The 115343-nt window shown below is 53.6% G+C and carries 84 protein-coding genes (1 of these 84 only partly in view); 41 read left to right on the top strand and 43 right to left on the bottom strand.

From position 1 onward, the window contains the following. Nucleotides 1–32: 32 nt before the first annotated feature. Together PLIM_RS14340 and PLIM_RS24585 are read right to left on the bottom strand one after the other, a co-directional pair. On the bottom strand, nucleotides 33–992 hold the full coding sequence (locus PLIM_RS14340) for a DUF1559 domain-containing protein (RefSeq protein ID WP_013111043.1): 960 nt from the start codon (nucleotides 990–992) through the stop codon (nucleotides 33–35). 173 nt (nucleotides 993–1165) lie between these two features. Then, nucleotides 1166–1357: a hypothetical protein gene (locus tag PLIM_RS24585; RefSeq protein ID WP_041401820.1), complete on the bottom strand. Its 192-nt coding sequence runs from the start codon at nucleotides 1355–1357 to the stop codon at nucleotides 1166–1168. 136 nt (nucleotides 1358–1493) lie between these two features. Here PLIM_RS24585 and PLIM_RS14330 point away from each other — a divergent pair, with 136 nt between their 5' ends. Together PLIM_RS14330 and PLIM_RS14325 are read left to right on the top strand one after the other, a co-directional pair. Then, on the top strand, nucleotides 1494–2432 hold the full coding sequence (locus PLIM_RS14330; protein ID WP_013111042.1) for a DUF1559 domain-containing protein: 939 nt from the start codon (nucleotides 1494–1496) through the stop codon (nucleotides 2430–2432). A gap of 148 nt (nucleotides 2433–2580) precedes the next feature. Continuing rightward, on the top strand, nucleotides 2581–3006 hold the full coding sequence (locus tag PLIM_RS14325) for a hypothetical protein (RefSeq protein ID WP_041401815.1): 426 nt from the start codon (nucleotides 2581–2583) through the stop codon (nucleotides 3004–3006). Between the two features lie 68 nt (nucleotides 3007–3074). On the opposite strand, the gene PLIM_RS14320 is transcribed toward PLIM_RS14325, so the two are convergent. From PLIM_RS14320 to rlmN, 3 genes are all read right to left on the bottom strand, one after another. Then, entirely contained in the window at nucleotides 3075–3638 is a 564-nt protein-coding gene (locus tag PLIM_RS14320; protein WP_013111040.1) for a zeta toxin family protein, read from the bottom strand. After that, nucleotides 3635–4012 (bottom strand): TA system antitoxin ParD family protein, encoded by a 378-nt coding sequence (locus PLIM_RS24580; protein ID WP_013111039.1) that lies wholly within the window; start codon nucleotides 4010–4012, stop codon nucleotides 3635–3637. The genes PLIM_RS14320 and PLIM_RS24580 overlap by 4 nt, the downstream gene beginning before the upstream one ends. Nucleotides 4013–5347: 1335 nt before the next feature. After that, on the bottom strand, nucleotides 5348–6415 hold the full coding sequence (gene rlmN / locus PLIM_RS14310; RefSeq protein ID WP_052301590.1) for a 23S rRNA (adenine(2503)-C(2))-methyltransferase RlmN: 1068 nt from the start codon (nucleotides 6413–6415) through the stop codon (nucleotides 5348–5350). 406 nt (nucleotides 6416–6821) lie between these two features. On the opposite strand from rlmN, the gene PLIM_RS14305 reads away from it, so the two are divergent. From PLIM_RS14305 to PLIM_RS14295, 3 genes are all read left to right on the top strand, one after another. Further along, nucleotides 6822–11687: an outer membrane protein assembly factor BamB family protein gene (locus PLIM_RS14305; protein WP_196349455.1), complete on the top strand. Its 4866-nt coding sequence runs from the start codon at nucleotides 6822–6824 to the stop codon at nucleotides 11685–11687. A 260-nt stretch (nucleotides 11688–11947) separates the two neighbouring features. Then, a complete protein-coding gene (locus PLIM_RS14300) occupies nucleotides 11948–14302 on the top strand; it encodes a hypothetical protein (protein WP_148227124.1) in 2355 nt (784 codons plus the stop codon). Nucleotides 14303–14482: 180 nt separating this feature from the next. Continuing rightward, a complete protein-coding gene (locus tag PLIM_RS14295) occupies nucleotides 14483–14908 on the top strand; it encodes a hypothetical protein (protein ID WP_052301589.1) in 426 nt (141 codons plus the stop codon). Between the two features lie 226 nt (nucleotides 14909–15134). Here PLIM_RS14295 and PLIM_RS14290 read toward each other — a convergent pair whose 3' ends face one another. After that, the gene (locus tag PLIM_RS14290; RefSeq protein WP_013111033.1) at nucleotides 15135–15407 is read right to left on the bottom strand and encodes a hypothetical protein; all 273 of its coding nucleotides are present in this window, start codon (nucleotides 15405–15407) and stop codon (nucleotides 15135–15137) included. A gap of 293 nt (nucleotides 15408–15700) precedes the next feature. On the opposite strand from PLIM_RS14290, the gene PLIM_RS14280 reads away from it, so the two are divergent. Continuing rightward, on the top strand, nucleotides 15701–16165 hold the full coding sequence (locus PLIM_RS14280; RefSeq protein WP_013111031.1) for an RrF2 family transcriptional regulator: 465 nt from the start codon (nucleotides 15701–15703) through the stop codon (nucleotides 16163–16165). Between the two features lie 120 nt (nucleotides 16166–16285). Continuing rightward, nucleotides 16286–17224 (top strand): cysteine synthase A, encoded by a 939-nt coding sequence (cysK, locus tag PLIM_RS14275; RefSeq protein WP_013111030.1) that lies wholly within the window; start codon nucleotides 16286–16288, stop codon nucleotides 17222–17224. Between the two features lie 103 nt (nucleotides 17225–17327). Here the strand turns inward: cysK and PLIM_RS23010 are convergent, their stop codons facing one another. Then, nucleotides 17328–19325, bottom strand: coding sequence for a cyanophycinase (locus tag PLIM_RS23010; protein WP_196349454.1), 1998 nt, complete (start codon nucleotides 19323–19325; stop codon nucleotides 17328–17330). A gap of 489 nt (nucleotides 19326–19814) precedes the next feature. Between PLIM_RS23010 and PLIM_RS14255 the strand changes: the two genes are divergently transcribed. The 4 genes from PLIM_RS14255 (at nucleotide 19815) to PLIM_RS14240 (ending at nucleotide 25798) form a co-directional block, all read left to right on the top strand. Continuing rightward, nucleotides 19815–20870 carry an AAA family ATPase gene (locus PLIM_RS14255; RefSeq protein WP_013111028.1) on the top strand — a complete coding sequence of 352 codons (1056 nt, stop codon included), beginning with the start codon at nucleotides 19815–19817 and terminating at the stop codon, nucleotides 20868–20870. A gap of 290 nt (nucleotides 20871–21160) precedes the next feature. Continuing rightward, nucleotides 21161–22312 carry a cytochrome c gene (locus tag PLIM_RS14250; RefSeq protein WP_148227121.1) on the top strand — a complete coding sequence of 384 codons (1152 nt, stop codon included), beginning with the start codon at nucleotides 21161–21163 and terminating at the stop codon, nucleotides 22310–22312. Between the two features lie 104 nt (nucleotides 22313–22416). Beyond that, on the top strand, nucleotides 22417–23436 hold the full coding sequence (locus tag PLIM_RS14245) for a S1C family serine protease (RefSeq protein ID WP_052301692.1): 1020 nt from the start codon (nucleotides 22417–22419) through the stop codon (nucleotides 23434–23436). Between the two features lie 466 nt (nucleotides 23437–23902). Then, nucleotides 23903–25798: a hypothetical protein gene (locus PLIM_RS14240; RefSeq protein ID WP_013111025.1), complete on the top strand. Its 1896-nt coding sequence runs from the start codon at nucleotides 23903–23905 to the stop codon at nucleotides 25796–25798. Between the two features lie 273 nt (nucleotides 25799–26071). Here the strand turns inward: PLIM_RS14240 and PLIM_RS14235 are convergent, their stop codons facing one another. Together PLIM_RS14235 and ispE are read right to left on the bottom strand one after the other, a co-directional pair. After that, entirely contained in the window at nucleotides 26072–26662 is a 591-nt protein-coding gene (locus PLIM_RS14235; RefSeq protein ID WP_013111024.1) for a SpoVG family protein, read from the bottom strand. A gap of 296 nt (nucleotides 26663–26958) precedes the next feature. Then, nucleotides 26959–27885 (bottom strand): 4-(cytidine 5'-diphospho)-2-C-methyl-D-erythritol kinase, encoded by a 927-nt coding sequence (ispE, locus tag PLIM_RS14230; protein WP_013111023.1) that lies wholly within the window; start codon nucleotides 27883–27885, stop codon nucleotides 26959–26961. Nucleotides 27886–28400: 515 nt separating this feature from the next. Here ispE and argB point away from each other — a divergent pair. The 3 genes from argB (at nucleotide 28401) to argF (ending at nucleotide 32015) form a co-directional block, all read left to right on the top strand. Then, on the top strand, nucleotides 28401–29276 hold the full coding sequence (gene argB / locus PLIM_RS14225; protein ID WP_041403692.1) for an acetylglutamate kinase: 876 nt from the start codon (nucleotides 28401–28403) through the stop codon (nucleotides 29274–29276). A gap of 275 nt (nucleotides 29277–29551) precedes the next feature. Then, nucleotides 29552–30763, top strand: coding sequence for an aspartate aminotransferase family protein (locus PLIM_RS14220; protein ID WP_013111021.1), 1212 nt, complete (start codon nucleotides 29552–29554; stop codon nucleotides 30761–30763). A gap of 331 nt (nucleotides 30764–31094) precedes the next feature. Then, nucleotides 31095–32015, top strand: a complete 921-nt coding sequence (gene argF, locus PLIM_RS14215; RefSeq protein WP_013111020.1) for an ornithine carbamoyltransferase — start codon at nucleotides 31095–31097, stop codon at nucleotides 32013–32015. Between the two features lie 92 nt (nucleotides 32016–32107). Here the strand turns inward: argF and PLIM_RS14210 are convergent, their stop codons facing one another. Together PLIM_RS14210 and PLIM_RS14205 are read right to left on the bottom strand one after the other, a co-directional pair. Next, nucleotides 32108–34195: an ABC transporter ATP-binding protein gene (locus tag PLIM_RS14210; protein ID WP_013111019.1), complete on the bottom strand. Its 2088-nt coding sequence runs from the start codon at nucleotides 34193–34195 to the stop codon at nucleotides 32108–32110. 164 nt (nucleotides 34196–34359) lie between these two features. Next, nucleotides 34360–34836 (bottom strand): DUF721 domain-containing protein, encoded by a 477-nt coding sequence (locus PLIM_RS14205; protein ID WP_196349453.1) that lies wholly within the window; start codon nucleotides 34834–34836, stop codon nucleotides 34360–34362. Between PLIM_RS14205 and PLIM_RS14200 the strand changes: the two genes are divergently transcribed. The 4 genes from PLIM_RS14200 to PLIM_RS14185 all read left to right on the top strand — a co-directional run bounded on the left by PLIM_RS14200 (nucleotide 34837) and on the right by PLIM_RS14185 (nucleotide 41670). Then, nucleotides 34837–36030: an aminotransferase class I/II-fold pyridoxal phosphate-dependent enzyme gene (locus PLIM_RS14200; RefSeq protein WP_196349452.1), complete on the top strand. Its 1194-nt coding sequence runs from the start codon at nucleotides 34837–34839 to the stop codon at nucleotides 36028–36030. 299 nt (nucleotides 36031–36329) lie between these two features. Then, nucleotides 36330–39737: a response regulator gene (locus PLIM_RS23005; protein WP_013111016.1), complete on the top strand. Its 3408-nt coding sequence runs from the start codon at nucleotides 36330–36332 to the stop codon at nucleotides 39735–39737. 260 nt (nucleotides 39738–39997) lie between these two features. Continuing rightward, nucleotides 39998–40900, top strand: a complete 903-nt coding sequence (locus tag PLIM_RS14190) for an ATP-binding response regulator (RefSeq protein WP_013111015.1) — start codon at nucleotides 39998–40000, stop codon at nucleotides 40898–40900. A gap of 389 nt (nucleotides 40901–41289) precedes the next feature. Next, on the top strand, nucleotides 41290–41670 hold the full coding sequence (locus PLIM_RS14185; protein ID WP_013111014.1) for an STAS domain-containing protein: 381 nt from the start codon (nucleotides 41290–41292) through the stop codon (nucleotides 41668–41670). 546 nt (nucleotides 41671–42216) lie between these two features. Here the strand turns inward: PLIM_RS14185 and PLIM_RS14180 are convergent. Together PLIM_RS14180 and PLIM_RS14175 are read right to left on the bottom strand one after the other, a co-directional pair. Continuing rightward, nucleotides 42217–44274: a biotin/lipoyl-binding protein gene (locus PLIM_RS14180; protein WP_148227119.1), complete on the bottom strand. Its 2058-nt coding sequence runs from the start codon at nucleotides 44272–44274 to the stop codon at nucleotides 42217–42219. Nucleotides 44275–44595: 321 nt separating this feature from the next. Then, entirely contained in the window at nucleotides 44596–46311 is a 1716-nt protein-coding gene (locus PLIM_RS14175) for an NADPH-dependent assimilatory sulfite reductase hemoprotein subunit (protein ID WP_013111012.1), read from the bottom strand. A 535-nt stretch (nucleotides 46312–46846) separates the two neighbouring features. Between PLIM_RS14175 and PLIM_RS14170 the strand changes: the two genes are divergently transcribed. Further along, a complete protein-coding gene (locus tag PLIM_RS14170; protein ID WP_013111011.1) occupies nucleotides 46847–47524 on the top strand; it encodes a response regulator transcription factor in 678 nt (225 codons plus the stop codon). Then, on the top strand, nucleotides 47505–48929 hold the full coding sequence (locus tag PLIM_RS14165) for a sensor histidine kinase (protein ID WP_013111010.1): 1425 nt from the start codon (nucleotides 47505–47507) through the stop codon (nucleotides 48927–48929). Before PLIM_RS14170 ends, PLIM_RS14165 begins: the two co-directional genes overlap by 20 nt. A gap of 169 nt (nucleotides 48930–49098) precedes the next feature. On the opposite strand, the gene PLIM_RS14160 is transcribed toward PLIM_RS14165, so the two are convergent. The 6 genes from PLIM_RS14160 to PLIM_RS14135 form a co-directional block, all read right to left on the bottom strand. After that, nucleotides 49099–50136 carry a hypothetical protein gene (locus PLIM_RS14160; protein ID WP_013111009.1) on the bottom strand — a complete coding sequence of 346 codons (1038 nt, stop codon included), beginning with the start codon at nucleotides 50134–50136 and terminating at the stop codon, nucleotides 49099–49101. Nucleotides 50137–50349: 213 nt separating this feature from the next. Further along, complete coding sequence (locus PLIM_RS14155) at nucleotides 50350–51321, bottom strand: hypothetical protein (protein ID WP_013111008.1); 972 nt, start codon at nucleotides 51319–51321, stop codon at nucleotides 50350–50352. Between the two features lie 3 nt (nucleotides 51322–51324). Next, the gene (locus PLIM_RS14150) at nucleotides 51325–52878 is read right to left on the bottom strand and encodes a protein kinase domain-containing protein (protein WP_013111007.1); all 1554 of its coding nucleotides are present in this window, start codon (nucleotides 52876–52878) and stop codon (nucleotides 51325–51327) included. A gap of 174 nt (nucleotides 52879–53052) precedes the next feature. After that, nucleotides 53053–53337 carry a hypothetical protein gene (locus PLIM_RS14145; protein ID WP_013111006.1) on the bottom strand — a complete coding sequence of 95 codons (285 nt, stop codon included), beginning with the start codon at nucleotides 53335–53337 and terminating at the stop codon, nucleotides 53053–53055. A gap of 195 nt (nucleotides 53338–53532) precedes the next feature. Beyond that, nucleotides 53533–54069: a hypothetical protein gene (locus tag PLIM_RS14140; protein WP_013111005.1), complete on the bottom strand. Its 537-nt coding sequence runs from the start codon at nucleotides 54067–54069 to the stop codon at nucleotides 53533–53535. Between the two features lie 125 nt (nucleotides 54070–54194). Beyond that, nucleotides 54195–54641 (bottom strand): BON domain-containing protein, encoded by a 447-nt coding sequence (locus tag PLIM_RS14135; RefSeq protein WP_013111004.1) that lies wholly within the window; start codon nucleotides 54639–54641, stop codon nucleotides 54195–54197. A 796-nt stretch (nucleotides 54642–55437) separates the two neighbouring features. Between PLIM_RS14135 and PLIM_RS14125 the strand changes: the two genes are divergently transcribed. From PLIM_RS14125 to PLIM_RS23000, 3 genes are all read left to right on the top strand, one after another. After that, a complete protein-coding gene (locus tag PLIM_RS14125) occupies nucleotides 55438–57369 on the top strand; it encodes a hypothetical protein (RefSeq protein ID WP_013111002.1) in 1932 nt (643 codons plus the stop codon). 117 nt (nucleotides 57370–57486) lie between these two features. Continuing rightward, entirely contained in the window at nucleotides 57487–58818 is a 1332-nt protein-coding gene (hemL, locus tag PLIM_RS14120; protein ID WP_052301691.1) for a glutamate-1-semialdehyde 2,1-aminomutase, read from the top strand. Between the two features lie 201 nt (nucleotides 58819–59019). Continuing rightward, complete coding sequence (locus tag PLIM_RS23000; RefSeq protein WP_013111000.1) at nucleotides 59020–60471, top strand: DMP19 family protein; 1452 nt, start codon at nucleotides 59020–59022, stop codon at nucleotides 60469–60471. A 121-nt stretch (nucleotides 60472–60592) separates the two neighbouring features. Here the strand turns inward: PLIM_RS23000 and rph are convergent, their stop codons facing one another. From rph to PLIM_RS22995, 3 genes are all read right to left on the bottom strand, one after another. Further along, nucleotides 60593–61312, bottom strand: a complete 720-nt coding sequence (gene rph, locus PLIM_RS14110) for a ribonuclease PH (RefSeq protein WP_013110999.1) — start codon at nucleotides 61310–61312, stop codon at nucleotides 60593–60595. 78 nt (nucleotides 61313–61390) lie between these two features. Then, the gene (locus tag PLIM_RS14105) at nucleotides 61391–62557 is read right to left on the bottom strand and encodes a hypothetical protein (RefSeq protein ID WP_013110998.1); all 1167 of its coding nucleotides are present in this window, start codon (nucleotides 62555–62557) and stop codon (nucleotides 61391–61393) included. A 133-nt stretch (nucleotides 62558–62690) separates the two neighbouring features. Next, on the bottom strand, nucleotides 62691–63203 hold the full coding sequence (locus tag PLIM_RS22995) for a DUF1294 domain-containing protein (protein WP_196349451.1): 513 nt from the start codon (nucleotides 63201–63203) through the stop codon (nucleotides 62691–62693). A gap of 321 nt (nucleotides 63204–63524) precedes the next feature. On the opposite strand from PLIM_RS22995, the gene crtI reads away from it, so the two are divergent. The 5 genes from crtI to PLIM_RS14075 all read left to right on the top strand — a co-directional run bounded on the left by crtI (nucleotide 63525) and on the right by PLIM_RS14075 (nucleotide 70974). Beyond that, nucleotides 63525–65186 carry a phytoene desaturase family protein gene (crtI, locus tag PLIM_RS14095; protein WP_013110996.1) on the top strand — a complete coding sequence of 554 codons (1662 nt, stop codon included), beginning with the start codon at nucleotides 63525–63527 and terminating at the stop codon, nucleotides 65184–65186. A 53-nt stretch (nucleotides 65187–65239) separates the two neighbouring features. After that, on the top strand, nucleotides 65240–66655 hold the full coding sequence (locus PLIM_RS14090) for an aldehyde dehydrogenase family protein (protein ID WP_013110995.1): 1416 nt from the start codon (nucleotides 65240–65242) through the stop codon (nucleotides 66653–66655). Between the two features lie 170 nt (nucleotides 66656–66825). Further along, the gene (locus tag PLIM_RS14085; RefSeq protein ID WP_013110994.1) at nucleotides 66826–68382 is read left to right on the top strand and encodes a phytoene desaturase family protein; all 1557 of its coding nucleotides are present in this window, start codon (nucleotides 66826–66828) and stop codon (nucleotides 68380–68382) included. 80 nt (nucleotides 68383–68462) lie between these two features. After that, the gene (locus PLIM_RS14080) at nucleotides 68463–69248 is read left to right on the top strand and encodes a lysophospholipid acyltransferase family protein (RefSeq protein ID WP_013110993.1); all 786 of its coding nucleotides are present in this window, start codon (nucleotides 68463–68465) and stop codon (nucleotides 69246–69248) included. 325 nt (nucleotides 69249–69573) lie between these two features. Continuing rightward, nucleotides 69574–70974, top strand: coding sequence for a sulfatase family protein (locus PLIM_RS14075; protein WP_013110992.1), 1401 nt, complete (start codon nucleotides 69574–69576; stop codon nucleotides 70972–70974). A 103-nt stretch (nucleotides 70975–71077) separates the two neighbouring features. On the opposite strand, the gene PLIM_RS14070 is transcribed toward PLIM_RS14075, so the two are convergent. From PLIM_RS14070 to fmt, 8 genes are all read right to left on the bottom strand, one after another. Continuing rightward, a complete protein-coding gene (locus PLIM_RS14070) occupies nucleotides 71078–71971 on the bottom strand; it encodes a PLP-dependent cysteine synthase family protein (RefSeq protein ID WP_013110991.1) in 894 nt (297 codons plus the stop codon). 648 nt (nucleotides 71972–72619) lie between these two features. After that, a complete protein-coding gene (locus PLIM_RS14060) occupies nucleotides 72620–73753 on the bottom strand; it encodes a peptidylprolyl isomerase (RefSeq protein ID WP_013110989.1) in 1134 nt (377 codons plus the stop codon). Between the two features lie 218 nt (nucleotides 73754–73971). Continuing rightward, nucleotides 73972–77226, bottom strand: a complete 3255-nt coding sequence (locus PLIM_RS14055; protein WP_013110988.1) for a PVC-type heme-binding CxxCH protein — start codon at nucleotides 77224–77226, stop codon at nucleotides 73972–73974. Nucleotides 77227–77383: 157 nt separating this feature from the next. Further along, the gene (locus PLIM_RS14050; RefSeq protein ID WP_013110987.1) at nucleotides 77384–78976 is read right to left on the bottom strand and encodes a PQQ-binding-like beta-propeller repeat protein; all 1593 of its coding nucleotides are present in this window, start codon (nucleotides 78974–78976) and stop codon (nucleotides 77384–77386) included. Between the two features lie 175 nt (nucleotides 78977–79151). Then, nucleotides 79152–79508 (bottom strand): co-chaperone GroES, encoded by a 357-nt coding sequence (locus PLIM_RS14045; protein ID WP_013110986.1) that lies wholly within the window; start codon nucleotides 79506–79508, stop codon nucleotides 79152–79154. Between the two features lie 108 nt (nucleotides 79509–79616). Continuing rightward, nucleotides 79617–81539 (bottom strand): serine hydrolase, encoded by a 1923-nt coding sequence (locus tag PLIM_RS24575; protein ID WP_013110985.1) that lies wholly within the window; start codon nucleotides 81537–81539, stop codon nucleotides 79617–79619. A gap of 53 nt (nucleotides 81540–81592) precedes the next feature. Beyond that, the gene (locus tag PLIM_RS14035; protein ID WP_013110984.1) at nucleotides 81593–82543 is read right to left on the bottom strand and encodes a 6-phosphogluconolactonase; all 951 of its coding nucleotides are present in this window, start codon (nucleotides 82541–82543) and stop codon (nucleotides 81593–81595) included. Between the two features lie 109 nt (nucleotides 82544–82652). Next, a complete protein-coding gene (gene fmt / locus PLIM_RS14030; RefSeq protein WP_013110983.1) occupies nucleotides 82653–83657 on the bottom strand; it encodes a methionyl-tRNA formyltransferase in 1005 nt (334 codons plus the stop codon). A gap of 615 nt (nucleotides 83658–84272) precedes the next feature. On the opposite strand from fmt, the gene PLIM_RS14015 reads away from it, so the two are divergent. The 5 genes from PLIM_RS14015 to PLIM_RS13995 all read left to right on the top strand — a co-directional run bounded on the left by PLIM_RS14015 (nucleotide 84273) and on the right by PLIM_RS13995 (nucleotide 89629). Further along, nucleotides 84273–85532 (top strand): hypothetical protein, encoded by a 1260-nt coding sequence (locus PLIM_RS14015; RefSeq protein ID WP_013110981.1) that lies wholly within the window; start codon nucleotides 84273–84275, stop codon nucleotides 85530–85532. A 600-nt stretch (nucleotides 85533–86132) separates the two neighbouring features. Beyond that, complete coding sequence (gene tatA / locus PLIM_RS14010) at nucleotides 86133–86315, top strand: twin-arginine translocase TatA/TatE family subunit (RefSeq protein ID WP_013110979.1); 183 nt, start codon at nucleotides 86133–86135, stop codon at nucleotides 86313–86315. A 182-nt stretch (nucleotides 86316–86497) separates the two neighbouring features. After that, entirely contained in the window at nucleotides 86498–86770 is a 273-nt protein-coding gene (locus PLIM_RS14005) for a Sec-independent protein translocase subunit TatA/TatB (RefSeq protein WP_013110978.1), read from the top strand. An 87-nt stretch (nucleotides 86771–86857) separates the two neighbouring features. Further along, nucleotides 86858–87214 carry a preQ(1) synthase gene (queF, locus tag PLIM_RS14000; RefSeq protein ID WP_013110977.1) on the top strand — a complete coding sequence of 119 codons (357 nt, stop codon included), beginning with the start codon at nucleotides 86858–86860 and terminating at the stop codon, nucleotides 87212–87214. A gap of 510 nt (nucleotides 87215–87724) precedes the next feature. After that, nucleotides 87725–89629 carry a GYF domain-containing protein gene (locus PLIM_RS13995; protein WP_013110976.1) on the top strand — a complete coding sequence of 635 codons (1905 nt, stop codon included), beginning with the start codon at nucleotides 87725–87727 and terminating at the stop codon, nucleotides 89627–89629. 153 nt (nucleotides 89630–89782) lie between these two features. Here the strand turns inward: PLIM_RS13995 and PLIM_RS13990 are convergent, their stop codons facing one another. Both PLIM_RS13990 and PLIM_RS22990 read right to left on the bottom strand, forming a co-directional pair. Further along, nucleotides 89783–90523, bottom strand: a complete 741-nt coding sequence (locus PLIM_RS13990; protein WP_013110975.1) for an RluA family pseudouridine synthase — start codon at nucleotides 90521–90523, stop codon at nucleotides 89783–89785. 106 nt (nucleotides 90524–90629) lie between these two features. Continuing rightward, nucleotides 90630–91997: an SGNH/GDSL hydrolase family protein gene (locus PLIM_RS22990; RefSeq protein ID WP_013110974.1), complete on the bottom strand. Its 1368-nt coding sequence runs from the start codon at nucleotides 91995–91997 to the stop codon at nucleotides 90630–90632. A gap of 225 nt (nucleotides 91998–92222) precedes the next feature. Between PLIM_RS22990 and PLIM_RS13980 the strand changes: the two genes are divergently transcribed. Beyond that, nucleotides 92223–93389, top strand: a complete 1167-nt coding sequence (locus PLIM_RS13980) for a glycosyltransferase family protein (RefSeq protein WP_013110973.1) — start codon at nucleotides 92223–92225, stop codon at nucleotides 93387–93389. A gap of 22 nt (nucleotides 93390–93411) precedes the next feature. Here the strand turns inward: PLIM_RS13980 and PLIM_RS13975 are convergent, their stop codons facing one another. Further along, a complete protein-coding gene (locus tag PLIM_RS13975) occupies nucleotides 93412–94179 on the bottom strand; it encodes an SDR family NAD(P)-dependent oxidoreductase (RefSeq protein ID WP_013110972.1) in 768 nt (255 codons plus the stop codon). A gap of 278 nt (nucleotides 94180–94457) precedes the next feature. Between PLIM_RS13975 and PLIM_RS13970 the strand changes: the two genes are divergently transcribed. The 6 genes from PLIM_RS13970 to PLIM_RS13945 all read left to right on the top strand — a co-directional run bounded on the left by PLIM_RS13970 (nucleotide 94458) and on the right by PLIM_RS13945 (nucleotide 101317). Next, nucleotides 94458–95369 carry a bestrophin family protein gene (locus tag PLIM_RS13970; RefSeq protein ID WP_013110971.1) on the top strand — a complete coding sequence of 304 codons (912 nt, stop codon included), beginning with the start codon at nucleotides 94458–94460 and terminating at the stop codon, nucleotides 95367–95369. Between the two features lie 41 nt (nucleotides 95370–95410). Further along, nucleotides 95411–96304, top strand: coding sequence for a carbonic anhydrase (locus tag PLIM_RS22985; RefSeq protein ID WP_052301585.1), 894 nt, complete (start codon nucleotides 95411–95413; stop codon nucleotides 96302–96304). Between the two features lie 179 nt (nucleotides 96305–96483). Continuing rightward, nucleotides 96484–97662 (top strand): mandelate racemase/muconate lactonizing enzyme family protein, encoded by a 1179-nt coding sequence (locus tag PLIM_RS13960; RefSeq protein WP_013110969.1) that lies wholly within the window; start codon nucleotides 96484–96486, stop codon nucleotides 97660–97662. 129 nt (nucleotides 97663–97791) lie between these two features. Then, nucleotides 97792–98706, top strand: a complete 915-nt coding sequence (locus PLIM_RS13955) for a dihydrodipicolinate synthase family protein (RefSeq protein WP_013110968.1) — start codon at nucleotides 97792–97794, stop codon at nucleotides 98704–98706. A gap of 13 nt (nucleotides 98707–98719) precedes the next feature. Then, nucleotides 98720–99799: a proline racemase family protein gene (locus PLIM_RS13950; protein WP_013110967.1), complete on the top strand. Its 1080-nt coding sequence runs from the start codon at nucleotides 98720–98722 to the stop codon at nucleotides 99797–99799. A gap of 270 nt (nucleotides 99800–100069) precedes the next feature. After that, nucleotides 100070–101317 (top strand): NAD(P)/FAD-dependent oxidoreductase, encoded by a 1248-nt coding sequence (locus PLIM_RS13945; protein WP_013110966.1) that lies wholly within the window; start codon nucleotides 100070–100072, stop codon nucleotides 101315–101317. A 186-nt stretch (nucleotides 101318–101503) separates the two neighbouring features. Here PLIM_RS13945 and PLIM_RS13940 read toward each other — a convergent pair whose 3' ends face one another. The 9 genes from PLIM_RS13940 to PLIM_RS22975 form a co-directional block, all read right to left on the bottom strand. Beyond that, nucleotides 101504–103420 (bottom strand): flagellin, encoded by a 1917-nt coding sequence (locus tag PLIM_RS13940; RefSeq protein WP_013110965.1) that lies wholly within the window; start codon nucleotides 103418–103420, stop codon nucleotides 101504–101506. A gap of 192 nt (nucleotides 103421–103612) precedes the next feature. Continuing rightward, a complete protein-coding gene (flgK, locus tag PLIM_RS13935; RefSeq protein WP_013110963.1) occupies nucleotides 103613–105313 on the bottom strand; it encodes a flagellar hook-associated protein FlgK in 1701 nt (566 codons plus the stop codon). A 9-nt stretch (nucleotides 105314–105322) separates the two neighbouring features. Further along, on the bottom strand, nucleotides 105323–105814 hold the full coding sequence (locus PLIM_RS13930) for a hypothetical protein (protein WP_013110962.1): 492 nt from the start codon (nucleotides 105812–105814) through the stop codon (nucleotides 105323–105325). A 61-nt stretch (nucleotides 105815–105875) separates the two neighbouring features. Then, nucleotides 105876–106436 (bottom strand): rod-binding protein, encoded by a 561-nt coding sequence (locus PLIM_RS22980; RefSeq protein ID WP_013110961.1) that lies wholly within the window; start codon nucleotides 106434–106436, stop codon nucleotides 105876–105878. Nucleotides 106437–106483: 47 nt separating this feature from the next. After that, nucleotides 106484–107557, bottom strand: a complete 1074-nt coding sequence (locus tag PLIM_RS13920) for a flagellar basal body P-ring protein FlgI (RefSeq protein WP_013110960.1) — start codon at nucleotides 107555–107557, stop codon at nucleotides 106484–106486. Between the two features lie 167 nt (nucleotides 107558–107724). Continuing rightward, a complete protein-coding gene (locus tag PLIM_RS13915) occupies nucleotides 107725–108423 on the bottom strand; it encodes a flagellar basal body L-ring protein FlgH (RefSeq protein WP_013110959.1) in 699 nt (232 codons plus the stop codon). Next, entirely contained in the window at nucleotides 108420–109691 is a 1272-nt protein-coding gene (gene flgA / locus PLIM_RS13910) for a flagellar basal body P-ring formation chaperone FlgA (protein ID WP_013110958.1), read from the bottom strand. Before flgA ends, PLIM_RS13915 begins: the two co-directional genes overlap by 4 nt. A 108-nt stretch (nucleotides 109692–109799) precedes the next feature. Continuing rightward, complete coding sequence (gene flgG / locus PLIM_RS13905; protein WP_013110957.1) at nucleotides 109800–110600, bottom strand: flagellar basal-body rod protein FlgG; 801 nt, start codon at nucleotides 110598–110600, stop codon at nucleotides 109800–109802. Between the two features lie 82 nt (nucleotides 110601–110682). Then, entirely contained in the window at nucleotides 110683–111453 is a 771-nt protein-coding gene (locus PLIM_RS22975; protein WP_013110956.1) for a flagellar hook-basal body protein, read from the bottom strand. 349 nt (nucleotides 111454–111802) lie between these two features. Here PLIM_RS22975 and PLIM_RS13895 point away from each other — a divergent pair, with 349 nt between their 5' ends. Beyond that, nucleotides 111803–113707, top strand: a complete 1905-nt coding sequence (locus PLIM_RS13895) for a hypothetical protein (protein ID WP_148227115.1) — start codon at nucleotides 111803–111805, stop codon at nucleotides 113705–113707. A gap of 133 nt (nucleotides 113708–113840) precedes the next feature. On the opposite strand, the gene glgX is transcribed toward PLIM_RS13895, so the two are convergent. Then, a protein-coding gene (gene glgX / locus PLIM_RS13890; protein WP_013110954.1) for a glycogen debranching protein GlgX crosses the window boundary here: on the bottom strand, nucleotides 113841–115343 show its 3' portion. The gene runs 1035 nt beyond the window's last position; only the last 1503 of its 2538 coding nucleotides appear in the window; its start codon lies beyond the right edge, outside the window; it ends in the stop codon at nucleotides 113841–113843.

Genomic DNA, 115343 nt, shown 5'->3' with positions numbered 1-115343 from the left:
TCCGGTCGAGAATAGCCGAGGGTTGATGGCGACTAGAAGTCGCTGGTGGTTTCGCCACCGGCTCTTGAGCCGACAGCGCGCCAGACATTGGTGTCGATGTTCGAGGACACAAACTTGCCAGAACCATCTGCCATCAGTGCATGAACTCCGCCGGTATGCCGACTGCGGGCATAAATATATTGAGGATCGGTTGAACCTGTACAAGGAGCATAGGTGGGACTGGCTGGTAAACCCTGGCAGGTGCGCAGGAAGTCTGGATTTGTCGAATTGGGAGGCAACTCCGTCGTGAAGAATGAGCTCAGGTGGTCGGAGCGATAGTAGCGGCCGCGCCAATCGCGATTACCGGCTTGCTCGGGAACCAGATTGATCTCACTCACCATGACCGTATTCGATGTTCCATCAACAACCTGAGCCATGCGAATGCGCGAGCGATAGAAAAACATCCCACTGAGTGCCGTCGAATTGGCAGCGGTAATTTGCTCATTTCCGGAGCAGACCAAATAGTTTCCACAGAAGCCGTCATTATTATCGGGAGGATCAGCTCCTGGAGTGGCTTCCACGCCATGGACCGAAGTCTCCTTGGGTGAGTTAGGATCCGAAGGGCATGACAGGCCGGGGATGATGGTATTCATCAAGGCACTGGGCCAGTTGGCCGAATTCTTGGCGACCATCCACGGTGTGAGCTGGTTGTAAAGTGGCCCCTGATCCATGTACGGGAGAATCATGGGCATCCAGGACATGGCCCCCGGGCCGCCCGCTCCTGCCGTATTCAAACTTTGCGCCATACTCCCAAAAGGGAAGGTATTGTGGGTGTCGTGATAGTTGTGCATGGCGATCCCCAATTGCTTCAGATTATTCCGGCATTGGGTTCTGCGGGCTGCTTCCCGCGCCTGCTGCACCGCGGGGAGCAGCAGCGCAATGAGAATCGCAATGATGGCGATGACCACCAGCAATTCAATCAACGTAAAACCGGCCTGTTGCCTGGTTTTCATAAGAGGCCTTTCGTGGATTGATCAGAGAGGAACTGGAAGGGAATGGGTAGTGAACACCGCAGCAATGCTAAAGTGTCTCCAGACGCCGAAACATATCGGGGAAAATCAATACCAGAGAGTGATTCCACTCATATTTGCTTAAAAATGTCGTCAAATCAACACATAAAAATCATTTATTGTGATTTATTGTCTTTAAATTGAGATATTTTGCGCCTTGTCACAAAAGACTTTGCGAGAGAAATTACAGCTTGCAAAATCGTGCCATCGCCTGCATATTGATTTTTCAACATATCAACAGCATTTTGGCTGATCAGAAAAGCTGAATCATTTCCTAAGTCGTTGCCTTTCTGGCAGTTAGTGGACATTTCCCGAAAGAAACTGATCCATTGGGGTTTCCTTTCAATCCCATTCTGGCGGAATTTCTCCGTAACGGGTCTTGAGCAAATCACTTCATTTTTACACTTATCTTTCCCAAGTATGAGTCGATTTCAGGAGGGCTGTATGTCCCGCAAAATAATGTCGTCACCCCGTCGAGGGTTTACACTCATCGAATTGCTGGTCGTCATTGCCATCATTGCGATTCTCATCGCACTCCTGCTCCCTGCGGTGCAGCAGGCGCGGGAAGCGGCTCGTCGCACGCAATGCCGCAATACCCTCAAGCAGTGGGGATTGGCGATGCACAATTACCACGACACTTACACCCGGCTCCCCTTCGCAGCGACGAGCAATAAGCGGCACACGTGGGTCGTCAGCTTATGGCCTTATATTGATCAGGCACCGCTCTATGCACAGTACGATATGAGTCGTGGTTTTTTCGAATCACCGAATATCGTGCAAAGTAGTTTATCGGGTGTGTTGGCGAGAACGGTCCCGCTGTACTACTGCCCCAGTGATCCTGGAGCACAGCTTTTCCAGGGAGATACCTACTGGCGGACTCGTGGTAACTATGTCGTGAATTTTGGTAATTTTTCGATGCCCAATGGTAGCAATACCATTGCCGCAGGTAAGGCACCTTTTGGGTTTAATGGCGGGGCGGGGGCTCAAACGGAATCCCCACGCTCCAGCCGGATGAAAGATTTTGTGGATGGGACGTCATCGACGTTGCTCATGTCGGAAGTCTTGCGACCTATCAATGCCACCGATGCTGATCATCGAGGCGATTTCCATAATGATGATACAGGGGGGGCGTTCATGACGCGTTTAACTCCCAATAGCAGTGCATCTGATATCGTATTTTCTCCCTGGTGCGTGGATAATCCTGCGGCTCGGCTGCCCTGTACGACGGGGAATGTCAGCATGGGTTCCCGGAGCCGGCATACCGGAGGTGTCCATCAATTGCTGGCCGATGGCAGTGTGCGGTTCACCAGTGAGAATATCGATCTCAACCTGTATCGCGCCATGGGGACCATGGCTGGTGAAGACGTGGCCAATCTCGATTAATAGAAATTGCTAGATGGTCGGTTGGCATCGATGATTGGAATCGTTGGCCACGTCGTTTGAGTCGCCGATTTGAAAGTTGCCTGGCAGAATTCATATCGCAGCAATCTCCCGAAAGATGCGGAGCCGGTATTTGATGGTACTCAAGCGTATGTCTCGAATGTTCGGGCTGGCCAGCATGCTGGCGGCATTGTGTGCAGGCTGCAGTTCCTCCGATGCACCCCCCATGGCGACCGTGTCCGGCCAGGTAGCACTCAATGGTGTGCCTTTGGAAACCGGCTCGATTGTGTTCGCACCCATTGACGGGAAAGGCCCGGTGGCTGGCGGGAAAATCAAAGACGGGGCTTATTCATTCTCCAGTCCTTATGGTTCGAAGCGTGTGGAGATCAATGCTCCTCGCGTCATCGGCCAGAAGAAGTCGTACGATACGCCCGACAGCCCCGTGGTCGATGTGGTCGAAGAAGCCATCCCCGCGACCTACAATACAGCCACCACCATCACCGCCGAAGTCACCCAGGAAGGATCCCGCAAGTTCGACTTTGATGTCAAAGCGGCTCCTAAGCCGGTGAAGAAGTAGAGCCGGGCGAACGTAAGACGAGCCTGCGGTTGAAAAGCAGGTGGGGGCCTGCCGATGATTAAGCGGGGTTATGGATGTTTGGGCTTGTCGAGGACGCTTTGCCCGTGCTCGTAAAGCTCGGCCAACTGGTAGGGTCTGGCTAAGTCGTGGTTGTCGAAGATGATCACATGGGGCAGGCGAAGGATGGCACGTTCCAGGTTCGCCTGGGTTCGCTCGAAGCGGCTCCGCAGCTTGTCGTCGGGGATATCGTGTCCTCCTTGGCTAACACGCATGGCCACTCGCCGGATGGATTCCTCCGGGCTGCCGATTCGGATGAAGATCAAGACGACGGTGTAGCCGAGTTGCTGATAAGTGGCAAGCGTGTCAACTTTCTCTCCAACGGGATCCGAAAGCACAGTTTCAAAGACGAAACTTTCCCGCTGTAAAATCAGGGAGGTCCGGAGAGAGGACGCCAGGTTGGCAGCATCATAGGCCGCGAGATTCAATTGCTTTGCCAGCAAGTCGGCATTGACAAATCTCAGGCCAAAGTCCGCCAGGAAGCTGTCATAGAATGTCGATTTACCAGCACCGTTGGGGCCAGCCAAGGCGATGACAATCGGCCGCTGATCAAGGAAGTCGAAAGGCCAGTTCAATGGTCAGCCTTGATGGGTATGAACTCGCGGCCATCAAATTTTCCAACAATTCTGTTGCCGTCAGCAAGAACTTGCCGCAGAAGTTCGGGCGAATCTTTGACAGGTTCATAGTGGGGATAGGGCCGCTGGGCCAAAGTTTCGGAAACTCGCTGACGACCCAACGGAGAGCTGACCTCTGAAACGCGGTTGGAGAGCGTTTGTGCGACAGTTTCCGAGCGCCCTTGTGGTGCTCCATTTCCAGTGAGCCAGGGTTCAATCGATTTCCCTAGCTCTGCCCAGAACTCGATTTGTTCAGCAATACTTCGTTGTGAGCCCGGAGCGACAGCACGGGCATCGTCTACAAGTTCATCTGATAATGTCACTGGCTGGCCCATAATGATTCTCCTCCTATCAAGATAGCCCGTTGCATCCCTTAAGTCCAGATTTTCAGCCGATACCCCAGGGTTTCGCTGTTTTGCAATCAAACGGTCTTTTATGGTTGGGATCGGCGGGAATTTGGCTTTCGGGATTGAGGTTCTCAGAGAGGAGTTCGTTGCTGTTACAGCCCTACCGGAGACCTCCAGTGGCTTCACCACCCCGGTGGAAATCGGAACATCAACCGTCGCCACCCTGCGAACGTAAGAAGGTTGGCTTAAGGGTGAATGTGCAACTCCAGTGGATAAGGGAAAAATCGGCAGGCGGGAGCCTGCCATACTACGGAGTTATTTCACAATGGCTTGCATCTGCGGCACGGTAACAGCGGAGTTAGTAATGCTTTTTTGAGTCGGATACGCTTTCTAGGTGAGGTAATGGCGTGGCATTCTTTCCGATGAAAGCACCGACCAGTTTGGCTTGAGAAGACATATATCTGTGGGTCATTCTTTAAAATGTCTGCATATTGATTAAAGACACGTTCTTCTTCGCATGCGCGTGCGACGGCCGTTATTGGAGATTTGCGACCATTGACGTAGTCTTTTGAGTAATCGATGAATTGTTTAGCATACTCCGGTTCGTTGCCAATCATCTTGTAGAGGAACTTTAGATCTTCGGAGCTTATTGTGCGATCGGATGGACTATTCTTTCGCCTCTGACGTCGCTTGACTAGTTGGGTGTATAGTGTCGTCAGCGCTGTCTTTGTGAGATCGTACGCAACATTTCCGAGAATTCCCGATACTATTATGGCAACGGCAGCTTCAATAATCGTGGGGTCGCGCAATGCGTATTTACGGAAGAGATCCCCGCGAGTGGCAACTTGTGCCTCGTATTCAATTCTGTATTTTACACCATATAATACTATTTGAGTACCAGAGTTTAGAAGCTTGTCGTAACGTTTTTGAGTGAGTACGAATTGGCAGTTCGGGCACCGAACGCGGCCATTTTCGGTGGGAAGATCAGGTTTTCCACATCGAAGGCAGACGGCATGCAAAGTGTTTTTGCCAACTGTACAACAGCAGCTTGAAGCCTGATGTTCGCTGGAGGTCGCCCTCGGATTAGCGATTCGGTATAAGCTTGTCATCTTTCTTGAGTCAATCTGGAAAATGGATTGTGCCGAATTCTCGGTATCAGTTCTATGCTGTGCCGCGATTGGCTTCAATGTGACGTCGCGGGTCTTACAATTGGGTGGCAATGGTGGTGGCTGGGGTAGATCGAAAGATCGCTGTTCGCCAAAGCGGTGACGTCAGTTACAAGAACTTTGTCTGAATTGCGTGCTCGGTAGGCGGGGGCCTGCCCTACGGTTGAGGTCCTGCTTTCAGCACGACGAGGTTTTGCTGCTCGCGTTTCATGCGGAGTTGGCCGCAGGCGGCGTCGATGTCGGCGCCTTTTCTTTTCCTCACAGTGACAGGGACGCCGAAGGATTCCAGAATAGCGACGAACTCGCCCGTTTGGGGAGCGGAGGGTTCGGCGAAGGGGAGTTCTTTCACTCCGTTCATAGGGATCAGATTGACGTGGGCAATCCGCGATTTGAGTAAATGGCCTAGTTGCCTCGCGTGCTCAGGGAGATCGTTAATACCACCCAGAAGGACATATTCATAACTCACCCGGCGGCCAGTGATCGCGAAGTAGTCGTCCGCCGCTTCTAGCACGGCTTCGATCCCAATGTTCTTATTGACCGGGACGAGCTTGGTGCGGAGTTCGGCTTCCGGGGCGTGGAGTGAGACGGCGAGGTTGAACTGGTGGCCCGTCTGGGCCAGCTCGCGGATTTTTTCGGGCAGGCCGACCGTCGAGACAGTGATACGCCGCGCACCCAGGCCCAGGCCATCATCGGCCGTGAGTCGATCGAGAGCCGGTAGAAGGTTCTTGAGGTTGGCGAGCGGTTCACCCATTCCCATGACGACGACGTTGGTGAGTTTTTCGTCAGCCGGGAGAAGGCGGTCGAGGCGGAGGACCTGTTCGAGGATCTCGCCTGTGGTGAGGTTACGCTTGAGGCCCAGAAGGCCGCTGGCACAGAAGACGCACCCCATGCCGCAGCCGACCTGGGTGCTGATGCAGATGGTGCGGCGGTCGTCTTCACGCATGAGGACGCATTCGACGAGAGAGCCGTCGTGGAGCTGCAGGAGCAGTTTTTCCGTGCGGTCTTTGGCGATCTGATGGGCTACGACTTCGCTGGGGAGGAGCGTAAAAGTAGCTGCCAGGAGCTCGCGCAGTTTGGCGGGAAGGTTGGTCATCTCGCCAAATTGTGTGGCTCGATTGGGGAAGATCTGCTGCTGAATCTGGCCGGCCCGGTAGGTGGGCAAACCTTGTTCCTGGCACCACTGGACAAGTTCGGCGGGCGATTTTTCGTAGATGCGAGGCAGCATGGCACAGTCGATCTGAGACAAAAGAAGCGAGGAGAGCGATTTGAGACGAAATAGCCGGGCGAGGAGCGCGTGAGACTCCTGAACGGCGAAAGTTGTCACAAGTATAACAAGGTATTTGGCTGTGAGGGATTTTGGCAGAGCAGCCGGTAGAAAAAACAAAGTCTGTTGCGGGAAGCCGAGTCGGTTATGATGTGAGGAGCCAATTCGTAAAGTCTTTCATGAAGTCTGACGTCGTTCAATCGATCTGGTATGCTAGTTGCTGCAATTTTTGCGGGGCTGCTGCTGGTGCTTCCTTGCCGAAGCGAGCGATGGGCGGGTTGGTCAAGCGAATGTGCGGCAGGGATGTCCGTGGTGGGAACAGGTTGGCAGGCTGAGTGTTTCGCGAGGGCTAAGGATGGTTCGACAAATGAAGCGAGAGCAGCACGCATTGGCCAGATTGCCCCGCAATGACCTGGGGGCGCAGCCAAGGTGGACATTGCCGAAGTGGGCACGCATTTTGATTTCTGCCGTGATGCTGGCGTTCGGTCTTTGGTGGGTGAGTGGTTTTGCGGGGAACGCGATCGATCACCCTGTGATGGCCCAGGTTGTGCCGCCGAATCGAGTCGTGCCGAATCCGGGCCCAATTAATGGCCCTCTTCCGGTGAACGGTCGGGTGATTCTGGCGCCGCAATTCAATCCGACGCCGATGAATGGAGTTGATCCTTCGCAAGGATCACAAACGATTCCACCGCGGCGCGAGCTGGCGAACGCTCTCGAAGAAGCCGATATCAATCTGATGACCGAAGACTATGTCCCAGCCTTGGGGCGGCTGGGGTTTATTCTACGGCAGGATGAAGACTATTTTCTGGATCGCGAGGGATTGCGATCCATGCATGAAGAGGCGATTCAGCGTCTTTTATTGTTGCCTGAAGAAGGCCGCAAGCAACTCGAGTTGCAGCTGGGTTCCGCAGGCCGTCCGTTGGTGAATGAGGCCTTGCGGGCCGGTGATGTGCTCTTGCTGATGAAGCTGGCGCGTGAATATGCCGGGACTGCGGCTGGCGAGGATGCGGCTTTATGGTTGAGTGGTCGCGCGATTGATTTGGGAAGGCCGTGGGAAGCTTCCCGCTGGCTGGCACTATTGCCCAAAGGAGAGCGTGGCAAGCGGCTGGAGCCCAGGCTTTCTCGCTATCGCGATGTGATTTCGGCGATGAACCCTGCTGGTGCGGGAGAGCTGTCAAAGGTTGCTCTTATTCTAAGTGAAGCGGGAACTCTGCCAGCCGACTGGCCGATGGTTCGGGGGATTGCCTCGCGGACGGGGCTTTCGCTGCCCGCGACTTTGGCCGGTGCACCGGCATGGACCACCTCGTATCAGCTTTCGACATCGTTGAGGTCTCAGGCATCGATGATGAAGTCGACCGAGATTCAATGGCAATCGTTGATTGACCAGATTGATAATGGTTTGCGAGAAGAGCAGAAACTAAGAATACCCGCCGCACAGCCGCTCGTTTCCGGGAATCATCTGGTGGTGCGTTTGCCTGATGCACTGGCTGCTTTTGACATTTCCACCGGTAGTCTGAAGTGGATCTCGGCAGATATGGATGCCGGGCTGCTGACAGCCTTGCGGAGTCTGGGGGAATCTCCGCGTAGTGAGGATGCCGCTGCAGTGCAGTTGGGGCTGATGGGTCAGGTCACGAAATTTTTGCAGCAACGGATGTACCGCGATGCGACGTGGGGTTCGATGTCGACGGATGGTCGAAATGTTTATTCGACCGTCGGTTTGCCCATTCCGCCGAACCCGTTTGCGAATGGGCAGATTGTCCGAAATCTGTTCTCGGAGCCCAAGACGAATCTGCTCCGAGTGCATGAACTGGCGACGGGCCGGCTGATTGCCGAACTGGGAGGGCGTCGCCGCATTCCGCAGGGGGAGGAGGCTCAATTTCGAGAAGCCGAGGGAGATCAGGATCCTTTGGCAGATGGTTTTTTTCTCGGGCCGCCGCTTCCTTTGGGAGGATTGTTGTATGCACTGCATGAGGCGGCGGGTGAGATTCGGCTGGTCGTACTGGAACAAGTTCGTGATGTCGAAGCGGACGCAGCGGATGCAGCCGTTGCTCGTGAGCCTCGAGTGAGTGCTGGTGAGTTCGTAATCCGCTGGATCCAGCCACTAGTGACGGCTGAAACCGATCTTTCTGGTGGAGCGATTCGAAGTATTGCCGGTTTGACGCCTTCGGCTCTGCAGGGATTGCTGGTCTGCCCGACAGGTGCGGGCCGGGTGGTGGCCGTCGATCCTTTAAGGAGGCAACTCGTCTGGACTTACAGCTTTGCAGTGACCACACCCAGTTTGCAGGCTGATCAGCGAGGTTTGTTCGTGGCTCAGGTGATGGGGCAGCCGCCGGGAGGGAATGCTGATGAAGAATCGAGCCGCTGGCTGGATAGCCTGCCTTTAGTGCATGGCCAGCGAGTGATTCTGACACCTCGTGAATCGAATGAATTGCATTGTGTGAATCTGGCCAGTGGTCAGCTCCTGTGGAAAAAACCGCGAGAAGACGGGTTGTATGCCGCTGGCGTGGTGCGTGATCACCTGGTGCTGGTCAGTCGTTCGGGAGTGCAGGCGCTTTCGCTGGAAAATGGTGAAGCCTTGTGGGGTTCTGCCACTGTGATTTCGACGCCTGTGGGCGTACCTGTGCTGGCAGGTGAAGTGCTGTATGTGCCGCAGGATGATCAGGAGATTGTCGTGATTGATGCTGTCACGGGAAGGCATCTGGCAAGGGCAACTGTCGAACCCCAATCCGCGATGGGAAATCTGGTGGCGGCGGGTGACCGGTTGGTGATGCAGGGGATGGATGGTGTGACGGTCTTTCAGTCGGTGCATCGTGTCGAACAGCGAGTCAAGGAACTACTCGCCCAGGAAGAGACCAGGCCCGCCGGGCTGGGACTGCGGGGCGCGATGCTGCTCTTCCGAGGGGCGACAGATGCCGGTTTTGAAGACCTGCAGGCGGCCGCTGCGAAGAGTGATGACCCACGCAATCGGCAACTGCTCATTGATGTGATTCTTGATGGCCTGCAATCCGATTTTGAAAAATATCGGGCTGCGGGTGATCGACTGGACCAGTATCAACTTTCGGCTCGACAAAAGGGGATCTACCTCCATCGACTGGCGAATGGTTTTACAGCCCGGCAGGAACATGAGGCGGCACTGGCTGCCATTTTGAGATTGTGGCGAGCCCAGGGACGAGAAGAGCCTGAGGCGATGCTTGTGAATGGTGACTGGTCATGTCGGCTCGATCACTTTTTGTCTGACAGGTTAGCCATGACATTTTCTCGTTTGCGGGGAGAAGCACGCCAGCGGGGACTTGAGCAGGTGAATCGTCAGGTGGCTGAAGATGTCAAGCTGGCGGAAAGTTTGCCAATGGAAGATCGCGCTGAGCGTTTGCTGATTCTGGCGCGAGTATTTGGCATGACTTCGCCCGAGATGGTTGAGGCCATGGGTGAACTCATCAAGTCTCCCATATTTCTGGACGATCCCGTTGTTTCCGAGCAATGGCTGAGTTCGATTGTCATGACCGAAGGACATCCACTGCGCGCATTGGCTACGGCCCGTTGGATGGAGTTACTCACCCGGCAGGGGAAGGCCGACTGGGCCGTCAAGCTCTTTCCTCTTCTGGGACAGATTGCAGGCTCCCGGGAGGAATTTTCCGGAGCAGAGTCGCTGGTGGCTTTGCAGGCAGATGGTCGGTTTTTGCGGGCTGAAAGTGAGATTCCCTACTGGCACGGAGTGATTACCGACACGCGGAGAAAGCCTGCACCGCCGGGAATGATTCGTCGCATGCCAATTGAGCAGATGGGTGGTCGCTCGCTGCTGACGGATGACTGGAACTTTGAAATGGATGCCAGTGTGCTGCACATTGTGGCGGTGGATCCACTGGGAAATTTCCGCTGGCAGATCCCGACGTCGTATCTGGAACGAGACGGGACGGCGATGAATCATCTGCAGTTCGGTGGAAACATGCGGTGGCACCAGGTCTTCTCATCGGGCAGTCTGCTGGTCTTTCCTTTGGGTGGGCATTTTACCGTTGTCGATCCGCTTTCTGATCCAGCCGGGCCACGCATCCTGTGGCAAAGAAAACTTCTGCCGAATGGAGCGAATTCGATGGCCAGCCGAGCCATTACTTCGCAGATCATGAAGTACCCCAATGGACGGCGGTTTCCTTTAGTCGTTGACCAGATGGGCTTGTCTTCGGGCCAGGTTCATGGAGTCTCTGGCGATCTGGTAATTTATCAGATCGGAACCCGGCTATTTGCGGCAGATGTTACCACGGGAGAAATCGTTTGGAGCCGCCAGAATCTACCGCGCATGGTCGAAGTGACGATCGATGAAAAGGCGGTCACGTTGTATGAACACCCGACGGGCAATACATCGGTGTATGGCCTTCGGAGTGGTGATCTTCTGACGGAAGTGGCGGGGCCGATCGCCACAGATCGGCTGTGGCAGCGAGGGAGTGAAACCGTCAGTCTGGTGAGGACGGAGGCAAACCTGCTGCTGAATTATCACAACTGGCTGCAGCCCGAGTTGAACTGGACCGAGACCTTGCCGATGACGACCAGTGTGGCGATGGTCGAGCCGGCCAGCCGGAGCGATCTGGATTTTCGGCATGGGCCGGATGCTCGGGAAAATCGATATCCGCAGATTGCGACGCTTGATGCCGGTGGTCAATTGCTGATTTTCGAGCGTGTATCGAAGAGGCAGGTGATCGCTTCGAAAATTGATGAAGGTTTATCCAGCGGGCCACTGATTGTCAGGCGTAAGTCTGATCAGTATCTGGTTGTAGCCAGTCAGGAAGTGGATCCTTCGGATGGCTTGCGTGTCATTGGGGCCGAACTGACAGCGATCCCGGTGGATGGAATGTTTTATGGAATTGATGCGAAGATCGGGGGAGTCGAGTGGATGGTTTCGGTGCCGCAGACAGCCATTGATCCCCATCAATTGGGAGAGTTGCCCATCAGTGTCTTCTGGGCACGGGTGACACAACCGCCCCGGACAGTCGATGGGCGAGTCTTTCTGAAGAGTGAACTGCGCGTGAGTGTGGTGGATCATCGGACGGGTCAGCTGGTGTATGGGACTGTCGAACCTCAAACCACGGGTGGTTATGTGATTCAGCAGCAACCTGACGATCGCCGTCTGGTGGTACATCTGTTCGCATGGATGCTCGAAATGGATTTTGCCCCGATAGAACATGGCAAAAAGCCGGGAGAAAGAAAACTTCCAGAGATCATTCCGGCGGAACCTGTCCCGTGAGAGACTTTGCCAGGACAAACTTTGCAAGGTCAAACATTGCCAGGACAAGTTATGCCTGGACAAACTGGATCAGGGAAAGGTTCTGCTACACTCGGCAGGACAGAGCCGATAAACCTCTTTGCAGATCTCAATTTTTCGCTGATACTCACTGCTGATGAAAGTGGTTGACTGAAGTGTGGCGGTCAAAGACTTTGCGAATTCGAGGACAAGAGGAAGAGCTGAAAGTGTGGATCTCATCTTTCAACCAACTGATGAGACTCATGGCCCTGATGGCTCTCGTGATGTTTCTGGCAAACGGCTTCGATCAAGCGATCTGTGCCCACGGGGCTGAGATTCGCCTGAAGAATGGCATGATCATCAGCGGCAAGGCGACACCGATCCAGGGGCTTGCGCAACTTCAGGCCAAGACGCCGGGGCCGATTCCGATCTATCCCATCATTATGGTGGATGCCGGCTGGCAAAAGATTTTTGTACCGACACGCCAGATCCCTGATGCAGAAAAAACCGTCGGTCAGCCCGATCTGTTCCCGTGGGAAGTCTTTGAGCTCAAGCATCATAAAACCGGCAAGCAGCAGGTGCTGGCTCAATTGGGTGGCTTTCGAAATGTGACGTCTTTTGATGAGTTTGGCCGGCGGCGGCTGGAAATTCTCACACAAAAAGGGCCGGAGAATGTGATTCAGGGGATCAGTCGATTAACCCCGAAATACGCACTCATTGATGCACTCACCCATCAGTGGGAATCGGGTGTGGCAACCAGTAGTTTGCCGACGGAAATCCTGAGTGACATCCTGAGGAAGGCGATTGACCCGACTCGACCCAAAGATCGACTGGCGATTGTCCGGTTTTATCTGCAGGGCGAGCTCTATGCCGAAGCTCAAAAGGAGTTGGAATCTGTTGCGATGGAGTTTCCCGAACTCAAAGATCAGGTCGATCGTATGCGGGTCGAACTGATTCAATTGCGCGGGCGACAGTTCGTGAAACAACTGCAGGAGCGAAAGAAGCAAGGTCAACATCAGCTCGCCGAAAGCGTGGCCAGGCTGGCCCCTGCCGAGCAACTGGGCCCAGTGGTGATGCGGGATATCGAGGCCTTTATCAAGCAGTATGATCTGGCTCGCCAGCAGATCGAACTGGCCCGCCTGCTGTTGGGTGAGTATCAGGCACAAATCGCGAATCGCGAGCTGCGTGAGCGTGTGGCACTTCTCAGGTCGGAGGTGAGCCATGGTCTGTCGTTTGAGACGTTGCCGAGGCTGGAAGCCTTTTTGAGGTCCGACAAAGACTCCACTCTTTCCGCAGAAGAAAAGCTCGCACTCGCCTTTTCAGGATGGGTGTTTGGATCGGTCGGTGCTTCTACCGATCTGGCCAAGACCATGGTGTTGTGGGATGCCCAGCAGCTCGTATTGCAGTACCTCAAAGCCGAATCATCAGAAACCCGCGAGAATACACTCCGGCAGCTTACAGCCCTCGAAGGAGTGGGCTGGAAATCGATCCGCCAGATGATTCCTCAATTGCCACCTTTTCGGGATTCGGCGGGTCTGGAACCTGGTCAGGTTATCTCGGCAGATGGCGAGGTGCTGGAACCCCTGGCCAATGACATGCTCAAGATCACACTTCGCAGCGATAACGGAGAAGTGATTTTTCATTATCAGGCGATTTTGCCACCCGAGTATGACCCGGCTCATCGCTATCCGATGATTGTCGCCTTAAGGCCGGAAGATCGCACAACAGCCGCCATTGCGACCTGGTGGGCGGGAACTGCTGATCGTCCCGGAAATGCCCGCCGCCGGGGGTTTATTGTGATTGCCCCGGAATATGTGCCGGATGGTGCGACAAAATACAATGGGGAAGGAGTGGCCCATTTGAAGGTGCTGGCCGCTCTCGCGGATGCGCGCGGGCGTTTTTCCGTCGATGCCGATCGTGTGTATCTGGCCGGGCATGCCATGGGCGGTGACGCTGCCTTCGATATGGGGATGTCGCATGCGGATGAGTTTGCCGGTGTGATCCCCATTTGCGGCAGGGCTGATACTTACTGCAAATACAGCAAAGGGAATGCTCGCTTCACCAGTTGGTACGTGGTGGCTGGTGAGCTCGACCGCGATTTGTTGAGCATTAATGCCAATGTGCTGGAGTTCATGTTCAAAGAGGGATTTCGGCATGACCTCATGCTGGTGCAGATTCACGGCCGGGGCCTCGAAATGTACTCCGACGAAATGTCGCGCATGTTCGAGTGGATGGAACTGCATCCGCGCAGTACGGCTCCGGCAGATATCGAGTGGCTTTCACTTCGCAAGACGGATTCCCGCTGTTTTGGCCTGAGTGTGATCGATCTCCCGCGCACGCTGATCATCCCGCAACCTGCGGGAACCACCCTCCCTTCGCCACAGATCATGAAGTTCCGCATTACGCCCGGGAACAGCGTGTACATTACCTCGCCCGGTAAAAGGCATGTGGTGCGACTGGCCGCTGAAGCTTTTCAGATCGATGAGCGAGTGAACATCACCATCAATAACAGTCGCAAGTTCCGGGATTTTCTCGTGCCCGATGTGCGGTCACTGCTCGAAGAATTGCGGCAATCGGGTGATCGAACCCGGCTGGCCGATGTGGTGCTGGAGTTCTGAGAGAATCCTGCAAACAACTGCTTTTCTCTCTCCCCGCGATCGCTCAGGGAAATATACGCAACTCAGGTCGAGATTGTGCAGGTGGTGAGCCACTGTATTATCACGAGCGTGCTGTCCCAGCCGGCGATGGATGGTCAGCGAGTCACTTATGTTCGTCTTGAGCTTTAAAGGATTGATGACATGACAACAGCCACTGCTCCAATCACTGCCACACCGGTTTCTGCAGTTCCCGCACCACAGATCAACTGCCTCACAGTTCCCAAGTGTAAAATTACCCTTGAGAAGTGTGCTGGCGGTATGAAGATCGTCTGCAAGTGTGACGACGAACTGACCTGCAACATGATTCAGGCCCTCTGTGCTCAATCGGCCGGTTGCTTATGCAGTGTCTGCTGCGTGCAGAATGGGAACTGCGTCTGCTGCTGCAACCTTTCGATGTGCAAGTGCGTTTGCGAGACCACAGTCGATGGCTGCTGCATTACCTGCACTTCGGGCGATGCTGACTGCTGCAAAATGATTCAGGCCTGCTGCGATCAGTGCTGTGCTCTCGTCGCCTGCGGCTGCACCTGCTGCATCTGCTTCAACGGCATGCCCGTCTGCTGCTGCTAACCCCTTGCGGCCCCTTGCGGGGATTAGGGCGGCGAATGTGAGTCAGTCGTTAATCTGCGAATGGATCTTTCGCCGCCAGGAAGCTGAATGCTTCCGAGATTTATGAGTTCGCACAAATTCAATTGAGTCGCGTTTCAAATACAAGATGAGCCGGTTCCCTGCTTGGGTTCCGGCTCTTCTTGTATCTAGGGAGAGGCTGATTGTTGCAGAGCAAACTGTCGAGAATTCAGTTGATCATCGTACCGGTGAGGGCGGCATCGAGAACTTTTCGATTGCGGACCTTGATGCGAGCTGTCAGGAAAGCGGCTTCATAAATCGGCCGAGCCCATGCGGGAATTTCCACGGAAGAAACCGGTGCATGCGAGCCGGTCATCAGCCAGCGGCTATTTGCAGGCAGCATTTCCTCGGATGCCTGACAACCCGCTGTTCGATCCAGAGGCAAACGGAGAGTTGCTTGCAGATCGAACAGGTCAGGTGAGGTCAGCCGGTTGCGTGCCATGATTTCTCAACTTGGTTTCAGAAAGGTTTCGCCGGTCACGAATATATCATCGACTTGGTGGTGTTTACGCTTGAGAGAATACGTCAGGAATTGCCGGAAATCAACCCCCTGGGTTGGTTTTGGGGGAATGGGTATTTCAGGTTGTTTGTTTTCGACTGGATGCTTTTGTCCTAAGTTGTTTTTCTGCATGTGATTAAGGGAATTCCTAAAAAAAATCTGGCAAGCCTCTTTTCGAGAGAAATAAAACACGATAAATATGGTGATAGATAAATTATTTGTGTTGAGGTCCTCAGGTGAAACTCTCTCGAAAAGCAGATTATGCCTTGCGGATACTCATCACGCTGGCAGCCAGGTTTGGCGAAAGTCCCATTTCGCTCAGTGAGTTGGCACGAATGAATGATGCTCCCAAGCGGTTTCTGGAACATATTGTTCTGGATCTGAAATCCCAGGGGTGGATCGAGAGTTCGCCGGGACGAAAGGGCGGATATGTTCTTGCTCAGCCTCCGGAGCAGATCACTATGGGGCAGGTCATTCGCTTTTTTGATGGTGTGATTGCTCCCTCGCCATGTGTCTCAACTTCGGCTCATCGCCCATGTTCTCAAGCGAGATTATGCCGCTTTCGCCGAGTGCTGCTGGAGATTCGCAACTTTGCTTCCCGTTATCTCGACAACATGACGCTGGCGCGACTGATTGATCTTGATCCCGTCGAGGATCACGAAGTGTTTGCTCTGGAACTCGCCAGTGGAGATGGCATCTGACTGCCTCACACAGCCTTGATGTCAGGTCTTTGTATGAGGCGGCTTTCAATCGATATCGATGGAACGGGTGGTTAGGTTTTCTATCGTTAGAGTTCATCAGACTGAAAAGAGTTGATGGGTATGCCCGACGGAAGCGTGTTCAACGACATTACGGAAACGATTGGCCGTACTCCGCTGGTCAAACTGAAGACTGCCTCTCAGGGAGGAGCGACAGTTCTCGGAAAATGTGAGTTTTTCCAGCCATTGGGCAGTGTCAAAGACCGAATTGGCAAAGCCATGATTGACGCCGCCGAGAAGGCTGGCCAGTTAAACCGATCCACACATATCATCGAACCAACCAGTGGCAATACGGGGATCGCGTTGGCATTTCTTTGTGCTTCCAGAGGCTACCGACTGACATTAACCATGCCTGAGTCGATGTCAGCCGAGCGGCGAATTCTACTCAAGGCGCTGGGCGCCGAATTGGTGCTCACACCAGCTGCTGAGGGGATGAAGGGGGCAATTGCCAGGGCTCATGAACTGGTCTTGGCCAGCGAACAGACCTGGATGCCTCAGCAGTTTGAAAATCCCGCGAACCCGGCGATTCACGAGGCCACAACTGGCCCTGAGATCTGGGCCGACAGTGCCGGGGTAGTCGATGCCATTGTGACGGGAGTGGGGACCGGTGGTACGATTACGGGGGTCACGAGATTCATCCGCCGCCACAATCCCGTATTCAAGGCGATCGCTGTCGAGCCTGTGCATTCGGCAGTGCTCAGCGGTGGGGGCCCGGGTATCCATAAAATTCAGGGAATTGGTGCGGGTTTCATTCCCAAAAACCTTGATACGCGGCTGATCGATGAAGTGATCACGGTGACCAACGACGAAGCGTTCGAATGGTCTCGCCGACTGGCAAGAGAAGAAGGACTGTTCGTCGGAATCAGCAGTGGTGCCAATGTCTGTGCCGCTGCAAAAGTCGCTTCACGACCGGCGTATGCAGGCAAAACAATTGTTACTGTGCTGTGCAGTCCAGGTGAGCGTTATCTTTCAACACCACTGTTCGAAGATCTCAAGAGCTGAATCATTGGTACGGTTTTCACGATTTAACGCGCTTTGTGTAACATGCTTGCGGCTCGGAGCAAGCATGCCTGAAAATCGAATACCTGCCGCTCTGTTCAAATCTTTATTGGCCTGCTGAATTGCGCATCGCGGGTCGCTTGAGTGCTGGGGGCGAGTTGCCGGTGGCTGGCAAGGCCAAATCTTTCTCAAGATCGACAGCCTCGGATGATTTATTCTCTGTCACATTGATCGAGCTCGAATTGATCGTGACGGCAGGAGAATCAACCTGAGCTGACTTGTCTGCGATAGCGATTCGTTTCTGGCTGGCAAAGTCATAGGCTTCCCCTGAGCGGACGACAGCGGGTTCGAGTCTCCGTTCGCTGCCGGATGAATCATGAGACTCAGTTCGGTCGAGAATGGTTACTGTCTGCTTCCCGATGACTTCGAGTTGAGTCCCTTTGACGATCACTGCCGTCGATTCGTCAATCCCCATGGCCACCAGTTCTGGGTACCGGGTCTTGAGGCTGACCAGATCGGCCAGTCGCTGTCGCTCGGAAAAATGTTGATCGATCGCCACGCCAGGGAGAAAACCAAAGCCGCGTTCGTAACCTTCGGCACTGATTTCTCGATTTCCGTCCGGATTACCACGTACGAGATAGCTCCCTTGAATCGAGGCACCTGCGGAAGTACCGCCAATAACGCCTCCTCGTTTGAGCACATTCTGAAAGTGGCTCAGCATCGGCGTGTCGAGATAACGGTCAACCAGCCGCCATTGGCGACCACCCGTAAACCAGACCCCTCGGGCTGTTTCCAGAAGTTTGGCCTTCTCGGGATCGTGAGCTTCGGCTCGGGAGGACGTATGCAACTGGCTCACATGACGGGCACCGGCTTTTGTTAACCAGTTGACGACTTGTGAGGCAGGCGGGGCTTCGTCTCCCAAGGCATTACTCACAACCACCATCGGGGCTTCCGGGCCACCGGCAGCTTCGATGAAGCGCTCGATGGCAGCCGCTGGAGTTGCACCGCCACCCACAATGACCAGTGTGCCCTGCGGAACCTGCGTTTTCGCGATAGCCGACCGGGAAAGATCAAGTGGCTGTTTGTCTTCAGCGGCGCGTTCGATGGCCGCTCGGCACAAGGTCACAAAATCTGTCGAGCGTCCATGGGAAATGCGGGTTTCTTTGAGTGGTTTGCGGGAATTTTCCGGGAGATAAACGACGACCTCAGATTCACCCACGACATCAAACCGGCGACCTTGAACAACCAGAGCTGTCCCTTCGTCGATACCTACACCGACATGGCCGGGGCGAAGTGTGAGGGCCGACTTCAGACGCGTCTCACGTTGTCTCTTCAGGAAGTGCTGATCGACGACCACACCTTGGAGGAAGCCGAGCCCTTCACCCAGTTGGGGGTAGTATTTCCCGCCGGTAATCATGACTTGCGACATGATAGCTGCACCGGCAGATGTCCCACCAATCACACCGCCTCGCTGGAGCAGTGCACGCAGGCGTGCTTCAGTACGAGTTTCGGCGTAGACACTGGTGATCCAGTTTTGATTGCCCCCCATGAACCAGACTCCCGTGGCCTGATCCAGAATTTGGGAAAACTCTTCGGAGTTGGCTTCATCCCGCGAGCGGGTATGCAGGACGTGGACACTGGCAGCATTTCGATGCCGCCAGGGGTCGATCTTAGGTTCAATCTCGTGAGTTCCCGCGTAAATGCTGGCTGTGGGAATGATGACCAGCCGTGCCTTCGAATCACCCGCCAGTTCCATAAACTTTTCAAAAATCGCAGGAGGGAGTACGCCACCACCGGCAATCACCAGAGAGCCTTCAATCGGCTCCGGTGCCCACATGGCCATTTCGAGTGGTGCTGCAGGAAGTGGCAGCATTGCCGAAACGGGTGGCTCGACTTCGGTGGAGAGATCGACATGAAGAGGAGGGGCGGCGTAAATGGACAATCCCGAGGCCAGAAGCGATCCTACGAGAACGAGACTTGCCAGAAACAGAGCGAAAGACGGTGTAACGTGTTTTTGGTTCTGGAGTTGTGCTCTTTGGTTACCCTCAGCTCCCGAGGGCAAACTCTGTAAAATGGCGACATCGCGAGAGGTCAATTCAGGCAATTTGGCTTCTCCATCCTTAGCCGATTCCTTTGTTGCGATGCTGAAGGAAGGCATCCCGTGTGCCAAAAACGATAGATCTCTCAGGCTGGCAGGGCAATAGGGAGTTTTCGGCCGGTCGATGGAGGCGCCCCAACCAGCAGGCGTGGCGAGTATCTCTCCGATGGGAATTGATGGTTGACGACTTGCATCGCAGGGGGCGGTCATGTCAGTCTGGCAGGAAAACTTCTGAGTGATGTATTGAAGTTGATTGCCAAGGAATTCGTGACGGCCGCTGAGTCAGCATTTGGGAATCGGCAGATTGTCGGTCACAGGCGACCGGGCAGCGTATCGCTGAATGTCGTCAGACTGTCCGCCGTCACTGTGATCAATGTGTGAGAGGATGGGCTGATGCCTGAAGACGACTCGCGGTTGTTTGAAGAGAGTTTGAACCGGGGTGTCCCTGAGGAATTCGATCCTCGGAAAAGTGCGTCTGAGCCTACAAAGGAATCGTTGGACGAAGAACGAGGCTCAGAGGCAGATATCGAGTGCCTGCGACGATTGTCACAGGCGTGGCAGTGCATCCGGCATGAACTAAATCGAGTGATTGTCGGGCAAAACGAGGTTCTCGAAGAACTGTTTGTGGCGATGCTTTCTTCAGGCCATGCCCTTCTGGTGGGTGTTCCCGGGCTGGCGAAGACGCTCATGGTGCGATCTTTGGCGCAGACTCTGGATCTGACCTTTGGAAGAATTCAGTTCACACCCGATTTGATGCCGGCGGATATCACCGGGACGGAGGTGTTGCAGGAAGACAGGCAAACTGGCCAAAGGCTGTTTCAATTTCGACCCGGGCCGGTCTTCGTCAATGTTCTACTGGCCGATGAGATCAATCGCACTCCACCGAAAACACAGGCCGCACTGCTGGAGGCCATGCAGGAGCGGCAAGTCACGGCAGGTGGCCAGCGGCATGTACTCCCCAATCCCTTTTTTGTGCTGGCGACACAAAACCCGATTGAGCAGGAAGGCACGTATCCACTTCCCGAAGCACAGCTCGATCGATTTCTGCTGCAGATTCGTGTCGATTACCCGGATGCTGAAGAAGAGTTTGAAATTCTGAGGCAGACCAATCGGGCAGAACCTCGCCAGGTTTCCCAGGTGATTTCTGCCAGCGAATGGAGTGAGTTTCAGGGACTGGTACGGCGGATTCCCGTGGCCGATTATGTACTGGAATACGCTATGCGCTTATGTCGGGCGACCAGGCCTCAGGATGCAAGTGCCCCGGAGCAGATCCGAAAGTATGTGCAATGGGGAGCCGGGCCAAGAGCAGGCCAGGCACTGGTGATGGCAGCCAAGGCCCGGGCTGCGATCCATGGGCAACCCATCGTTGGTGTGGAAGATCTCAGGGCACTGGCTCCAGCCGTACTGCGTCATCGACTGCTGTTGCGTTACACCGCCGAGGCAGATTCAAAGAGTGCTGATGACATCGTCACTGAACTTATGGATCAGATTTTTTCTGAGAAAGAGCCACAGTCAGCAGTGGGTGGATTATGGAATGTTTTTAAGCGGTGAAGAATCATCCTTGAAGATCTTGCGGAACTTCAGGTCTCTTCGCCGCGTCCAATCAGGAAGAGACGTTTGAGCTCTCTGGAATTGTTCGTGCATTTCGCAGCAATGAGAGAACCTGAATCGAGCGTCCGGCCAATGCTGGGAGAAAAACCAAATCGGTGATCCAACCAGTCTGTTCTTGCTGCCTGAGTGTGGGCGGGTCATACTCAAGAGGATTGAACCTGAATCAAGTCATTTTGGCTGAGTGTCACATTTCCATGACGTCTCTCGATTTACAAAAAAGTGTCGCATCTATGCAGCAGTCATCCGGCTGGCGGGACAGTTCCCGATGGTTCAAACGTCATTTTTCACTGTCAGTCGGTCTGACTGTGGCAAGCCTCGCGATATTCACGAGTACGGGATGCGGTTCCCGAGCACCAGCCACACCCGAAGGGACAGCCGCTCCAGTACAGACGGCAGTGCCGGCTCAAGCCACCAACCAGGGATCGACTGTCGCTCAGAGCAATGCTTCCGAACAACGGCCTGAAGAAGGTGCAATTAAGTCGGCTGGGGGCAGGAAGTGGCTGGGGGATATTCCTTACGATGTCTGGTTTGATGATCCGCTGGCGATCGCAGCGAATAATCAGAGCACTGGTGCAGCGAATCCTGCTCCAGCAATGGCACAGGCGAATAATACGGCTGCCCCTGCGGTCACTCCGGCAGCACCTGCCGCCGCATCGCCAGCTGTCGCAGCAGGGGGCAGTGTCGATTGGAAGCAGACCATCAGTTCGGATGAACTTCAGGATGAAATGAAACGCATCCGGAACCGACTGACGCAACAATTGCAATCGGCTGGCACCTATTCGGGGAACTACAAGGATATTCAGGCGGATGGTGCCGTGATTGCGGCACTGGGGGCAATCGTTGAGCGACACCCGGATGATCTGTCGTGGAAGGCCAACGCCAAGTTTGTCCGTGAACTGGGCGGGCAGTTGCGCGAATCGTCGAAGGCACTCGGTAAAGAAGGTTTTGACAAAACGACGGCTGTGTTTGAAAAACTGACATCTGTCCTTTCGGGGAGTGTTCCACCCGATGTGGGGAACGCGGAAGAGAAAAAGACGTTCGGCGAGTCGGCCAGTCGCGCGGGGGTGATGGTCCGCATGCAGAAGGCGTTTGACTGGCTCAAAAGCAACATCACAACTGAGGGTAAACTCAAATCCGAGCAGGAGACGGTGCAGCATGAAACGATCGTTTTGCTGGCACTGTCGGTCGTGGCTGCTGACTCGACTTACGATTCAGGCGAAGAAGATGACTATAAGAAACATGCTCAGAATATGATTAATGCCTCCAGAGACGCATCGAGTGCTGCCAAGGAAATGGATTTTGGCAAGTTCCAGCAGGCTCTCGATAAAGTGAACAAGACCTGTTCGGATTGCCATAATGATTATCGTTTTGCGGATTCGTGATCTGGCGACGTAATTCTATTCATGGCATTCTGGTGGCTGCGTGGTTGGAGTGAGCAGTGAGCGTCATATTTCATCAGACGAATCAGGCTGAAAACATGAAGAACATGCAGACTTTAGTTGCGAGTCGCCCACAAATCCTGACGCTGAGACGAGCCTTATGGGTGATGAGTCTGGCGGTTGCCTTCGTGTCGAGTTCATTGCCACTGGTCAGTGCTGGTGAGGTGATTGAACTGCGGACGGGACAGAAGCTCGAAGGGGATGTTCTGAAAGAACAGGACGGAGCCCTCTACCTGGATATTGGCGTGGATATCGTGAAGATTCCGCTGAATCAGATCCGCCGGCGGGAAGTGATCAAGGCGGAAGGGGCGGCATCTGTTAATACACCGCTTCCGGGACAGACGAAAAAGTTGTATCAGACAGCCGAGTTGCCCCGTGCGAGCATTAAGGATCTGTCTCAAAAGTATGGTGAAGGTGTGGTGCTGGTCCAGACGCCGGGAGGATTGGGCTCGGGCTTTATCATCAATGACCGTGGATTTTGTGTGACGAACTGCCATGTCATCGAAAAAGAGACGCGTATTGCGGTCACGATTTTTCATCAGGCAGCTGGTGGGGAATTTGCGAGGCGTCGGATCGATAACGTGCGGATTGTGGCCCTCAACCCGTTTTTTGATCTGGCCCTGTTGGAGATCCCTAAGCAGGACGATTTGAAGTTTAAGCCGGTCTATCTCACTGAAGCTGATGATGAGCGTGAAGGAGATGAAGTTTTTGCCATTGGAAATCCCCTCGGGCTGGAACGCTCTGTTTCGCAGGGGATTGTGAGTACGCGTAACCGCAATGTCAAAGGCCTGGTCTATATTCAGACGACAGCAGATATTAATCCTGGCAATAGTGGTGGGCCACTTTTTAATAGCCGGGGTGAAGTGGTCGGTGTGACCAATATGAAGCTGTTGTTTGCTGAAGGGCTCGGATTTGCCATTCCTGCCGCTTATTTGAAGCTGTTTCTGGATCATCATGAGGCTTATGCCTATGACGCGAACAATCCGAACACGGGTTATCGATTTCTGGATCCTCCGCGCCGGCGAGTTGCTGGCCCACCTCCCGAGAAAGCTGCCGAAACCCCTTAGATTCAGGCACTATTTAAGCAGTTTTTCCTGGTCAATTTTTTGGGGTTGCTGAACTTTTCAGACTGAATTACATCTCCCTGAATTACTTCTTCTCATGGTCGATTGCCCGGATGATCTATTTCTGGCAGTCGACCATTACGAAGTCTGTCCCTTCTCGCCATCAATCACTTCTCTTCACTTCACATCTCGTTAATTTGTTTCTTTGCGATTTATTCGCGTGGCCTTGCTTTCAACTCAATTGACCTTCCCGCCTTGTATGGTCTGGTGCCAAAGTCGCTCAGCAATCTTGAAATCTGCTGTTGGACATCCCGGGCATCAGTCAACTGTTTTTAACGCCTTCCAACAATCGAAGAATCTTGTCACTCAAGTGATGAAGTGCGTTTGATGCATTTCCATCGGCTTGAGAGATCGCTTTTGCAGCGATTTCGAAATCAGGATTTCCCGCCTGAAAACAAATGGATTTGAGATGTTCCAGAAGCCTTCAAACCAGGATGCCTTGAACCCGCGCCAAAGGGTGTGGGGTGCTGCCTGGTTGGTGTGTTTCGGATGTCTGATTTTGCCTGTGGGTTGCAACACCACGGGTGGGCCGCGCCTGGTTTGGAACAAGCCGGAAAAGCAGCCGTCGAATGAAAAGAGTGTGACTTCAGCGAAGACAGATCCAGTCGAGAAAAAGTCATCGAGCCCTGTCAAGATCGTCGATCCTGAGAAGCTCCTGGCCAAAGCCGATGGACCTCTTGAAGCCAAAACTGATCCTGCTGAATCGCCGTTTCAGGCCTCTCGCAGCCAGAAGGTGACAACTTCGGCAGCGCCGGAGATGCCCATCGAGCCTGCACCATCGGCCCAGCATTCAGTCGCGAAGAATGTCGATGCGGGCAGTTCTTCTGCAACGGGAGCGGGAGGAATGTCTCCTGCCACTTTAAAGCTGATCGATCAGGAATTAGCGGGTGCGAATGCGGAAGAACGGGCTTATTGGTACGACCAGCTCAAGAAGGTCGATCCAGCCGTTGTGCCTCAGATTCTGCAGGCTCGCCGAATGTCATTGCAGCTCACCGCCCGGCAATCCGAAGCGAATCCACCGGGAAATCCACCCTGGGCTGACGGTGTCGCCTCTGCTCAGGGATCAGGCTTACCTCAAGGTTCTGCACCCGCATGGGGGCATTCGACCAATACGCAAAAACCTCAAGCAGCGAACAGTGGCATGGGGAATGCCTCGCCCTGGGCAAATAGCGAAACAGAAAACGGAGCCGGGACAAGAGGTGGCCCGGATGATCTGCAGCGCTCCAGGCGTTCAGCGATACAACTGGCCCAGCATCGTGACCTCGAAGCTCACCAGCCGGCTTCCGGCATGGGAGTTGAGCAGGCTCGCCATGAGGTGGCTGCGGGAACAAAAGAACGAGCGCAAAGTGCATTCTATCGGGTGGATCAAACCTCTTCCGATCAAACCTCGGGAACCTCTGGACCGATTCAGCCACAAAGTTATCAGGAATCTGTCACGAATCAGACCGCTTCCCGGAATACTTCCGCACCGGCTGCTCATGCGACATTAGGGCCAGCCGGAAAGTTTGGTGTGGTTCAGTCACCTGTGACCAGAGTCTCAGCCACGGGGAGTTCCAGTGTTGGTAGTTCCCAACCGGGTTTCAGTTCTGCCGGGGGTGATTCGCTCGATCAACTCATTAGCCAGACGGAAGCTTCCGTCAACCTGTTAACACGCGGGGAATCGCCCGAGAGTCGCGATTACTACCTGCGCCAGCACGTTTATCTGCGGTTGTTATATCTGATGGCTGATCGACCAGAGCGGGCGATGGCGGCAATTCCCGGTATTTCCGCCTCCGAACAGGAGTTCTGGCAGCAGATGCTCTGGGGGTTATCGAATTACTTTGACAGCAAGCAGATTCCACAGACGGCTGATCGCGCCAGCCAGGCAGTGGCCCAATTCCAGGCGGGTGTTTCCAAGCTCAAACAGATGGCTCGACTGGAGCTTCGCAATGTCTGTTTCTGCAAGCAGATCTGGTACTTTGGCAACTACGAGAAGTTCCCACGCGATGAATTCCGACCCGGGCAGGAAGTGCTGGTTTATGCCGAGGCGGAGAATTTCCAGAGTGAACTGACACCGGAAGGCCAGTATCGAACACTCCTTCGCTCCAAGATTGACATCATCAGCCCCGCTGGTGAAATCCGGCATCAGATCGAGTTCCCACCAACAGAAGATTTGTGCCGTAATGAACGGCGAGATTACTTCCACAATTACCAGTTCACGATTCCCGAGAAGATGCCACTGGGCCCGCACTCACTGAAGTTGACGGTCCATGATGAGCTTTCGGGTCGAGTCACCAGCAGCAGCATTAACTTTGTGGTGAAGTAGGGAAGCTCTGTTTCGAGAGATTACTGGTGGATTGAACAAGTCCTGGCTGAGGTTCTTTGCAGATCCCAAACAGCCATGCAAAGTAAAAAACACCCGACTGCGTCATGCAGCCGGGTGTTTTGTTGTAAGAACAGTTCCAAGGAAACAACTACACGTTGTTGGTCGCGAAGGCATGCTTGCCCAAAGCTGCAAGCATGGCACACAGATCGCCATTTTTCATGGAAAGCGTGTAAGAACAGTTCGATCAACGAGTGGAATTCGAGATCATTGTCATTAGACGAGACCGGAGCCAAAGCCCTCTTCTTCGAGTTGAGCGACGCGATTAACGAAGGTATGGCGTGGCCGGCTGGTGGTAGCTGTTGAAGAGGTGGCTGTGGCAGTTGATGTGGTTGCCGAGTGGGGGACCATCGGGGTGTAGGTAATTTCTTCGACACTGGTGGCGTAGTTCTCTTCGCCAAAGTCGTCGTAAGTACAGACGTAACCCGGGAGCTTGGCTTTCTCAAGTTCCAGCGAGTAGGCCACAATCACGTTCGCTTGAATGCGTTCGCGGCATTCGGAGTTGATGGGATGGGCGATATCGGCGTAGAGCTTAGCGCGGCCATCATCCGCTTTGTTGGCGCGTTCTTCGTGAAGTTCACAACCGCAATCGTTGCAGAATCGTGCTCTTAAATGATTTTTACATGAGCATCTGGGGCAGCGATCCATCAATTTGCGGCTGGGCATGGCGACAAAAGAGCCGCGCGTCCCTTGGATGATTTTCAAATCACGAATGACAAAACATCCATCAAGCGTGATCGAACAAAAGGCCTGCAACCGCTCGCTGGGATCATCCATGAGCTTGATGCGAATCTCGGTAATTTCCATGGCCGTACTCCTCATCATTCGGAATGACGAACACCGGTAGAATGAAATGACAAAACATCACGAAAGTTGAATCAGCACCAACAGATTTGTGCCGACTCTCAGCACAAAAACAGGTTGAATTGAGATTGAAACGATAGCCATTCAATACTTGACGACACTGCAGATCGCTGAGCATGGAAAGGCGGTTAGAACTTCGATGGACGATGGATCGCAAACATCGCGAGTACCACCAGGAACACGATATTCAGCGAGAGATGGGAGTGAGACGAATCTCGTCGTTTGATTGCCAATCCACGTTACAATCCGGAGCAAGCCACGAAGACCTGTGCCAGTCCCAGGTGAGTGAGTTGCTGGGCTGCAGTGTGAGCTGCCGCTTCGCTTCTGCACCAACCGAAGTAAGCAGTCCCGCTTCCGCTCATTTGATGGGCAATCACATCAAGGTTTGCAAAAGTGGACTCGAGCTGACGAATTGCAGGGCAGAGCTCGACTGCTGCTGCTTGAAGACCATTATGCAAAGCATGTGCCGCGCTGATTTGATCTCCCTTCGCCAGGTTGCTGAGCAATGGAGCGATTGAGGGAGAATTCTGGGTGGGTTGGCAATGTCGGTAGACGAGTGCTGTCGAGAGCCCAGCTGGTGGTTTTGCTACAACAAACCACAGCTTTTCCTGAAGTTCGACAGGCTCAATGATCTCGCCACGCCCGCGGCAGACTGCCATCGGTTTGCCGCAAAGGAAGAAGGGAATATCACTTCCTAACTGTGACGCGAGCTGAGAAAGTTCCTGCAAAGTTAACCGAAGATTCCATAACTGATTGAGAGCAGCCAGCGTGGCGGCGGCATTACTGGAACCGCCGGCAAGGCCAGCCGCGGCGGGAATTCTTTTCTGCAGAAGGATCTCGGCTCCGCAGTCAACCTTTGCATATTCCTTCAGCAGGAGTGCCGCACGAACAACCAGATTGGTGTGATCCTGAGGGACAAGAGCCGTTTCATCCGCGAACGAATGTGTTGTGGTTGCTAATGGATGATGCGTCAGATCCTCAAATCGAAATGAAATGTCAGTTTGGGAAGAGGGGGCGAAGGAGAGCGTGTCGTAATGCTGGATGGAAACCATGACCGTTTCGATCTCGTGAAAACCATCGGGACGACGCGCGAGAATCCGCAGAGAGAGGTTGAGTTTGGCGGGTGCCTGAACAATAAGACGGTTTTCAGATTGTTGTAACTGCAATTAAGCTCACCTTTTGTGCGAGATTTTCTATAAGCGGAGGTGCGAGATTTTTCAGGAGAATCAGTCCATGTATCGTCGAGTCCCCGCAAGGATCTGGCAAGCCAGATACAAACGTTGGTGATTCATTCTCTCATGCAGTGATGTCTCAGTGAGGGCCATCCACTGACTGTGTGCAAAAAACAAGAAGTTCTGGTGATCTCTTTGGACAAAGTTGCGTATGTATGACTTCTTGAATTGATTTCCTCGTGATGAACCCGTGGCAATGAAGTCGTGGCGGTCTATTTCGAGTCAGACCGTCTTGGCGTCTGGAGGCGAAGATTTCGATGAACTTCGCATGTTGAACGGTGTCTGTGTAAACTCTGGAAAGATTCTCGCGGGTGCGTTTGTCACATTTGTATGCTGATGTTTGCCTGAAATTTTGGCAGAGGACTCCTCGATTGAATGCAACAGGATTGGCTTCAGTGACTGCTGGTCAAATAAGTGGCGATGCTTTGATTGAACAAACGGAAACACCCATGCAGACCGCGATCCGGAAAGCAGATGTGCTGCTGGAAGCGCTCGGCTGGATCCGCCAGTTTCGCGATCGACATGTCGTCATCAAGCTGGGAGGAAGTGCTCTCGAGGAAACAGCCGCCATTCGGCAGTTTCTCACCGATGTGATTTTTATGGAGACCGTGGGGGCACGCCCGATTCTGATCCACGGTGGTGGAAAGGCGATTAACGCCGCCATGTCAACGGCTGGGATTACACCTCGCTGGGTGCAGGGTCGTCGTTACACGGATGAACAGACACTGGAGATTGTCACGAAAACTTTGGCGGGTGAAATTTGTGGTTCGCTGGTTGAAGAGATCGAGCGGCAAGGCGGCGATGCCGTTGGATTCAGTTATCTCACGGTGAATGTGCTCAAAGGAAAGCAACTGTTTCTACCGAACCCTGGGGGAGAACCGATTGATCTGGGGCGTGTGGGTGAAGTGACAGATATTGACCGCGATGTCCTGCTGACAGCCTGCCGCGGGGGACGGATTCCTGTCCTACCTTCGGTGGCACTGGATGAACAGGGCGATCGACTGAATGTGAATGCAGATACGGCGGCAGCAGCTGTGGCCCGTTTGATTCAGGCCGATAAACTGATGTTTTTAAGTGATGTGCCAGGGATCTTCCTCGATCGAAAGGATCCTTCGACGTTGCAATCTCACCTGACGGCAGCACGCTGCCGGGAACTGATTGCCGATGGTACAATCGATGCAGGAATGGTTCCCAAGGTCGAGGCGGCTTTAGAAGCTCTGGCTGCGGGGGTGAAGAAGGTACACATCATCGATGCGAGAATTCCCCATTCAGTACTTCTGGAAATTTATTCGAACCGTGGGATAGGAACCGAGATCGTCCCGTAAACTCTCTGAAAAATTGAGTCAGGTTGGAGTACCGGGATTCGAATGCATGGGATTCGAATGACGAAGTGCAGAGCATATTTCATTGCCTGCATCGGATCTGATACAATTCTCAGTCGTTCTTCTTCGAGAAAATACGGCAAGCCTGGGCCCTGAGCTTGCCGATCGCTCACTTTTGGTGAAGGTGAAGAACTTCCCACCGGGGAGTTGCCAGAGTGATTTTGGGGCCAATTGGGTTTTCGCCGGCAAGCCGGCGTGATGATTGAAGAGACGAGCCAATGCACGCAATGGCCACCCAGTCGAGTCAGGAAACAATATCGAAGTTCGACAAGTATGTGGTGTCGAACTATCGCCGCTATCCGGTCTGCATTGTGCAGGGCGAAGGCTCGTACGTCTGGGATGCCGAAGGGCGCCGCTATCTCGATCTGTTTCCCGGTTGGGGCTGCAATGTTCTGGGGCATTCGCCTCCTGCGGTGGTGCGTGCCTTGCAGGAGCAAGCCGAAAAGCTGATTCACGTACCCAACTCGTGGTACACCGAGGCTCAGGGCGAGTTTGCCGAGATGCTGTGCACTCGAAGCTTCGGTAAAGCGTTTTTCTGTAATAGCGGTGCTGAAGCGAATGAAGCTGCCATCAAGATCGCGCGGGCGGCTAAGGCTGGGGTTGGCAGGTATCGGATTATCTCGTTTGAGAATGGATTCCACGGCCGCACATTTGGGGCCTTGACGGCGACTGCCCAGCCGAAATACCACGAGGGCTTTCATCCGTTACTCCCCGGTTTCCGCTACGCACCGTACAACAACCTGGATGCGGTGAAGCAGTTGATCGATCAGGAAACTGCTGCGATTATGCTGGAGCCGGTTCAAGGCGAAGGGGGCGTGAATATTGCGACGACTGAGTTCCTGCAGGGTTTGCGAGCCCTGTGCGATGCCGAAGGGATTCTACTGATCTTCGATGAAGTTCAATCGGGATCCGGGCGAACCGGCGAGTGGTTCGGCTATCAGCACTCAGGTGTTGAGCCCGATATCATGTCGCTGGCGAAAGGTCTGGCAGCGGGTGTGGCTGCAGGGGCTGTGATCTGCCGTGATGAAGTCGCAGCCTGCCTGAAACCAGGGATGCACGGAAGTACATTTGGTGGAAACCCTCTGGCGATGGCGGCAGGAATTGCCACGTTTCGGACAATTGAAGAGGAAGGGTTGCTGGACAACGCGAAGGAAATGGGCGAAAAGTTCCGTGAGCGATTTGAGCAGATTGCGGAAGAATTGCCGATTGTGCAGGAGATCCGCATTCGAGGCATGATGATCGGCATGGAATTGAAGATTTCGGCCATGCCTGCCGTGGCAAAGTGTATGGAACGTGGCGTTTTGATCAACGCGACGCACGATACCGTGATTCGATTGCTGCCTCCGCTCAACATCACCCCCGAACAGGTCGATGAAGGATGTGACGTCTTGCTGGAAGTCTTGCGAGAGATGGCTCAACAGGTGTCGTAAGGTTCAGGAATTCTCAGGTTTTGCAGGTAAGCGCTGTCAAGATAAGCAATGTTCAGCGAAGATCACTGTTCAATCGCCGTTGTGGATGATCCACACGAGGGATTGAATGGATGAAAATCCAATTCGCAGTGAAAAATTCGACTATTTCGATTGAACGCGGGGGAGCTTTGAGCCTTCGCGTTCAATCTTGTTTTTAAGAGGTTCACGCATCTGGAGAACGGCTCTTGGCGTGAAAGAAATTTCCTGGGTTTGATTGTTATTGAAGCCAGGGACAACAGCGATGACAGGGTCTTCTCGCATGGAGCAGGCCGCGAGTGAATAGGTTTGGGATATGCGACATTTGAACGCGCTGGTGGATCTTTCCACCACAGATATTGAAGAGATTTTTGCGCTGGCGAAGCGAATGAAAACTGGTGTGGCGAAGGGGATTCGTCCGCAGTTGATGCCCGGGCGTGTGCTGACCCAGATCTTCGAAAAGCCCTCGTTGCGGACCCGGTTGAGTTTTGATGCTGCCATGATGCAACTGGGGGGGAGCAGTATTTTTCTCTCTGCCAAAGATGCCGGGATTGGTGGACGGGAAGCTGTGCAGGATGTCGCCCGCGTCATTGGTGGCTATAGCGATGTGATCGCGCTCAGAACATTTTCCCAGCAACTGATTGACGAATTCGTCCAGTATGCGGGGGTGCCGGTGATCAATGGGTTGTCGGATGATCGACATCCATGCCAGGCACTGACAGATCTCTTTACGATGCAGGAAGTCTTTGGCTCGATCGCGGGAAAGAAGTTTGTATTTGTCGGTGATGGCAACAACGTGGCGACATCGCTGGCAACGTGCTGTTCGATGCTGGGTGTCGAGTTTGTGCTGTGTGCTCCGGAAGAATACCGCTTGGGAGCAGATTTCCTCGACCGGGTGAAATCTTACCTGCCCAAGATTCACATTACGGAGACATCGAACTTTGCCGAAGCTCTCAAAGATGCGGCGGTGATTTATACCGATGTCTGGACGAGTATGGGGCAGGAAGCGGAGGCGGAAGCCCGGCAGCAAGTTTTCCAGCCATTCCAGGTCAATGAGAATCTGCTGAAGCTGGCTCCGGCATCAGCCCGGTTTATGCACTGCCTCCCTGCCAAGCGGGGGAAGGAAGTGACCGATGAGATTATTGATGGCCCACAGAGCATTGTCTTTCAGCAGGCCGAAAATCGTATGCATCTGGCGAAAGCGTTGATTTTGTGGGTGCTGGAAGTGAATGCGTAATACGATTGGCATTGGGTGTTTGGCATTTGGTATTCGATACTAGAAACATTGGGTCACTCAAATACCCAATACCAAACACCTAAAACCAGACCTTAAGCAGCGGCTTGCAGCGGTTCGCTGTGGAAGAGTCGCTGGTAAATGGGGCAGGTGGCGAGCAATTCGTGATGCTGGCCATCAGCAATCAGGCGACCCTGATCGAGGACGACAATCCGGCTGATGAAGCTGAGTAACGAAGGCGACATCGCATGCGTAATCAGTAAGGTGGTGCGGCCTTTTGTAAATTCGGCCAGAGCTTTCTGAATGGCCTGCTCGCTGTGGGCATCAATCGCAGATGTCGGCTCGTCGAGGATCAGGATGGAAGGGTTGCGAAGTATGGCTCTGGCCAGTGCGATCCGCTGACGCTGGCCTCCAGAGAGCTCCCGGCCACCGGAACCCAGGCCTGTTTCCAGGCCATCGGGAAGTTTGTTGGCGAATTCGAGAACGGAACTTCGGGCGGCCGCTGATTCAATCGCTTCGCGCGTGGGAGATTCCTGTTCTGTGGAGGCACCGCTGCGAATATTCCCGGCAATCGAATCATCGAAGAGCATGGTTTCCTGAGAAACAATGGCGATCTGATCTCTCAAATCGCGAGGTTTGACATCGCGGAGATCGATACCATCAATCAGGATACGGCCTTTTTGAGGGTCAGCGAAGCGAGGCAATAGATTGACCAGTGTCGATTTTCCAGAGCCATTGGTGCCGACAATCGCGACAGCCTCTCCGGCATGGATCGTCAGATCGAGATCGACGAGCACCGGTCGACGGTTCTCACCTTCGGCCTGCGGATAAGTGAATGTAATGCCTTCAAAGCGAATTGCTTCGGCATGCCTCGGAAGTGGGACTGGATTCGCAGGTGGAATGATCGAGGGGTGCTGATCGAGAGCGTTGAAAATTCGTTCGGCGGCCGTTCCCGTCTGGCGGATACGCGTGACGTATCGCGAGAATTTGCGGATAGGGTCAAGAGTTCCCGCCATGAGTGTGTAGAGCACAGAAAGATCGGTGAAGTTCATGGGGGTTTCAGTGAACTGGATCGGGCCGATGAATGTCTGGCCTTCAAGAACGAGATAACCTGCCGGAATGAGAACGGCCATCACCGCCATCATTCCGAGGTTTTCAGCGACAGGGCTGCTGAGTGCATCGATCCTGACGATTTGCAGGGCTTTACGGAAATACGCGCGATTCTCGCGTCGAAAGCGGGCCCGGTGATCGCGCTGTGTTCCAAAGGCAATGACGATTCGAGAAAGCGAAAAGGTTTCTTCCAGTTGCTGATAGATGCGAGACATGGCATCGAGCGTGCGATGCATGGCTCGTTTGAGCCTGCGGCTGAGCAGGTAGAACATCGCACCGGCGATTGGCACGAACAGCAGCAGCACAAAGGTCAGGCGAAAGTTGATCATCAGTGCGGCACTGAGGCAAGTAACGGCTTTGAGAGGTTCGCGAATGACTTCGCCGCCAGCGAGCATTAAGCCTTGTGTCAATTGCTGAGTGTCATTCATGAACGTCGCCATGTACCGGGGAGTCCCAGTGGCAGCGACTTCGAGAGGATCAGATTTCAACAGATGGCGATAGAGGTCTTTTCTCAAATCCATGACAGTCAGTTCAGCCACTTTACCGACATAGAGATCTTGTATGACCGTCGCGGCTCCTTTGAGGAAAGTCGCGGCAACAAGAATTCCCATGAGTCCCAGCAGCAGTCGGAAGGGGTCATCTGGCAGCCAGGGGACAACGCGCTGGTTAAGCCACGTCATGAGGTAAAGCCTGCGAGCCCAGGTGTCGATCTCTTTCTGGAGTCTGGCCTGCTCGCGTGTGGCGCTGAGAGGCAAAGTTTTTACTGTCGATGGATGAGAGGCTTGTGAGGAGATCGCAGCAGGGCCGACCTCTGGTTCGAGAGCCATACCGTGGCGAATCAGCAGTTGATGGAGTTCGTTTCTTGATTCGTCGAGCTTTCTGGAAGAGGTTTCAATCTCGTTCTGGATGTAAGAGCCGAGATGTTCGCCTTCAAGAAAGACTTTGATGACGGGGTAAGTGAGCAGCAGCGCACCACCCCAGAGGAGCGCAACAACACCTCCGAAGCTGATGGCAAATGCCAGCAGCTTCCAATACGGCTTAACGTACCTCGCGAGGCGACTCCATTCCCGCACGAAAATTGATCCTTGGTTCGAATCCCTGAACACTGGAAATCAAAGGGGCATTACAAAAGATTTCATCCAAAGCGTAAAGGGGAACTGCTTTGGAGCGGATTCGACCAGCAGAATTCGCAGTTTGCTCGCCGAGCAAAACGAATCAATCCGGGCACGAAGTCGTGTTATCCCAGACGGAATTTGATGTCTTTGAGTTTGAGCTCTGGGAGTATTTTCTGCAGATTTTCGACGATGGGTTTCTGGTGAAAGGCTGAAAGTTCACTGAGAGCTGCCGGGTGAGAGACGTAAACCTGCAGGACACCACGAGAGATCTTGGCGGGTCGGGTGAGAGTCGAATAGGCTGCGGGAACCACTTGTTTCCAGGCAGAACGGAGGCGATCGTCTTCCTGAATTTGTGAATATCCGCGCAATTGCATCAGTTGTGCGAGGACATCGCCCAGTTGTCTTGGTGGAGGATCGTCGCTCATGGGGTTTCTGCTCGACAATCGGGTGCGGCTGGAAGAAGTGACTGACTCGTTCGACTGCGAGAGATCTTCAGCCAGAGCTGGAAAGCTATTCAAGAGTGTGCGAACTTCTTGGGTATGAATCAATCGAAGTTGCTCAGTGAAATACGGCAGCAGTTCGAATCGCAGATTACGCAAGTGCCTGCGATTCTGGGTGGACCTGCGTTTTGGCCTCAGGGGGCACCGGCTCGTTTACTGCCGCGAAATGAAATTGCCGATCAAATAGCCCGCGCGTTGCAGGGGGATCAATGGGCGGTCTATGAAGGGGGCGAGCATGCGGGTTTGCGTGAGGATCTGGCTCAGCGATTTCCCGGTCGCAGACCCGTACTGACATCCAGTGGTACCGTGGCCATCGAACTGGCCTTGAGAGCAGCTGGCGTGGGGCCAGGTGATGAAGTTCTGCTGGCCGCCTATGACTTTGAGGCGAATTTCAAGAATGTCCTGGCTGTGGGTGCGTTGCCTGTGCTGGTCGATGTGGTGCCAGAATGCTGGACGATCGATCCACTGGGGTTAGAAGCGGCTGATTCGCCGCGAGTGAAAGCATTGATTGCGAGCCATCTGCATGGGCAAACGCCGGATTGGTTACGATTACGAGATTTGTGCCAGGCTCGTGAAGTGGTGCTGATTGAAGATGCCTGCCAGTCACCAGCACGATATGCCAGCTGCGAGCTATTGGGTGCCGAAATCAATGGTGAGTCTGCCCTCCAAAGCCATGTCGGTGAGCAGCCTGTGGGAGAGATTGTGGCGTTCAGTTTTGGTGGGAGTAAGCCGATCACTGCAGGTCGAGGCGGGGCTGTCTTGCTTTCGACCGAGCGGCAGGAAGCGAGACTCAGGCTGTACACTCAACGTGGGAATGAGGCCTACCCTCTTTCCGAGCTGCAGGCGCTGGTGGTCAGGCCACAGTGGAGGATCCTGGCAACTCAGGATCGGCATCGTTGGCGACAGGCCATGACCATAGAAGCGGCCTGGGATGAGTTGTGTGGTCAGCGACATGTTTCGAATGATCGGCACGACGAAAGTTTTTTGGTTTCGTTGTACAAACTGGGTTTATGGTACGAGCCCGAAATCTGGGGTGGTTTGAGCAGGGCACGGCTGGTGGCTGCGGCGAGGGCTGAGGGATTACCATTGGCTGAGGGATTCCAGGCACTGCACGAAACCCATTCTTCAAAGCGATATCGTCACGCTGGCGATCTGGTCCATGCCAGTGCCGCCGGGAGAAATGTGCTGCAACTGCATCATACAGCACTTTCGGGAAGTGAGGAGGCGACTCGTGAAGTCATGGCGATTCTGCTGAAGCTCAAAGAGCATGCCGATCAGTTACAACGAGATTGAATCCCAATGTTCGAAAGGGAGAGTCAGGTTCGGGCGGTAGCGGTTGACTGTCACTGAGTGATGGCAATTCTGGAAAGCCGCATTAAAGACCTATCTTTTGAATGTGGATATTTCTTAACATTGAGGTTGACCCCACAAATGATCGACCCCAACGAAACGCAATTTGAAGCATCGCTTTGAAAGTCACCAGAGCCTGCTTGCCCGCAGTGGAAGGCATAGCTCACAGGATGTCAGACAAAGCGGTGTTTCAAAGGCAACGCGTATCATTTTGATGATGCGACACTTGATCAGGCTTTATCATGCCCCGCATCCTGATTGTTGAACCACGACCTTCCTTTCGTGAAGGTCTTCGTCAGACGCTGGTTGATGCCGGCTACGAGATTGAGACGCTTGATATCGATCAGGATCTGCCGGCGGCAATCCAGATCCGCCCGGCTCTGGTGGTTCTCGGTTGTGAAGCCATTGAGTTTCTCCCGCTGATCAAATCTCAGTGCACGCCTCCTGTGCCAGTGCTGCTGCTGATCAAGGCCGGCGAGTTGGGATTGATTCTTAAAGCGGTTGATGGAGCGGCTGATCTGATCTATTCATACGAACGACCACTGCAGGATGTACTGCAAGGCATCCAGCGATTGACGAGGCCGCGCAGTGATGACGTAGTGCCACAGTTATCGCACCAGGATCGACTGATCGTGGCACTCAGGTCGGTCTGTGATGATCTGAATCTGACGCATAAGCGGCACATTTCGGAAGTGCTCAAGCGTCAGTATGCCGAGCAGAAGCTGGTGGAGTCGGAATCGTTTTATCGGTCTTTAGTGGAGACATTGCCCTACGCGATGTTCCGTAAAGATCTGCATGGACGAGTGACTTTTGCCAACCGCAAGCTGTGTGAAATCCTCGGTTCCCCTCCGAATGAGGTGGTGGGCAAGACCGATTACGACTTTTTCCCCACGGATCTGGCCGATAAGTACCGGGCTGATGATCGGTATGTCACGGAAACGAGAGCACAGTTTGAAACGATCGAAGAGTTTGTGACACCTTCGGGAGAGGTGCATTACACACATGTGATGAAGAACCCGGTCTATGATGGTCGAGGGAATTGCGTCGGGATCCAGGGGATTTTCTCAGATGTGACTGATCGCAAACGAACAGAGATCGCTCTCGACCAGGAGCGGGATCTGCTCAATAACCTGATGAAAAGCATCCCGGACAACATCTACTTCAAGGATGTGCGGGGCAGATATCTGCGCATCAATCAGGCGAAAGCCGCCGCGAGCGGATTGTCCGATCCGAGCCTGGCGATTGGAAAATCGGATACCGATTTCTTCTCAGCAGAGCACGCAGCGATTGCTCGTAAAGACGAAGAATATGTGATGCAGACCCGTCTGCCATTGATTGGTAAGGAAGAACGGGTGGTCTGGAGTGATGGTCATATCCGGTGGATGTCGACCACCAAATTGCCGTTGATTTCACCAGCGGGGGACGTGATCGGAACCTACGGAGTCTCACGCGATATTACGCCGATGAAGCTGGCTGAACAGGCCTTGCGGGAAGCCAAAGATGCGGCTGAAGCTGCAAACCGGGCGAAGAGTGATTTTCTCGCCAATATGAGCCATGAGATTCGCACACCCTTGAATGCCATTATCGGTATGACAGAACTGGTGATGGATACCGATCTGAAGGTGGCACAGCGGGATTACCTGCGGATGGTGCTCGAATCGGGTGAATCGCTTCTGGGAATCATCAACGACATTCTTGACTTTTCGAAGATTGAGGCCGGTCGATTGCATGTCGATGAGCAACCCTTCCGATTACGCGATTCGCTGGGTGACACGATGAAATCGCTCTCGAACCGCGCTCATCGCAAGAAGCTCGAGTTGGCGTTTCATGTCTCGCCAGATGTTCCCGATGAGGTTCGCGGAGATGCAGTCCGGGTGCGCCAGGTGATCATCAATCTGCTGGGGAATGCACTCAAGTTTACCGAACGCGGCGAGGTGGTTCTCGATGTTTCTGTCGAGAGTCGAACTGCAGAACAGGTGACATTGCATTTCAAAGTGCAGGATACCGGGATCGGGATTGCCAAAGATAAATTTGAATCCATTTTTGAAGCGTTTGAGCAAGCCGATTCTTCGACCACCAGGCGATATGGAGGGACAGGGCTGGGGTTGGCGATATCGGCCCGGCTGGTGGAATTGATGCAGGGGAAGATCTGGGTTGAAAGCGAAGTGGGTCAAGGTAGTACCTTTCACTTTACGCTCAATCTGGGTGTCGAAGCAGAAGGAAGTGTGCAGCCACTGGCCCAGGAGCCTCAACTGCATGGCTTGCGTGTGCTGATTGTCGACGATAACCAGACGAATCGTAGGATTCTGGAAGAGTTGACGTTGTTGTGGGGGATGCGTCCAAGAATTGCCGCAGGAGCGATCGAAGCCCGGCGAGAGTTGCAGCATGCGATTGATCAAGGTGAACCCATTCGATTGATCATTACCGATGCGCAAATGCCGGGAGAAGACGGGTTCAGTCTGACGGCATCAATTCGCAGTCTGGAAAACATGCCTGCCGTTGAAATCCTGATGCTGACATCGGGGGATCGGCTGGAAGATCTCTCGCGGTGTCAGCAACTGGGGATTGCCGGTTATCTCATCAAGCCTGTGAAACAATCCGAGTTGTACAACTCGATTGTAGGGATCATGGGGCAGGCACCTCGTGCTGTGCCCATGGCTTCGGCTATGGCTGTGCCGGAAAGATCGGCCAATTCGCGGAGGATTCTACTGGCTGAAGACAGTCTGGCCAATCAGAAACTGGCACTGGGTTTACTGGAGCGATGGGGGCACCGGGTAGTGGTGGCCAGCAATGGCATCGAGGCGATTGAACGCTATCGCAGTGAATCATTCGACCTGATTCTGATGGATGTGCAGATGCCCGAACTCGACGGGAATGAAGCCACCATGGCGATTCGCGAGATTGAAAGGCGGACGGGAGAACATATTCCGATCGTGGCGATGACAGCGCATGCCCTGCAGGGGGATCGTGAGCAATGCCTGAAGGCCGGAATGGATGATTACCTGATGAAGCCGATACGGGCTCGTCAGTTGTTTCAGATGATTGAGCAGGTCTGTAACGATCATGCTCCACGCTGGAAGCCGCTCTACCAGATGACCAGTGAGGGTGTGGCGGCAAGAAGCGAAGAACATTGTGCTGAAGAGTCTGATCTGGATCAACAGGCGCATGCGGTGGAACCTCAGACGGATTGCCAGTCAGTGATTGGAGACTCGATGAATGCAGCCGGTGCGCTCCAGACCATTGATGGTGGAGCCGAGTCGGTGGTGAAGTCGGAGGATTATGTTGACTGGCAGTTGGCTCTGCGTGCGACAAATGGAGATCGGGCGCTTCTGGCAGATGTGGGTCAGGCTTTTCTTGAGGAGACACCCTGGCTGCTGAACAAACTCGATGACGCGATCACCACACAGGATACAAAGCTGTTTCAAAGACTCAGCCATACACTCAAAAGTGCCTTTCGAACCTTTGGCGCGAACAAACTGAGTGAGCAGTATGAGCAGATGGAAATGGACGTGAAGCGAGAAGGTCGATTACCCGAGGTCGAGGTGGTGGCCAGGTATCGACAATCAGCCGATCATGTCGTGGAGCGAATTGCCAAAGAGTTGCCACAGGTTTGTGCAGAGACTGCTTCAGGCTCTGGCAAGGGGATGTGAACGACTTCCGGTGTTGAGGTGATTTCTTTCATCCGTAGCCTGGGAAATCTCTATGAGTGTTTCATGGGAGCTGAGTTGGTAGAAATATGTCCTCGTGGCCAGAGAGCGAGAGTATTGGAATTTGCTTTGAGTCTGAGAAGGTGGAATCAAGTTCGACGGGGCAGTTCACTGGCAATTCTTAGGTTGTGAATCACAACTGGGGCGTCGATGGCTATGGGAATTCAACTTGAGAGTTTTCGATATCAAGCGGGGAATCGGGTATGACGAGTATTCTCGTGGTCGATGATTCTTCGACTGATCGACGCCTGGTCTGCGGCCTGTTAAAAGCGAACACACAGTGGATTGTGAGTGAAGCTTCGAGTGGTTCAGAAGCTTTGCAGACGATTGCGCTCAATCCTGTGGATGTGGTTCTGACAGATCTGGCAATGCCGGATATCAGTGGATTAGAACTCGTAACAACACTCAGGCGCGATTGTCCGCGATTGCCCGTTGTGATCATGACGGGAGTGGGGACAGATGAGATTGCCGTGACTGCGCTGAAGCTGGGTGCTTCGAGCTATGTGCCGAAGTGTCGGCTGGCACAGGACTTGACGGATGCGATTCAGGGTGTACTCGATGCCGTGCGGGACGATACGACGCGTGAGCGTCTGTCACAGCGGATTGTTCATCACAAAATTGAGTTTTGCATTGAAAATGATCCGGAACTGATTGCCTCTCTGGTGCAATACCTTCAGGAAGAGACAGCTCGAAGTGGAATTTGTGAAGCGGCAGATCGAATCCGTGTGGGAGTGGCCTTACAGGAAGCGATGACGAACGCCTGTTATCACGGGAATCTCGAGGTGAGTTCGAGTTTGCGTGAGATCGATCATCGACAGTTCTATGAGTTGGCCCGTTCCAGAATGAGTATCTCTCCCTATCAGGAGAGGCGGATTCACGTCGCTGCAGAGTTTTCGCCCGAAGCGGCTTGTTTTGTAATTCGTGATGAGGGGCCCGGTTTTGACCCGGGAACGATTCCGGATCCGACCGTTCCCGAGAATCTTGAGAAGCCATGCGGCCGAGGGTTACTGCTGATTCAGATGTTTATGGATGAGGTGGAATACAGCAAACGAGGGAATCAAGTGGTTCTAAAAAAATACCGTCGCGAACATTTGGGGAACTCGTGAGGTCAAATGACGTCTGAATGCCGGATTGATCGATAGGAGACGGATCCAGTGTTGTCACTGGCGAGACGGGTCTCAGGGAGGGCGCTCAAAGATGTTGTCAGACCTGCTGAATCGAATCACAAGTTGATCAGAAGATAATTAGCAGGGGATATCAGATTGTATTTTTGGAAATCTGTTCATCTGGTGTTCAGGCTTGGTCTGGAAAATGCAGATCTCAATCACAATCAGTTTGAAACCGATTCACCAGCCATGTAATCACCAATTAGATATTCACCAACCAAGAAACAGTGCTCCAAAGTGAATTGAGAGATAGTCAATCGAGCGAACCTTTTTTGACGGAGGGTGTCCTCCGAGTTTATGTTAGAGGATTTTTTTTGCGGGAGGGCCTCATGTTAACACCGGCCCCGGTTGTTCCGGCCAGTTATTTTGAGATGAGAAAACAGGGGACAGTGCTGCGACTGCATTTGAAAAAATCAGTGAGCAGTCTGTCGGACGAACGGATTCTGGATGAGGTCGATACAGTGGTTGCCTCATTGAAAGAACACGTTCCAGATGCAGTGGTTGTCGATCTTTCATCAGCACCTTACTTTGGTTCCTGCCTGTTGGAAGTGCTTCGGCATATCCATGAAGAAGCAGGGCGACAAGGGGCCAAAATGGTGCTGTACGGTGCCTCTCCGATTGCACGCGAAGTGCTGGAGATTTCGCACTTCAATCGATTGATTCCACTGGTTTCGACCGAAGATCAGGCACTGAAAAGCCTGGTCGCCTGATTCAGTGGTCAACATCGACCCCCGAGTTCATCGGGTCGAATTTTCATCGGGTCGAATTCCCACACAGGCCCGGCAGCTCGATCTGCCGGGCCTGATTTTTTGGCAGAAGGTCTTCATGAGAGCGACTCTCTTGAATCCTAAGCGATGAAGACTTGTGGTTGCCAAGTTTTACAGCCACCTGAGGATGGGATTGAGGATGGCTAGCAGCTTCAAGCACGCATGCTGGACAGCGCATCGATTCGCTATTGAATTCCGGAATACGTCGATCGATGCATGGTTAACTGTGCAGTTCCAAAAAAGAGTGTGGCGGTGGTCAGGCCGCAGGCTTGCTCTGGCCGACCCATCTCTGCCGTCCTTCGCATGGCCATAACCACCGCCACTTCCCATCGAACGTCGGCAGTTATCGGAAATGCTTGTGACAGCTTGTTGTCACACCTGTTTCAGGTTGTGCAAAGAAATTGTTGAATCGAAGCCATTCGCTTCGCTATTTATTCATACTTCGCGATATTTCAAACTATGAGCTCTGGAGAAATGTTTTCCCCAGCCTCAAAACTGCCACCACAGGCGGATCCTGTCGATCAGATCATGCAGCCAGACGTACCCCAGAGGTGCTCTACCACAGTGAATTCGAGGCACTGCCGTCGCTCCCGGGCGAAGACCTGCCACATTCTGCCGGTCAAACCCCAACACCAGTCGTAGGTAGAGCTGCCCCATTTCATCACGCTCCACACTTTCACTGATCGACTCCACATAGGCAGTGTGAGTCTCTTCAGGCCGGGTTGTCAGTACAAACTCGGCAGGGAGTTTTTCCTGTGGTCGATTCCCTTGTCCTGGAGACTGCACATAGGCACTCAGAATGTGGCCCATCGATTGATCCGTCACACGGACATCGACCACCCACTCACCGTGCGTATCTCCCAGATCCAATAAGATCTGGCCGCGTTCGACCGGTCGCCCAGCCAGTGTCTGCTGAGGATCCCACGTCATGATTTCGCCATCCATCGGCGATCGAATCTGCAGTTCACTCATGGCTTGTTTAACGAGCGATAACTCCTCTCTGCGGGACTGCAGTTGCTGCTCAAACCCCAATTCCTGGGCAGAAAGTTCTGCCGCTTTCGCCGCCTGATCGCTATTCCCGGAAGAGAGTTGCACCCGGGCAGATCGTGTGGCCTCGATCTGTTTCTCCAGCGTTAAAATCTCACCCTGCAATCGTGTCGATTCCAACTCCATTTCCGGGTTATGCAAGGTCACCAGAAGATCGCCTGTTTTGACGATGCTCCCCTGATTCACATGAATTTGTTCCACACCTCCTGCATGGAGTGCAAAAACATGTTTGCGTTCGCGCGGCCACACTGCGCCCTGCCCGGTCATCTGCAGTTCACCCGGTATCAGAAACAGGCTCGCCACCACTCCACCGAACAGAGCAAACAACATGACACGCCGAACCTGCCGACGGAGCGACAACGTCTTGAACTCCCGACTCGCTCTCAACCAGAACGATGCGAGGGGAATCGTCTCCACCAGCAATTGCTGCCTCAGGATGGACGACACCACCGCTTCAAGACCTTGCCAGTTCCTGAGAATCTCAGCCAGCTCTTTTGTTTCCTGAGTGGCGAGTAACTCGGAATTGATTCCGGCTGGTTTCGTTCTCGAAGTGGAAACCGGCTGAAGTGGTGCTTCCTTACGCCGATCGACTTCCGTTCCAAACTTCTCCAGGACGACAGCCGCAATTGGCACTCCGCTTGCCAGATCTGTGATCAACTGGATTCGGGGATCACGCTCCTTAACACTGACTTGACTCTCCGCTTGAGCCATCGCTTCCAAATGGCGGACTTCGGGCGATCTCCGATCAAAATCAGCAACTCCCGAGACCGCCAGCAAACGTGCTTGCTTCCCTGCAAACTGCAAAACTGCTACGCGGTCGCAGCCCACCAGCCCCCGAACCTCCTGAGCAATCAACTGAGCGGCGACTTGCCATCCAGAAGTCGTTGCCAGACGTGCAAAAAATGCCTGCTCTTTCTGGCGGCGTTCGACAGTCAATCGTAACTGGCGGACTTCCTGATCCAGCAGCAGATCGGCCAGTAATTCTGCCACCACACTGGCCAGTGGCAAGGGATCAACGGCTTTCCCGGGCTGCAAAAACTCGAGCACAGCCAGTGTACGACTCGACTTTCGCACGGGGATCATCCAGCGAAGGACACTCTCGGCAGCACCTGTTTCACTGCGATCTCCTTGAGGCAAGGGATCCAGAAGTTGAGGCTTCACCGAGTTGGCCAGATTGGCGACCTCACGCAAGTCATCCGCGGCAGGATCAGCATATCGGGCGAGGATTGCACCCGAGTGAATGGCGACCGCCATGGCACTGCCCCTGACGGTCGGTCGCTGTGATGAAGCCGTGGTGTTCTCAGGAACCCCATTCTCACTGACGGTGGGAACACCTCCTACCCAGATCCATAAGCGCGATGCTACGGCTCCAGTGAGCGGCGAAAGACTGGCCAGTAACTCCTGTGTGACCTGACCCGGCTGGTCAGTCTCATGCACCTCTTGAGCCAGTCGATCCACCAAATCTTCGATCTGTGATCGATCGGTCATTCTTACCGTCATGGGAACCCGCCATTCGCGAGCAATTACGACAGGAGATTCAACACTTTCTCCTGATAAGATCTGGCAACAACTCACATTTCACAGTTCTATCAACTGCTATCTGCCAGCAACAGTCACCCCCTGCGATACAGATTTGAAAAACATTTCCTCACGGGGCCAGTGGCATCAAACGAACCAGAAAATTGTTAAGCAGGTAAGGCTGGCTTGACCTTAACGTTTCGAGTGGCTGGTTTTGCCGTAACGCTGATCCAGTCCATACAAACAAGATCAGGCCCATATCCCGAAGAACATGGGCCTGATCTGTTGATGTTTCTGGTCGACTTAGACATCCACTTGAGTGGCCAACTCCTTCAAGCCTTCAATTCCGAGACGTACGCAGTAATCGCCAAAACCTTCTCCGGACAGGCGATCGGCCTTGTAACCCGTCAGAAGTGGCACAAGTGTCGGCACCAGTTTTTCGAGTGGCACATAATCTTCGTACATGAAGGCCAGTCTCGATCCTTCCGGATTCCCGCCAACAAACACGGTGTACTTCCCTAAAGATCGACCCACAAAGCCAATATCGGGCGTATAAGGCCTGGCGCAGCCATTGTTGCATCCCGTCATATGAACCGAGATCTTCTCCGACTGCAGCCCCAACCTGGCCATTTCGACATCGAACTGATCAATCACACTCGGGAGCACTCGTTCTGATTCGGTCAGCGATAAACCGCAAGTCGGCAGTGCAGGGCAGGCAATGGCGAAGCGACGCAGAATTGTCAATTCTTCAGCAGACTTCAGACCATACTGCTTGAGCATGGCTGTGATATCGGCACGATCGGCAGGATCAATATCACACAGGATCAATCCCTGCAGAGCCGTCGCCCGCACTGGCATGCGGTACTTCTCGATAATGGCCCGCAGGCCGGTCTTCACTTGAACTTCACTGGTATCGCGCACACGCCCGCACTCGATGTTGATCCCGACAAACAGCTTACCATCGCCCTGTTCGAACCAGCCCACATGGTCTTCGACACCTTTGACATCTACGGAACTGGGTGGAGTCAAAGCCTGGCCATAGTACTCTTCCACTTTGGCCCGGAAGGCATCCAGGCCCCAGTTATGAATGAGGTACTTGAGGCGGGCCACTTTTCGATCAGAACGATTTCCAAAATCACGCTGAACTTTCACCACGGCTTCAGCCACAGGAATGACCTGTTCGGGAGTGACGTAGCAGAGCTTCTTGCCCACTGCAGGGAAGGTCTTTTCTGCAGAAGGAGTCCGCCCCATGCCACCACCAACGAGCATGTTGTAACCCACGATCTGGCCCTCTTGCACATCGGCAATCAAACCCAGGTCGTTGGCATAAACGTCAATGCAGTTGTCGTCGGGCAAAGCGATGGCCATCTTGAATTTGCGTGGCAGATAGTGCGTACCGTAGATCGGTTCTTCGACAGGCACAAACGCCTCGGTCGCGTTGTGGTTGTTCCCTTCGCCATCAGTCAGCCACAGTTCATGGTAGGCTGTGGTCTTCGGACGAAAATGCTCGGCCATCTCATAGGCCAGTTTCTGAATGGCTGCATGAGGCTGATCTTTAATCGGAGCCGGGCAGGCCATCACGTTGCGATTGACGTCGCCGCACGCGGCGAGCGTGGTGAGCATCGTGTCGTTAATCCCTTTAACGACTTCTTTTGTGTTTCCCTTAGGGATGTAATGCAGCTGAATCCCTTGCCGGGTCGTCAGCCGCATGGCCCCATTACCATACTGCTCGCTCAAGTCGAGAATGCCCAGAAACTGCTCGGCAGTCATATTTCCGCCCGGAATCCGAGCGCGAATCATGACGATATGCGTCTTGCCCTTCGGTGTTCCATCCGGATTTTTGGCCTTCCGCACATCGCGGTCATCCTGCTGATACATGCCATGAAACTTCAGCAGTTGCTGGCTGTCTTCGCTGAATTCCGGTGATTCACTCTGCAGATCCGTCAGGATGGAACCACGCAATTGCCGGCTATTTTCCTTGATGATCTCATTCTTGCTGCGTTCGACCTGCTCAGACATCACGGGTTTCCTGCTGACTCACAAACTCGGATTGGACTCTCTCGGTGGGCTGGGCCTGTCCACGCAGTCTTACACCTGGCGAACACGCCCCGCGTTCAAACCTGCAGGCAACACCTGCCAGTCAGGCACAACACTTAGGGAATACCTGCTGAATTCTCATGCGGATGATCATGGAATCATACCTCAATCCGACCTGCCTGAGTAGGTCGACCGCTCGGACGGCACCTGTTCGATTGTTCCAAAGTCAGCGTGAAAAGCTCAACCAGCGTTCAAACCCCTATCTCAAACGGCAAACCCCTCAGCTTGCGGGATTTTCAGCAGTTCACGAACGACCGGCAGCCCCCTCATGCTGTAAACTTTGAAACAGTTACCAATGGCAAACATTTCCAGATCAGCTTTTCTGAACCCCTGATTTCCAACAAATGGTAATTTGTTCGCCCTCAATCGCAGCTTGCACCGTGAAAATTCTCACTGCTCGAACCAATTGTCACTTTGCGAATCACTTTGCCGTCGTTGACCTCCAGGAGAATCCGCAATGAATGTTCTCGTGATTGAAGACGACCCCGCGATCGGCCGCTCACTACAGCAAGGATTCTCCGAAGCCGGGCATCATTGCGTCTGGCAGCAGAACGGGATCTCCGGTTACGAAACAGCACTCTCCCGCCAGGCCGATGCGATTGTTCTCGATCTGCTGCTTCCCGGAGAGAGTGGTTGGGATGTCCTGCAAAAACTGCGAGCGGCTGGAGTTCAGGCCCCGATCATCCTGTTGACAGCACTCGGTTCTATCGATGATCGAGTCAAAGGACTCAAACTCGGGGCCGACGACTATCTCGTCAAACCGTTCGACTTCGCTGAACTCATGGCTCGCCTCGAAGCTGTCCAGAGACGGACTGGCAACAAGCCTTCCATGATTCTCCAAGCGGCAGGGCTGACTCTGGATCTCACGACACGTCGGGTCACTTCGAACGATACGGAAAAAGAGATCGATCTCACTCCCATCGAGTTCAGCCTGCTTGAACTTCTCATGCGCTATGCCGGCCAGGTTGTGACCAGAAAAATGCTGTGCGAACACGTCTGGGGTTTCAACTGGGACGGCACCACAAACGTCATTGAAGTGCATGTCAACCGGCTCCGCGGCAAACTCGATAAAGACCGCGATCAATCAATTATCAAAACTGTGCGGGGACGAGGTTATGCCCTTCCAGCATCTTAGCCGCCGGCTGGCTTCGCTCCGATTCCGACTGACTGTCTGGAATACTCTCGTCGTGATTCTCGCTGTCCTGGCGGCATTGATCAGTGTCCGCGAAGGACTTCGATTCTCACTGGTGGACGAAACGAACCGTATTCTTCTCGACGAAGCCAGCGCACTCGAGTTGGCGGTACGTGAATACTGGCCCGATCAGGACGCCATCCGCGGCGAAATGGAACGTAAAGCTGAGAGCAGTAAAGAAGTGGGCTGGCATATCCGCTGGCTTGATGCCAATCGACAAACCATCTTTGCCAGTGCCAATGCACCATCAGCACCCATTGACAGCGTGGTTGGAAAAATGGGAGACGCCACAATCTGGGCCAGTGGTGATATTCGCGCTGTGGAGAAGCAGGTCAAGACCGATGTGGTCACGTTTGTTCGTGTCGGGCTCAATACAGGGTTCATTACCACAGATGTCGCCCGCATGACTCGAGTCCTCCTGCCGATTGCTTTTTCCCTTTGTATTCTCGCTCCACTGGGCGGGTTTATTCTGGCCACTCGCGCTGTCACACCTTTCCAGCGAATTCTGGCTTCGGCAGATATTCTGAGACCACGTCAGTTGCAGGATCGCCTAAAAATCACAGGGACAGGGGACGAACTCGACATACTGGCCATCAAGATTAATGCCTTCCTCGATGAAATCGCTTCGCAGATCAATCGCAACAATTCGTTCCTCGCGAATGCCGCCCATGAACTGCGTTCTCCGTTAACAGCCATGATCAGCCAGATCGATGTCGCACTGTCCAAACCCCGCGAGTCGGCCGAGTACCAGGAAACTCTCGAAACCTTGCTCGAAGAATGCCAGCATCTGGCGACGCTGGTGCGTCAATTGATGCAACTCGCCGAATCCGATGTTCGGGGCACAGATATCGAACGCCAGCCCGTGGATTTGAAACTCATCGTTTCCAGAGCCATCGAGATGTTTACAGCCGTCGCTGAAGAACGTCAGATCAGGCTTTCATTGATTCTTGGCAGCGAGCAGGTTCAGTCCCATCACCCCAACTCCTGCCGAGTCATTGGTGTGGAAAGTGAATTGCGTCAGGTTGTGACCAATCTGCTCGATAACGCCATTAAGTTTTCCCGGCCTGAAAGTGAAATCCAACTCATCATTACGACGATCGCCGAAAAGCACATGCTGCAACTCGAAGTCAAGGATCAAGGTGTCGGGATCTCAACCGAGGATCTTGGAAATGTGTTTGATCGATTTTTTCAGGTCGATCGATCGCGCCAGAGGCTTGAATCCCGAGGTATGGGTCTGGGCCTGAGTATCTGCGATTCCATTGTCAAACAGCACCGGGGTGAAATTGCCATCAAGAGCGAACTGGGCGTCGGGACAAGTGTCGAAGTCAGACTTCCTTTAGCCGTCTGATGCAAGTCTGCTCGCGACGTTTTCCCAATGAACATCAGGTGGTTCTGGCAATTCCAACGTGTTCTAAAATGAAAGATCCTCCAACTCAATCTGAGTGGAGGATCTTGTTTTTCGTGACCGTGCCAACTCGACGTGATGCCTGTCAGGCAGGATCTGTCTGACGACGATCTCAGACGTGTGGAATTTCCATGACTGTCGGATTGGCTTCAAAAATGAAGACCTTGACGGGAGGATCCGTCGGCTTGGGGCCCGGCAGGATCAACGTTTCCGAGGTGTAGTTTTCGATCCCGGTCGCGGGATTGAGCTTCATGCGGGCTCCAAAGACTTTGGCAAACTCCTGGATGCGCGGATCCTCTTTGGATTGGAAGGCCCCCACGGTCACAATCGATTCAAAGCGACCATGGTAGCAGTAGGCATCAATTCCTTTTTGTCGCAAAGCCCGCGTCAATTGCTCGGCATCTTCACCAGCGAGATTCAGATTCATCCCGTCATTACCAGCCAGGCTGCGGTCAAATTTGCTGGCACCCTTGGCCAGAGCTTCATCACCAATCGCACTCATCTGCCGACCACCAAAACCGGCGATTTTGAGAGAATACTTCCCCTTGGCATCGACCAGACCATACTGCAAACCGGTGTTCAGGCGAGTCAGCAGCATATCGCGCTTCTGCTGAATGCTCGCAGGATCAATCAAAGGATTGATCGTGAGAAATGCCCCTGCCAGTGGTCCCTTCTGCCCCGGAGTTTCGCGGTAAATGGCACCACTCTTGGGATCATCCAGAAACTTGGGACGAAACTTTTTCACATACAACAATGTCTTTTGAGCCACGGGCGACTCAATCGATTCGTAGTTGCCCGCCAATACCGAAATCATTCCCCGCTGAGCGGCATAGACCCGGCCATCTTCTCGGCCCAGTCGATCAATAGTCTGTAATTTTTCCACACGCCCTTCCTGCAGATGAATATAAGCAGGAATTCCCACCTTGCGCAGTTCATAAACCAGTTCGTCAGCCGCCTGGCGGGCTGTCAATCCTTCATCTGTCCGGCGATCTTCAGGCGGTTTCTTGAAACTGGCCACCATAATCATCCAGGGGCCATGTTCTTTACCCAGCGGGTACGACTTCCCCCGCACAGCATCAATTGCCCAGGTTTCCAGAGCCATGGACGCAATCACAGACAACAGCAACACCGAGTTCAGCAGTGTTCGCACGGTGGACTCCCTTCCAGAGCGAACCAGGAAAATGAAACGCTATTGACCAACAGTGGATTCTCACTTCGACCCAATGATCGGCAAGAACCCTCCATTGATCAGGCAGGTGGGTTCTAATTTTTCTACAAAAATCTGTCCAGAGCGGCTTATTCTCTCAACGGGTGGAAGAAATTCGAACCATCGAGAAACTTGATCATCGATGCACCCCGGTTCTCATCCTAAAGCCAGGCGGCCCATCGTCCAGCGGGCGTTGATGTCTTGAAATGGACGGAGTGCGGTGTCGGCGTTTGGAGAGTCTATCGGAAGATACTTCATGGCATCGATTCCCAGAGGGCCTGTGTAGCCCAGGTTCGCCAGCTTCTGAACGACTGGAAACTGATGATCGATGGCTGGCTGCCACAGGGCGATCGAGTTGGGATCGACGAGCGGGCTGCTGGATTGATATTGGCCGGTGGGTGAGCATTCGAGCCGTGTGATTCCAACCAGCCTGATCTGATCTTTGCCTTCAATGTGCCATTGGATACCGACTTCTTCGATGCGTTTGAGCCAGGGTTCTGCAAAGAGGTGCTGGCCCATGGCGAGCCGCTTCAGGCACCAGGCGGTCTGCTCAGGTCGCAGATTCTGCTGCCCGAGAATACGTTCGCGGCCCGACATGCCAAACTCGGCTTTAATCACCCATGAATGAGCTGATTCACTTACGCGGTTGTTCCATTCTTCGAGTTCTGCTGAAGTTGAGATGCAGGTGGTAAGTGTGTGAACATGCACCTGACCGCTCATAAGTACGCTGCCATATTGCTGCTCCATATCAAAGGCAAAACGGCGTGAGTTGCCGTATCGGACGACATCGAGCGGTGGTGGTGCGGCATCAACGTAGCAAGTGGGGAGCATCTTGTAGTGTGCGAGCGCGCGAGGAGACCAGCCCCATGGCACAAACTTGTAGTGCGCGTTGGCTTTATGCAGGTAAGTAAGCAACTCATCGATCGTCGAGATGAATTTGACCTTTGTCGGCCCTGCGAGTGGAATCAGCGTGGTTGAAGAGAGCCAGAAGAGATCGTCGGCAGAGGCCCGCTTCATCCAGATTGTGCCCCACTGAGCCGATTGCTCAATCAGAGTTTTCGAGGGCTGGAAATGAGAATCAGCCAGTTCGTGCTCGAAGCTGAAGTTGCCAAAAAAGAGTCTGGGCATGAGTTACGATTGCCTGCGAAAATCTCGCCCGGGCTCGCGTTCGAGGGGTTCACTCAAGCCGGGAGAAAAATACCAGTTGTCGATGTTCAGGCTGGTCGAGCCGCGATTGGCACGGCCTTGCCGATTGATGGCTTCCTGCAGCAATCGGCCCAGTTCAGGAGAAATCTCCTTGCGCAAGGCCTGATATTGCTGGATGTAGTTTTGTGAGGCAGCGGCATTGCCACGCAAACTTTCGATCACAGCTAATCCCGCTAAACCATGGGCCCGCAAGGTCGGGTCTTGTTCCCCATCACGCAGGAATTGCTGGCAGATTTCTTCAGCCTGAGGAAGTCGATCCGATTTCAGATAGATAATTGCCAGTTGCTCTTTCGCCCGGCGATTTTCGAGCTCGGCATCGGGGAAGTAGGTAATCACACTTCTCCACGCCGCTTCGTCGTAACCGCGAGTCAGAGCATAGTAGTACTGGGCCTGTGCTGTTTCCTGCTGGGGAACTTGATCGGTGTTTTTCACAGGTTCAAGGAATGGATCGGGAGTGCGCATGAGCCAGCCGACTCCGGCTGAAGCCGAACCGACCAGCAGCATCGCCAGCAGTGTGAACAGAGTATGTCTGATGAGCTTTTGCCGCTGGGTGCGATGCATGGAAGGTGTTTTGGTGGGCTGTCTGAGCGGGCGAACTTCCGGCGTCTCGTCGCGCTGGTTGACGAGGCGGCTGATCTGCTTGAGATCGGCAAGAATGACCCCGGCATCGGCAGGGCGGTCTTCCCGTTTTTTGGCCATCATCCGTTCGATGAGTTGCACGAGTGGTTTAGGAAGATCGGGCCTTAAATCGCTGATAGGTGGTGGGGCCACATTCAAATGCTGCACTGCAATCGACAGAGCCGTTTCACCTTGAAAAGGCGGGCGACCACAGAGCATGTGGAAACACAGCACACCAAACGAATAAATGTCACTGCGAACGTCGAGCGGCTTGCCATTGACCTGCTCGGGGCTCATGTAAAGTGGAGTCCCCATGGTCACTCCCACTTGTGTGAGTTCGACCTTTTCGCCCGGGCGAGTGAGTTGAGCCAGGCCAAAGTCGGCGACTTTAGCTTCGCCCTTGCGTGTGAGCAGAATGTTCTCGGGTTTGATATCGCGATGGATAATCCCCGCAGTACCGGCCACTTGAAGCGCTGAAGCGACTTGCCGCATGATCTGCATGGCGGCATTCACATCGAGCGCTCCCTTGCGCACCAGATACTCTTTGAGGTTGCGACCCTGAACATACTCCTGGGCAATGAACTGCACGCCATCCGCTTCGCCAATTGTGTACACCTGGACAATATTGGCATGGTTCAGGCCGGCGGCAGCCTTGGCCTCCTGTTGAAAGCGTTTGAGATAAGTCTGATCCTGTATGAATTCAGGGCGCAAGACTTTCACTGCGACTGATCGCTTGAGGGAAAGTTGTTCCGCGAGGTACACCTCGGCCATCCCACCACGACCCAGCCTGCGAATGAGCTGAAAATCGCCGAGCTTGCGGTTGGAAAGATCGAAGGTGGGAAGATCGGCAGAATCAGTCATGACGGACGGCTCAAATTTCGGAGGAGACCGGAATGATGTGATGCATCATTGCATATCTCCCCTGCCTCTCGCCAGTCGATAACTCGAACCTGACGGGAGTTGACTCAAGCCGTTGCCCTGATGGTTGAGAAGAAGTGGAAATCTCTTTGCTGCCGTTGAACCCGCAGGAGCGAATCATCTCTGAATGCGATCTGAGCCGGCAATCTTTACCAGCTTATTATAGACGCCCAACAGCAGCAGAGGGGCTGCCCATTGGCCGACGAAAAGAGCTTCGTTTCGACGTCCCTGGTACTGAAAGTATAGTGAGGCTCCCATGGAACCCAGTGAAGCCCAGAGCCAGAGGTCGGAGGGAAGTTTGGCAGTCTGTTGCTCGATCACCCGCGCAAAACACCCCTCCGAATGGATCTGAGCTTCAGATCGGGTACCCACTTGCGATAATCGATCTGTTGCCGGAACCATGAGAATTCCTTCAAAAAAAGTACGATTCAGGAAAGACAGAAAAGACACTGAAGACTCGTATTGATCAGCCGGTGAATTCAGGAATGCACTGTCACATTTGTTCAACAACGCCGGGTCCCGGGAGAATCTCGCCAATCAAACACTTGTTGGTTGCGACACTTTCGCGCGACGACATCGATGTTTGGATCTTCGATGTTACGCGTCATTAAGAATGACTGGCTGCGCGGACAATTCACCAACTTTCGAGATATCTTTAGCCCCTGCACGTTCAAAGATGATTCTCGCTCGCTCACACTCGTTACTATCTTCCGATTGAACGGAAATCAGTGAATTCCCCGCCTTGACTTTCGATTCGTAAAGTTTCGCTTCAATTTCTGGCAAGCCCATTCCAATGAGAGCACCGGTCAGTCCGCCGAGCGTACCGCCGACAGCAGCACCGCTAAGAGCTGCCATGATAGGGCCCGCAGCAATGAATGGGCCGAGCCCGGGAATTGCCAGCAAGCCAATTCCTGCCAGCCATCCCAGTGTGCCTCCAATGACAAGACCGGTGCCGGCACCGGCAGTCGCACCTTCGGGTGCTTTTGTATTCTTTTCATAAGCGAAATCTCGCGTCTGGGCCTGGTCGGCCATCAGAACAGAGATATCGTTTCCTTGAAACCCTGCGTCTTTCAGGTTGCGAATAATTGATTCAGTTTGGCGAGTGTTGGCTGTACAGATCACAGAGCTTGACATGGGAGAGCTTTCTTTAATTAGTGGGGAAACTTAACGAGAGTGATTCTTGATATGGAAAATCTATAAACTTGATTTTCATGGAAGTTCATGCTGTTGACTTGAAGTTTTAAGATTCTATTGAATCGTTAATTCTCAGGAGATGTGGATGGCTTGCTGGAAACATCGAGTTGGTTATCAACATTAACGGTACCAGCAATCTCTTTAGCGATAACGTCGATCTGGGCTTTTTCAGCTGAAGTGGCAACAGGTCCTCGAAGGGTCACTTTGCCATTTTTGGTCATGATTTTGGTGTTGTTTGCACTAATTGACATGGTGCTGCCAACAATGCGTTTGCGGATATCTGCGGTGATAGCGATATCCTTGGGATTTTCGTTCTGGTCAAACGGTGTCATCGTTTCGTCCGAGCGATCGCGTGCATTGATCCCTGTGTTGGTTGGGGATGGATCAGGAATCGAGACTTTGTGAGAAGTGGTCGGAGTGGTCGGAGTGGTCGGCTGACTGGCAGTCCCGGAGCCCATATAGCCGCAGGCACTGGCGATGCAGCAGAGGAGGCTTAAAGAGAGATATCGCATTCTTGTTTCCTGACTTATGGGTGGTCAATTGATAACAGTGAATAATTAGTCATTCTTCGTAGATGCGCATCGTGATAGCGATGAGTTCTGTTCAACTTCAACAGCTATATTGATCGCCTGTTCGATAGGAGATTCGTTTTTCTTGCGCTAAGACGATCTGTTGTGAGATATTCACTCGTCTAGTGTCGACTTCGATCAGGAGTTGCACATTCTGTTCCACCGATGCGATTGGAGTGTGCGCATGCCAGGATGTGGGGTCATGGGGGGGCTGTGGAGGTTGGGGAGTCTGTCGTCAGCAGGGTGCGAGAGCATACTGACCGGTGAGCGATCACTGCTGAGACCTGTGCGGGAATTGGTGCTCGGTCAGGGGCAGGTGCCCAAGAGTGGTCGAGGGAGTAGGTCCTGGAGTTATGACACTGTCGTGGTTTAGGATGATTTCAATGGAGAGTTGGCTCGGTTTATGAGAGGTACAGCCTGAGGCTTGGAGGTTACGAAAGTGTCAAAGGCTGTTGTATCGGAGAGGAATGTTTTGTTGAGAACTGTTCGATGTTTTTATCCCGAGGATGGCTTTCGCATTGATCCTTGGCTTTGCATGGTCAATACTAACTAAGCATCCTCCGGCCAAGAGGCACTCTGCCAAAATGCGACCTGCGTTTTCAGGTGAGTGGTGTTTGGCAAGGATTCGTTTTCGCGTTGATCACTTTCTCTGGCCTGCGTACGGAAAATTGTCATGTTTGCATCGAATAAGTTCTTCAAACAGTCTGCAGACCGGTGGGAGATCTGTTGTGGGAATCGAATGCTCTTGGTCGTAAATTCCGCTTTCATGCGAGTGCTTCTGCTGGTTGTGGTGAGTGTTGGGGTTTGCCTCTACACCGTGAACACGAGCCAGGGCCAGGAGGGTGGAAAGCCCGGCGAAGGGGGAGCACCTGCGATCAAAAAGCCATTCTGTGTGGTGCAGGTGGCCAGTATCGATCGAGTGGAAAAGGCTTCGCAGTACATCGCGGGCTTTTTCCAGGATCGTGCAGCTCTGGAAAAGAAATATCGCAAATGGCTGGATGAGTGGAATGAACCCGATGGTGCAGATCGTAACCGGCCCCTGGGTCTAATGGTGTTCCTGGGAGAGACCATTCAGGAAGAGCCGTGGTTTGTGTTGTCTTTTCCCGTGACCGATCCTGTGGTCTTTCTGCAAGGACTGGGAAAGGACAATCCCGAGGCCACTCCCCCTGTCAAAGTACCCGGTCAAGAGGGCGTGTGGGAAATCCCCGAAGTGATTTCCGGAATTACACATGCCATTGAAGTGGGCGATTCGCTGCTGCTCTGTAATGCCAAGGTGCTCGAAAAACCATTTCGAACCTTTGCACGCTTCGACGACTCGGCTAAGGAAGACGCCAGGCAGTTCGATTTCTCGGCATCGATACGGCTTTCGGAGGTGCCTCCCGGGATTCGCAATCTCATTGGAGTCGGAATTCGAGCAGGGATGGCCCAGGCTGCCGAAGAGTTGGCAAAGCAGTCTGCAGAATCCAGCAACTGGCCATCGCCAGAGGTCGAAAAACTCTTCAAGTCGGCCTTGAGAACATTTTTGAACAGTTACGCAGGTGCCTTTGAAAAACTGTGTGCTGACGGGACGGATATCACTTTGGGGATGAAGATCGATCCAGAGCTTGAACTGATGGAAGTTTCGATTCCGTGGCATGTGACTGCTGATAGTGGTGCCTCCCGCATGATTGATAGCTGGCGGGTGCAGGATGGCCGACTGATCAAACTGCTGGAAACGAATAAGCCAGCTGAACTGAATTCGTTTGCTTACACAGGTTTTCGTGCAGGGAAGACCCTCTCTCCACTGGGCGGGATTTTCGCCAAGATGATGGAAGAGGCGGTGCGAGCTCAGGTGAAAGAGGTGGAAGCGCAGCGAGATCTGATCAAGGCGTTAAAGCCGCTGCAGGATCTGACGCGAACAGTGTTCAGTGGAAAGTCACTCGAGAATTTTTCAGAGACACAACCGACAACGGCCACCGCCTCGGATGGTCAAGCAGCTCCGGAGAAAACTGTCTTCAACGGATTGGCCGTCACTGCCTTCGCTCCCAGAAAAAATCTCAGTGCCGATCTGACGGTGCTCTTGCCCAAATTGGAAGAGATCCGGGTCAATGACGCCCAACTCGTGCAGAAAGTGTCGTTAGGGGTGGGCAGCTTTCAGGGGCTTCCGATCCATCAGTTGGATTACCTGATGCCCTATCAGGATCCTGCCAAGGCACTGGAAGAGATTCCTGGTTTTCCCAAAGTCGAACTGGAAGAAAAACCTGCCGGCGATGGGGCTAAAGCTCCAGAAGCCACTCTCATTCAGCAGAAGGTGTATTTGTGGATCAGCGATGATTTGATCTGCTATTCCACGCTATCACTCGAACTGACAAAATCGCGTCTGGCTGAGATTGTCGAGAAAATTCAAGCCCCTGCCGACCCATTGGCCAGTCGACGGAAGATCCCTTTCTACATCACCAGTACGAACTTGAAGGATCTGGCCGAGACCATGCTTAAGCCGGTTTTGCCTGCGGATCTACCGCCGGTTGATCCATCCGTCGGCGCACTCAAAGCGTCGCTGAGACCACTCGAAAATGGTCTGGTCTTGAGCTATCAGGCCGAGCAGGCATGGATCCGGCTCATGGCCATCGGGATCGAGAAAGGACTGCTGGCGGCGGAAATCGATGAGGATTCCGAGGCTGAGTCAAAGTAAGCCCGAGTATCGGCTCATTTGCGAAGTACACGTTGTTGCCTAAACTTCTCATGCTGATTGCAGCCACTTTGCGGTTGCAGGCATTTGTTGATGGCTGATTTTCTGCTGGGATGCTGCATGTCTGTCGCTGATTCACCTCGATCGATTGAGAATGAAGTTCGTTTGATTCACTCCCGCAGTGAGAAGGTTTTTGCAGCAGCACAACAGCTGATACCCGGCGGTGTGAACAGCCCCGCTCGTGCTTTTGGTGGTGTGGGTGGCACACCCGTCGTTATGGATCGTGGGGAAGGGCCATACCTGTATGATATTGATGGGAATCGATACCTCGATTACATCGGTTCGTGGGGCCCGCACATTTTAGGGCATCGCCATCCCGTTGTGACTGCCGCCATTCATGCGGCTGTCGATCGTGGTACGAGCTTTGGTGCCCCCTGCGAAGCCGAGAATGAACTGGCCCAAATGGTCATTGAGGCTGTTCCGTCAATCGAGATGGTGCGGATGACAAACTCGGGGACTGAAGCCACGATGTCGGCCATACGTGTCGCACGGGGATTCACCGGTCGGGATCGATTGATCAAGTTTGCAGGTTGTTATCACGGCCATGTCGACAGCCTGCTGGTTTCGGCAGGAAGTGGAGCCTTGACCCATGGTGTCCCTTCGAGCCCTGGGATTCCCGCAAGTGTGACAGAACATACGACCGTTCTGGAGTACAACGATTGCGAGGGATTGGCAAATGCATTTCGTCGTCATCCTGATCAGTTTGCTGCGGTGATTCTTGAGCCTGTGGTCGGGAATATGGGCTTGGTTGTGCCTTCGCCCGAGTTTCTGAAGCTGCTGCGTGAGCTCTGTTCTCAGCATGGAACAGTGCTGATTTTCGACGAAGTGATGACGGGTTTTCGTCTGGCGTATGGTGGTGCCCAGGAGTTGTTCGGGATCACGCCCGATATGACGACTCTGGGAAAGATCATTGGCGGCGGCATGCCTGTCGGGGCCTATGGTGGGCGAGCAGATATCATGAGGAAGGTTTCGCCAATCGGGCCGGTCTATCAGGCAGGAACGCTCTCCGGAAACCCCGTGGCGATGGCCAGCGGGATTGCCACACTCAGCGTGCTGCGTGATGAACGGCCTTATGCAACTCTGGCAAACTACACCTCGCGCCTGGCTCAAGGCCTGAGTGAACTCGCCACAAAGCATGGATTGCCTCATACATGCCCGCATGTGGGAAGTATGATCACTCTGTTCTTTAATCCCGATGTTGTGACAGGTTATGAAGTGGCGAAACGGAGTGATACAAAACGCTTTGCCCGGTTCTTTCATGGGATGCTCGAGCGGGGAATCTATCTCGCCTGCAGCCAGTTCGAGGCCCATTTTGTGTCTGCCGCTTTAACGGAAGAACACTTGAAGCAGACTCTCCGTGCAGCAGATGAAGCTTTGGGAGATATTGCCTAGAGGGGATTTGCCTGGAGGAATATTGCCTTGTCCCATGCTCGCTGCTGCTTCAGGCAAGTATGTTCTAGCAAACGTTCAACAAGCAGTTGTTTTGCAGAAAGCAGATGGCAACCACAAGCTCCATGGCGAGTTTATATAAGTCTTGGCAATAAGTCTGAAAATGACCAACAGTAGTCCACCATAGATCCTTAAGGGTATGGTATGAAATACGCCGCATTCATTTTAGGGATCGTCGTAATAATCTCCATAGGAACCTTTATTACATATCGAATGCTCAGGCCTCGCCATGGCGAAAATGGTGGTTTTAGCGACTGGTTGAAAAATCCCGACTACAAGCAAGCCGCTGCTGACTATTTCGCCGCTCGAAAAGCGTTAACGATCCCTGACGATATTTCGGATGAAGAAATCCAGAAAATGGTCGATCAACTCTTTGATGAGAAGGACAAACACTTCAACTTTGATCGTCTTCAACTGGTCGGCATGAAGGCTGTACCAATGCTTATTAATGCACTTAACAATCCCAAAACCGCTTCGATGAAATTCGGTGACGGAGGTTATGTCCCTGGCCCGGCATCGCCTTTCGAGCGAATTGCCGATCTACTAGAGTCGTCTGGGTCGCCCCAGGCAGCACAGCCTCTGGCTAAATATATGCAGCATAATGACAGCTATTTTCGCAAGTATGCTGCTCATGCTCTAGGTAACATCGGCACGTCTGAATGTATTGAGCCGATGCTGATCGCTCTGGGTGATGATGACGACTATGTTCGCTCTTTCGCGATGATGGGTGTCGAAGGAGGAATTCGAGCCAAACGATGCACCCCGGAATTCCTCGATGCCATGGTTCCAGCATTAACGAAACTGCTGGATCGTCCCGATAACTCGGTCAGTGGTCGTGCTCCTGGACTATTGCTTGCAATCGATACCAATCGTGCGATGTCTATTCTGCTCTCTTCCGATTATTTTTCCATCGAGAACAAACAGCTTCAGTACATCATTCGGGCATTGAATACAGCAGGCCATAAAATTCCTCATGACACACTTCTGCCGCTCCTTAAGACGCTGAAGCCTCTCGTTGCCGATTACCCTCATGACTACAATTATTCCGAGGCACTTATCGCTTATGCAAATCACCCTGATGCCTCAGCAGAAGAGTTGTTTCGATTGGAATTGACGTCAGGTAACGAGAAGATTCAAAGAGCTGCAGCAGAGGCACTGGCGATATTGTCTGGTGTGACGAATGCGCGCGAGGTCATCTTTGATGCTTTGGATAAACAAGGGTTCGATCAACTCTCTTCGCCTCAGAAGCACTACTACGCTGTATTTATGTACGACAGCGAAGTCTGCAACGGAGGGCATTCACAATATTTCGTGAATTCATCGGGCGATCACTGGAAGTCAGCTCTTGCTGGATTAAAGGCGATCGGTGCTGAGAAGCGTGCATTAATCTTACAGGAGGCAACCAAGTTGTTTGGAACTGCGGGTCCAGCGGTTGATAACGACACCCGGCACCGTCAGCTCGCCGCTTTTACCAGTAAAAAAGATCAAGTTGTTGATGGGTTGGACACTCGCTACTACGAATGTAGTGAAAATGTGGAAGCCCTACTGGCATTGTATGCGATCAAACATAAAGAACACTTTGTAGTCCCAGATTGATAAGTGTCGCTTAAAGAAGACGGGTGTACGTGTTTTTTATTCCCTCTGAGGTAAGGTGCGATGAAGTTCTTACGGAACGCACCAAGTCCCAGCTCAGCACTCGCAACCCAGGCAAATGCAATCAGCCCTTCAATGCTGCTTGCTGGAGTTCCATGAGTTGGCGAATGCCTTTCTCAGCCAGTGCAAGCTGTTGATCCAGCTGCGCGCGGGTAAACGAGCGGCCTTCGGCTGTCCCTTGAATCTCGATGAATTCGCCCGAACCTGTCATAACCACATTGAGATCAACCTCTGCCTGGCTGTCTTCAATATAATCGAGATCCAGGATTGGTGTCCCGTGCGAAATCCCGACACTGACTGCAGCAATCGACGTGGTCAGCACAGGGCGGTCTTTTGAAACCTTATCACCTAAGGTCGCAATCGCATCGCACAGGGCAATGTAGCCGCCGGTAATACCCAGAGTGCGGGTGCCACCATCAGCCTGCAGAACTTCCACGTCGATCATGATCGTGCGCGGCCCCAGTGTTTCAAAATCGACACAGGCCCGTAAGCTGCGGCCAATGAGCCTTTGAATTTCTGTCGAGCGGCCATCGACCTTTTCGCGTTCGCGGCGTTTGCGGGGAGAGGTACTGCCGGGGAGCATGCAGTACTCGGCAGTGAGCCAGCCTTTTTGAGCTGCAGGATCGGCTGCCTTCCACGGAGGCAGGGTTTCATCGATGCTGGCGGTCACGAGCAAAGTTGTGTCACCAGCCGAGATCAGCACACTGCCAGGGGCAACTTTGGTGAACTGACGCTGAATTCGAATCGGACGCAGTTCATCTGGCTGGCGACCATCATGTCTCATCTTGCCTGTGCTCCCAAGTTGTCGTTCAATGTGGAAATGAAATCGAAGTTCTGCCGATAAATGTTTTACTCAGAATGATTAGCTGGCTGATGGCTGGGGACATTGGGCAGCCAGAGCCGCAGCATAGAGAACGGGTTCATTCTCTTCAGCGGCAACCTCGGCAAGCACGCCCCACTCACCGGCATCCCGGCACAGCTCAGAAAAAGCTGCCAGAAACTGAGGGTCGGCACCAATCAAATGGGTTCTTGCTAAGGGGATCGCTTCTTTGAGAAGTTTCCGGCGAGCCAGGAGATCGACCATCACGTAAGCAATCAAAGCGCGATCAGGGGCATCAGGTTCAGCATCGAGTTTTTTCTGAAACCACGCCAGATGTTCGTCCGGTGTCGATTCGAGCAGTACAGAAAAGAATTGCTGATGGGCTGCGTAGTAGTCGTCAAAAGGAGGTTCAGCCGAGTATTGCAACTGAGGGTCGAGCATCGAGCCATATTCGGCCAGATCGCGTGCCAATGCGAGATCGGCGGGGCTGTTCATGATCGAACGGGCAAAGCGGACCACACTGTGCAGGTGAGAAACGTCGATATGGTAGTTTGACTCTGCAAAGAGCCAGTCGCGGCCAGTAATCGCTTCACGAATGGTTTTGGGAGGCATGGCAAGCGGAGACTTCTGCAGGACTTCGCGTGAGAGATTCGATAGCAGGTCATGGTGCAGATTGCGAACCATGAGAACAGCGCAGCGCGAGCGGGCTTCGGATGGAAGTTCAGCAAAGATCTGGTCGAGTGCCGTGATCGTGCTGCAGGTGCCCTGCAGTTTGAGCATCATTTCGACACCGCGTTCGGGAGCCACCTTTTGATAAAGTGCTAGCTGAATGAGTGCTTGCGCCTCTTCGGACCAGGTCGCGGGCAAGGGGATCGCCTTCAATGCCGCAGCGAGAGGTTCGAGATCGCGAATCGCCTGAAAATAGGGGTACGCTCCGGTGATGTCTTTCTGGCCAAGTAATGCTGTACCAACCGCACGGGCGGCTGTCGCATAGTCTTTCTCGAATTGCGGCCTGAGAGCAGCGGGGACATCTTCAAACGAAGTGGGTTTGAGAGTGGGAAGACCCAGTTTGAGCTTCGATTGGGCGAGCAGTGCATCGAAAAGAAGATGCCACGATTTCTGAGCCTCCAGTTGTTCGATGAGCCGCTCGAAGACATCGCCGGGTGTGGGGGCTTTGGCAAGTTGAGTGGTGAGTTCCTGCGAGATCATGAGGCGTCTTCTTGAACTGCATTGTGGCCATGGCAATGGGAAGTCTATCACGCGGTTATAGTAGCCCGAACAACGTCGATTCGTAACTGAATATCAGTTAGCGGGCTGCAGAAAGAATGGGAAAAGGGGGCATTCACCCGGTTGCACCAGTTGGTGGAAGAAGAGGTTGAGGAGTGATCCGAGGGAGGCTGGTCGAAGGAGGCTTGGAAATGTTGGCTGGTTCAGAATTGGCAGGCCACCAGGTGAGATAGAGGCAATAAGAGACGATTGAAAGGTGTACCAACACAATCAGCCAGAACATCGCCTGATAGGAGGTCTTTTGCGTTTTGTGGCGAAAGAGCCAGTTGCCGATACAAGTCCCCGGCCAGCCCCCGGCGAGGGAAAAGGCATGGAGTGTTTGTTCCGAAATACGAGGCCGATCTCGTACTGACCGACGCTTATCAATGAACGCCAGAACAAAACCCACTAAACTGCAAAGGATCGTTAAAAAGAGGTAGATCGCGACAAAAAAGTCAATCTTCTGTCCTGCAAGAGTCACTGCCCGGTAGAGCCAGAAAAACGCCACGCTTAGCCAGAGGAAAGAGAAGATCACCAGGCCGGATTGCAGACGCGAGTTGAAATTCTGGACAAAAGTACGTTGCGCCATGGGGGGATCTTCAAAGAAGTTGACTTCGCTGGCCATTCAGCAGGATGTTTATTTCGACTGAAGAGAAGTATGCTAATTGCACTCAGATTGCTCAATTCGGCGATTTGGTTCGAACGGTCTGCCATGACAGGTGATTGGTGTCGTGAGAATTTCTACTGGGCGAATTCCGCCAGATGTGAATAATTCTTGCTAAGTGGCGGTGAATCGAGAGATTCTTCGTGTATGACGGCGTTGCTCAGCAGAAAACCGAGAAAAGATTCAAAAATCTTGACATCACCCGGGAAGTCTTTCTGAACTTTCTTCCCCAAGAGGAGTTTGTGAGTGGAGAGTGATGTCATCATTGTGGGTGGTGGCCCTGGCGGTCTGGCGACAGCCATGCTGCTGGCGAGCCGGGGAAAGCAAGTTCGCGTCCTCGAACGTCGCGAGGTCGCTGGTGGCCGTACATCAGCCCTGAATGCTGATGGCTATCGTTTTGACTACGGGCCGACATTCTTTCTCTACCCGCGAGTTCTCCACGAGATCTTTGCTGCTGTTGGTCGGGATCTGATGACAGATGTCCCTATGAAGCGGCTTGACCCCCAGTATCGTCTCATCTTCGGGAATGGTGGCCAGCTCGATGCCACGCCCGACGTCACTCGAATGGAGCAGGCACTGGCAGAATTCAATCCGCAGGACGCCCGAAACTTTCGACGATTTCTCGATGAGAATCGACACAAGCTGGAAATGTTCCGCCCGATTCTCGAATCCCCGTTTCACTCGCTCAAAGATGTCCTGGCTCTTCCACTTCTCAAGTTACTTCCCATTGTCAGGCCCTGGGCGTCCGTTGATGGCGATCTCAAGCGATACTTCTCAGATTCAAGGCTTCGGCTCGCGTTTTCTTTTCAGAGCAAATATCTCGGGATGTCGCCGTTCCGCTGCCCAAGTCTGTTCACAATTCTCTCGTTTTTAGAGTATGAGTACGGCGTATTTCATCCCTATGGAGGATGCAGCGCGGTCTCTGAAAAAATGGCAGAAATCGCCCAGTCGATGGGAGTGCAGTTTTATTACGGAGAGCCAGTTCAACAACTCTTATTTGAGGGTTCACGGGCTGTCGGTGCCAGGACTTCCAAGGGCGAGTATCGGGCTAAAGCTATTGTGGTTAATGGCGATTTTGCCCGCAGCATGGAACGGCTAGTTCCCGAGAAACATCGCCCGAAATGGTCGAACCGCATTCTGGCACGCAAGCAATACAGCTGCTCGACATTCATGATGTATCTTGGAATTGAGGGGCGCTACGACCATCTGTCACATCATAATATTTTGATTTCAGGAGATTACGAGGGGAACCTTAAGGACATCGAACAGCGGCATATCCTCTCCAAGGATCCTTCAATTTATGTGCAGAACGCCAGTGTGACGGACGATTCACTGGCTCCTGCGGGACACAGCACGCTCTACGTGCTGGCACCTGTTTCGCATCAGCACAAAAACATTCAATGGCCCGAGCAGCAGGCAAAGTTTCGAGCCGTGGTCATTGAGCAGCTCAAATCGAAATTTGGCCTGAAAGATCTCGAATCGAGAATTCGCTACGAGAAGATCGTCACACCCCGAAACTGGGATGAAGACTTCGAAATCTATCGTGGTGCCACCTTCAACCTGGCACATAACCTCCAGCAGATGCTGCATCTTCGGCCACGAAATCGATTTGCTGATATTCCCGGAGTCTATCTGGTGGGTGGAGGAACTCACCCCGGCAGCGGATTGCCCGTTATCTACGAATCAGCCCGCATTACCTCAAAGCTCCTGTTGGAAGATCTTGGCGAACAAGACGTTTCGTTCCCGGCAATCGGATCACCAACACAACTTGCTGCCCAACCGATTCTCGCTGATCACACGGTTCCCGTTGAGCAGGTAGAAATGGTTGACAATCTGGCCACATGTCGCAGTCATCATGAAATTCATCAACTGGCCTCTGCCCCCGACAGCAAGACTTCGATAGGTTAAAGGCTGAATGTCGAGTCGAATGATGAGGTCGATGGTTTTTTCGGGATAGATCTGTGGCTCTAACTGATGTGATGCCTCAACTACGACATGCACAGCAGGAATGGAGTCGTCGCTCAATTGCAGAAAAAGCCCGTATCTTCCGGCGATTTCGCCATCTTCTTGTGAGTTCGCAGCAAGAAATCATTGATACGATCACGATTCCTCAAAGGCAATCTCTTGAGACGCTGACTGCGGAAATTCTTCCATTAGCCGAAGCGTGCCAATTTCTGGAACGTGTGGCAGGGCGGGCACTCTCGCCCAAAAAACTCTCAAGACGCGGTCAACCGCTCTGGATGCCAGGTGCGAAAGTTTGGGAACTTCGCCAGCCTCACGGCATTGTTCTGGTTGTGGGGCCATCCAACTATCCGCTCTTCCTGCCTGGAGTGCAGGTTCTTCAAGGACTCATGGCGGGTAACGGGATCATTTTGAAACCCGGTCGACTGGCGCAGCCGGTGTCTGATCTGTTGAAACGATTGCTGGTCGAAGCCGGTCTGCCGGAAGACCTGATGTATGTGACAGGTGAGAGCCATGCCGAGGTGGCCGAGGTACTTGCACAACGACCAGATTTTGTCGTCATGACAGGTTCCGTCGGCGGTGGCCAGGCCGTTCTGAAGTTAGCCAGTGAGCAACTCATACCTGGCACGTTTGAGCTTTCCGGTCGTGATGCGATGTACTTGCTCCCGGATGCCAGTTTTCAACTGGCCGCTCAATGTCTCGCGTTTGGTCTGATGATCAATGGCGGAGCGACGTGCATGGCTCCACGCAAAGTCTATTGTCCCCTGGGACGGCTCAATGAACTGGTGAATCTGTTCCAGCAGGAAGTCGGCCATCGAGGAGGTTCGTGCGCAGTGGATCGTGTTCATGCAGAACCAGCGATTCAGACCCTTGAACAAACAGTGGCCCAGGGTGGGCAAGTTCTGGCAGGTTCCTGGAGTCTGGAAGAAGACTGGCAACCGGTTCTTCTGGGGAATCTTGCTGCTGATGCCGCTGTATTGCACAGTGATTTGTTCGTCCCCGTGGCGACTGTGTTCGAGTATCAGTCGATCGAGGAACTGCTGGCAGAGGATCGGAAGTCTGATTATGCGTTGTCAGCTTCCATCTTTGGCAATACAGAAAAAGCCATGCATCTGGCTCGACAACTCTCGACTGGTTGTGTGGTCATCAATGATCTCATTGCACCGACAGCAGATCCACGAGTGGCTTTTGGCGGAAATCGATGGAGTGGCTATGGTCGCACGCGGGGAATTCCCGGTCTCATGGAGATGACGACCTTACAGGTGATTGTGTCCCCCCGGGGACGATGGAAGCCGCATCTGGGTGTTAAGGTTTCTGAAAATCTGCTTTCGGGATTGGCCAGGTGGTGCCATGGTGCAGGAGCGACAGCGCGAGAGGGTTTGTGGCAAATGCTCAAAAATTTATGGAGCAGATAAACTCCGCAATCCATGGAAGATTGCGTGGGTTGTCTCCGTTCGGTATTTGGAAAGAAACAATGGTTTTGTCAGATTCTTTCGCAGAGTTGTTCATAACATCACAGTTCTAAAGTGTTGATGCTGGCTATAATCGGGCAAACGAAAAGAATTCTTCAAAAGTTGAGCCATAGATGATTAATCAAACAACGCAGCAGGTTGCAGTCGTCGGGGCTGGTCTGGGTGGATTGGCAGCAGCCTGTACATTGGCTGCGCGAGGTTACCAGGTCGCGGTCTTCGAACAGAATGAGTGGTCTGGTGGTAAGGCTGCGGTACTGAATGAAGCGGGCTTCCGGTTTGACATGGGCCCGACGATTTTAACGCTTCCTTCTGTTCTCAAGAGAATTTTCGCTGAGGCCGGGCGACCACTCGAAGACTATCTCGAAATGGTTCCGCTTGATCCCCAATGGCGCTGCATTTTTGATGACGGCGATATTCTCGATCTGGTGGCCAACGTGGATGAGATGTACCGCCGGATCAACGACTTTTCCGAGAATCCAGCAGCCGGGCATGGCTATCGCAAGTTTCTGCAATACTCGGCTCAACTGCACGATCTGAGCAATCGTGTCTTTTTCTGGCGGTCGGTGGGCTCGATCAAAGATATGTTCCGCGCTGGCGAGTTGATGGACTTCCGGGGGCTGAAGGACATGCTTACCTTACGCATGGGAAGTTCGGTCGCAGGAACCGTGAGATCGTTCATTCCCGATGCCCGCGTTTCGCAACTGGTGGATCATTTCACGCAGTATGTGGGTTCATCCCCTGATGCTTCACCAGCAGTCTTGTGCGGCATCGCCCACATGCAGACGCAGGAAGGGATCTGGTATCCGATGGGCGGAACTCGGGCTGTCCCGGTTGCTCTCAGGAAGCTGGCCACCGATCTGGGTGTGGTTTTCTACGAAGGAGAACCGATTGAGAAAATTCAGAAGTCAGCCGGCAAAGTCACGGGGGTTACAACTCGCGCTGGTCGTACATTTGCCTGTGACGCCGTCGTTTCAAATGCCGATTGCGTGCGTATGCATGAGGAACTGCTGGAGCCCACCGATCGCACCAGATTTTTGAGTGAACGCAAGTACGAACCGGCCTGCTCAGGTGTGGTGCTCTATCTGGGTCTGAAAGAGCGATATCCTCAGCTATTGCATCACAATTTTGTTTTCTCGCGAGATCCTCACGAAGAGTTCGATGCGATCTATAACCAGGGAGTTCCTGCGCCAGATCCGACATGTTACATCTGCGCACCTGCCGTCACTGAGCCCGCAGTTGCTCCAGCCGGCGGCGAGGCTCTCTATATTCTGGTACATACTCCTTATCTGAGATCCGGGCAGGATTGGAACAAAATGCTCCCTGAGTATCGACAGGTGATTCTCGATAAGCTCAAACGCTCTGCCGGATTGACTGATATTGAAGACCGCATCGTCTACGAATCCGCCTTGACTCCCCAGAGCATTCAAGACCGGTATCGTGTCTTGAAGGGGGCCATCTACGGCCTGGCCAGTCATGGGAAGTACATGGGCGCGTTTAAGCCCGCCAATCGATATGCCGCAGTCAAGGGCCTGTATATGGCGGGTGGCAGTGTCCATCCCGGCCCTGGCATGCCCATGGTCATGATGTCGGGCTGGATTGCGGCTGATTCGCTCGATCAGGACCGGGTCGTGGAACCTGTCCGCAGAGACCTGGTTACGGCAGGGCGATAATCTTTTTCATGATGAGATCGACTAAATCGTTTGTCTGCCGGTGGTTGTCTATTCTTCAGCCAGAACGTGAGAACTGACAGGTGACGGGCCCGAATCAGACATCCCCCGAACAACTTCCTCGCATCAATCAGAGATGGTTCGACGGGTTTGCCTGGTATTCCCGAAGGTACCTCGCCCGGCACTTTCGCGCGATGCGCGTGCTGAAATCGGATGCCCAGCGGGCAGGGCCGGATGTTCCACTGGTGGCCTACATGAACCATGCCTCCTGGTGGGATCCGCTGGTGGGGCTGTTGATTGCCAAAGAGTTCTGGCCCAATCGAAATCATTATGGAGCCATGGATCGGGAAGCTCTCGAAAGTTACAAGTTCTTCGAGAAAATCGGGTTCTTTGGGGTGGATCGCGGTACGCCGCGGGGAGCTGTTCAGTTCCTGAAAATGGCACAGGCTATTACCAGCAGCCCGGCCCACGCTTTATGGATGACTCCGCAAGGCCGCTTTGCCGATGCCCGCGAGCGGCCCGCCGAACTGATGGCAGGCTTGCCACAAGTACTCTCACGATTGACCAGCGGCGTCGTGCAGCCAATTGCCATTGAGTATGTTTTCTGGGATGAGCGACTTCCTGAAGTGCTGGTTCACCTGGGAACCACTCGCGAGATTGCCAGCCTGTCGCGAGACCGTCATATCTGCCAGCAGGAACTTTCACAGCTTCTGACAACAGCCCAGGATGAACTCCAGGTAGCAGCCATGCAGCGAAATCCTGAGCTGTTCGAAACCATGATCGACGGCCAGCAAGGGATGTCGAGCATTTACGGCTGGTGGCGATCACTCAGACTGAGCTGGAAACGCAAGCCCCCAGCTAGCCACTAAAATTTATGTCTCCCTATCCCGTCTGGAACCCTCGCCCACGTCTTCGTGGGAGAGGTCAGGGTGAGGGTCTTCTGTCTTATCTTAGGTAGGGTGCATGCAGTTCTTACGAAATGCACCAATTCTCGGCCCTGTTCGCATTTCAATAGAGAAACATCTTTCTCTATTTCCATACGCCAACTCGAACTGGCGATGAAATCTTCTGCGTGGAGCCAGTAGAATCGGGGTTCCTGTCATCGCATCGATTCTGGTGTCGAGTCCGCTCGCCACGAGTGTGAATGGGCCGAAACCAGGGAAATCGCCCGCGTAACTCCGCGAAAGGCAGCACATGTCACCCGCTCATCACCTTACATCGGCCACATCCCGTCTCACGTTGTTGCTTTGGAGCTTTTGCGTCCTCTGCGGTGCTTCCTTCGCCGCAGATTCCACGAAGCCCAACATCGTGGTGATCTTTGCTGATGATCTTGGTTACGGTGATCTCGGCTGTTATGGGTCGCCAACAATCCGCACGCCGCACCTCGACGAGATGGCTGCGGAGGGATTACGGTTTACAGATTTTTATTCTGCCGCCGAGGTGTGTACCCCCAGCCGAGCGGCTTTGCTCACGGGACGATTGCCAATTCGCAGTGGCATGTGCGGGGCTCGCCGCGTGCTGTTTCCAAACTCCAAAGGAGGGTTGCCCCCGGCAGAGATCACCATCGCCGAGGCACTCAAGGAAAAGGGCTATGCCACTGCACAGATTGGCAAGTGGCATCTCGGCATTCACCCGGGGTCGCGTCCATTGGATCAGGGCTTCGATCAAAGCTTTGGCCTGCCATACTCCAATGATATGGATGCCCGGGCCGATTTGCCGAAAGGCTCGACGGGTTCACCCAATCCACCGCTCGACGGCTGGAATGTGGCGCTGTTGCGCAATGGAGAGGTTGTTGAACAACCGGCAAACCAGACCACGTTAACGAAACGTTATACCGAAGAAGCCATCAAGTTCATCACAGAGAAGAAGAACGTTCCATTCTTCCTCTACATGCCTCACACCTTTCCGCATGTGCCCATGTTTGCCTCGCAGGATTTCAAGGGCAAAAGCCGTGCGGGCATTTATGGTGACGCTGTTGAAGAGCTGGATTGGAGTGTGGGGCAGGTCCTGGGAGCCTTGTGTCGGGAAGGTATCGCTGAGAATACGCTTGTTTTCTTCTCCAGTGATAACGGCCCCTGGCTCATCATGGGCGATCAAGGCGGCAGTGCCGGTCTGCTCAAGGATGGCAAAGGGAGCACCTGGGAAGGCGGCATGCGTGTACCCGGGATTGCCTGGATGCCGAGCCGGATCAAGCCCGGCGTGACCAGTCAGCTCGCCAGTGCGATGGATGTGTTTCCCACGGCTCTGGCCCTGGCCGGTGCATCGCTCCCGAAGGATGTTGTGTTCGATGGCGTCGATCTCGCGCCATTACTTTTCGAATCCAGGCCTCTGCCGGAGCGACCGTTCTTTTATTATCGAGGCAATCAACTTTTTGCCTGCCGCCTGGGTGAATGGAAGGCTCATTTCCAGACTCAAACAGGCTATGGAGGCTCAAAACCGGAACGGCATGAACCAGAACTGCTCTTTCATCTCGGTCGCGATCCTTCCGAGAAACGTAATGTCGCCGCCGCACATCCCGAGGTTCTCATTCGTATTCAGGAAGCTGTGAAGGCTCACCAATCCCAAGTGATTCCAGGCCCCCCACAGCTTCAATAGTCGGCAATGATCCCCAGCGAAATGCCCTGACGTCTTGGCAAAATGCTGCTACGCTAATGCGATTATACGACAGCAGGCTGATTGAACTTGGTCGCCCTGATCACTATGCGAAGAGCGGGGTGCTGAAGTAGCGATCCATGCGATCCGGGAAGATCGTGACGATGGTTTTCAGATGTGGATGCTTCTCGCGTAAGATCTCGCCAGCCGCAAAGTTGAGACCCGAACTCGGGCCGACGGGGAAGCCTTTTTTAATCAGCTTTTTTGTCGTTTCGATCGCCAGGGCATCATCGACTTCAATCTCGATCAGATGGTCGATCCGGGCTTCGCGATAGATCGTGGATAACCCATCGACTACGCCGGGAATCTTCCCTGAGAAGCTGCAGCACTCGACATCCGAGATCAATTGACGGCTCACAGGTTTGGCCAGCACTGCCGATACAGGACAACCAAAATCCCGGAGACCCCAGTAGTTGCCGACCAGCGTCCCCCCGGTGCCAACTCCCGAAACGAACGCATCAATGCACTGCGTCCCCAACTCATGGGCAATTTCCTGGGCAGTCTGCGTCTGATGAGCCCGTGCATTGTCGAGGTTCTCAAACTGCCGGGGCAGAAACCCTTCCTGCTCCGCAGCCAGCTTCCGGCACATGGTCAATGAACCCAGAATGCCTTCACTCGCCGGGGTTAAAACCACCTGTGCACCATAAGCCGTAATGCTTTTGATGCGCTCCTGGCTCACTCCCTCCGGCATGACGGCGATAAACTTAAGCCCCAGATGAGCACAAACCATCGCTAATGAAATGCTCGTCGAACCACTCGACGCCTCGATCACTGATTGGCCAGGTTTCAAGGTTCCGTTTCGTATCGCTTTGCCGAGAATGAAAAACGACAACCGGTCTTTGGTCGAACCCGAAGGCTGCAGGTATTCCAGCTTCGCGTAGATTGGCGAACCACCATCCAGAGAGACAGGGACCAACGGCGTATTGAGTGGAGAAAGCATCTTGTTCTCTATCGCTCTATGCAGAGGAATACAGGGGATTTGTCGTAAGCCTCAAAGAAATAGAGTGCCAAAGAGCTCAGCAAAATGCACGATCTTGAACTTGTTCTTCCGTACAGAGTGGAGAAAGTGGAATCGAGGGCTCGCTGGCTGCTCACTTATGAATTTCGCCAGAAACGGTTTCTTTCCAAACTCTTACGTATTCCGATGATCATTTGTGCGTTGCGAGCCTGTGAAGCATGCTTGCTCGGAGCCGCAAGCATGGCACACACCTGTCACCGTCGAGTGCACGACTTTGGGTGGCACGCCCTGAAGGTTTTGCGGAAGGGCGTGGTCTTTACGCTTTTCAACTTCACGTTTTCATTCTGCTGGTGCTTGGGGTCGGATGTTTTCATCCACCCCCAGTTCCATAGCGCTGCCAGCGCGAATGCATGCGTGACATGCTCTCACGATTTTCAAGCATGTTCTTCATCAAGGATCAGAGCCCAACATTCTGGGGGCAAACGAGGACGTTTGACCCCAGCCACCCTGTCGATTTTCCTGTTCCAGCACAAATTCTCTCATCAAATGACACAGGCCCGGCTTCTTATGGAGAAGCCGGGCTGCAGGGGTTGAGTCAATCTGTCTTGATCAAGCGATGTTTGTGATCAATCAGTTGCCATTATTCGCAGGACGATTTCCGAGGCGAACGGCGCCTGTCGGAGCGGCTGGCTGCTGAGGAGCACCGGGTGCGTTCGCACCAGGAGCATTGGCGGCGGGAACACGATCCGGGCCGGTCACTGTGGCAGTCAGGTAATTGTCGATGCGTGTCGACTTCTGGATTTCTTCGAAGGTCTTGGCGACAGAGACCTGTGTCTTCTGTTCCGCAAGTTCGTCGTAGAGTGAATCGCGGATTTCCTGAGTCAGTTCGTTGACCGTAGGAACCGTGCGGCCTTCGCACTTGATAATCGCAAAGCGGCTGGGGCCCACTTCGATCACGCCGGAGATTTCGCCTTCCTTCAGAGCAAAGGCGGCCTTTTCGAGGCTGTCGTTGCCAGAGTACTTGGGAATCGGTGGGACGGAGCCACCAAGTGCCCGGCTCTGGGGATCGATCGAGAATTCCTGAGCGTACTTTTCAAAGTTATCAGCGTCAGCATTCGCCTTTTCCCACACGGTCGTCGCGCGGCGGAGGTTATCCATGAGAATCATGCGGGCCTTGACGCGAGGGCCGTAGTTGCGAACAAAGGCGCGATTCAGCTCTTCTTCCTTGATGTCGATTTTTTCGCTGGCGAGCTTCTTCAGTGCCAGCATCGGCCAGATCACGCTGCGGCGATACTGCTGAGGATTGATGCCGCGTTCAGCCTGAAGCATCTGATACCAGTTGTTGACATCCAGGTTGAAACGCTTGGCAATGCGATTGATTTCGGCGGTGACTTCTTCTTCGGTCACGGTCACGCCAGCGGCTTCGCAGGCCTGCTGGATCATGGTGCGATTGATAATGTCGTCGAGAACTTCCTTGCCATATCGGGCAACGCATTCTTCAGCGACCATGTCAAAAGGAATGATTTCCTTATTAACGCGAGCCATCACCTTCACCGGGCGATCTGTGGTTGGCGTAGCCTTTCCAGCTGTTTCCGTCGCAGCCTGACCCACTTTCGGGCTCATCGACTGCATGACGAATCCGCCGGCAGTGAGAATGGCAGCAGTCCCTGCGATGAAAGCGACTGGCTTAATCCATTTGGATTTTGGCTTTTTGGCGGCTGCCGGAGCCGGTGTATTGGTCTCGAGGTGCATCCCTTCACCCATGATTCTTCCCCTGAAGTTAAGTGAACATTCGGCTCTAAAAGGCCAGGGGAATTCCTCAATGGAAATCCTGCCGTCGAGCGACTTATGGCGTTTTAGAAGAAAATCGAATTTTCAGTCAAGAACGGTTTATCTTTTGCCGATAAGCCCCACCCGCATTTTTGAGCATTTCGCAAAAAGCATCATGGTGAGCATGTGTTTATGAACGAAGAATTTCTCGTTCAGCGAGCCGGCAGGGCCACCTGTTGGGGATGCTTGAGGTAAGCGATCAGGTCGCGAATCTGGGATTCACTGAGTGGCTGGAGAATGCCATCCGGCATGGGTGATAAATTTGTCGGCGTCAGTTCCACAATCTCACTTCGCTCAATCGTCAATTTTTCTGTCTGAGTCTGCAGTGTGAGCGTTCGTGGTGTCTGCTCGACAATAATGCCCGAAAGGACGCGGCCATCTTCGAGTTCAGCCACCGACATGCGGTAATCTTTGGAAACCACACTGCTCGGGTCGAGAATGTTTTCCAGCAGGTAATCGAGATTCGATCGCTGCGCGCCTGTCAGATCGGGGCCAATCGCGCCCCCTTCGCCATAGAGTTTGTGACATTTGGCACAATGCGTAGTAAAGAGCACGCGGCCATCGCCCAGCGAGGCTTTGGCCAGAGTTTCGCCAGTCAGTTTTTCCTTGAGCTGCTCAATGGCCAGACGCTTATCAGCCGTGGTTTCGCGAGCTTCCCCCCAGAGCTTGGTCAAAGCTTCGTCGAGTGCTGGATCCTTCAAGGCCCGCATTTGGCGCACGTCGAAAGCGGTGATATCAGCCGTAGGAATTCTCCCCTCTTCGAGTCCCTTGATGAGAGCTTGAGCATATTCCCGGCGAGTGGCCAGTAACGAAATGATTTCGGGGCGGACGGGGGCTCGGAAAGAGCGATAACTCGCCACAATCTGCTGGCCAATCTGTGGGCGATTGGCCCGGGGATGATTCCAGTTGGCAAGGCCTTTGGCAGCCGCCACATTGAAGCGGGCTTCCTTCAGCAGTGGCACGAGGATCTGGTCAAGATCGTCGGGATGATTTTCAGAAAGTGTGGCCAGGGCCGCAAGACGATTGGCAGGATCGGACTGGCTATCCGTCGCGACCCGGCGGACATCGGCCATGGCCCGGCCATCGCCAAAAAGCAGATTCAGGTCGGTGAGCAGCGTCTTGAGTTTGGCATCGTTCGATAACATCGGCGTCGCTTCTACGACAGCGATCACTTGAGGCCACGCATTGGGGGCTTTGGCTTTTCGCCAGCCTTTGAGACCATCGGTCAGTCCCGCCGCGAGATCAAACAACTGAGCGGGATCTTTCTGCTGGACGACCTTTGCGACGAGGGCATCGACGTGTTCTGGATGCGATTCCAGATCTTCTGCCAGCCGACGAACTATCTTCTGCCGCACAGAAGGCCATTGGCTCTCCTGAAAGACTTTTACCAGTTCTTGAGGTACCGCTTCAGCGACAGGAATCAGCCCATACCAGACCATGAGTGGCAGATTGTGATCGTTATCATCGCGAGCATCTTTCATCAGCAAAGCGGCCAGTTGCGGCCTGAGTTCGACTGGCAATCGCTGCAAAGTGGAAGCAAGAACCAGCCGCACGAAGGGCGATGGATCGTGCTGGGCTCGTTCCAGCAACATGGGCAATTGCTGACGGGCATGGAGCAGTATCGCTGCCTGCTCAGCGGCTGATCGCGAGCGCTGCCGGCTCATTGCGTCGTCGATGGGAAGCCGATCCGTGGCCAGTCGAATCGCCCACGCACGTACCGATTCATGAGGCGATTGTAGTGCCAGCGCCAAAGTTTGCGGCGGCAGGCTTTGCTGCTGCATACCGGCAATCGTCCCGATGGTCACCAGCAGGCGCAGCTGTGCCTGCGCAAACTCTTCGGGAGCTTTGCCAGCGCTGGACTTGTCCATTTCGGCAAAGAGCTGCTGCAGCGTCGAGAAAGTCTCGGGGTCTAAGGTCTTGGCACGGGCTCGATGGGCCAGCTCCAGGCGAGCCTGACGAACATCCCACTCATTGGTGGATTGCAGTAAAGGCACCAGCAGTAAATCATTCACGGCATGGAATGGAACTGTTTTGTTGGGCGGTTTGGGCGGAAGTGGTGAGTTGCTGGTGGAACTGATGCGATAAATGCGACCGCTGGTGCGATGCACGCCGGTATGTTCGTGGCATTCTCCGGTATCGCTCCAGTCGAGCACATAGACATTGCCATCCGGCCCATAATCGAGATCGATGCCTCGGAACCACGCATCGGGTGAGAGGAACATATCGGGTTTATGGCGAGCGACGTAGCCGCTCCCTTCGCGATCGAGTTGTTCGACATTGATGCGCCGACCATGGAAATTCAACGTGAATAGCTGGCCCCGGTATTCTTCTGGCCATTGGCCGCCCAGGTAGATCATCGTTCCCGAATGAGCATGGCCGCCGCCCAGTGAACTGGCCGCGCCATCGCGTGAGGCTGTCCAGCTCTTTCCCGTATCAAAGTGATAATGGTCGGCATGTTGATCAATCAGCCCATAGGTGCGGGTATTCGGGTCGAGCGTGAAGGGTCTCGTATAGTGCGCGCCGGGGATCGCATGCCAGAGGTGGCCATTGACGGTGTTGACGAAGAAAATCTCGTAGAACGCGTTCCAGTCGTGTCCCCAGGGATTGGTCGTCCCGGTGGTAAGAACTTCGACCTCGCGCGAGACAGGATGATAGCGCCATATGCCCCCTTCGAGAGCCACACGTTCTTCGGGAGGAGCATCGGGGAGACCAACACGAGCCGGGCAGGAACCACCACAGCGGCCATAGAGCCAGCCATCCGGCCCCCATTTGAGGCCATTGGCAAAGTTGTGATGGTTTTCGCGGGCCACTTCGAAGCCGTCGAGCATCACCTGAGCCGGGCCATCGGGAATGTCGTCATGGTTGGCATCGGGAATGAAAATCAGTTGCGGCAAAGCGAGCAGCCAGACTCCGCCATGACCAATGGCGATGCTGGTGCATTGCCGGATGTCGTCAGTGAAGACTTTCCGCTGGTCCATGACTCCGTCACGGTCTTTGTCTTCAAGAATCAGCAACCGGTCGCGCAGTGTCGGTTCGAATCGTTGTGTGCGTTCGGCGTAAGTGTAGTTCTCCAGGATCCACAGCCGGCCCAGAGAATCCCAGCACATGGCAATCGGGTTTTGAACATCGGGTTCGGTGGCAAAAACATTCACCTTGAGCCCCGAGGGGACCTCTGTTTTCGCTGCTGCTTCGCCTGCTGGCATTGAGGAATCGGTCGATGATTTCTCGGTATTGAAGGGGGCAGGGAATGCGCTGGAAGAATCGGCTGGGGTAGAAGCTGTTGATTGAGCCGCCAGGGATTCTTCACGGGAAGAGTTCGTCTGAGCGTCAAGCGGAGAAACGTGAATAGTGACGCTGGTCAACAGAAAGCTGGCGAAAGCTAGAGCAATGAATTTGGAAGAAGTCACAGCGGATTGATCCTCGGGCTGATACGGTCAATATCGAAGCATCGACAATTGATGATATCAGATGCTGTGGCCAGTCGCAGCGACGAATGTCGAACATAGAGGAGAGCCACAGGGGCAAGCCTCAGTCGCTGAGTGAAGATGGATTCATCCGGCCAATCTATTGAGGCGGGGTTTCCACCTGATAGCAGGCGAGTTCCTGATTGTTGCGTACGAGGAGCTTGCCGTGGGCGATGACCGGATGAGCCCAGGTGGTTGCATCGGGTAGAACACGGAACTTCGTGATTTCGACAAACTTTTCGGGAGTTGGTTCCACGAGTGCCAGCTCGCCATTTTCACAACTGACGAGGATCGAGTTATCTGTCATCAGGATCTGACCATAGCCATAAGGTGGGCCCTTCCACTTGATCTTTCCCGTCGCGATGTCGAGGCAGGCGAGGCGGTTTTCATCAAGGCCATAGATGTAGCCGTCTTTGAGAATTCCATCGTTGAACTTCAACCGGAATTTATTGGTCTTCCAGATTGGTTTGACCTGCCACGAAGGTTCGGCAGGTGTGAGCTCGATTCGGGCACTCCCCACCGAGTAGCCGCAGGAGAGAAAGAGCGATTGATCAGGGAGGAGAATCGGCTGGCAGGCGTTGACCTTGGGCTGGTTGACCCAGGGGAACATCCAGAATTCTTTGCCAGTTTTTGGATCCAGCCCGGAAAGACCAGCAGCATGGAAGACGAGAACCTGGCGAACGCCGTGAATCGTCTCCACCCGTGGCGCTGTGTAGCTGGCTTCGTAATCGCCGACAGACCACATGAGCTGGCCATCCGTCGCACGATACGCAGCAATCGAATGGCCGTCTTTTCCACCAGGATTGACAATGACGAGGCCATCTTCAATCAGAGGTGAACCGGCCATGGCCCAGGGGATATTGGTGGCGTCGGCATCCTTGAGAATGTTCGTCGACCACAAAACTTTTCCTGTAGCCGCATCGAAAGTGTTCAGTATGCCAGTCGCACCGAGAGTATACAGTTTGCCTTCGAGAAACGTGGGAGTGGCTCTGGGGCCGTCACCACCCATCGCTTCCGAAAAGCGGGTCTGATCGGCATGCTTCCAGAGAACGTTGCCCGTGGCCAGATCGAGGCAGAGCACCTGCTCTTCCTGCTCGACCTGCGTTTGCGTGAAGATCCGGTCTCCAATGACGGCAAAGCTCGACCAGCCGACACCAATCGGCTTGCCCCAAAGTTTCTTCGGAGGAGTGGCTTCACTCCAAGACAGAGGGATAGTCACTCCGGAGGCCACACCCGCGCGATCCGGCCCGCGAAATTGAACCCAGTCTCCCGGCCCGGCGGTGAGAACAGGTGTGGCAACAGCTCCCTCTTGAGGAGCGACAGGAACGTTTCGGGCAGCAGCTTCCGCTTTGGGGGCCCAACGCCACACGACGCGAGGCACCATATCGCCATTGAAGCCTTCAATCGTGGCGACTGACATCACCAGCCCGCCAACGAAGAGCAGGCTTCCTAAACCAATAAGACGCGACTTCCAGGTGAATCCAGAGCCGAAAACCCACCAGAGCAACAATGAGAAAATCGTCGCTGGCCAGACGAAGAGCGTCGTCATGATGAGCATGGTGCGATCTTCACTGTACGTCAGATAGAGTGCTGTTTGAGCGACTCCTGCCAGCAGCAGCGTCACTCCAGGCCAGATCCAGCGGCGTAATGTGGGAGAGGCAGATCGTTCTTCAGGAGTGGCTGAACCCGACATCGAATGTTTCCTCGGACCGCTATTCGCCCAATACGGGAGACTACCCATCGTTCACAATTGGGGTTTCGTGATGGAAGGTCGTCACCAGATTCTCGACGACTGATGCTCAATCACATGGACTGTTCGCACTGTCGCCACAGTGAAAACCAGCTTCCACAACATGACGGCGGCAAAACTATTCGCCCAACTCGTCAGGTTCGATATCTTTCTTGCCTTTTGACTTACGAGGGGGACGTACAGGTTCCGACCGGCGAAAAACGGCAACCACATCTTCAATCGGAACCACATACAGCAGATTGTCGGGCTCAAAATCGACCGGAATGGCATTCTTCGGGTGAAACAACACCTTGTCGTATTTCTTCACCGGGAAGTCGAGATCGCGCTCGATCAACACACTGATTTCCACCACGCGGCCGGTAATCGTCGGAATTTCAGCCTGATCCGGCAACACAATCCCGCCGCGGGTCTTTTGCTTGCTCTCGTCTTTACGGATCAGAATTCGCTTTCCCAGCGGCTCAACGAATTCGCTCAAGGTCACTCTTCCGGGAAACAGGTAGTTAACTCGGGACTCCCAGATTCTATGCAGATCGAGCAGTGACGAAAAGGGAACGTTTTCACCTCTGCGGTTGTCGATGCGGGATTATTTCCCCTTCGAAAACGATTCAGAGACAAACTCCAGTGCATCCGGGAGTGAGCGTTGCCAGTACTTCCAGTTGTGCCCGCCGTCACGGACACGGTACTCATGCGGAACTTTCAGGTCGCTGAATGTGATGTGCAGCAGGGAATTTCCCTTGTAAAGGAAGTCGTCGTCCCCACAATCGATGAACCAGCGTGTCTGTTTGAGCTGTTCCACGGGCGTTTTTGGCAGCAGGTACAGCACACTGTTCCGATTGTAAAACTCAGTGATCCGTTCGTCCCCTTCCTCAAGATCGCCGACGGAAGGAACGTACCGCTTTTTGAACTCGGCAAACGGAATCGCCCGCATTTCTTCATCCGAGCGAACACCGGCACTCATGGCATAGCAGGAGGCAAACAGCTCAGGATGGTGCAGGGCATAAAGCAAGCTTCCATAACCACCCATCGACAGGCCCGAAAGTGCTCGATCAGCACGATCTGTTTTGACGCGATAGGTTTTCTCAATATGCGGCATCAGTTCCTTAATGAAATAATCTTCGTACATGTACTCGCCCATCACGCTGTTCATGTAATAACGTTTCTCCGCATCGGGCATCACGATGATCATCGGAAGTGCCCGGCGGGTCGCAATGGTGGCATCCGCGAGGGGTTGCATGTTTCCCTTCAACTGCCAGCTCGTTTCATCGTCACCAAAGCCGTGGAGCAGATAGAGCACTGGGTACGAAGTCGTCGAGCCTTCATAACCCGCGGGAAGATAAATCGAGTACTTCATCTCCTTCTTCAAAATGTCGCTCTGAATTTTCTGGCTGAGCAGCAGTTTGCTCGTCCCTTTCGGTTGACCAGCGACAAGCTTGGACGAGACTTCCTTAAGACGGGCTTGAGCCGCCGGATCTTCTGCCAGTGGAGCTTCATGAAACGCAGCCAGTAGTTGATCCCAGACGACGTTTAACTCCGCCTGCATATTGCTCGTATGGGCTGTGATCGCAATGACCGCATCCTGCTCGGGCAAAACAATGCAAAACTGTCCATCTTTGCCATCACCTCGGAAGGCTCCGTGTCGGCAGCGCCAGAACTGATAACCATAGCCCTGTTCCCAGTCACTTTGGGGATTGCTGCCATTCGAAACATGCTTCGAAGTGGCTTCGCGAATCCACGCTGCCGGAAGAAGTTGCTGGCCATTCCATTGCCCTTCATTCAGTGCGAAGAGGCCAAAACGGGCGATGTCTTCCGTCGTAATCATGAGACCAAACCCACCGTAGTTGATTCCTTCAGCACTGGTCGACCAGGCCGGGTTTTCAATGCCCAGGGGCTTGAACAAACGCGGAGTCAGGTAGTCGATCAACTTTTCACCCGAGACCTTCTGCACGATTGCCGAGAGCATGTAAGTGGCGGGTGTGTTGTACTTGAAGTGCGTTCCCGGCTTATGGGGGACAGGATGCGCCAGGAACATGCGAATTCCCGAATCCTCAGGCCCACCGATGAGTCTGGGCTCGGTCTCATGGCCTGTGGACATGGTGAGGAGATCCTTGACCCGCATGGCCTTAAGATTGGGCGAAACTTCAGCGGGAAGATGATCGGGGAAGAACTTGATGACCGGGTCATCCACACTGAGCCTCCCTTCGCTCACTGCAAACCCAATTGCCGTCGAGGTGAAACTCTTGCTCAGCGAATGCATCACATGCGGCGTGGTCGGTGTCTGTGGTTGCCACCAGCACTCGGCAACCACCTTTCCATGCCGGATCAACATGAAGCTGTGGAGTGTGTTGATCGACTGATCCGCAGCTTCAATGAATTTCTGAATCTGAGCCGAGGCCACCCCCTGCGATTCAGGCGTGGCTCGTGGCAACGGTTGAGCCAGCGCTGTGGAATTCAGTGCTGTCGACAAGTGCAGAGTGAAAATCGTCAGGAATAAGTAGCGCATCATCATGGGAGTAACTCTTGAGTGTCAGGTATTGGATCTGGTTGAAGTTTGTGCGTGTCCTAGTGGCATTCGGCTGTGAGAGGGCCGGCAAGCTCGTTGAGAAAGAAGAATTTGCCGGGTTGTGTCGTCATGTAAGTCGATGGAATCCACGATGTCGGAGCATGGCGAAAGGTCATCCAGAGAGAAAGACCCTGCCATTGCATGCCGCGAGAAAAGATGCCATCTGCTCCGCCAATGATATGGTCGGCTCCCAGGAACAGTGCTGGGCCAATGGTGTTGGCAAAGGCTGGTACCAGCGTCGTGCGACTCTTAAAACTGGTCAGGGCATTCTGTTCGATCGTCAGTGGATGAAGCCTGGCACCCAGGCGATGGGTTTGCGATTTCCACTCAGTTTCACTGCCATATTCGCCGGCAAAGTGTGGCTCCCAGAAAGCAATATGGCAGACTCGGCCCACGCCAAAGACCAAGACATGCATCGCCCCTTGAGATTTCAATTCGCCCAGTCTTTCGGCATAGGTCGGGAGATGCTTGCGAGTCGCGAAGTTCCTCTGCTTTTTCGGAACGGTTAACTTTCCTAAAGGGCCATAGAAGGCCTGCTCCATGGCAAACTGAAAAGCACCGGGATCAGTGGCGGGTAACGTATTTCCTGAAGCATCACTCCATTCGTCCATGTTGAAGCCATAGACGTGTTCGCACGAGACGTTCCACTCCTTGAGGAAGTAAACCGCCCAGCGATACATGCCCATCGGGCCTACAGGCAGGATGATCGATAACTTCCGGCCCGCTTCTTTCGCATGGCGAATCGTCTGAGCAATCTCGTGGCCCATATAAGTGTCGAAATCGCTTTGGGAAACGCACTCGATCGGTTGGAAAGATTTATGCCACCAGGGTTGCCGCTGGGTAATGGTTGCCGGGTTAGCATCGACACAGGCATCGATGCGGGCGAGATCCCAACCGGCAGGAAAAAAGCCTTCCAGCATCGATCCCGCCAGTGTGGTGAGCAGATTCATCGGTGATTTCTCCGGGGTAGCCTCGCAATGCACCTTATCTCTCACATTCGATACCATACTCAATGGAGCAGCGATAGATGCTGAGTTGGAGTTGTGGAATGTGCGGAGATTATTGCGGAGCGATGGCCAGTGTCCCCAGATAATCGCCAGGTTTGACGGGGCGTCCGCGAAGATATTCGGCAGCCGACATGGCTCGCTTGCCTTCCGGTTGCAAAGTGAGAATTTCCAGCCGATGGTCGCCCGTTTGCGCGAAAAGTCGCCCTGATTCGGAACTGAGCTGACCGGGTGATGTTTGTTCTGCAAATGATCCTACGGACGATGAATTTGTCGCGGATGAAGAGATCACAGTGCCCTGCAGGATGGACAAGCGCAGGGGAGCTTTCCCTTCAGAAAAGAGCATCGTCTGTGGGCCTGGCCAGGGCTGCATCCCTCGAATATGTCGTTCGATGTCTATAGCGGGTTTAGACCAGTCGATCAGGCCATGTTGTTTGGTGAGCTTGCCGACATGCGTGGCGAGAGTCTCATCCTGTAAGGTTTCCTGAGCCTCCCCCATAGCCAGTTGATCGACGACACGCAGTGTTAATGGAACGGCCAGTTGCGCCAGACGTGCTTCGAGTGAACCTGTGGTCTCCTGGGCATCAACCTGGAGTTGATCAACACCCAGCATGGGGCCCGCATCGAGCTTCGGGACAAGGCGAATGATGGTCACTCCCGCCACTTCATCACCGGACAGGACAGCTGCATGAATCGGTGTCGCACCGCGGTACTTGGGAAGCAGTGAGGCGTGGACATTGATGGTCCCCAGACGAGGCAGATCGAGAATCTCCCGTGACAGAATCTGGCCGTAAGCCGCCACCACAGACAGGTCGAGATCCAGTTCTTTGAGCCAGGTGGCATGCTCGGCATCACGAATGCGTGAAGGTTGGAAGACCGGGATGTTCCGCTCTTCAGCTAAACCAATGAGCGGGTTCTCGTGCTGATGATGACCACGTCCTGTTCTGGAAGGTTGCGTGATCAGTGCGACGACCTGGTGGTGTGGTGATTCGCGCAGGGCTTCAAAGACGGGTCGAGCTAATGGCCCCGTCCCCAGAAAAGCAATTCGCAATGATCTCATGTCAATTCACCAGTTCCTGGGGCCAACGCTCAAGTATTTCCAAGTCGGGTCCATGAAGTGCTTACGGAATGTACCTGTCTTCCACAGCATCGCGTCAGACACTCAGCTTCGTGGGTCGCATGCTCATCTCTTTGTCAACTCCCAACTCCCAACCAAACCCGTCTGTTCAATTCGAGAAATCATGCTCAGCGAATTGAACTTCAATGAATTCTGAATGATGTGCTGCTGATTGGGCAAATCATCGGCAGAAAATGTCAGAAAAAACTGCCCTCTGGCGGAAAGTGCTGAAGCTTATGCAGGCAAAAATTTCATGTTTTCGCTTGAAAACAGCCGATTTTTAGAAGTTCGGAAGTTCTTGCCGGAACATCTTGACCTGCTTGAAGGCTTCACCTACAAACCTCCCACACACAACGCGAACGCCAATAGTCATGGATGACAACGGGAGTTCGACCATGATGTGTGACTCAATACCTGTGGTGGGTTTGCCGGCCGGAATGAATCCTGGCAGCGTGCACTCTTCTACCTCAGGCATCTGAGGTTTTCTCGCCTCCCCCTCGCGACACCTGTCTCGCTTTTCCGGCACCGTTCTGTTCTTTCCTTCACAGGAAGGTACCCATGCCTCGTTTTTCTATTGCCCTTTGGGCCACGCTTGCTGTTCTTGCTCCACACGCCAGTGCCCAGGCACAATGGTTTGGAGGTAACTCTGGCTGCAGTACCTGTAACACAGGTGCTTCGAGCTGGGCACCACCGCCGATGTTCCAATCGGCCAGTTGCAGTCCTTGTGCTCCTGTCTCCACCTGCGAAGTGGTGCAGCAGCCGATTATGCAAACCTGCTATCAGACAGTTCCTGTGACCGAATTCCAGCAGGTCAAGCAGACTGTCAGACGACCAATTGTTGAAACCCGTTATGTCGAACAGCCTGTGACTGAATATGTCCCTGTGACAGAACAGAAGACATGTGAAGTCCCCACGGTTTCCTATCAGAACGTGACGGAAATGCGAACCCAGACCAAGAACATGGGTTACTGGGTGACACGTTATCAGCCCAACTGCCGACCATCGCCTTGCGAAGTTGATAGTCGCCCAGGTATGGCTGGCTGGTGGAATCGGACCACTCATCAGATCGGTTCAGCATTTACACCGCGCTATACAGCACAGCGTGAATATGTCGCCCGGACCTGCGTCCAGACTGTGCCAGTGACCCGCCAGGTCGCTATACAAGGAACTCGCCAGGTTGCCTACAACGTCACCACTATGGTGGCCAAGCAATCGACTCGAAAAGTGGCTGTGAACGAAGTGCGGTATGTCGATGAAGAAGTGACGGCCATGCGGCCTGTCACTGTGATGCGAACCGTGCCTATTGGCAGTCAGATGGCCTTTGCCCCGATGGGCGGCACCGCCACTGCCTGGGGCCCGGTCTGGGGTTCACAAACAGTTCTGGCACCGACGGCTGATCCCAACTTCTCGCGTTCTGCCACAGATATCCGCACTCGCAGTGCCACCAAAGACAATTTGGAACGAGCCAATCCCGATCGTCCCGACAATCGAACATCGAGTGGTGGTCTGCCGGCCAGTAAAATCAGTTTGCCTGTGCAGCCTCAGCCCACATTGCTGAATGGCCCCACAGCCGAGATTCCACAGCCTCCGAAAACAGAACCTGTTTCACCCAAATCGAAGGGAGCTGTCATGACAGCGTCTCTGACGAATGTGCTGGATCAGGAAGAGCCACGAATTGTTGCTCGCCACGCTGCGGCGAAGCCTGCTGAAACACCTTCGATTGTTCGAGCCCAACGCTGGGTCGCTCGATCATCGAATTCTGAAACCCCTCCTGCGGCCGTTTCTTCGACCATCTCCATGGTTGATGCGGATCGCTAACCCAGGCACCCCATGCCTGTCCCCTCTGTTCGTGTTGAAATGTCCCCCCCAAACCCCCGCGGCACCGGTTTCATACCGGTGCCCATTTTCATTTATACACCTCAAAAAGTCGTTGAAATGAGGCGAGAGTCCGCAGTGCCAGTGATGTGGTACATTCACTTTAACCCTTGAAGTGACCAAGGTCTTCGGGCACAAGATTGACTTTCCTCGTACCCGAAGTGATAATTTTGGATATAGACCGCGTGCGATGTGGCTACCGCAGCCGCTCGTATTCGTGGAGACCGCAGCTCAAAGTAGCTCGGATCAGCGTCGCAGAGACTGTTTTGTCGTGGGCATCGGGTCATGAGTAGTGAGTTGTCAGTACTGACTTGCTAATGCAGAGAAGTGACTCCCGCATCCGACTCCTCCGACGTATCATGACAATATGCGTGAATATTGTTCTTCAGGCAGGCTGAATTGGCTTCTCAGGTGATGAAGCCGAGGCTGAGATCTCTGCCAAGCAAGACTTTCTGCCACGCCGCCTTTCGTTACAAAGTTAGACACCTCAGAGCGTTATGAACGTTTGTTCCAAATTGCTGAGAGGTTGATCCGGAGAAAATCATGTTTGGTCTGCCCGGTGGATGGGAATTGCTTGTTGTACTAGGAATTGTCCTGCTCCTTTTCGGAAACCGGCTTCCCAGCGTGATGCGATCACTGGGACAGAGCATCACGGAATTCAAGAAGGGTGCCAAGGAGGCAGAACAGGAGCCCGAGAAGATCGACGATCGGGAAGCGAAAGTCTGATTAGGAAGTCAACCAGCGATTTTTTTGAATGTTGACGGCCTGTTTCGCCTGAGCCCGCAGACTTGGCGGAACGCTGTTTGAATCGCCCTGGGCCTGCGCCTTTGAACAGCTTTGATCACCAGCGATTGTCGTAGATCTGGGCATTGGACAACGCACGAATATCATCAGCGAGGATTTGAATTATGTTTGGTGCACCTGGTTGGCAGGAAATGATGGTCGTGGGGATCATCGCTCTCCTATTGTTCGGCAAGCGCTTGCCCGAAGTCGCTCGCAGCCTGGGGAAAGGGCTGACAGAATTCAAAAAAGGGATGGCCGGTATGACGGACGATATTCAGAGTACTGTCTATACTCAGCCGGAGAGTTCGAAAACAACACGGCCATTAGCCAAAGATGATGATGAGCCCGTGGTCGCCAGTGCTCCGAAATTTACTCCTCCCTCCGAACCACCCGCTTGACAGATAAGCAGTTTTGCGTGGGAATCCGGGCGGCAGATTTCAGTAAACATCCGTTAGGTGTCAAGCATTTTGTCTGAAAGTAAGTTTATGCCTTCCGAGTTTCTGGGGATTCTTGAGACGTTTCCGAATCCCTTTCCGCAGCGTGACTACTCGATTGAAACGATTTGTCCAGAGTTCACGTCGCTCTGTCCCAAAACTGGCCAGCCAGATTACGGCACACTGGTGATTACCTATGTGCCAGACGAAAAGTGTTTCGAATTGAAGTCTCTCAAACTTTATCTGCAGGCGTTCCGCAATCATGGAGCGTTTTACGAGCAGGTCACGAACATGATTCTGGATGATCTGGTGGCCGCGACTTCTCCGAGGAGTCTGGAAGTCGTTGCCCAGTTCACGCCTCGGGGTGGTATCCGCTCGAATGTCACCGTGAAATACGCAAAAGACTGAAGAAACACACGAAAGACTGAGGTCGCGACCCGTCCTGTGCACCCGGCAGTAACAGGTTTTCAATTGGGGTCAGCTCAATAGACTTGATCGACCGTGCGACAGTTTGCCAAAAATCTAGGCGACAGCGTGTTCAATCGCGCGTCGCCTTTTGCATTGATGTAGTGTGAATATATTTACTGATGTTCATTTGAGTAGTGTTGTTTGTCATGGGATTCGGAGGGTTTGTTGTGTTTGATCAACTCAATTGATGGAATTCAATGTGAATTTTCCATTTGTATTCCGTCAAGCCGAGTTTTTGGCGTTGCGGTTCAATCTTTGCAGATAACAATGAAATCAATCAGTGACGGGAAAAAATGTTTCCTGGGACGAAATACGTTCAAGGATTTTTTGCCCGGCGATTGATTGGGTCTTGAAACGTTGAGAGCAGCATCTTGTGATAGGATGTCTCGAAACGTGGACTGGACCTGCGTGTGATGTGCAGACCCTCCGCCCACTTATGGCTCCCCGTACATGCCTACACTCACTGCCATGACTTGGTACTACCGTCTTTTTGGCGAAGAATTTGGTCCAGTTCCTCACGAAATGCTCGTGACGCTGCTGGAGAACGGCACGTTATCGCACACCGATGAGGTGCGAGCCGAGACCGGATCGCACTGGTTAACGCTCAAGGAGGTTCTTGACGCACCTCAAGACCAGACCCTGGAGTCTGCAGGGCGAGCCACTCTCGATGGGCTGGGCGATGCACAGAGTGGCTGGTACTGCAAAGTGTTGGGTCGAGAACTGGGCCCGATGGGCTTTGATGAGATTCAATCTTTCGTGGAAGAGGGGCAGCTCGGGCCAGAAGCCGAAGTCAAGCTTGGGGCAGCCGGTAAGTGGCGCGCGGTACGTTCAATTGGCCGATTGATGGCTGTGCTCCCTTTTGAGAAAGGTGAGCACAAGATCCCCGAAGGCCGACTTTCTAAGGAAATGCAGGCATTTCCCGGGAATGAACCTTCATCGAATCGTGAATCGGCGAGACCTGCTCCCAAATCCCGTATTCGAGATGAGTTTGATGACGACGAGGAGGACGATGATCGATCATTCGATGCACGTCGATCCCGCCGGAAAAAGAAAAACCGCCGGGGGAGTGACACTCAGGGATACACTGGCAACACGCCACCATTCGGTATGCCCGCGTTTTATCCTGGTGGGCCAGCCGTCAATGGCTATGCCGGGTTCCCCGCTGCACCGACACCTGCCTATGGAATGCCTGTCGCAGGGGCAGGATTTGTCCCTCAGTGGCCACAAGCTGCTGCACCTGCCCCCGTCGATCATCTCTGGTACGCCTGGATCGGTGGTCAGGAATATGGCCCTGTCGATTACTCGCAACTGACACAATGGGCAACTGCCGGGCAGTTGGCAGCCACCGACTATGTGCGTCAAGGCCAGGCCGGCCAATATGTGCTCGCCTCGACGATCAATGGTCTGATGCCACCTCTGGTTCCGCCGGTCATCTCGGCACCTGTCGCTCCTGCCATTGCGACTCCGCAGCCAGCAGTTGCGGCCACAGCTTCATCTACCGCCGCTTCATCGGCCACTGCGTCCACCACCACAGCGAAAACATCAGCGAAGCCGGCTGACTCTGCAGCGAATGCAGTGATTCCAGCAGCCAGCGTCGAAGCGAAAGCGGCTGTTGTCAAAGAAACACCGGCTGCAAAAGCTTCTGAGCCGGAACTCGAAGTCACCAAGAAGGCCACGAGCGAAAGTTCAAACTCGAATTCAAATGCATCGAGTTATTCCTCGTCTGCAGCGGCTTCCTCTTACAGCTCAGGGGCGTCTTACAACTCGGGAGCCAGCAGTTATTCGTCAGGTTTTGGAGGAGCAGCTCCCTCCCGGCCCATGCCAGCCAGACCAGCGCCCAAGAAGAAAGTCGCCGCAGAGCGTCCCGAATGGCTGGATGATGCCATTGAAGGCCTGAAGTCTCCCAAAGCTCTTGTGGCAGTCGGGCTCTTGGCTCTCGTGGGGATTTATTTCTCTCTGGGATTTTTGCCTGCCAGCACGGGCAGCGATCGCCAATTACAGACCAGGTTGGAAGAAGTGCTGGCAACTGTGAAGAAGTTGCGTGAAACAAAGGCGCCGGCCGGTGAGTGGGAAGCACTCGCACAGGCCACAGCCAAGGAATATCCCAAGGATTTCGTCGATAAGCTCCAGAGTTCAGCCAGTCGCAAGTACCCCTACAAGCAACTTCACTTGTGGTGTGTTCGCGACCGCTTGCAGAAGATGATCAGCAACTCGAGGACAAAGGTGTCCCACGAAGAACGGGACTTCGAGAACAATCTCCGCGAGGCTGCCAAACTTCTCGGAGTGCCCTCCACCATACCGGCAGCCCCTGCGGTCGCGGAAGCAGGCGGCAAACCACCCTCTGGTGCCCAGTGATTCCGATCTCTTCTCGATTTGACTCTACTTTGTGTGCCATGCCTGCAGCTCGAAGCAGGCATGTCTTGGCTATCTCTCGCTGCACATTGAATGACGGGAAAACTTACCCGCAAATCTGACTTCGCTGACTGGGCTATTTCAAGAACATGCCCACTATCTGTGGCTAGACTCTGCCGCACTCTCTCCTGCCGTCTGAAATTTTTCCCAGAGCAGCGGGTTCATGAAAGGCTTCCAGTCGCTGGGCAGCGGAGCGTAAATCGTGAGCGGTTGCTTCTGAACCGGGTGCTCAAAGGTCAGCGACCGGGCATGCAGGGCAATCATCTTGCCCAGCGGAGTTTTTGAACCATAGCGGAGATCACCCAGGATCGAGGCACCTGCATGGGCCAGTTGGACACGAATCTGGTGGCTGCGCCCAGTCATCGGCTGCACTTCAACCAAAGTTCGTATTCCCTCAGGCGTTACCAGCGTTTCGAGTTGACGATACCGGAGCTTTGCCTGCTTGGCACCGGGCGTTTGAGGGGATGTCACCCGGGTATGATTTCGCTCCTGGTCTTTGATTAACCAGTCGACGATTTCTCCCGCTGCTGGGTTTAGCTGGCCTTCCACAATTGCCAGATAGACTTTCTCGGGTTCACGCTCGCGGAACTGTGCCGAAAGCCTTGAGGCGGCTTTCGACGTTTTTGCCAACAGCAGCACGCCGGAAACTGGCCGATCAAGTCGATGAACGAGTCCCACATAGACGTTGCCGGGCTTCTGATGACGAATTTTCAAGTCGTCCATGGCCAATTGCACCATGTTTTCGTCACCAGTTTCGTCACCCATCGTCAAGACACCAGCCGGTTTCTCGACGACCAGGCAATGATTGTCCTCGAAGAGAATGTGCCATCGCTTCATGCCGGTTGCTGCTTTCGCGGGAAGAATTCGATTGCGCGAGAAAGATCGACTGACGTTTCACTGATCCGGCAATTCACCCAAGGTGCCCGGCAATGTGGGACATGAATTATCGAAGCTCAATGACCCAGTTGATGATCACCGGCAGTCTCTGGACTTCGATAACTGTCGCAAGTTGAGCGAGCTGATCAGCAACGGCTTCCGGCATTTCTTCGGGTTTCGGTGGTGTCTCTTTTTGGGGTGCGAAGGATCGCCGCCACGCCTGATACTCAATCTTTCGCCGGGTCGCCACTGCCTGATGCAGCTTTTCAGCACGGGCCTTCAGTGGTGGAATTTCGAGATTCGGCAGATTGATCCCATCGCGCAACTGGCCCAGCGTTCCCAGCCAGACTTCATCATCATTGGCCATGAGGCGGATAGGACGATCATCGGGTTCATCGTCGAGTTCTGAAAGATCGGCCTGCCAGGCAGGTTGGGGGAGGTGACCTTCTTCACGGTGCCAGGCGAGAAGTTTCTCATCGACATCAGGAATAAACCACGGCACGTTTTCTGTGGTGGACGCTCTGTAAATCGTCTCTGAGTTACCAGGGACAAAAACTCGTTCGACATCGGGCTGCTGCAGGCTGAGCATCTTCGCGGCAGTCATCGCCATTAACCAGTGGCCAGTCGTATTCGGGTGGACGGCATCAGGTGCTAAATGAAACGAAACGTCCTCTTCCCGGCGTCTGGCCAGCCAATCATTCATCGAACTGTGGAGATCTCCCACATGGACATGATCACGCTCGCTGAGAGTCAGCAGCCATTGTGAGTAGGTTCCCAAAGTGTCGTCGTAATTCAGGTAAGGGAACCGATAGCCAAAATGTGTGGCCTTCTGGTCGCTGGCCTTTCGCTGATAAGGATCAAAAGGTGGCGGCGTGAGAATAATCACATCTTCCGCGAGAGCTTCTCCAAAGCTGCGATCCAGCATCGAGAGCACACCATCTCGATAAGCAAAGAATCGGTTCCAGTCGAACGGATGGTAAATGCCATCGTTCATGCCAAAGCAACTCACAATAATCGCAGGCTTCAGCGGAGGAAGATCGCGCGTGAATCGATCCAGAGCGCACGGCCTGGGTGGTTTGTGATCAGCTTCTGTCAGGCCCGAAAGTGTTTCGCTGCTGATTCCGCGATTGTAAATGCGGCCTTTCCACTCGGGCCTTGAAGCCAACAGCCATGTTTCAACCAGATCGACATACTGGCCACCTTGAGTGATGCTGTCTCCGTAGAAGACGATCACGTCGTGCTCTTCGACATCGACCTGGGCCATCGCCGACTGTCCGATCACCCAGCTGGCCAGCAGGATGGCACACAGTCGGGAACTGATCTTCAACAGGCGGCGTGCTAACGACTGGCAGGGGGCTCGCCGGCGGCCCGATATCCGCAATAGTCGCTGAGTTCTTGTTGTCTGTAGGACTGAAGAGTCAATCGCTGGGTGCATACTCACGCTCTCGAATCGAGGGTTAATAACCACGGCATAATGTTTTAGGGAAATCCCATTGTGCCTTTCCAGCGATGGGTGATCCAGTCTCAGATGCCCTCGAAACTCATCAGAGAAGCACAGGATTTTCCCTTAATCTTCATTGATGAGGAATACTATGTCGTGTAGTGAAGGATCAGACCATCAGAAAGTCGTCGACTTCTGGTCGATGGAAGGGGATTAGCGATGTCCCATCTGGTATTCAGCTTGGCAGGTGAAGGACGTGGCCACGCAGTGCGAGTCCGCACTCTTCTCGAACGACTCAAGCACGAACATCGAATCACCGTCTTTGCCCCCGATCAGGCGTTTGAGTTTTTGTCGCCACTTTACCCGAGAGCCAAAGATCGAGTGCAGATTGAGCGTATCCCTGGGCTGCGATTTCATTATACGAATTCGCGCATGGATGTGAGTCGCTCGATCTGGGAAGGCTTGAAGTACGCAGTTGTCACCATGCCCTCTATTGTGAAAAAAATCCGTTCATTCATTGATCGCGAACAACCCGATCTGGCGATTATTGATTTTGAACCAGCGCTTTCGCGTGCCGCATTCAAATCAGGTCTGCCAACGATGATCCTCGATCATCAGCATGTGTTGAGGGCCTGCGATTTCTCGATGTTGCCCAGGGATTTGCAATGGCACGCTTCTTCCATGAGTTGGGCTGTCTGGGCGTTCTATGCACCAGCCGAACGCACTTTGGCTTCGTCGTTTTATACGCCGCCACTTAAGCCTGAATTTTCCTTCGTGAAGCAGGTCGGGCCCCTTTTACGAAGGGAAGTCACTGAGCGTCGCACTTCGCGAGAAGGTTTTGTGCTGTCGTATCTCAGGCCACAAACACCGGCTGCCACACTCGATGTTCTCAAAAGTTTGCCTTGTCAGGTCAAAGTTTATGGCCTGGGTGAGCAGCCTTCTCAGGGCAATCTGGTTTTTTCGCCGATTCACGAGACGCGATTTCTGGACGATCTGGCATCGTGCCGGGCAGTCATCAGTGCCGCAGGAAACCAATTGTGCGGCGAAGCTCTCTATCTCGGTAAACCCATGCTGACCTTGCCGGAGAGCCAGCATTTCGAACAGCGGATCAACGCCTGGTTTCTGCGGGAAATGGGTGCTGGCGATACCTGTGAACTGGAATCTTTCTCAACAAAGAAACTGCTGCAGTTCTGGGAGCAGTTACCGGAGTTTGAGCAAGCCGCAGAACGATATCGTGGAAAAAATGACGGCACACCAAGCGTTCTGGCTGAGATCGATGACATGCTCCGCAAGCATGCACCCGCAGTACGCCTCCCCGATCCTCAATGGCCCAACCGCAATCTTGCGACAGCCAAAACCCCGGCCAAGCCTCAGCTATCAACGTAAACGATCGAGATTGCACAGTTAACTAATAATCCAGTGCTGCCCCGCCATCGGCTTCTATGGCCTGTCCAGTGAGAAAGCTGGAGTCCTCAGTGGCCAGAAAGAGAGCGATTTTTCCGATTTCCTCCGGGGTGGCCATCCGTCCCAAGGGTTGTAAGCGGGCCACTCGCTCGAGAGCCGCTTCCGGATCAGCAAGAGAAGCGGCCCAGGAACGCATCAAAGGCGTATCCACATTACTGGGAAGAATGGAATTCACCCGCACTCCATAGCGTGCCAGCTCCAGGGCCAGCGATTTGGTGAAGCTCACCTGGGCACCCTTCGAAGCCGCATACGCGGTTGAGTTTTCCTGACCAAGGACCGCCGTCATCGATGAGATATTGATGATCGTGCCGCGAGTCTTTTTGAGTTCCTCAACGACCGCCTGACTGGCGGCGAACGTGGCAATAAAGTTGACTCGCAGCACGTGCTCGACCAGTTCCAGAGATGTTTCGGCAATCGTCAAGGCGGGAGGATGGATCCCTGCGTTGTTAATCAGGCAATCCAGGCGACCAAAACGTTGGATACCCGACTGGATTGCATTCTGCAGTTGGGGTGTATGGGCCACATCACAGACAATCGGCCACACCTGCTCGCGTTGTGCAGGAGCCAGGTTTTCGAGCCATTTCTCCAGTGCAGTCTGATCGCGATCCAACGAGATGACTCTCGCTCCTTCGTCCAGAAATACCTGGGCACAGCCGGCACCAATCCCAGCCGCACTTCCAGTGATCAAAACAACACGGTTCTGAAATCGCATGGGAATCTTCCTGATGGTCGATCAATGGGTTGTCGCTTGCCAAGTCTCGAAATGACAACAGAGAAGGACTATCCCGTTCGCCATTATTTGGCTACACCTTTTCTGAAATGGATGAACCATTTCGAGTGGATGCCTGCCGGTGGTTAATTCCTTCTTGACTGTTGGCTTGAGGCTTGCTGGCGAAAACGAGCCTTATTGCTGATAAGCTCGGAAATCAATTCAAAACAAAACTCACAGCGGCATCTGAGTAACCTGAAGTCCTGGAGCAAAACTCCTTCATGATCGAATACAACCGTTATAGCTGGTGGAAGACGGCATTTTCATTTCGCGGAACCGCTTTGCCCCGAGCTGGCTGGCGTGTCCTCACCTGTGTGCTCTATGCACTGCTTGTGCAGGCCACATTTGAACTGGGAAGTGATCTCCAGTTGTATGATGAACAGCGATTTCTAGGGATCGATCCTGTGGGGCATGCCGTCGTTGGTTCGCTCCTGGGATTCCTGATTGTCTTCCGCATGAACTCTTCGAATAACCGTTATTGGGAAGGGCGCTCTCATTGGGGTCAGTTGATCAACAGTTCGCGAAATCTCGTACGTTTCGGCTGCGAGTATGGCGAGCGCGGTTCAACCCTTTCGAGGTTAGTGGCCGGGTATGTGATCTCACTGAGGCGGTCATTGCATGGTCAACGCGATACCGAGGAAGTCGATGTTTACCTGCCAGCGGAACTTTGCGAGCAGGTTTCTCGGTTCGGAAACATTCCCACGGGGGTCACATCTGCCATCAGTCACTGGATTGGCGAGCAGTATCGGAAAGGAAAGCTCGATTCGATGCAGGTTCGCCACATGGAAGACCAGCTTTCCAAAATGGTCGATGCTCAGGGTGGGTGTGAGAAAATCCAGAAAACACCTTTGCCATTCATCTATGTGGCGATGATCAAGCAACTGATTCTCGCCTATTTAATCACCTTGCCTCTTGTCTTATGCGAACGCTGTGGCTGGTGGTCTCCTGTGTTAATGTTTGTTGTTTCGCTGGCACTGCTGGGTATGGAAGAAGCTAGCGTTGAAATTGAAGACCCCTTTGGTTCCGATGGCAATTGCCTCGATCTCGAAGCGTTGACATTGACCATCGCTCGTGATGCCGGTCAGTTGGCACTATTTAAACCCGTATTTATATGTGACGATCAGCACGATTAATGCAGGGATGTCATTCATCACCTCCCCGGAAAGTTTTGAAAATGGATTTGATTTATCGGTATGACCCATATGCACCCGTGACTCCACGGCAGATTCCTACCACCGAAGCCGCGGTCAATCATCTGCTCGAAGGGAATTCACGGTTCATACAATTCGTGCGGCAGATGCAGAAGCACACACTGGATCCTTCCCTTAAAGATCCTATTGTCATGCCCATCAGCCCTGTGGCAATGGGGCTGCCCTTGTTCGAAGGAGCTGTGTTGACTCAGGCTCCTTTTGCTGTGGTGCTGGGTTGTTCCGATGCCCGCGTGCCGACCGAGCAGATTTTCGATCAGTCTTTCAATGATCTGTTCGTGCTACGCATTGCCGGGAACGTCCTGGGGTCTGAATGCCTGGGATCTTTGCATTATGCGGTGAAAGCCCTGGGCGAAAGCCTGAAGGTGGTCGTCGTGATGGGGCATTCCAAATGTGGAGCCGTTACGGCTGCGGTCGATACGTATCTTTCACCAGAAGGGTATGCCGATATTGCTTACACGTTTCCATTACGAACACTGGTCGATCAGATTCAGATTGCTGTCCGCGGTGCAGCTCGTACGCTCGAGCAGTACTCACCGATCTTCCAGCACAACCCGGAACTCCATCGATCGTTCCTTGTGGCTGTGACGTCGTACATCAATAGTTCCATTACGGCTCTTGAACTGCAGAGGGAACTCAAACTGCGAGTCAAGAATCCACCACAGGTCAAGTTTGGCATTTACGATTTCGATTCGCTGCGTGTTCAAGCTTTGCCACTGGAATCAGGGGCAGCACCTCAATTACGCGATGCCCCGACATCTCCCGAAGAGCTGTCTCAGTATTCGAGTGAAGTGGTCGAAGCGCTGTTCAATCTGCCGGATGAAGAGCGTGATAGCTGCCGCTTGACAATGAAGCTGTAGTGGTTCAGCCTCGCACATGGTCGCTTCCTGAGGTTCAGTTTCGTGCCATGCTTGCGGCGGCTCTGAGCAAGCATGCCCGCTGATACTTTAAGCGACACTCAGCATTCCAACTGAATTGACGGTTTGATTGAATTCTTTCTGTCTTTACCTGGATCAATGAATTTTATGAATTGTCACGCATGACCATTGCCAGCCTGCATGCCTGGATTGTGCGAATTCCCCTCAAGCGGAAGATCACACACGCTTCGCATTCACGGACGGAAACGTTGTCTGTCATTGTTCGCTGCCAGTTGAAGAGTGGCGAAACCGGCTGGGGGGAAGGTCTGCCTCGAAAGTATGTGACCGGCGAGACAGTGGACGATCTGTGGCCACTTCTGCGCGAGTCCCAGGTGGAGAGGCAATTGCGTGGTGGCTGGAAAGATCTGGCCGAAGCCATGGCACTGTGCCGCTCGCTGACCATTGGCCGCCCGGATGATGATCGCCATTGTTTCGGTAATTCGATGCGCTGTGCGGTTGAGTTGGCCTTACTCGATGCGGCGTTCCGAAAAGCGGGCGAACCACTCTGGAGAATCGCCGAGCTGGCGAAAATCGATGGCGTGCCTAAGCCTGTGATCCAGCCAGAGCGAATCCGGTACAGTGCCGTTTTCACGTCGATGAATCTTCCTAAATTGATGATTCGTTGTGCCAAACTGCGGTACTACCAGTTTGCTGCCGGGAAACTGAAGGTTGGCATTGCGGGCCGTGATGATGTTCAGCAGGCGAGATGGGTTCGTCGATTGTTAGGAGAAAGTTTTGATTTGCGGATCGATGCCAACGAAGCCTGGCTTCCCGACCAGTTGGAAGAACGTCTGGAGCGCTTGTCCAATCTCGGGATCACGTCGTGCGAGCAACCTGTGGCTCATGAGCATGTGCAGGCGTTAAGCCATCTGAGAAGACGCATTTCCGTCCCCATTATGCTCGATGAATCGGTTTGCAGCCTCGAAGATGCCCGGCGTGCGTTGAGTGATGGAACCTGTGATCTGTTCAACCTGCGGCTTTCCAAATGCGGCGGCTTTCTGCCCTCACTCGAAATGGCAGCTTTTGCGAGCAAACATGGACTCGGCTATCAGTTGGGTTGCCAGGTGGGTGAGACAGGGATTCTCTCCGCAGCAGGCCGGCAGTTCGCCACGGCCGTCGGAGGAATTCGGCATCATGAAGGGAGCTTTGATCGATTTCTCGTCAAAGAACCTCTGTCAAAAGAAGACCTCACCTTCGGACGCGGCGGTTGGGCACCCAGGCTCCATGGTCCTGGCTTGGGGATCACGGTTGATGAAACAGCCATTCGCCGGGTCTGTGTTGAAGAGGGGCAGATTCTCTAGACGCAGCTTCCAAAAGCTCACACCACGGATTTTGAAAATTCCAGTTTGACAACACTTTTCAGGATGCTTACTCTACTGAAGTTGATTTTTGCACCCAACATCAAAACATTTCCGAGGCAAGGTTTCGTTATGTGGCACGGCGTCTATCCTGCGGTGACGACTCAGTTTCATGCAGATTTCTCTGTCGATATCGAAGCTACCCTCAAGCATGTTGATGTGCTGATTGATGAAGGTGTGCATGGCTTGATCATGCTGGGGAGTGTTGGGGAAAACACCGCCCTGGAGCCGCATGAAAAGCGGGAAGTGCTCAAGAGCGTCGTCGAGCATGTGGCTGGACGCGTGCCGGTTCTCAGTGGTGTGGCCGAGTACACGACAGCACTGGCTTGCCGCTACGCTGCTGATGCTGAAAAGCTGGGTGCTAACGGGCTGATGGTGCTCCCTTGTATGGTCTATAAAGCCGATGCCCGCGAAGCCATGACTCACTTTCGTGAAGTGGCTAAGGCTTCGTCTCTCCCGATTATGATTTACAATAATCCAGTGGCCTACACTGTCGATGTGACTCCTGCCATGCTGCAGGAACTGGCTGATGAACCCAAATTTGTCGCAGTCAAGGAATCTTCAGATAACGTCCGCAGGATCACCGATATCCGCAATCTTCTGGGAAATCGCTACACGCTCCTTTCGGGTGTAGACGACCTGGCGCTCGAAAGTATTCTGCTGGGGGCTGAAGGTTGGGTTTCTGGCCTGGTCAACGCCTTTCCTGCGGAAAACCGTGCACTGTGGGAACTGGCCACGGCTGGTCGGTGGCAGGAAGCTCTCGATATCTACCGCTGGTACACCCCACTGCTGCACCTCGATACGCACACCAAGCTCGTTCAGTATATCAAGCTCTGCATGGCGGAAGTGGGATATGGCAGTGAATTGACCCGTCCACCTCGCTTGCCGCTGGTGGGTGAAGAGCGCACACGCATTACGAAGTTGATTCGCGATGCGATTGCCAACCGCCCTCAGTTGGACGCCCTCCTTTCTTCCACTGCCAATTGAGTGAACATTCAAAGTGACATACATTCCCAGGCAGTGGATTCAGGTTGTCGATAGCCACACGGGTGGTGAACCTACACGGCTGATCTATGACGGTCAGCACTGGCCTTTCGCCGGCAGCCGGGAGGGCGCGCTAACCTCTCAAGAGTCGCCATCACCATCGGTATTGAGCGGCTTGCGAAAGGCGATCGATCGTTCATCGTTAATCCTGCCGAAAACGATGTCCGAGAGACGGCAGTTTCTGGAGACGGAAGCCGACTGGCTGAGAACTGCCAGCCTGCTTGAACCGCGTGGCTCGGATGTTCTCGTCGGTGCCATTTTGACACCACCTGAGCATGCCTCGTCTCAAGCGGGTGTGGTTTTCTGCAATAACACCGGCTATCTCGGCATGTGTGGCCACGGGATGATTGGTGTCATCGTCTCACTGGGACAGATGGGGCTGATTGCTCCCGGCCCAGTGACGATTGATACACCTGTCGGGTCGATTGCAGCGACGTGGAGCGGTAGTGCTTCAGTCACTTTGACGAACGTCTGGAGCTATCGATATCGACATGCCGTCTCGCTCTCTGTACCTGGGTTGGGAGTTGTCACGGGAGATATTGCCTGGGGTGGCAACTGGTTCTTTCTGATAGGCGAAGAGGTTCACCAGAAGTCACTCGATCTGGGGAATCTGTCAGACTTGCTGGCCTATACATCGCAGATTCGCAGCGAACTTGGGCGACAGGGGATCGCTGGAGCCCAAGGCGCAGAAATCGACCACGTTGAATTATTTGCCAGTTGCGATTCGAGTATTGCTGACAGCCAGAACTTTGTGCTCTGCCCTGGTGGTGCCTATGATCGTTCACCTTGCGGTACAGGGACCAGTGCCAAACTGGCTTGCCTTGTGGCTGATGGAAAAGTGGCCGAAGGGGGCCTCTGGCGACAGAAAAGCATTGTGGGAAGCTGTTTTCAGGCCAAAGCCCTTTCAATTCGAGAAGGCGAGAGGGGCTTGGAAGTGCTGCCACAGTTGACTGGTGAGGCTTATGTGACAGGAGTGTCCACGCTCCAGATCGATGAAGCGGATCCATTCCGCTGGGGGATATTGCCGCCCCAATAACTGTCACAAAGCTGGTGGTAGAGGTGCGTGTCAAGAAATGGTTACTGACGTACAGCAAGTCAGTTCGATTTTTTCATTCGAGTCTCTTGTCATGCTCCAGAGGTGGGCAGACCTGCTATCATTTAGCAGGATGTGTTTGTTCAAGAGAGATCGCTATCGCCCTCAATCTGGCCTCGCGCCCCGGCCTTGATAGATCTGGCGACATGGATGATTTCGAGAACACGAGCAATTCGTAAGTGCAGGAACAACTTCGAGATCAGGGGATACTTCGTGGCAGTTGATGTTGTGGTCGTTGGTGGTGGCGTTGTCGGGGCCATGTGTGCACGTTATCTCGCCAAAAAGAATCTCTCTGTAACAGTTGTCGAGCAGGGGACCATTGGGGGCTTCTGCTCCAAAGGGAACTGCGGATATGTCAGTCCCAGCCATGTCCTTCCCCTGGCAGAGCCCGGTGTTCTGCTGAAGACACTTAAGTCGATGACGACCCCCGATTCTCCATTCCACATCCGTCCCAGGCTTGACCTGCCTCTGCTGGGCTGGCTGACCAACTTTGCCCGCCGCTGCAATGAGAAGGACATGATGGCCGCCGGTCTGGCACTCAACACCATCCTGCGATCCTCATTTGACGAATACAAAACGGTCCTTGCGGAAGATGGTATCGAGTGCGAATGGCAGAACGATGGCATTCTCTTCGTCTATCGAAAAGCCTCTGAGTTTGAAGCCTTCTGCAAGACGGATGACATGCTGGCCGAAAAATTTGATCGGCCTTCTCGTCGCATTATTGGCGATGAAGCTTTGATGGAATTTGAACCCGCTCTCAAACCGGGGAACACTGGAGCCTTCCTCTATGAATGCGATGCCCATCTGCATCCTGAGAGGTTGATGAGCCAGATGCGTTCGAACTTAATGAATCAGGGCGTTTCACTGCTCGAAGGCACCAAGGTCGAAGAGATCGTGACCGAAGCTGGACAAGTTCGCTCGGTCAAAACCAGCCAGGGGGAAATCGAGGCAAAACATGTTGTCCTGGCCGCTGGTGCCCTCTCGCCCATGTTCCAGAAGGCGCTCAAATGCTCGATCCCCGTTCAGCCGGGGAAGGGCTTGTCGATTACCATGCAAAGGCCCGCCGTCTGCCCGCGCGTCCCGTTGATCTTCCATGATCACCGTGTCGCCATCACACCTTTTCAAACGGGCTATCGGATCGGCTCAACCATGGAATTCGCCGGTTACGACACCACCATTAATCCCCGCCGCCTCAAGCTCCTGACAGAGGGAGCCAAGCTGTATCTCAAAGATCCTGTAGGCCAGCAGGAAGAAGAGCCCTGGTGGGGCTGGCGACCTATGACTTACGACAGTGTGCCAATCATCGGGCCAACCCCTAAGGTGCGTGGTGGCTGGCTTGCGACAGGACACAGCATGCTCGGAATCTCGCTGGCCTCCAGCACTGGCAAGTTGATTGCCGAGATGATTACCGGTGAAAAGCCCCACATCGACCCCAAACCGTACGCCGTCACACGCTTTTAATACCCACGAGTGATGGCAGGTGGGATCATTAGCATTCCGGTAGGGGCCATGCTTACGGCTGTGGGCTGTCCTTTACTCTCAACTCCACATCTCGTACCCCTCTGGAACCCTCTCCCAAGTCTTCGTAGGAGAGGGCAGGGTGAGAGTCCTCTTGCGTGATGTTCAGCAGCCACAGAGACTCATCTCTTAAAGATAGTTGAGAATGCTTAACTGCAGCGTCTGAGCCGTGAGTTGCATGGAAGCTTCGTAAACTTGCCGGAGTTGCAGAAGTTGTGTCGCAGCTTCAGTCAGGTCTGTGTCAAAGATGTTTGATAACGTCTCTTTGGTCAGCAGGTTCTGGTCATCGAGTCGATTCCCCACTTCATCGATCAACTGTTGCCTTGTACCAATTTCTGTCCGAGATATCGTGATCTGGCCCGAGGCTTTCTCAAGTAAAGGCGAGAGTCTCGCCAGCTCAACATTATCATTTGAGCGGAGTGCGTTTTCGAGAGAGATCAGCAAATCGAACACACCACCTGTTCGCTGAGGATTCAAGTCATCTCCAGTCAGTACACCGGTTGCGCCTGTGTTTTCGGTTCCGTCAATCCCTAAAGCGATGGCACTCTCGGTGGCAGCGACAGTCAGTGGCCCGGCTCCCGATGAATCGGTCAAAGAGATACCATTACCAACTGCATTCAGGCTCGCAGTAAATACACCCGGGTCAGCCGCATTGAAGAGATTGAGCACATCCTGAATGGTAGTGGCCGACGAGAGATCGATGTTCGTAGTCGTTCCATCCCGGCGGGTGATGCTGATTGGCGAGCCGGGTGTAAAGACGACTCCTTTGCCCAGATTGAGCTGCGAAAGCGATGTCTCGCCAGTGAATGTTCTCAGCCCCAGGCCTGTCGCATTGGTGCCGCCATTCTCTCCGATCGAGAAATTCACGCCACTCAGTCGAGTTCCGACAATCAGGCCGCGACCGGCTGGATCGATTTCTGCAGAGACATTCGGGTCAGCCGCTCGAATTCGCTGCAACACCTGTTGTACGGTCGTAGCACCATCGAGATCGACAATCGTGGTGGTCTCTCCATTCACAATCCGCAGACCAGTTCCTGCGGTCGCACCAATTCCCGCACCTCCATTAAGGGCCGCCACACTGGTCGAAAGAGTGACGGTTGGTTCGAGGCTTCCCCCCTGAGCCACAGCGACAGGGCCTGTCGCCAATCGTAATTGTGTGGCTGTCGTGCCACTGCCGCTATTTGCGATTGCTACCGTACCATTGGAGGGTGTAATTCGGAGCCCGCCAGGACTGAGAGGATCAATATCCACCGTCACGGTCTCGGCTTCTCCCGCAAAGGCGGCTTCGATGCGGGTCTTGAGATCGCCAATGGTGACAGCGGTACTTAAATCGATCGTCTTCTCAATGGGAGTCCCGTTGTCGACAGTCACTGTCAGCGAAGACAGATTCACGCCGGCCCCATTTTTCAGTGCCGAGAGCGGGGTCGTCAGTTCGAGCGCTGGTGAAAGTGCAGTGACATTCGGTTGTGAGATGCCACCAAAGGCATCAATTCCGGAGAGGGATGTCGAAACCAGTTGATTGACATCCACAAAGGCTTTGACTTCTCCCGAATTTCCACGATAAATCACCGTGTCGCCGGTACGATCGAAGGGAGAAACTCCAGTGGCTGTACCGCTGAATAAAAAACGATCCTGATACTGCGTATTGGCTGAGTTCAGAGCACTTTGAATCAATGTGGCGACTTCATTTGCGAGGCCGATTTTTTCTTCCGGCGTCGATGTCGAGCCAATCCCTGTCTGCAAAATTCCTTTTGCTTGCACGACCACATCATTCACAGCACCCAGGGCATTGTCGGCCGCACTCAGAAATCCCTGATTGTAAGTATGCTGGCTGCGAACCCCTTGAACTCGCTCTAACAACGATTGCAAAGACGAAGTCTGGCGTGTGGCGGTAGGATTCTCTGAAAGGAGATTGTATTTCTGCTGAGTATTGATCTGCTGCTGCAAACGCGAGATCAAACTGGTGCCTGTTTGCAGATCGCGATTGGCATTGCTGTAGAGCAGGCTGTTCGGCATTCGACCGATACCGATGTTTCCCAGAGCCATGCCGTTCCTCCCGATCATTCTGCCAACTTGGTTTCAGATGCTGCTTAAAATACTCAGTGATGTCTTTGCGATCAGGTCATTGGTTGGCCAGCGAACCTTATCATCCCTGAAGCCGTAATTTCCGTTCCTTTTCCAGCGGCTTAAGTGCCATGCCTCGCGGCTTTGAGCGAGCATGTCTTCTCCAGTCGATCCTTAAATATTCAGCAACGTGTTAAAGAGCTCATCCACCACCGAAATGATGCGTGCAGAAGCCTGATATGTTCGCTGCAGATTGAGAATGTTCAGCGTCTCTTCATCGAGGCTGACTCCCGAGACTTGTTCTCTCTGCGTCAACAGGGAATCTCGAAAGCCGGTAAATCCCTTTTCAACCGCTTGCTCGGCAGCTGAAGACTGGCCGACTCCCGCAATGAGATTGTCCTGAAACTGCGAAATCGAAAGTCCGTTTAACTGACTCGATGCCACCGTCAGGACCTTGGCCAGTAACGCCACATTGCTGGAATCACCCGCACCTCCGCCTTTTCCCGTGGCCAGGAGATTCTGGTTCTGGGCCACGACCTGATTGACCGCAATGTTCCCGGAATCCGTCCCGGTAAAGAGTGTGTTGATTCCGAGTGTGGCTAAAAATCCACTGCTATCGGCTCCGAATCGCAACTCATAACCCGCAGCTGCATTGATCTGCAGTTGGCCGTCGGCAGTCACTTGCGCACTCACCTGACCGACGGCGTTCAGGCTGGCCACCACATCATTGAGTGTCGTGTCAGTTCCTAATCCATCGAGATCGATAGAAATCTTGCTTTCAGTGGTTTCGCCACTGGTGAGGTTGCGCACCTTGATCGTAAAGCTGCCATGCTGGACAGGAAAATTCAGTCCCGCAGCACTGGTGTTCAATGCCGCATTGGCATCCGCCACTTGATAAGTTCCGGTCACTGTCGAGTAACCTGTTAACCCTTCTCCCTGGCTGTGAATGCGATTTGCTTCATAGATCAGGCCACTGGCGAGTTGGTCGAGCTGTTTTGTGAAGCCTCCCAGAATACTGTCGCGAGATTCAATAGTTCCCTGAATCTCGCCGCCACCATTGGTCACTGAAGCTTTCGTAATTGTCGTCTGCACATTCAGCACACCAAAAGTGCCATCTGTCGCAGGAGTCACTTCCAGATTTTGCGTGTAACCGTCCAGAATGATGTACTCGCTCCCCGAGTAGAGATCGACTTGCCCCGAAGGCCTTTCAATCGCTTTCACAGGGATCAACTCTGAAAGCCGGTTGATGGCATTCAAGCGTTCCACACGCAAGGCCCCCGCATCGCTCTGGTTAAGTCCGTTCGCTTCAAGAGCACTGATCTTGGGGTTCAGATTGACAATCTGATTAATCAGACGATTGGCTTCATCCACCTGAGATGTCAGTTGATCGTTCAGTGTTGTGCGCAGGTCATCCACTTTCCCACGCAATGACGTGATATGGCTGACCAGTGCCTGTGTTTCCTGCAGAGTAATCTGCCGTTGTCCCGCCGAATCTGGAGCACCTGTCAACGTCTGTAAAGAGGCCACAAAATCATTCAGTGCTGTCGAGAGATCTTCATCGCCCAGTTCGCCCAGAGTGGCTTCGAGTCGTTGCCATGTGGCACTTTTGATGGTCGATGACGCAGCATCGCCATTCGCCGCATGGATACGGCTTTCGAGATAAGTGTCGAGTTGCTGTCGAACTCCGACAGCCAGCACACCGCTGCCCACCAGCAGTGAACCCGTCTGATAGCTCCCCGCGGGTGTGAGGGAAACTGCATCGCGCACAAAACCTTTGGTGTTGGCGTTCGCAATATTGTTGCTCGAGACCTGGACACTGGCAGAAAAAATCTCCAGCGAACGCGAAGCAACGGCTAAAGCACCATTGAGTGACATGCGACTCTCCTACAGGCTGACATCCAGGAGCGCACTTTGAGTCCGCATGACATTCCCGGTACCGGGTGGGCCATCATAAGTGGGAGCCATGGCTCCACCGCGGGCCACAGCATCGACAATCAGATCCAGATGCCTGATCCCCCGTTGTGTGAGAATCCACATCGTCCAGGAGAGTTTCTGGATCTCGCCTGCCTGTTGGCGAAGCTTCGCCGCGCGTTCCACGAGAGATTCTTGACCCCAGGCGCGGGCCACGTCGAGCAGTGACAGAGAATCGATCGATGGGTGCGGAATTGACCTGAGAAATTCTTCCCGCTCCAGCGTTTTCCGCTGCAGTTGCGTTAGCAACTCCTGCTCGCGGGGAACCAGCAGTGCAGCATCCGCCGGGCGAGAAAGCACCAGTGCGTTCCATCTCTGGCTCATCAGCTCGTAGAGTTTGAGCTGCAGCGATTCAAACGCATCGATCAAGCGACAGAGCCGCTGAAGACCGTCCGTGGCCTGCATGGCAAATTCCCAATCCAAAGTCGATGGCTGCGCACATCCAGCTGCGCAGAAGGTTCCATCGTTACTTTCGGATCATCGGGAAGAACTCTGTCGCTCCGGTGGCTCCTGATCGCGCTTCGCGAAGGGTTTGTGTCTGCCGTGACAGATCTGCCAGTTGTTCCGAGAGATTCTGTCGTTCAGATTCCGTAGACTTTGTGGCGTTGTTGAGAACGTCCACGCTCTCAGAACTGACCTCTTTGGAAAGCTTTCCCGCCTTTAACGGATCTAACGAAGGCGATCTGGCAATTCCACCTTGAACACCCGCTTCGAAGGCCGTCTGCATCGCATCGGCAAAGTGGTTGTCACCCCGTTTTGCCATAGCCTCCACGACGACCTGATCAAACTGCGACTGAAACATTTTTTCAGCCTGGCCGCCGTTCAGATATTTGGTTTCTCCCGCTGTCGAACGGAGGGCCTTCATCATTTGAGTGTAGAAAATCGTTCCAACTGTCTGCCCGAACTGTTCCTTGAGTTCAGCCGATGAAACGTCTTTCTTGCCACTCGCGCCATGCAAAGGCTTCATGTTCGCTGTTGGCGACAGTTCCAGAGGCTTCAATGCGGCATTGGATTCGATATTAACCATGATTACTCAAGCTTGATTAGCAGGGCCGAAGTGTCATCCCAGGGCCACTATTTCTCGATCAGTTCTGCATGGAGTTTGCCTGTCGCGTGCAGTTCACGAATGATGTCGATCACATCAGCCGTCGGGACTCGTAACTTGTTGAGAGCGTCGACCAGGTCTTTCAGTTGCTGGGGAGATTGCCGTCCGGAATTTTCGATCAGCCCAATAAATGGGCCCGGTCCAGTTAGTAACGGATCATCAGCCCCGATCTCGACGACAAAACTTTTATGCGAGATGATCACCGGGCTGATCTCGACTTCACCTGTGACGACGACCGTGCCTGTGCGCGGATTGAGAATCACGCGTGCCTGGGTATTGGGTGTATCGATCCCTGACTCCAGGACCTGTGCAATGAACTCCACCGGGTTCTGTCGGTACTGCTGCGGAATCTGGATCTCGACCGATCCGGGGCCAGTCGGCTTGGCAATCGTTTTCGCGGCTGATTCAAAGGTGAATTCACTGTTAATCACGCGGGCGACTTCGCTGGCTGTCCAGAAGCTGGCATGGGCCGGATCGATGAGTAACGTGACCAGATCCTGCTGTTTACTCAAAAACAGGGCTGTCACATCCTGCACCAGATCGACCCCTTGCGTGATGCGGGCACTGGTTGGGCGTGCGGGGTCATCAACCACAATCGCTCCGCCAGCGACACCAATCACGAGTTGATTGCGGGCATCGGCTGTCGTCAAGGGTGTGCTGAGAAGCCTCCCCCCACGCAGGCTTTTGGCCCCCATCACTGCATTCACAAAGCAATCGATCTTTTGACCTCGCTTAAGACCGGTGCGAGGAATGGTGGCTTCGACCATAACAATCGCCACGTTATCGGCATTACGGATCTCCGTATCCAGAACGGGTTGGTTCAGCCTGGCCATGGCTGCCCGCAAAGCACGGACTGTGGGTGCATTCTTGGCACCATCACCAGTCCCGGGAAGTCCGACAATCATTCCCAGACCTGTCAGACGAACTTCCTGCTGCCCCTGCACAGAGCAGATATACTCCAGCCGCACACGAGCTTCCGCCTGACTGGGCCAGATGGCACAGGTGAGCAGGAGTAACGGCAATGTAAGTACTAAACGTGACATGTTGGGGCCGGTGGAAAAAGGCGAGGGCGTAGTTAGATTGAGGTGTTGGTATTTGGAGTTTGGTATTGGGTATTTGGAAGTTAGTAGTTCGTAGTTGGGTGGCACGCTCTGAGGTCTGCCGAAGGGCGTGGTCAAATACCAAACACCAAATGCCAAAGATTCGATATCTAAAACGGCGAAATGATATCCAGTATGTTTGTCCCCCAGTTGGTCTTGGTACTGTTGTAGACCTTACCCTTCTGGGTGCGTTCGATTTTCAGTTCGGCAATATCCTCAGACCTGGCTGTGCGATTGGGCAAGATCGCCAGTCGATCAATGCGCCCTGCCAGTCGATATTCGAAGAAGTCCTGGTTTGTTCGGATCGATTTCCGGGCTTCCAGCACCACTGTTCCATTCGGCAGTACATCCACGACTGTCGCCGCGATGTTATAGCTGATCCCTTCCTGATCAGTCAGTTGTCCAATCGTTTGCAATCGATTGTTGAGGGTGCCCTCAATGGCTGGTGAGTTCTGTGCAGCGGGGAGCAGATTAAAGTTATCCCCGAACCTCACAAAGTCACTTAGCTCGGCTGCATAAGCTCCATTCCGCTGGCGATTGAATCGGCTGTTGACAATCACTTCCGCCTTCTCATCGACCTGGATGGTGATAATGTCATGAACCTTGATTTCCGGTGGTAATGGAGGTGGCTCTACATAAATGAGCGAGTAGTCTTCGATGCGGGTGTCGGAAAGCGGTGTTATGATCGGAGGCCCCTGGCATAAAGCCAGTTGCTGAAGTCCCGCCGTCAAACCTAATGTCGTAATCACACGGACTGTAATCAGCCGGTATGCGAGAAAATGTTTCAAAGCTCGATGTGGCCAACTCATGGTCTTCCCCCTTGTCGGCTCGGCGTCGATCTCGTGGGTGGCTCTTCCTGAGGAGAAGTCTTCAACAATTGGACACCCCGCATTTGCGAAGTATTTGCACCTTCGCCACCTGTCGAAGTGATGGCTGCCTCGTGCCAGCCTGTCGCCACAGCTGTCACCCGTTCACGCACATCATCGAGAGAAACGAGTGTCACTGTCTCACCCCGCGCAGCCGTTGAAAGGCTTTTGTATTGCCCGCGAATCACAATCCCTTTGACTCGTAATGAGGCTGTTACGATGTCGCCATTTCGAATCAGTGGAGCCGAAGCCAGGTCTTTTAGATTCACTAACTCACCGGCTTTCGTCGCTCGCCGGCACTCCATACCAATCACTTGCCCGGGTTCAGTGCAGCATTCAGCCTGTGCAGTATCGAGCTTCCACATCAAATCACCTTGCTGCACAATTTCGCCCTTCTGCATGGCTCGTCGAAAAGCCACCATGCGAACTTGTGGAGTCAATTTCAGCTTCAAAGTCACGTTCTGTGGCTCTCCACCTTGAGAGGACATAATCTGGGCATGAATGGCCTGTTCGGGGAGATTGTCAATTTTTTCTGCCAGATATCGAATGGCTGCGCCATCTGTTACTGCCTGGAGCACAGTCGGAGGTGTGGCTTCATGGGGAGAAATCGTCACAATGGGCATGGCCGCTTCGTCACCCCAGCGAAACTGCTCACGAAATGCAGTGACTAATAGGGCTTCCACCTTACCACGATCAACGCGAATCACTGGCTGTGGCTCGACATGAGTTACCTGTTGAATCACTTGCAGAGTACGTTCTTCGCCGGCACTGCGAGATACCACTGTTCGTGCTGAGCCGGAAAATTCGATTCGCGACAGATTGATCCCCATGGCCAGAAGCCGCTGATGAACCTGCAGATGGTCAAACATCACGGGGCGACCCACTCCCGGCCCTGGCCCTAAAGGGGTATTTCCCAAGGTCTCTCGAAATGCGTCATCGCTCGAAAGGATTTCTGCCACTTCATTCAAGGTGACAAGTGTTTGTGTTGTCGAAACTCGCTCTTTCAAGCTGATGACTGCCGAAGCTTGCGCAGCGGTACTCTGTCCCAACGAGTTGAGAGTGGATGGTGTCTCAACCTTTGTGACAGGTGGTTCGGCAATGCACGAATTCTGCCAGCTTCCAGCGAGACATGCATACAACATCCCACAGGCGATGAATTTCGCCGGGAGTAGAAAGTGCAGCCGAATTTTCGCCGGAATGTCGAGAACCATACATGGTCTCCCGTTTGATCATTAAAGTCAGGTGCATTCCATCAGAACTTCAGGCACCCTGCTGAATACAAGTAGGGCAGGCTCCTGCCTGCCAATTCACTTCATAAGTTAGTATCGTCTCAAGTTCGTAATGAGTTGCAGTAACTGATCCGAAGCCTGAATCACCTGGCTGTTTAATTCCACATTACGTTGGGTTTTAATCAGATCCACCAGTTCGTTGGCAGGTTCCACATTCGAGATTTCCAGAAATCCCTGTCGAATCAAACCCAGTCCCTGATCACCAGGGTTGCTGATCAAAGGTTGCCCGGAGGCATCAGTGACCGCATACAAACTCTCGCCTGCCTGATACAAACCTTCGGGATTGATAAATCTTGCGAGTTGAATTTGCCCAACTTGATTCTGAACTGTCGAACCAGCCTGAATGACTGAGACGATCCCTTCGGCCGAGATGCCAATATCAACCGTATCAGGCGGGATGTTAATGGGTGGGTCAATCAACCGCCCAATGTCGGCCGAGGCGAGGACAACATCACCGTTCGAGTTCACCGTGAATTCGCCGCGCCTTGTATAAAAAAGCTGGTTGTTGCCGCGAACCATGAAGAAGCCATCGCCGGTGATGGCCATATCCAGTTGACGTCCTGTCTCCAGCAGTGCTCCCTGAGAGAAGTCGATCTGAGTCCCCGCCACACGCACGCCCAGGCCGGCGGCTGTACCAATGGGTGTATAATTGCCCAGAGTATCCTGTGTGCCAGGTAGCTTATAGTATTGGTAGTACAGATCTTCAAAATCGGTACGCGAGCGTTTGAAGCCGTTCGTCCCCGCGTTCGCCAGGTTATTGGCAATCGTATCGAGGTTGAACATGTAGGCCTGCATGCCCGAAGCCGCCGTATACATCGCGCGGTATAGCATGAGGAACCTCCTTCAGTAAAAATCACTCAGATGATCTGTCTACGGACAATTGTCGTTTGTGTTGGCGAGCGTTGTGATCGCACTATCTTCGGGGAATGGCTTGTAGTAACCGCCCCAGCATCTCATCCTGCATACGCATCATGTTCACGTTTGATTCAAACCCACGCGAGACCTCGATCAGTTCGAGTGTCCCCTGCATCGGATCGGCATTGGAGGCTTCGACGAATCCTTGCCGAACTCTGGTCTCCGGTGGTGCTTCGGCAACAGGAAGCTTTGTCGAGTACATCCCATCACCACGCTTCTGCAGTTCGGTTAATCGAGTCGGAACCACCACTGCCAACTGACTGATTGGCAAAACGATGCCGTTGGGCCCGACTCCCGAAATCTGACCATCATCGCCAATCTGCAGGTCAATCATTTCCGGTGGAATGACAATCTCACTGCCATCGGGATCAAGCACTGGAGCACCTGTTCCTGCATGGACCAGTTGTCCATCGGCATCGAGTTCAAACGAACCGTCTCGGGTTAAAAGTGTTTCGTTCCCCATTTTGAGCTGGTAAAAGCCGTCTCCCAGCAAGGCGGCATCTGTCGACTTTCCTGTCGGCTTGAGTGATCCTTGCGAAAAGTCGGTAATTGTTCCTTCGAGTGCGACGCCACCAGTTTCCAGATCAATCGTATCAGGGGCTCTTTGGGGTTCCTGATGTGCGACGTCGTAAGGAAAGTAAGAGCGAAATACGGCGATATCTGGCTTGAAGGCATTGGTGCCGACGTTGGCCAGATTGTTCGCCAGCACACCTTGCCGCATAGCCTGCGATTCTGCACCTTGAGCAGAGAGATAGAGGCCGTACAGCATGGTCTGACCTGCAGATTTCGCCGGAATTTGACAGCTCTCCAACCTTTGGAGAGGCACTTATCTGCAAACATCGACGGTTCCGAGGCGTTAACTTGAGTATAACCGCTACAGATTAACAGCCACTTTTCGTGAGCCTGCTGGATTTGAAAATGGCACTCAAACCACGAGTGGTCAAGAAAAGAGCCTTGACCACTTGAAAACAGAGCTCTTGCAAACTCAACTGGCGTAACTGGTGAGAATTTTCCGGTTGATTCCGCCGTTGCAGACGTCAAAAGTTTGCCAGCTTGCCAGTGTGCTTGCTGGACTTGCCTGGTTTTGTGTGTATCCACCTGTGGAATGTCAGAGTCTCATGAATCTACCTTCGCGACCTTCACGAGCTATCAAAGCGGCCCCCTCGGTGGCTCGCCAGAAACCACTGGTAACGGGTTCATTGCCGCACGCGACGGTTCTTAAAAGCCTGGCGAAGGCTCTTCCCTGGAAGGCGGCGTGCGGGGAAGAAATCTCACAGGCAGTTCGCTCCTCAGCTCTCCCGGCATGGTTCGAGAAGCAGCGCCAGAAAATGTCTGCTCGTCCTTCTGTCTCCGGCAGGCCGGTATTGAATGAGTCACTCACTGGCTGGACATGGGAAACATTGGGAAGTTCCACTTCCGATGACGAACTGAGCCGCTTGATGGCATTAGCGCCGAATGCCAAATCTTCAGCGCGATCCATCACTCGCATCGGAAAGGTCAATCAACCTGCCGCACTCCTGGCGAGCATTGCTGCGACTCGCGCCTTCACTCTTCCTGAATTGCTGGTGGCTCTGGAAACACTTTTCAAGTTTTCAAACGAAATTGCTCCTGACGACTTTTCCATCCTCTTTGCGCGGAGTTTTGAATCGTCTCCTCCAGTCATCGATCCACGGCCGGATGTGGTCGCAGCTCAATTCGAAGCTCACCTTCTGCGCTCTCTGGTCTATGCCGAGACCATGAAAGGGACGGCTGACATGGAATCAGCCGCCAAGGATCTTGCCAGCGATCTCAAGAGTCATACTGATACGGATGGCACGCCTCATGCCGAGTTGTTGCCAGTCCTCTCTTCGTGGTTGGCCGTGCATGTCCGGGCTGCCGCGTATGTCAACGCGAAAGCCAGTCGTCCCGGCAAATGGTCTGGTCGCGTCCGTAATCTCACATCCGGTGCTCATCTCGAATTGCTGGCGGCGGTTCTCGAAGAATCAGCCCGATTGATCCGTCAAGATGGCCAGATGGCCCACTCGATTCACAAGTTTTCTGCGATTCGACATGTTTATCAGGCTGCCAGCCAGTTCCTGGCATTTCCACCCAAAAGTGCTGCACAGGGGCTGGCGAAACAGCATGCCACAGCCAGCAAAGGGCGTTCAGCAACTGAGACCCGCAGCTCCAGTAGCGAGTTCGCATCCAGCCAGTCCGATTGGGCACATACAGCGGTACTCAAGGCTGGCTGGGAAGCGACTCAGGCGGCCTGCACCATCGCCTATCATAAGCCGTGGCCCGATGTGGATCTTTCGACGGGCAACACAACGCTGATTCGAGGCTCCTGCGGTATCGAAGCCTCGACACCAGCAGGCCAGCTTGAACTCGCCGATGGCTGGTCGTGTGTCTGCTGGAATGCCGACGAAGATGGCGATTACGCAGAACTCCAGATGATCGGGCCGGAGCGACTTTTTCTCGAACGGCAGAACTACCTGTCTCGCTCTCAAGGTTTCGCCCTCTTCGGTGAAATTCTGCGTGGCAAATCGGCGGGCGAGTACGCACTTAAAACGTCACTTCCCATCAGCCCGGAGCTGACAGTTGAAAGTGATCGACTCACTCGGGAGTGGCAGCTCAAAAAGCAGGGCAAGCTGGTAGGAAGAGTCTTTCCACTGGAACTGCCACAGCAAAAAATCTATTCCACTCCGCATACCGTCGAGCCACATGATGGGAACCTGGTGTTCCAATACAAAGCCCAGGGTAAAGCCGTCTATGCTGTTTGCGTTGTTGTCTGGGATGCAAAACTTCTCAAGCGGCCAGCCATCTGGCGTAAGCTTACTGTCACGGAAGATTCGCGCATTGTCCGCGACGATGAAGGAGTCGGCTATCGACTGCAACTGGGGAGTTTTCAACTCGTCGTTTATCGCAGCTTGAAACCTACTGAGTATCCGCGTGCTGTCCTGGGGCACCATACGGCCAAAGAAACACTGATCGGCAGCCTCGATACCAAAACCGGCGATGTTACTCCACTCCTGCTGGTGGAGTAACTGCCGAGGCATATCGCTTCGATTGAAGCTCATACCTATCCCAGAGATCAAATACGCGTAGAGAGTCGATCAAGCTGTTCGCACCGAGCCGCAAGCATGGCACACTCGTCGCTATGAAATCCTGGAATCCGTATCAGATATTGGCCGTTGATTTCTCTGTTTCCCCGGCAACGGGTGCCAACACGGGGAACAAGCGGCTCACTAAGCCGGGCTTCACCACCTGCCTCTTGAACAACACCAGGCTGCGCCCCTGCAATGGATACAACTGCCCGGGCCACACCTTTTTGGGAAGGATCTGGTCGTCGAAAGTCGTATCGACCAGAGGCTTCCAGAACATTCGTCGGGCAGAGGGCGTCACCTGAATTTCAGCAGATTCGCTCTCCTCTTTGGTTGCGACTGGTGTCGCATCCGGCTCACTCGCAACCTCGACCTGATTCTCAACGACCGGCATCGATGGTTCAGGGGCGGGTACCTTGTTGACCATCGCGGCTGATCTTGTGATTAGTTCGGCGGAGGTAGGTCGAGACTCGGTCTTGACGATCCCACTGCCGGCAGGCATCGAAACATCCGTCGCTGGAGCCTCCTCATCGACAACGACGGACGAATTCACTGCCGCAGGCTTCTTGTCTGGTGCTGATCTCCATTGCTCAGACGAGATTTCACTCAGGTCGCCGAATCCATATTCAGGCAAGCGAAAGGAAATCTCTTCGTGGTGGGCATTGATCAGTAAGAACAGCGTATCACCTTCAATCCGCTCGCCCCGTTCGTTCATCTCGGTAATCTGACTGCCATCAAGAATCACACCCAGGCAGCGAGCGTGGCCTGCATTCCAGTCAGCATCGGTCATTTCGAGGCCATCAGGTGTCAGCCAGACAATATCCTGCACACCTTGGCCGCGCAGTTCCCGCCCCTGAAAGAAGTTTCTCCGCTGGAGTACAGGCTGGCTTTTCCAGAGCTTGATGCACTTTTTGGTAAAGTCCAGAAACCGCTGCTGCGTGGGATCAATCCGCCAGTTCAGCCAACTGGTGGCGTTATCCTGATTGTAGACATTGTTGTTCCCACCTTGAGACTGGCTGAGTTCATCACCCGAGCGAATCATGGCCACTCCTTGAGAGAAAAGCAGCGTCGCCATCAGATTACGCTTCTGCCGCTCTCGCAAAGCCAGGATCGCCGGGTCGCTCGTGGGCCCTTCGGCTCCACAATTCCAGCTGTTGTTGTGACTGTCGCCGTCTTCGTTGTTCTGGCCATTGGCTTCATTATGTTTGTGGTTGTACGAAACCAGATCCTGCAGAGTGAATCCGTCGTGCGCCGTGACAAAGTTAATACTCGCATAAGGTCGGCGGCCATTGTGTTCATACAGATCACTCGACCCGCAGATTCTCGTGGCTAACTCAGAAACTGTGTGGCCATCACCTTTCCAGAAACGACGTACACAATCGCGATACTTCCCGTTCCATTCCGTCCACAGGACTGGAAAGTTGCCTACCTGATAGCCACCTTCACCCAGATCCCATGGCTCGGCAATCAGCTTCACCTGGGAGAGGACAGGGTCCTGATGGATGATGTCAAAAAAGGCTCCCAGCTTATCAACAGCATGCAGTTCGCGGGCCAGTGTGGCAGCCAGATCAAACCGGAA

Source organism: Planctopirus limnophila DSM 3776 (genome assembly GCF_000092105.1).
GTDB lineage: Bacteria > Planctomycetota > Planctomycetia > Planctomycetales > Planctomycetaceae > Planctopirus > Planctopirus limnophila.
This window is presented reverse-complemented; position numbering and strand designations above follow the sequence as displayed.

Excerpts from the sequence above, each read along its gene's own strand:
- PLIM_RS23000 (WP_013111000.1), top strand. The coding sequence starts at position 59,020 with ATGAAATACGCCGCATTCATTTTAGGGATCGTCGTAATAATCTCCATA.
- PLIM_RS14325 (WP_041401815.1), top strand. The coding sequence starts at position 2,581 with ATGTCTCGAATGTTCGGGCTGGCCAGCATGCTGGCGGCATTGTGTGCA.
- PLIM_RS24580 (WP_013111039.1), bottom strand. The coding sequence starts at position 4,012 with ATGGGCCAGCCAGTGACATTATCAGATGAACTTGTAGACGATGCCCGT.
- rph (WP_013110999.1), bottom strand. The coding sequence starts at position 61,312 with ATGAGACATGATGGTCGCCAGCCAGATGAACTGCGTCCGATTCGAATT.
- PLIM_RS14145 (WP_013111006.1), bottom strand. The coding sequence starts at position 53,337 with ATGGTTCCGGCAACAGATCGATTATCGCAAGTGGGTACCCGATCTGAA.
- PLIM_RS14060 (WP_013110989.1), bottom strand. The coding sequence starts at position 73,753 with ATGGGTGAAGGGATGCACCTCGAGACCAATACACCGGCTCCGGCAGCC.
- flgK (WP_013110963.1), bottom strand. The coding sequence starts at position 105,313 with ATGTCACTCAATGGTGCTTTAGCCGTTGCTTCGCGTTCGCTGGAGATT.
- PLIM_RS14185 (WP_013111014.1), top strand. The coding sequence starts at position 41,290 with ATGTTAACACCGGCCCCGGTTGTTCCGGCCAGTTATTTTGAGATGAGA.
- rlmN (WP_052301590.1), bottom strand. The coding sequence starts at position 6,415 with ATGCTGCCTCGCATCTACGAAAAATCGCCCGCCGAACTTGTCCAGTGG.
- PLIM_RS14220 (WP_013111021.1), top strand. The coding sequence starts at position 29,552 with ATGCACGCAATGGCCACCCAGTCGAGTCAGGAAACAATATCGAAGTTC.
- PLIM_RS14250 (WP_148227121.1), top strand. The coding sequence starts at position 21,161 with ATGCAGCAGTCATCCGGCTGGCGGGACAGTTCCCGATGGTTCAAACGT.
- PLIM_RS14140 (WP_013111005.1), bottom strand. The coding sequence starts at position 54,069 with ATGTCAAGCTCTGTGATCTGTACAGCCAACACTCGCCAAACTGAATCA.
- PLIM_RS14155 (WP_013111008.1), bottom strand. The coding sequence starts at position 51,321 with ATGCCCAGACTCTTTTTTGGCAACTTCAGCTTCGAGCACGAACTGGCT.
- PLIM_RS14235 (WP_013111024.1), bottom strand. The coding sequence starts at position 26,662 with ATGGAAATTACCGAGATTCGCATCAAGCTCATGGATGATCCCAGCGAG.
- PLIM_RS22990 (WP_013110974.1), bottom strand. The coding sequence starts at position 91,997 with ATGCACCCAGCGATTGACTCTTCAGTCCTACAGACAACAAGAACTCAG.
- PLIM_RS14125 (WP_013111002.1), top strand. The coding sequence starts at position 55,438 with ATGCTCTTGGTCGTAAATTCCGCTTTCATGCGAGTGCTTCTGCTGGTT.
- PLIM_RS13955 (WP_013110968.1), top strand. The coding sequence starts at position 97,792 with ATGTGGCACGGCGTCTATCCTGCGGTGACGACTCAGTTTCATGCAGAT.
- PLIM_RS22995 (WP_196349451.1), bottom strand. The coding sequence starts at position 63,203 with ATGGCGCAACGTACTTTTGTCCAGAATTTCAACTCGCGTCTGCAATCC.
- PLIM_RS13960 (WP_013110969.1), top strand. The coding sequence starts at position 96,484 with ATGACCATTGCCAGCCTGCATGCCTGGATTGTGCGAATTCCCCTCAAG.
- PLIM_RS24575 (WP_013110985.1), bottom strand. The coding sequence starts at position 81,539 with ATGATGATGCGCTACTTATTCCTGACGATTTTCACTCTGCACTTGTCG.
- PLIM_RS13930 (WP_013110962.1), bottom strand. The coding sequence starts at position 105,814 with ATGCAGGCCACGGACGGTCTTCAGCGGCTCTGTCGCTTGATCGATGCG.
- PLIM_RS13970 (WP_013110971.1), top strand. The coding sequence starts at position 94,458 with ATGATCGAATACAACCGTTATAGCTGGTGGAAGACGGCATTTTCATTT.
- PLIM_RS14240 (WP_013111025.1), top strand. The coding sequence starts at position 23,903 with ATGTTCCAGAAGCCTTCAAACCAGGATGCCTTGAACCCGCGCCAAAGG.
- PLIM_RS14005 (WP_013110978.1), top strand. The coding sequence starts at position 86,498 with ATGTTTGGTGCACCTGGTTGGCAGGAAATGATGGTCGTGGGGATCATC.
- PLIM_RS14170 (WP_013111011.1), top strand. The coding sequence starts at position 46,847 with ATGAATGTTCTCGTGATTGAAGACGACCCCGCGATCGGCCGCTCACTA.
- flgG (WP_013110957.1), bottom strand. The coding sequence starts at position 110,600 with ATGCTATACCGCGCGATGTATACGGCGGCTTCGGGCATGCAGGCCTAC.
- argB (WP_041403692.1), top strand. The coding sequence starts at position 28,401 with ATGCAGACCGCGATCCGGAAAGCAGATGTGCTGCTGGAAGCGCTCGGC.
- tatA (WP_013110979.1), top strand. The coding sequence starts at position 86,133 with ATGTTTGGTCTGCCCGGTGGATGGGAATTGCTTGTTGTACTAGGAATT.
- PLIM_RS14050 (WP_013110987.1), bottom strand. The coding sequence starts at position 78,976 with ATGTCGGGTTCAGCCACTCCTGAAGAACGATCTGCCTCTCCCACATTA.
- PLIM_RS14135 (WP_013111004.1), bottom strand. The coding sequence starts at position 54,641 with ATGCGATATCTCTCTTTAAGCCTCCTCTGCTGCATCGCCAGTGCCTGC.
- PLIM_RS13975 (WP_013110972.1), bottom strand. The coding sequence starts at position 94,179 with ATGCGATTTCAGAACCGTGTTGTTTTGATCACTGGAAGTGCGGCTGGG.
- argF (WP_013111020.1), top strand. The coding sequence starts at position 31,095 with ATGCGACATTTGAACGCGCTGGTGGATCTTTCCACCACAGATATTGAA.
- PLIM_RS24585 (WP_041401820.1), bottom strand. The coding sequence starts at position 1,357 with ATGTCCACTAACTGCCAGAAAGGCAACGACTTAGGAAATGATTCAGCT.
- PLIM_RS13915 (WP_013110959.1), bottom strand. The coding sequence starts at position 108,423 with ATGAGTTGGCCACATCGAGCTTTGAAACATTTTCTCGCATACCGGCTG.
- cysK (WP_013111030.1), top strand. The coding sequence starts at position 16,286 with ATGCCCGACGGAAGCGTGTTCAACGACATTACGGAAACGATTGGCCGT.
- PLIM_RS14075 (WP_013110992.1), top strand. The coding sequence starts at position 69,574 with ATGTCACCCGCTCATCACCTTACATCGGCCACATCCCGTCTCACGTTG.
- PLIM_RS14295 (WP_052301589.1), top strand. The coding sequence starts at position 14,483 with ATGACAACAGCCACTGCTCCAATCACTGCCACACCGGTTTCTGCAGTT.
- PLIM_RS13940 (WP_013110965.1), bottom strand. The coding sequence starts at position 103,420 with ATGGCTCTGGGAAACATCGGTATCGGTCGAATGCCGAACAGCCTGCTC.
- PLIM_RS23005 (WP_013111016.1), top strand. The coding sequence starts at position 36,330 with ATGCCCCGCATCCTGATTGTTGAACCACGACCTTCCTTTCGTGAAGGT.
- PLIM_RS13995 (WP_013110976.1), top strand. The coding sequence starts at position 87,725 with ATGCCTACACTCACTGCCATGACTTGGTACTACCGTCTTTTTGGCGAA.
- hemL (WP_052301691.1), top strand. The coding sequence starts at position 57,487 with ATGTCTGTCGCTGATTCACCTCGATCGATTGAGAATGAAGTTCGTTTG.
- PLIM_RS22985 (WP_052301585.1), top strand. The coding sequence starts at position 95,411 with ATGGATTTGATTTATCGGTATGACCCATATGCACCCGTGACTCCACGG.
- PLIM_RS14305 (WP_196349455.1), top strand. The coding sequence starts at position 6,822 with ATGAAGCGAGAGCAGCACGCATTGGCCAGATTGCCCCGCAATGACCTG.
- PLIM_RS13920 (WP_013110960.1), bottom strand. The coding sequence starts at position 107,557 with ATGTCACGTTTAGTACTTACATTGCCGTTACTCCTGCTCACCTGTGCC.
- PLIM_RS13895 (WP_148227115.1), top strand. The coding sequence starts at position 111,803 with ATGAATCTACCTTCGCGACCTTCACGAGCTATCAAAGCGGCCCCCTCG.
- PLIM_RS14180 (WP_148227119.1), bottom strand. The coding sequence starts at position 44,274 with ATGACGGTAAGAATGACCGATCGATCACAGATCGAAGATTTGGTGGAT.
- PLIM_RS14290 (WP_013111033.1), bottom strand. The coding sequence starts at position 15,407 with ATGGCACGCAACCGGCTGACCTCACCTGACCTGTTCGATCTGCAAGCA.
- PLIM_RS14035 (WP_013110984.1), bottom strand. The coding sequence starts at position 82,543 with ATGAATCTGCTCACCACACTGGCGGGATCGATGCTGGAAGGCTTTTTT.
- PLIM_RS22980 (WP_013110961.1), bottom strand. The coding sequence starts at position 106,436 with ATGGTTAATATCGAATCCAATGCCGCATTGAAGCCTCTGGAACTGTCG.
- PLIM_RS22975 (WP_013110956.1), bottom strand. The coding sequence starts at position 111,453 with ATGCTGTACGGCCTCTATCTCTCTGCTCAAGGTGCAGAATCGCAGGCT.
- PLIM_RS14330 (WP_013111042.1), top strand. The coding sequence starts at position 1,494 with ATGTCCCGCAAAATAATGTCGTCACCCCGTCGAGGGTTTACACTCATC.
- PLIM_RS14085 (WP_013110994.1), top strand. The coding sequence starts at position 66,826 with ATGATTAATCAAACAACGCAGCAGGTTGCAGTCGTCGGGGCTGGTCTG.
- queF (WP_013110977.1), top strand. The coding sequence starts at position 86,858 with ATGCCTTCCGAGTTTCTGGGGATTCTTGAGACGTTTCCGAATCCCTTT.
- fmt (WP_013110983.1), bottom strand. The coding sequence starts at position 83,657 with ATGAGATCATTGCGAATTGCTTTTCTGGGGACGGGGCCATTAGCTCGA.
- PLIM_RS14165 (WP_013111010.1), top strand. The coding sequence starts at position 47,505 with ATGCCCTTCCAGCATCTTAGCCGCCGGCTGGCTTCGCTCCGATTCCGA.
- PLIM_RS14300 (WP_148227124.1), top strand. The coding sequence starts at position 11,948 with ATGGCCCTGATGGCTCTCGTGATGTTTCTGGCAAACGGCTTCGATCAA.
- PLIM_RS13990 (WP_013110975.1), bottom strand. The coding sequence starts at position 90,523 with ATGAAGCGATGGCACATTCTCTTCGAGGACAATCATTGCCTGGTCGTC.
- PLIM_RS14015 (WP_013110981.1), top strand. The coding sequence starts at position 84,273 with ATGCCTCGTTTTTCTATTGCCCTTTGGGCCACGCTTGCTGTTCTTGCT.
- PLIM_RS14340 (WP_013111043.1), bottom strand. The coding sequence starts at position 992 with ATGAAAACCAGGCAACAGGCCGGTTTTACGTTGATTGAATTGCTGGTG.
- flgA (WP_013110958.1), bottom strand. The coding sequence starts at position 109,691 with ATGGTTCTCGACATTCCGGCGAAAATTCGGCTGCACTTTCTACTCCCG.
- PLIM_RS14150 (WP_013111007.1), bottom strand. The coding sequence starts at position 52,878 with ATGACTGATTCTGCCGATCTTCCCACCTTCGATCTTTCCAACCGCAAG.
- PLIM_RS14245 (WP_052301692.1), top strand. The coding sequence starts at position 22,417 with ATGCAGACTTTAGTTGCGAGTCGCCCACAAATCCTGACGCTGAGACGA.
- PLIM_RS14070 (WP_013110991.1), bottom strand. The coding sequence starts at position 71,971 with ATGCTTTCTCCACTCAATACGCCGTTGGTCCCTGTCTCTCTGGATGGT.
- PLIM_RS14175 (WP_013111012.1), bottom strand. The coding sequence starts at position 46,311 with ATGTCTGAGCAGGTCGAACGCAGCAAGAATGAGATCATCAAGGAAAAT.
- PLIM_RS14190 (WP_013111015.1), top strand. The coding sequence starts at position 39,998 with ATGACGAGTATTCTCGTGGTCGATGATTCTTCGACTGATCGACGCCTG.
- PLIM_RS14105 (WP_013110998.1), bottom strand. The coding sequence starts at position 62,557 with ATGATCTCGCAGGAACTCACCACTCAACTTGCCAAAGCCCCCACACCC.
- PLIM_RS13980 (WP_013110973.1), top strand. The coding sequence starts at position 92,223 with ATGTCCCATCTGGTATTCAGCTTGGCAGGTGAAGGACGTGGCCACGCA.